The organism is Serratia sp. CoH_134_PS_4, from assembly GCF_058190535.1.
Genome location: NZ_JBXWKI010000014.1, coordinates 1 through 114,752, shown reverse-complemented (window position 1 = coordinate 114,752; position 114,752 = coordinate 1). Strand labels below are relative to the sequence as shown.

At 53.7% G+C, this 114,752-nt stretch carries 108 protein-coding genes (1 of these 108 running past the window's edge); 61 read left to right on the top strand and 47 right to left on the bottom strand.

From position 1 onward, the window contains the following. Positions 1-470: the 3' end of a dihydrolipoyl dehydrogenase gene (locus tag AC2FCQ_RS19985; RefSeq protein ID WP_490308905.1), read on the top strand. It extends 979 nt beyond the left edge of the window; the window shows 470 of its 1,449 coding nt (coding positions 980-1,449); its start codon lies beyond the left edge, outside the window; the stop codon is at positions 468-470. Between the two features lie 412 nt (positions 471-882). Beyond that, complete coding sequence (locus AC2FCQ_RS19980) at positions 883-1,209, top strand: type II toxin-antitoxin system HicB family antitoxin (RefSeq protein ID WP_209639983.1); 327 nt, start codon at positions 883-885, stop codon at positions 1,207-1,209. 34 nt (positions 1,210-1,243) lie between these two features. On the opposite strand, the gene argH is transcribed toward AC2FCQ_RS19980, so the two are convergent. The 4 genes from argH to argC form a co-directional block, all read right to left on the bottom strand. Continuing rightward, complete coding sequence (gene argH, locus AC2FCQ_RS19975; RefSeq protein ID WP_209639986.1) at positions 1,244-2,617, bottom strand: argininosuccinate lyase; 1,374 nt, start codon at positions 2,615-2,617, stop codon at positions 1,244-1,246. A gap of 193 nt (positions 2,618-2,810) precedes the next feature. Next, the gene (locus tag AC2FCQ_RS19970; protein WP_209639989.1) at positions 2,811-4,031 is read right to left on the bottom strand and encodes an argininosuccinate synthase; all 1,221 of its coding nucleotides are present in this window, start codon (positions 4,029-4,031) and stop codon (positions 2,811-2,813) included. A gap of 25 nt (positions 4,032-4,056) precedes the next feature. Next, positions 4,057-4,830, bottom strand: a complete 774-nt coding sequence (gene argB, locus AC2FCQ_RS19965; protein ID WP_209639992.1) for an acetylglutamate kinase — start codon at positions 4,828-4,830, stop codon at positions 4,057-4,059. A 29-nt stretch (positions 4,831-4,859) separates the two neighbouring features. Then, positions 4,860-5,864 carry an N-acetyl-gamma-glutamyl-phosphate reductase gene (gene argC, locus AC2FCQ_RS19960; protein WP_490308910.1) on the bottom strand — a complete coding sequence of 335 codons (1,005 nt, stop codon included), beginning with the start codon at positions 5,862-5,864 and terminating at the stop codon, positions 4,860-4,862. 216 nt (positions 5,865-6,080) lie between these two features. On the opposite strand from argC, the gene argE reads away from it, so the two are divergent. Together argE and ppc are read left to right on the top strand one after the other, a co-directional pair. After that, a complete protein-coding gene (gene argE, locus AC2FCQ_RS19955) occupies positions 6,081-7,226 on the top strand; it encodes an acetylornithine deacetylase (RefSeq protein ID WP_209639995.1) in 1,146 nt (381 codons plus the stop codon). A 385-nt stretch (positions 7,227-7,611) separates the two neighbouring features. Next, positions 7,612-10,248, top strand: coding sequence for a phosphoenolpyruvate carboxylase (ppc, locus tag AC2FCQ_RS19950; protein ID WP_209639998.1), 2,637 nt, complete (start codon positions 7,612-7,614; stop codon positions 10,246-10,248). Positions 10,249-10,349: 101 nt separating this feature from the next. On the opposite strand, the gene metF is transcribed toward ppc, so the two are convergent. The 3 genes from metF to metB form a co-directional block, all read right to left on the bottom strand. Next, positions 10,350-11,246: a methylenetetrahydrofolate reductase gene (gene metF / locus AC2FCQ_RS19945; protein ID WP_265556737.1), complete on the bottom strand. Its 897-nt coding sequence runs from the start codon at positions 11,244-11,246 to the stop codon at positions 10,350-10,352. Between the two features lie 227 nt (positions 11,247-11,473). Next, complete coding sequence (locus tag AC2FCQ_RS19940; protein WP_209640004.1) at positions 11,474-13,909, bottom strand: bifunctional aspartate kinase/homoserine dehydrogenase II; 2,436 nt, start codon at positions 13,907-13,909, stop codon at positions 11,474-11,476. Positions 13,910-13,911: 2 nt separating this feature from the next. After that, the gene (metB, locus tag AC2FCQ_RS19935; protein WP_490308904.1) at positions 13,912-15,072 is read right to left on the bottom strand and encodes a cystathionine gamma-synthase; all 1,161 of its coding nucleotides are present in this window, start codon (positions 15,070-15,072) and stop codon (positions 13,912-13,914) included. 317 nt (positions 15,073-15,389) lie between these two features. Here metB and metJ point away from each other — a divergent pair, with 317 nt between their 5' ends. After that, positions 15,390-15,707, top strand: a complete 318-nt coding sequence (gene metJ / locus AC2FCQ_RS19930) for a met regulon transcriptional regulator MetJ (protein ID WP_012147461.1) — start codon at positions 15,390-15,392, stop codon at positions 15,705-15,707. A 77-nt stretch (positions 15,708-15,784) separates the two neighbouring features. On the opposite strand, the gene rpmE is transcribed toward metJ, so the two are convergent. Next, positions 15,785-16,000 carry a 50S ribosomal protein L31 gene (gene rpmE, locus AC2FCQ_RS19925; RefSeq protein WP_209640010.1) on the bottom strand — a complete coding sequence of 72 codons (216 nt, stop codon included), beginning with the start codon at positions 15,998-16,000 and terminating at the stop codon, positions 15,785-15,787. Positions 16,001-16,198: 198 nt separating this feature from the next. Between rpmE and priA the strand changes: the two genes are divergently transcribed. The 7 genes from priA to rraA all read left to right on the top strand — a co-directional run bounded on the left by priA (position 16,199) and on the right by rraA (position 24,274). Then, the gene (gene priA, locus AC2FCQ_RS19920; protein ID WP_490308903.1) at positions 16,199-18,394 is read left to right on the top strand and encodes a primosomal protein N'; all 2,196 of its coding nucleotides are present in this window, start codon (positions 16,199-16,201) and stop codon (positions 18,392-18,394) included. A 289-nt stretch (positions 18,395-18,683) separates the two neighbouring features. Then, entirely contained in the window at positions 18,684-19,712 is a 1,029-nt protein-coding gene (gene cytR / locus AC2FCQ_RS19915; RefSeq protein ID WP_490308902.1) for a DNA-binding transcriptional regulator CytR, read from the top strand. Positions 19,713-19,777: 65 nt separating this feature from the next. Next, complete coding sequence (ftsN, locus tag AC2FCQ_RS19910) at positions 19,778-20,719, top strand: cell division protein FtsN (protein WP_490308901.1); 942 nt, start codon at positions 19,778-19,780, stop codon at positions 20,717-20,719. A gap of 102 nt (positions 20,720-20,821) precedes the next feature. Beyond that, positions 20,822-21,352: an ATP-dependent protease subunit HslV gene (gene hslV, locus AC2FCQ_RS19905; RefSeq protein WP_004953184.1), complete on the top strand. Its 531-nt coding sequence runs from the start codon at positions 20,822-20,824 to the stop codon at positions 21,350-21,352. A gap of 12 nt (positions 21,353-21,364) precedes the next feature. Further along, positions 21,365-22,699 (top strand): ATP-dependent protease ATPase subunit HslU, encoded by a 1,335-nt coding sequence (gene hslU / locus AC2FCQ_RS19900; RefSeq protein WP_209640023.1) that lies wholly within the window; start codon positions 21,365-21,367, stop codon positions 22,697-22,699. 91 nt (positions 22,700-22,790) lie between these two features. Beyond that, a complete protein-coding gene (locus AC2FCQ_RS19895; protein ID WP_265556743.1) occupies positions 22,791-23,708 on the top strand; it encodes a 1,4-dihydroxy-2-naphthoate polyprenyltransferase in 918 nt (305 codons plus the stop codon). A gap of 80 nt (positions 23,709-23,788) precedes the next feature. Further along, positions 23,789-24,274: a ribonuclease E activity regulator RraA gene (gene rraA / locus AC2FCQ_RS19890; RefSeq protein ID WP_020837546.1), complete on the top strand. Its 486-nt coding sequence runs from the start codon at positions 23,789-23,791 to the stop codon at positions 24,272-24,274. A 56-nt stretch (positions 24,275-24,330) separates the two neighbouring features. Here the strand turns inward: rraA and zapB are convergent, their stop codons facing one another. Then, complete coding sequence (gene zapB / locus AC2FCQ_RS19885) at positions 24,331-24,570, bottom strand: septal ring assembly protein ZapB (RefSeq protein ID WP_012147470.1); 240 nt, start codon at positions 24,568-24,570, stop codon at positions 24,331-24,333. A gap of 539 nt (positions 24,571-25,109) precedes the next feature. On the opposite strand from zapB, the gene AC2FCQ_RS19880 reads away from it, so the two are divergent. The 3 genes from AC2FCQ_RS19880 (at position 25,110) to glpX (ending at position 28,647) form a co-directional block, all read left to right on the top strand. Then, positions 25,110-25,955, top strand: a complete 846-nt coding sequence (locus tag AC2FCQ_RS19880; RefSeq protein ID WP_037425575.1) for an MIP/aquaporin family protein — start codon at positions 25,110-25,112, stop codon at positions 25,953-25,955. A 42-nt stretch (positions 25,956-25,997) separates the two neighbouring features. Further along, a complete protein-coding gene (gene glpK, locus AC2FCQ_RS19875) occupies positions 25,998-27,506 on the top strand; it encodes a glycerol kinase GlpK (RefSeq protein WP_209640029.1) in 1,509 nt (502 codons plus the stop codon). A gap of 130 nt (positions 27,507-27,636) precedes the next feature. Then, positions 27,637-28,647, top strand: coding sequence for a class II fructose-bisphosphatase (glpX, locus tag AC2FCQ_RS19870; protein WP_265556744.1), 1,011 nt, complete (start codon positions 27,637-27,639; stop codon positions 28,645-28,647). A gap of 32 nt (positions 28,648-28,679) precedes the next feature. On the opposite strand, the gene emrD is transcribed toward glpX, so the two are convergent. Continuing rightward, the gene (gene emrD / locus AC2FCQ_RS19865; RefSeq protein ID WP_209640034.1) at positions 28,680-29,864 is read right to left on the bottom strand and encodes a multidrug efflux MFS transporter EmrD; all 1,185 of its coding nucleotides are present in this window, start codon (positions 29,862-29,864) and stop codon (positions 28,680-28,682) included. Between the two features lie 296 nt (positions 29,865-30,160). Between emrD and AC2FCQ_RS19860 the strand changes: the two genes are divergently transcribed. Together AC2FCQ_RS19860 and fpr are read left to right on the top strand one after the other, a co-directional pair. After that, positions 30,161-30,784, top strand: a complete 624-nt coding sequence (locus tag AC2FCQ_RS19860; RefSeq protein ID WP_209640036.1) for a helix-turn-helix transcriptional regulator — start codon at positions 30,161-30,163, stop codon at positions 30,782-30,784. A 3-nt stretch (positions 30,785-30,787) separates the two neighbouring features. Further along, positions 30,788-31,534, top strand: a complete 747-nt coding sequence (gene fpr / locus AC2FCQ_RS19855) for a ferredoxin--NADP(+) reductase (RefSeq protein WP_209640038.1) — start codon at positions 30,788-30,790, stop codon at positions 31,532-31,534. A 9-nt stretch (positions 31,535-31,543) separates the two neighbouring features. On the opposite strand, the gene AC2FCQ_RS19850 is transcribed toward fpr, so the two are convergent. Continuing rightward, positions 31,544-31,969, bottom strand: coding sequence for a DUF805 domain-containing protein (locus AC2FCQ_RS19850; protein ID WP_037425588.1), 426 nt, complete (start codon positions 31,967-31,969; stop codon positions 31,544-31,546). Between the two features lie 200 nt (positions 31,970-32,169). Here AC2FCQ_RS19850 and AC2FCQ_RS19845 point away from each other — a divergent pair, with 200 nt between their 5' ends. Both AC2FCQ_RS19845 and tpiA read left to right on the top strand, forming a co-directional pair. Next, positions 32,170-32,760, top strand: a complete 591-nt coding sequence (locus AC2FCQ_RS19845) for a DUF1454 family protein (RefSeq protein WP_490308900.1) — start codon at positions 32,170-32,172, stop codon at positions 32,758-32,760. Between the two features lie 127 nt (positions 32,761-32,887). Then, entirely contained in the window at positions 32,888-33,655 is a 768-nt protein-coding gene (gene tpiA, locus AC2FCQ_RS19840) for a triose-phosphate isomerase (protein ID WP_012147479.1), read from the top strand. Positions 33,656-33,722: 67 nt separating this feature from the next. Here tpiA and AC2FCQ_RS19835 read toward each other — a convergent pair whose 3' ends face one another. From AC2FCQ_RS19835 to cpxP, 4 genes are all read right to left on the bottom strand, one after another. After that, a complete protein-coding gene (locus AC2FCQ_RS19835; protein WP_265556747.1) occupies positions 33,723-34,712 on the bottom strand; it encodes a sulfate ABC transporter substrate-binding protein in 990 nt (329 codons plus the stop codon). Positions 34,713-34,897: 185 nt separating this feature from the next. Continuing rightward, the gene (gene pfkA / locus AC2FCQ_RS19830; protein ID WP_209640046.1) at positions 34,898-35,860 is read right to left on the bottom strand and encodes a 6-phosphofructokinase; all 963 of its coding nucleotides are present in this window, start codon (positions 35,858-35,860) and stop codon (positions 34,898-34,900) included. A gap of 231 nt (positions 35,861-36,091) precedes the next feature. Further along, a complete protein-coding gene (fieF, locus tag AC2FCQ_RS19825; protein ID WP_209640049.1) occupies positions 36,092-36,994 on the bottom strand; it encodes a CDF family cation-efflux transporter FieF in 903 nt (300 codons plus the stop codon). 117 nt (positions 36,995-37,111) lie between these two features. Beyond that, a complete protein-coding gene (gene cpxP / locus AC2FCQ_RS19820) occupies positions 37,112-37,606 on the bottom strand; it encodes a cell-envelope stress modulator CpxP (RefSeq protein ID WP_037421671.1) in 495 nt (164 codons plus the stop codon). Positions 37,607-37,755: 149 nt separating this feature from the next. Here cpxP and cpxR point away from each other — a divergent pair, with 149 nt between their 5' ends. The 5 genes from cpxR (at position 37,756) to AC2FCQ_RS19795 (ending at position 41,984) form a co-directional block, all read left to right on the top strand. Further along, on the top strand, positions 37,756-38,454 hold the full coding sequence (cpxR, locus tag AC2FCQ_RS19815) for an envelope stress response regulator transcription factor CpxR (RefSeq protein WP_004953234.1): 699 nt from the start codon (positions 37,756-37,758) through the stop codon (positions 38,452-38,454). Next, positions 38,451-39,824, top strand: coding sequence for an envelope stress sensor histidine kinase CpxA (cpxA, locus tag AC2FCQ_RS19810; protein WP_209640053.1), 1,374 nt, complete (start codon positions 38,451-38,453; stop codon positions 39,822-39,824). The genes cpxR and cpxA overlap by 4 nt, the downstream gene beginning before the upstream one ends. A gap of 63 nt (positions 39,825-39,887) precedes the next feature. Then, positions 39,888-40,361 (top strand): tRNA (uridine(34)/cytosine(34)/5-carboxymethylaminomethyluridine(34)-2'-O)-methyltransferase TrmL, encoded by a 474-nt coding sequence (gene trmL / locus AC2FCQ_RS19805; protein ID WP_209640056.1) that lies wholly within the window; start codon positions 39,888-39,890, stop codon positions 40,359-40,361. A 62-nt stretch (positions 40,362-40,423) separates the two neighbouring features. Beyond that, a complete protein-coding gene (locus AC2FCQ_RS19800; protein ID WP_265556749.1) occupies positions 40,424-41,218 on the top strand; it encodes a CHAD domain-containing protein in 795 nt (264 codons plus the stop codon). A 94-nt stretch (positions 41,219-41,312) separates the two neighbouring features. Beyond that, a complete protein-coding gene (locus AC2FCQ_RS19795) occupies positions 41,313-41,984 on the top strand; it encodes a DUF3313 domain-containing protein (protein ID WP_209640062.1) in 672 nt (223 codons plus the stop codon). Between the two features lie 69 nt (positions 41,985-42,053). Here AC2FCQ_RS19795 and cysE read toward each other — a convergent pair whose 3' ends face one another. The 5 genes from cysE to AC2FCQ_RS19770 all read right to left on the bottom strand — a co-directional run bounded on the left by cysE (position 42,054) and on the right by AC2FCQ_RS19770 (position 45,270). Then, positions 42,054-42,875 carry a serine O-acetyltransferase gene (gene cysE / locus AC2FCQ_RS19790; RefSeq protein WP_209640065.1) on the bottom strand — a complete coding sequence of 274 codons (822 nt, stop codon included), beginning with the start codon at positions 42,873-42,875 and terminating at the stop codon, positions 42,054-42,056. A gap of 134 nt (positions 42,876-43,009) precedes the next feature. After that, positions 43,010-44,029, bottom strand: a complete 1,020-nt coding sequence (gene gpsA, locus AC2FCQ_RS19785; RefSeq protein ID WP_265556750.1) for an NAD(P)H-dependent glycerol-3-phosphate dehydrogenase — start codon at positions 44,027-44,029, stop codon at positions 43,010-43,012. After that, positions 44,029-44,499: a protein-export chaperone SecB gene (gene secB, locus AC2FCQ_RS19780; protein WP_004953255.1), complete on the bottom strand. Its 471-nt coding sequence runs from the start codon at positions 44,497-44,499 to the stop codon at positions 44,029-44,031. The genes gpsA and secB overlap by 1 nt, the downstream gene beginning before the upstream one ends. A gap of 59 nt (positions 44,500-44,558) precedes the next feature. Further along, the gene (gene grxC, locus AC2FCQ_RS19775) at positions 44,559-44,807 is read right to left on the bottom strand and encodes a glutaredoxin 3 (protein WP_037421687.1); all 249 of its coding nucleotides are present in this window, start codon (positions 44,805-44,807) and stop codon (positions 44,559-44,561) included. Between the two features lie 28 nt (positions 44,808-44,835). After that, positions 44,836-45,270 carry a rhodanese-like domain-containing protein gene (locus AC2FCQ_RS19770; protein ID WP_209640071.1) on the bottom strand — a complete coding sequence of 145 codons (435 nt, stop codon included), beginning with the start codon at positions 45,268-45,270 and terminating at the stop codon, positions 44,836-44,838. Between the two features lie 300 nt (positions 45,271-45,570). Here AC2FCQ_RS19770 and gpmM point away from each other — a divergent pair, with 300 nt between their 5' ends. The 3 genes from gpmM to AC2FCQ_RS19755 are packed head-to-tail and all read left to right on the top strand — an operon-like array spanning position 45,571 to position 49,430. Further along, positions 45,571-47,115, top strand: a complete 1,545-nt coding sequence (gpmM, locus tag AC2FCQ_RS19765; protein ID WP_490308899.1) for a 2,3-bisphosphoglycerate-independent phosphoglycerate mutase — start codon at positions 45,571-45,573, stop codon at positions 47,113-47,115. 9 nt (positions 47,116-47,124) lie between these two features. After that, the gene (gene envC, locus AC2FCQ_RS19760; protein ID WP_209640077.1) at positions 47,125-48,459 is read left to right on the top strand and encodes a murein hydrolase activator EnvC; all 1,335 of its coding nucleotides are present in this window, start codon (positions 47,125-47,127) and stop codon (positions 48,457-48,459) included. A 2-nt stretch (positions 48,460-48,461) separates the two neighbouring features. Next, positions 48,462-49,430 carry a divergent polysaccharide deacetylase family protein gene (locus AC2FCQ_RS19755; RefSeq protein ID WP_490308898.1) on the top strand — a complete coding sequence of 323 codons (969 nt, stop codon included), beginning with the start codon at positions 48,462-48,464 and terminating at the stop codon, positions 49,428-49,430. A gap of 31 nt (positions 49,431-49,461) precedes the next feature. Here AC2FCQ_RS19755 and tdh read toward each other — a convergent pair whose 3' ends face one another. Then, positions 49,462-50,487 carry an L-threonine 3-dehydrogenase gene (gene tdh, locus AC2FCQ_RS19750; RefSeq protein WP_490308897.1) on the bottom strand — a complete coding sequence of 342 codons (1,026 nt, stop codon included), beginning with the start codon at positions 50,485-50,487 and terminating at the stop codon, positions 49,462-49,464. 9 nt (positions 50,488-50,496) lie between these two features. Beyond that, positions 50,497-51,693: a glycine C-acetyltransferase gene (kbl, locus tag AC2FCQ_RS19745; protein WP_490308896.1), complete on the bottom strand. Its 1,197-nt coding sequence runs from the start codon at positions 51,691-51,693 to the stop codon at positions 50,497-50,499. A 240-nt stretch (positions 51,694-51,933) separates the two neighbouring features. Here kbl and rfaD point away from each other — a divergent pair, with 240 nt between their 5' ends. The 6 genes from rfaD to AC2FCQ_RS19715 are packed head-to-tail and all read left to right on the top strand — an operon-like array spanning position 51,934 to position 58,312. After that, positions 51,934-52,863: an ADP-glyceromanno-heptose 6-epimerase gene (gene rfaD / locus AC2FCQ_RS19740; RefSeq protein WP_209640085.1), complete on the top strand. Its 930-nt coding sequence runs from the start codon at positions 51,934-51,936 to the stop codon at positions 52,861-52,863. A 22-nt stretch (positions 52,864-52,885) separates the two neighbouring features. Continuing rightward, positions 52,886-53,932, top strand: coding sequence for an ADP-heptose--LPS heptosyltransferase RfaF (gene rfaF, locus AC2FCQ_RS19735; protein ID WP_490308895.1), 1,047 nt, complete (start codon positions 52,886-52,888; stop codon positions 53,930-53,932). Between the two features lie 2 nt (positions 53,933-53,934). Then, complete coding sequence (gene rfaC / locus AC2FCQ_RS19730; protein WP_209640090.1) at positions 53,935-54,900, top strand: lipopolysaccharide heptosyltransferase RfaC; 966 nt, start codon at positions 53,935-53,937, stop codon at positions 54,898-54,900. Next, on the top strand, positions 54,897-56,066 hold the full coding sequence (locus AC2FCQ_RS19725) for a glycosyltransferase (protein ID WP_209640093.1): 1,170 nt from the start codon (positions 54,897-54,899) through the stop codon (positions 56,064-56,066). Before rfaC ends, AC2FCQ_RS19725 begins: the two co-directional genes overlap by 4 nt. 22 nt (positions 56,067-56,088) lie before the next feature. Next, complete coding sequence (locus AC2FCQ_RS19720; protein ID WP_209640096.1) at positions 56,089-57,324, top strand: O-antigen ligase family protein; 1,236 nt, start codon at positions 56,089-56,091, stop codon at positions 57,322-57,324. A gap of 4 nt (positions 57,325-57,328) precedes the next feature. Beyond that, a complete protein-coding gene (locus AC2FCQ_RS19715) occupies positions 57,329-58,312 on the top strand; it encodes a glycosyltransferase (protein WP_209640099.1) in 984 nt (327 codons plus the stop codon). A gap of 2 nt (positions 58,313-58,314) precedes the next feature. Here the strand turns inward: AC2FCQ_RS19715 and AC2FCQ_RS19710 are convergent, their stop codons facing one another. Further along, positions 58,315-59,412 carry a glycosyltransferase family 9 protein gene (locus AC2FCQ_RS19710; protein WP_490308894.1) on the bottom strand — a complete coding sequence of 366 codons (1,098 nt, stop codon included), beginning with the start codon at positions 59,410-59,412 and terminating at the stop codon, positions 58,315-58,317. A 1-nt stretch (position 59,413) separates the two neighbouring features. Further along, positions 59,414-60,370, bottom strand: coding sequence for a polysaccharide deacetylase family protein (locus AC2FCQ_RS19705; protein ID WP_209640105.1), 957 nt, complete (start codon positions 60,368-60,370; stop codon positions 59,414-59,416). Positions 60,371-60,581: 211 nt separating this feature from the next. Here AC2FCQ_RS19705 and rfaQ point away from each other — a divergent pair, with 211 nt between their 5' ends. From rfaQ to AC2FCQ_RS19690, 3 genes are read left to right on the top strand one after another with little or no spacing between them, the layout of a single operon-like run. Next, complete coding sequence (gene rfaQ, locus AC2FCQ_RS19700; protein WP_490308893.1) at positions 60,582-61,664, top strand: putative lipopolysaccharide heptosyltransferase III; 1,083 nt, start codon at positions 60,582-60,584, stop codon at positions 61,662-61,664. After that, the gene (locus AC2FCQ_RS19695; protein ID WP_404760927.1) at positions 61,661-62,788 is read left to right on the top strand and encodes a glycosyltransferase family 4 protein; all 1,128 of its coding nucleotides are present in this window, start codon (positions 61,661-61,663) and stop codon (positions 62,786-62,788) included. Before rfaQ ends, AC2FCQ_RS19695 begins: the two co-directional genes overlap by 4 nt. Positions 62,789-62,790: 2 nt before the next feature. Then, entirely contained in the window at positions 62,791-63,888 is a 1,098-nt protein-coding gene (locus AC2FCQ_RS19690) for a glycosyltransferase (protein ID WP_490308892.1), read from the top strand. A 34-nt stretch (positions 63,889-63,922) separates the two neighbouring features. Here AC2FCQ_RS19690 and AC2FCQ_RS19685 read toward each other — a convergent pair whose 3' ends face one another. Beyond that, a complete protein-coding gene (locus AC2FCQ_RS19685; RefSeq protein ID WP_490308909.1) occupies positions 63,923-64,936 on the bottom strand; it encodes a glycosyltransferase family 9 protein in 1,014 nt (337 codons plus the stop codon). 125 nt (positions 64,937-65,061) lie between these two features. Between AC2FCQ_RS19685 and waaA the strand changes: the two genes are divergently transcribed. Genes waaA through coaD form a run of 3 tightly spaced genes read left to right on the top strand, consistent with a single transcriptional unit; the run spans position 65,062 to position 67,602 of the window. Then, positions 65,062-66,339, top strand: a complete 1,278-nt coding sequence (waaA, locus tag AC2FCQ_RS19680; RefSeq protein WP_209640118.1) for a lipid IV(A) 3-deoxy-D-manno-octulosonic acid transferase — start codon at positions 65,062-65,064, stop codon at positions 66,337-66,339. Further along, entirely contained in the window at positions 66,340-67,113 is a 774-nt protein-coding gene (locus tag AC2FCQ_RS19675; RefSeq protein WP_209640121.1) for a glycosyltransferase family 2 protein, read from the top strand. 3 nt (positions 67,114-67,116) lie between these two features. Continuing rightward, entirely contained in the window at positions 67,117-67,602 is a 486-nt protein-coding gene (gene coaD / locus AC2FCQ_RS19670) for a pantetheine-phosphate adenylyltransferase (RefSeq protein WP_037421730.1), read from the top strand. Here the strand turns inward: coaD and mutM are convergent, their stop codons facing one another. The 4 genes from mutM to radC all read right to left on the bottom strand — a co-directional run bounded on the left by mutM (position 67,603) and on the right by radC (position 69,935). Next, on the bottom strand, positions 67,603-68,412 hold the full coding sequence (gene mutM / locus AC2FCQ_RS19665; RefSeq protein WP_209640123.1) for a bifunctional DNA-formamidopyrimidine glycosylase/DNA-(apurinic or apyrimidinic site) lyase: 810 nt from the start codon (positions 68,410-68,412) through the stop codon (positions 67,603-67,605). It abuts the gene before it with no gap. A 160-nt stretch (positions 68,413-68,572) separates the two neighbouring features. Further along, positions 68,573-68,740: a 50S ribosomal protein L33 gene (rpmG, locus tag AC2FCQ_RS19660; protein WP_004392084.1), complete on the bottom strand. Its 168-nt coding sequence runs from the start codon at positions 68,738-68,740 to the stop codon at positions 68,573-68,575. Between the two features lie 11 nt (positions 68,741-68,751). Continuing rightward, a complete protein-coding gene (gene rpmB / locus AC2FCQ_RS19655) occupies positions 68,752-68,988 on the bottom strand; it encodes a 50S ribosomal protein L28 (RefSeq protein ID WP_004931195.1) in 237 nt (78 codons plus the stop codon). A gap of 263 nt (positions 68,989-69,251) precedes the next feature. After that, positions 69,252-69,935: a RadC family protein gene (gene radC, locus AC2FCQ_RS19650; RefSeq protein WP_209640126.1), complete on the bottom strand. Its 684-nt coding sequence runs from the start codon at positions 69,933-69,935 to the stop codon at positions 69,252-69,254. A 179-nt stretch (positions 69,936-70,114) separates the two neighbouring features. On the opposite strand from radC, the gene coaBC reads away from it, so the two are divergent. The 3 genes from coaBC (at position 70,115) to slmA (ending at position 72,625) form a co-directional block, all read left to right on the top strand. After that, complete coding sequence (coaBC, locus tag AC2FCQ_RS19645; RefSeq protein ID WP_490308891.1) at positions 70,115-71,332, top strand: bifunctional phosphopantothenoylcysteine decarboxylase/phosphopantothenate--cysteine ligase CoaBC; 1,218 nt, start codon at positions 70,115-70,117, stop codon at positions 71,330-71,332. Continuing rightward, entirely contained in the window at positions 71,310-71,768 is a 459-nt protein-coding gene (gene dut / locus AC2FCQ_RS19640; RefSeq protein WP_209640132.1) for a dUTP diphosphatase, read from the top strand. The genes coaBC and dut overlap by 23 nt, the downstream gene beginning before the upstream one ends. A 260-nt stretch (positions 71,769-72,028) precedes the next feature. After that, entirely contained in the window at positions 72,029-72,625 is a 597-nt protein-coding gene (gene slmA, locus AC2FCQ_RS19635) for a nucleoid occlusion factor SlmA (RefSeq protein ID WP_037421744.1), read from the top strand. Positions 72,626-72,672: 47 nt separating this feature from the next. On the opposite strand, the gene pyrE is transcribed toward slmA, so the two are convergent. Both pyrE and rph read right to left on the bottom strand, forming a co-directional pair. Continuing rightward, complete coding sequence (pyrE, locus tag AC2FCQ_RS19630; protein ID WP_037421748.1) at positions 72,673-73,314, bottom strand: orotate phosphoribosyltransferase; 642 nt, start codon at positions 73,312-73,314, stop codon at positions 72,673-72,675. Between the two features lie 92 nt (positions 73,315-73,406). Then, positions 73,407-74,123: a ribonuclease PH gene (gene rph, locus AC2FCQ_RS19625; protein ID WP_209640135.1), complete on the bottom strand. Its 717-nt coding sequence runs from the start codon at positions 74,121-74,123 to the stop codon at positions 73,407-73,409. A gap of 126 nt (positions 74,124-74,249) precedes the next feature. Between rph and AC2FCQ_RS19620 the strand changes: the two genes are divergently transcribed. Beyond that, a complete protein-coding gene (locus tag AC2FCQ_RS19620) occupies positions 74,250-75,113 on the top strand; it encodes a YicC/YloC family endoribonuclease (RefSeq protein ID WP_265556771.1) in 864 nt (287 codons plus the stop codon). A gap of 317 nt (positions 75,114-75,430) precedes the next feature. Further along, a complete protein-coding gene (locus AC2FCQ_RS19615; protein WP_209640141.1) occupies positions 75,431-76,615 on the top strand; it encodes a NupC/NupG family nucleoside CNT transporter in 1,185 nt (394 codons plus the stop codon). Positions 76,616-76,647: 32 nt separating this feature from the next. On the opposite strand, the gene AC2FCQ_RS19610 is transcribed toward AC2FCQ_RS19615, so the two are convergent. Further along, a complete protein-coding gene (locus tag AC2FCQ_RS19610) occupies positions 76,648-77,082 on the bottom strand; it encodes a DUF3574 domain-containing protein (RefSeq protein WP_209640144.1) in 435 nt (144 codons plus the stop codon). Between the two features lie 296 nt (positions 77,083-77,378). On the opposite strand from AC2FCQ_RS19610, the gene AC2FCQ_RS19605 reads away from it, so the two are divergent. Further along, the gene (locus AC2FCQ_RS19605; RefSeq protein WP_209640147.1) at positions 77,379-77,996 is read left to right on the top strand and encodes a trimeric intracellular cation channel family protein; all 618 of its coding nucleotides are present in this window, start codon (positions 77,379-77,381) and stop codon (positions 77,994-77,996) included. 6 nt (positions 77,997-78,002) lie between these two features. On the opposite strand, the gene AC2FCQ_RS19600 is transcribed toward AC2FCQ_RS19605, so the two are convergent. Next, positions 78,003-78,893 carry a LysR family transcriptional regulator gene (locus AC2FCQ_RS19600; protein ID WP_490308890.1) on the bottom strand — a complete coding sequence of 297 codons (891 nt, stop codon included), beginning with the start codon at positions 78,891-78,893 and terminating at the stop codon, positions 78,003-78,005. A gap of 116 nt (positions 78,894-79,009) precedes the next feature. Here AC2FCQ_RS19600 and AC2FCQ_RS19595 point away from each other — a divergent pair, with 116 nt between their 5' ends. Next, entirely contained in the window at positions 79,010-80,566 is a 1,557-nt protein-coding gene (locus tag AC2FCQ_RS19595; protein WP_490308889.1) for an MFS transporter, read from the top strand. Positions 80,567-80,573: 7 nt separating this feature from the next. On the opposite strand, the gene ligB is transcribed toward AC2FCQ_RS19595, so the two are convergent. Beyond that, complete coding sequence (gene ligB / locus AC2FCQ_RS19590) at positions 80,574-82,277, bottom strand: NAD-dependent DNA ligase LigB (protein WP_490308888.1); 1,704 nt, start codon at positions 82,275-82,277, stop codon at positions 80,574-80,576. A gap of 284 nt (positions 82,278-82,561) precedes the next feature. On the opposite strand from ligB, the gene gmk reads away from it, so the two are divergent. From gmk to recG, 5 genes are read left to right on the top strand one after another with little or no spacing between them, the layout of a single operon-like run. After that, on the top strand, positions 82,562-83,185 hold the full coding sequence (gmk, locus tag AC2FCQ_RS19585; RefSeq protein ID WP_041415115.1) for a guanylate kinase: 624 nt from the start codon (positions 82,562-82,564) through the stop codon (positions 83,183-83,185). A gap of 54 nt (positions 83,186-83,239) precedes the next feature. After that, positions 83,240-83,515, top strand: coding sequence for a DNA-directed RNA polymerase subunit omega (gene rpoZ / locus AC2FCQ_RS19580; RefSeq protein ID WP_004953385.1), 276 nt, complete (start codon positions 83,240-83,242; stop codon positions 83,513-83,515). A gap of 19 nt (positions 83,516-83,534) precedes the next feature. Next, positions 83,535-85,646 (top strand): bifunctional GTP diphosphokinase/guanosine-3',5'-bis pyrophosphate 3'-pyrophosphohydrolase, encoded by a 2,112-nt coding sequence (gene spoT, locus AC2FCQ_RS19575; RefSeq protein WP_209640156.1) that lies wholly within the window; start codon positions 83,535-83,537, stop codon positions 85,644-85,646. A gap of 5 nt (positions 85,647-85,651) precedes the next feature. Then, positions 85,652-86,347 carry a tRNA (guanosine(18)-2'-O)-methyltransferase TrmH gene (gene trmH / locus AC2FCQ_RS19570; RefSeq protein WP_490308887.1) on the top strand — a complete coding sequence of 232 codons (696 nt, stop codon included), beginning with the start codon at positions 85,652-85,654 and terminating at the stop codon, positions 86,345-86,347. Further along, positions 86,344-88,425: an ATP-dependent DNA helicase RecG gene (gene recG, locus AC2FCQ_RS19565; protein WP_209640163.1), complete on the top strand. Its 2,082-nt coding sequence runs from the start codon at positions 86,344-86,346 to the stop codon at positions 88,423-88,425. Before trmH ends, recG begins: the two co-directional genes overlap by 4 nt. A gap of 57 nt (positions 88,426-88,482) precedes the next feature. Here the strand turns inward: recG and gltS are convergent, their stop codons facing one another. Continuing rightward, positions 88,483-89,694 carry a sodium/glutamate symporter gene (gene gltS, locus AC2FCQ_RS19560; RefSeq protein WP_209640167.1) on the bottom strand — a complete coding sequence of 404 codons (1,212 nt, stop codon included), beginning with the start codon at positions 89,692-89,694 and terminating at the stop codon, positions 88,483-88,485. A gap of 242 nt (positions 89,695-89,936) precedes the next feature. Here gltS and AC2FCQ_RS19555 point away from each other — a divergent pair, with 242 nt between their 5' ends. Together AC2FCQ_RS19555 and AC2FCQ_RS19550 are read left to right on the top strand one after the other, a co-directional pair. Then, a complete protein-coding gene (locus AC2FCQ_RS19555; protein WP_490308886.1) occupies positions 89,937-91,337 on the top strand; it encodes a nucleobase:cation symporter-2 family protein in 1,401 nt (466 codons plus the stop codon). 128 nt (positions 91,338-91,465) lie between these two features. Further along, entirely contained in the window at positions 91,466-93,127 is a 1,662-nt protein-coding gene (locus AC2FCQ_RS19550) for an AsmA family protein (protein ID WP_490308885.1), read from the top strand. Between the two features lie 44 nt (positions 93,128-93,171). Here AC2FCQ_RS19550 and fabY read toward each other — a convergent pair whose 3' ends face one another. The 5 genes from fabY to typA form a co-directional block, all read right to left on the bottom strand. Then, positions 93,172-94,119, bottom strand: a complete 948-nt coding sequence (fabY, locus tag AC2FCQ_RS19545; RefSeq protein WP_209640176.1) for a fatty acid biosynthesis protein FabY — start codon at positions 94,117-94,119, stop codon at positions 93,172-93,174. Positions 94,120-94,142: 23 nt separating this feature from the next. Further along, positions 94,143-94,580 carry a D-aminoacyl-tRNA deacylase gene (gene dtd / locus AC2FCQ_RS19540; protein WP_209640179.1) on the bottom strand — a complete coding sequence of 146 codons (438 nt, stop codon included), beginning with the start codon at positions 94,578-94,580 and terminating at the stop codon, positions 94,143-94,145. Beyond that, positions 94,577-95,467 carry a virulence factor BrkB family protein gene (locus AC2FCQ_RS19535; protein ID WP_209640182.1) on the bottom strand — a complete coding sequence of 297 codons (891 nt, stop codon included), beginning with the start codon at positions 95,465-95,467 and terminating at the stop codon, positions 94,577-94,579. Before AC2FCQ_RS19535 ends, dtd begins: the two co-directional genes overlap by 4 nt. Before the next feature lie 176 nt (positions 95,468-95,643). Further along, a complete protein-coding gene (gene yihX, locus AC2FCQ_RS19530; RefSeq protein ID WP_209640185.1) occupies positions 95,644-96,234 on the bottom strand; it encodes a glucose-1-phosphatase in 591 nt (196 codons plus the stop codon). 164 nt (positions 96,235-96,398) lie between these two features. Further along, complete coding sequence (gene typA / locus AC2FCQ_RS19525; RefSeq protein ID WP_037421790.1) at positions 96,399-98,222, bottom strand: ribosome-dependent GTPase TypA; 1,824 nt, start codon at positions 98,220-98,222, stop codon at positions 96,399-96,401. A gap of 370 nt (positions 98,223-98,592) precedes the next feature. Here typA and glnA point away from each other — a divergent pair, with 370 nt between their 5' ends. The 4 genes from glnA to AC2FCQ_RS19505 all read left to right on the top strand — a co-directional run bounded on the left by glnA (position 98,593) and on the right by AC2FCQ_RS19505 (position 103,017). Continuing rightward, positions 98,593-100,002, top strand: a complete 1,410-nt coding sequence (glnA, locus tag AC2FCQ_RS19520) for a glutamate--ammonia ligase (protein ID WP_020837667.1) — start codon at positions 98,593-98,595, stop codon at positions 100,000-100,002. Between the two features lie 308 nt (positions 100,003-100,310). Then, on the top strand, positions 100,311-101,360 hold the full coding sequence (gene glnL / locus AC2FCQ_RS19515) for a nitrogen regulation protein NR(II) (RefSeq protein ID WP_265556779.1): 1,050 nt from the start codon (positions 100,311-100,313) through the stop codon (positions 101,358-101,360). An 8-nt stretch (positions 101,361-101,368) separates the two neighbouring features. Continuing rightward, positions 101,369-102,781 carry a nitrogen regulation protein NR(I) gene (glnG, locus tag AC2FCQ_RS19510; RefSeq protein ID WP_265556780.1) on the top strand — a complete coding sequence of 471 codons (1,413 nt, stop codon included), beginning with the start codon at positions 101,369-101,371 and terminating at the stop codon, positions 102,779-102,781. A gap of 113 nt (positions 102,782-102,894) precedes the next feature. After that, positions 102,895-103,017, top strand: coding sequence for a YshB family small membrane protein (locus AC2FCQ_RS19505; protein WP_209640194.1), 123 nt, complete (start codon positions 102,895-102,897; stop codon positions 103,015-103,017). 47 nt (positions 103,018-103,064) lie between these two features. Here the strand turns inward: AC2FCQ_RS19505 and hemN are convergent, their stop codons facing one another. Both hemN and yihI read right to left on the bottom strand, forming a co-directional pair. Further along, complete coding sequence (gene hemN, locus AC2FCQ_RS19500) at positions 103,065-104,438, bottom strand: oxygen-independent coproporphyrinogen III oxidase (RefSeq protein WP_265556781.1); 1,374 nt, start codon at positions 104,436-104,438, stop codon at positions 103,065-103,067. 182 nt (positions 104,439-104,620) lie between these two features. Continuing rightward, on the bottom strand, positions 104,621-105,175 hold the full coding sequence (gene yihI / locus AC2FCQ_RS19495; protein WP_265556782.1) for a Der GTPase-activating protein YihI: 555 nt from the start codon (positions 105,173-105,175) through the stop codon (positions 104,621-104,623). 750 nt (positions 105,176-105,925) lie between these two features. Here yihI and yihA point away from each other — a divergent pair. After that, positions 105,926-106,576, top strand: coding sequence for a ribosome biogenesis GTP-binding protein YihA/YsxC (gene yihA / locus AC2FCQ_RS19490; RefSeq protein WP_209640203.1), 651 nt, complete (start codon positions 105,926-105,928; stop codon positions 106,574-106,576). Between the two features lie 279 nt (positions 106,577-106,855). Here yihA and spfP read toward each other — a convergent pair whose 3' ends face one another. Next, the gene (spfP, locus tag AC2FCQ_RS19485; RefSeq protein WP_071892919.1) at positions 106,856-106,903 is read right to left on the bottom strand and encodes a small protein SpfP; all 48 of its coding nucleotides are present in this window, start codon (positions 106,901-106,903) and stop codon (positions 106,856-106,858) included. Between the two features lie 207 nt (positions 106,904-107,110). Beyond that, positions 107,111-109,903, bottom strand: a complete 2,793-nt coding sequence (gene polA / locus AC2FCQ_RS19480) for a DNA polymerase I (RefSeq protein WP_209640206.1) — start codon at positions 109,901-109,903, stop codon at positions 107,111-107,113. A gap of 504 nt (positions 109,904-110,407) precedes the next feature. On the opposite strand from polA, the gene yihG reads away from it, so the two are divergent. Next, positions 110,408-111,298, top strand: coding sequence for a 1-acylglycerol-3-phosphate O-acyltransferase, YihG family (gene yihG / locus AC2FCQ_RS19475; RefSeq protein ID WP_490308884.1), 891 nt, complete (start codon positions 110,408-110,410; stop codon positions 111,296-111,298). A gap of 45 nt (positions 111,299-111,343) precedes the next feature. Here yihG and dsbA read toward each other — a convergent pair whose 3' ends face one another. From dsbA to AC2FCQ_RS19460, 3 genes are all read right to left on the bottom strand, one after another. Continuing rightward, the gene (gene dsbA / locus AC2FCQ_RS19470) at positions 111,344-111,967 is read right to left on the bottom strand and encodes a thiol:disulfide interchange protein DsbA (RefSeq protein WP_037421819.1); all 624 of its coding nucleotides are present in this window, start codon (positions 111,965-111,967) and stop codon (positions 111,344-111,346) included. A 29-nt stretch (positions 111,968-111,996) separates the two neighbouring features. Beyond that, positions 111,997-112,983: a serine/threonine protein kinase gene (locus AC2FCQ_RS19465; RefSeq protein ID WP_490308883.1), complete on the bottom strand. Its 987-nt coding sequence runs from the start codon at positions 112,981-112,983 to the stop codon at positions 111,997-111,999. Between the two features lie 104 nt (positions 112,984-113,087). Further along, positions 113,088-113,357 carry a YihD family protein gene (locus AC2FCQ_RS19460; RefSeq protein ID WP_490308882.1) on the bottom strand — a complete coding sequence of 90 codons (270 nt, stop codon included), beginning with the start codon at positions 113,355-113,357 and terminating at the stop codon, positions 113,088-113,090. 152 nt (positions 113,358-113,509) lie between these two features. Here AC2FCQ_RS19460 and mobA point away from each other — a divergent pair, with 152 nt between their 5' ends. Both mobA and mobB read left to right on the top strand, forming a co-directional pair. Next, positions 113,510-114,103 carry a molybdenum cofactor guanylyltransferase MobA gene (gene mobA / locus AC2FCQ_RS19455; protein WP_490308881.1) on the top strand — a complete coding sequence of 198 codons (594 nt, stop codon included), beginning with the start codon at positions 113,510-113,512 and terminating at the stop codon, positions 114,101-114,103. Then, positions 114,096-114,614, top strand: a complete 519-nt coding sequence (gene mobB, locus AC2FCQ_RS19450; protein ID WP_490308880.1) for a molybdopterin-guanine dinucleotide biosynthesis protein MobB — start codon at positions 114,096-114,098, stop codon at positions 114,612-114,614. The genes mobA and mobB overlap by 8 nt, the downstream gene beginning before the upstream one ends. Positions 114,615-114,752 lie beyond the last annotated feature (138 nt).

Genomic DNA, 114,752 nt, shown 5'->3' with positions numbered 1-114,752 from the left:
GCATTGCCGGAAGCAATGCCGGTAGCTTCCCGGAAGTCACTCCAGGCCTGCGCCGCAGCGCGATCTCGGTGGTATTTTCCGATCCGCAGATCGCCATGGTGGGCTCCACCTTCCGCGAACTTAACGAGAAATTCAGCGCCTGCGGCTGTTTTGAAATCGGTGAAGTCTCGTTCGAAAACCAAGGACGTTCACGGGTGATGCTGCGTAACAAGGGCATTCTGCACGTCTACGGTGAACAAGGCACAGGGCGTTTCCTCGGCGCAGAAATGATGGGGCCAGACGTTGAGCATATCGCTCACCTGCTGGCTTGGGCGCACCAACAGCAAATGACCATTAACCAGATGCTGGACATGCCGTTCTATCACCCAGTGATAGAAGAAGGGCTGCGCACCGCACTGCGCGATCTGCAGGCAAAACTCAAGCTGGGCGAGGCCGAGGTGGAGCGCTGTCAACGCTGCCCAGGCGAGTAATCTTTTCCTTCCCCATCAATACCCGCCGGGCCATCGCGCCCGGTTTTATTGTGCACCCTATTCCATTCTATTCCCCACCTACTTGCGACTCCGCACCCGCCCGGTCATTTTTTATACTTAAACATTGAAGTGATATCAATAACAGTACTAAAATGAGATGCAAACATGAAAGGAATCAGGTGTGTCATTGTCGATCTACAACGACGACAAAGCAGCATCAGGTTTACCGAGTTAGTGAAAATATGTACGCACTGGTTTGGTGAACCGCGCTTGGGGAGTGGTAATCACCGAGTTTACCGCATGCCCTGGCCGGGAGATCCCCGGATCAATATACAACGCGGAAACAGCGGCATGGCAAAGGTGTATCAGGTTAAACAGGTTATTGCCGCATTGACCAGAATGGAGGAAGAGCATGGAAAAGTATGAGCATTACACTTATCGCATCACCTGGTCGGTTGCGGACAACGAGTATGTCGGGCTCTGTACCGAATTTCCGTCCCTGTCATGGCTAGCCACAACCCGCACCGCAGCGCTGGATGGCATTGAGAAGCTGGTTCGCGAGGTGATCAACGACATGCTCACGCAGGGGGAAATACCGCCTCAGCCACTGGCAGAAAAAAACTTCAGCGGCAAGCTGGTACTGCGTATGACATCGGAACAACATCGCCGTCTGGCGATTAGCGCTATAGAAGAAGGCGTCAGCCTGAACCGCTATCTGTGTGCTCGGTTGGCGGAATAATCGATAAGGGCAGCGCTGGGCTGCCCTTCGCCACTTAAGCCAAACGCTGTTTCGCTGCGGCGATCGCACTGGCGACCTGCTGAGGAGAAACGCCCCCCTTGGCCGAACGTTTGTCCAGACAAGACTGCAGTGCCAGAATCGGGTACACGTCGTCACCAATCACCGCGCTGAATTTCTGCAAATCGGTCAACGGCAGGGCTTCCAGCGCCTTACCCTGACGAATGGCTTCCACTACCGCTTCGCCGACGATATGGTGCGCCTCACGGAACGGCACGCCTTTCGCGACCAGATAATCCGCCAGTTCGGTCGAGTTGGCATAGCCCTGTTCTGCCGCTTCTTTACAACGCGGACGCTTCACTTGAATGCCATCCAGCACCAGAGCCGCCATTTGCAGGCAATCCATCCAGGTATCCAACGCGTCGAACAGCCCTTCCTTGTCTTCCTGCATGTCTTTGTTGTACGCCAGTGGCAGGCCTTTCAACGTCATCATCATGCCGGTCAATGCGCCCTGTACACGGCCACATTTACCGCGGATCAGCTCCAGCGCATCCGGGTTTTTCTTTTGCGGCATCAGCGAGGAGCCCGACGTCACACGATCAGACAGATCGACAAAGGCCGCTTCACCACTGTTGAAGAAGATCAGGTCTTCGGCAAAGCGCGACAGGTGCACCATGCTAATGGAGGCATTGGATAACAGTTCCAGCACGTGGTCGCGGTCGGAAACGCTGTCCAGGCTGTTACGGGTTGCCGAGGCAAAACCCAGCCAGCCGGCCAGTTGCTCGCGGTCAATCGGGTAGGCGGTGCCTGCTAATGCGCCACTGCCCAACGGGCTGACGTCCAGACGCTTCAACGTATCCTGCAAGCGGCTTTCGTCACGCGCCAGCATTTCCACATAGGCCAAACACCAATGGGCAAAGGTCACCGGCTGAGCACGCTGCAGGTGGGTATAGCCCGGCATCACGGCATCTTGGTTGGCTTCGGCCGTTTCCACCAGCGCCTGTTGCAACTGCACGATGGCCTGATGCAAATCGCCAATCTGCTCTTTACACCACAGCTTCAGATCGGTCGCGACCTGATCGTTACGGCTACGCCCGGTGTGCAATTTCTTGCCCAGATCGCCGACTTTGTCGATCAGCTTCTGCTCCACCCAGCTGTGAATATCTTCAGCATCGCTGCTGACAATCGCCTGCGGATCGGCCTGCACTTCTGCCAACAGTCCGTTCAATGCCTGCTCAAGCTGTTGCTGCTCGGTTGCCGTCAATACGTTGACGGTAACCAGCGCTTTCGACCAGGCCACGGAGCCCACAATGTCCTGTTCCGCCAAGCGATAATCAAAGCGCAGAGAATCGTTTAATTGTTTGAACCGCTGATCTGCCGCCTGAGTGAACCGTCCGCCCCAAAGTGCCATACCTTTACTCCTCTACCCGTCATACTTCGAGCTACAGATGTGTTGGCTGCGCGCGCTCGCCCGAATCACTTACCGATATAAGCTCATCGGGACTCACGCTCTTGCCGCCTTCCTGCAACTCGAATTATTTGGGGTATAAATTTTATACGAAAGGGCGCAGCATGCTGCGCCCTTGCAGAGTCACGCCAATCGATTATTTATTCTTTTTCTCGTTCAGCGCACGAATACGTGAAGAGAGTGAGAACAGACGGATAAAGCCGCCCGCGTGGCTGTGATCGTAAACTTCATCTTCACCGAAGGTGGCAAACTCTTCCGAGTACAGGCTGTTGGCAGATTTTTTCTGAATCGCCGTCACCTGGCCTTTGTACAGCTGCAGCACAACTTCGCCGTTAACTTCTTCGGCCAGTGCCTCGGCAGAAGCCTGCAGTGAGCGACGCAGTGGGGCAAACCAACGCCCATCGTAAACCACGTAGGACATTTCCAGGCCCAGTTGCTCACGCCATTTGAAGCTATCGCGATCCAGAACCAGTTGCTCGACACCACGAAGTGCAGCAACCATGATGGTGCCGCCCGGGGTTTCGTAGCAGCCACGGGATTTGATACCGACCAGACGGTTCTCTACGATATCGATACGGCCCACGCCATGCTTGGCGCCCAACACGTTCAGGGTTTCCAGACATTTATACGGGCTCAATGCTTCGCCATTCACCGCCACCACACAGCCTTTCTCTACGGTGATGGTCACGTGTTCAGGCTGATCCGGCGCTTCCTGCGGGTCTACGGTCCAGACCCAGCAGTCTTTGTTCGGTGCATTCCATGGGCTTTCCAGCACGCCGCCTTCCGTCGAGATATGCCAGGCGTTTTCATCACGGCTGTAAATTTTCTCCAGCGACGCAGTCGTCGGAATATTACGTTCTTTCAGGTAGTCCAACAGCGCTTCACGGGAACGCAGGTTCCACTCACGCCAAGGTGCGACGACTTTCAGGTGTGGCGCCAGCGCGGTGTAAGTCGTTTCGAAACGGACCTGGTCGTTACCTTTGCCGGTTGCACCGTGACACAACGCGTCAGCACCGACTTTCAGCGCTAGCTCAACCTGCGCTTTAGCAATAATCGGGCGTGCCATTGAAGTACCTAGCAGGTAGCTGCCTTCATACAAGGCACCGGTTTGCAGCACAGGGTAAACATAATCACGAATGAATTCTTCACGCAGGTCAACCACGTGACACTCAGAGGCACCGGATTGCAGGGCTTTTTGCTCCACACCTTCCAGATCGCCGCGCTCCTGACCGATATCTGCTACGAACGCGACGACTTCGCAACCGCCGTAGTTCTCTTTCAGCCATGGAATGATGGCTGAAGTATCCAGACCGCCAGAGTACGCCAGAACGATTTTTTTGATGCCTTTGTTTTGCATGGTCTTTTCCTTTTTAATTCTAAATTTAAGCGAGGATCCGGGTGCCAATTGACACGCCGTTAAACAGTGCAGGAAGCTGATCGGCATGGCGCCAACTGGCGATATCTACCGGGCGACCGAGGGTGCGGGCCGCATCGAGCGCCGCATTCACCTTCACCACCATACCATCAGTGATGATGCCCTGGGCAATCAGTTGTTCCGCTTTTTGCGCCGTCATTTCTGCGATGCGTTGCCCTTTACCGTCGAGGATGCCACTGACATCCGACAGCAGGATCAAATCCGCACCCAGCGTCGCGGCTAAAGCCGTCGCCGCCTGATCGGCGTTTACATTCATCAACTGCCCATCGGCAGTAATACCGATGGAGCTGATCACCGGCAAATAACCGGCGCCCAGCAGGGTATTGAGCAGCGCCGGGGAGCCCGGTTGCGCGTTACCAACGTGTCCCAGCGCCGGATCAAGCGGGGTCACGGTGACGCTGCCGCCATCTGCCAGGCTCAGGCCCACGGCATTAATCTGGTGCTTGACCGCCCATGCCAGCAAGGTTTTGTTGGCAGTGCCCGCCAGCGCGCCAGTGATGATGCCGATCTGATCGGCCGGGGTCACACGCAGGCCATTTTTTTTCACCACCGGCAAAGAAAGCTGTTTCATCAGCTCATCCACCACACAACCGCCGCCGTGGACGATCACCAGCGGGCGCTGATGCTGCTGGCGGTAGCTGTCCAACGCAGTAAACAAACGCTCCAGCGCCTCTTCACTGTCTAATAACACGCCACCTAACTTGATAATTAACGGATTCATCGCTGTTTACATCCCACGCTGGTGATTCATTAAAGTAATGACTGGGTTTCCGGGAACCCAAAACGGATATTCAAGCATTGCACCGCCTGAGCGGCAGCGCCTTTCAACAGGTTGTCTTCCGCCGCCACAGCAATCAGATGCTCGCCTTGTACGGCAAAGCCGATATCACAGAATGGCAGCCCGACCACCGACTTCAGCGCCGGCACGCCCTGGTCGTACAACCGCACCAGCGGTTTATCGTCGTAAGCAGCGTGATATACGGCGGCCACGTCCTGCGCGGTCACACCGGCGTTAAGGCGGCAAGTGATGGTTTCGAGAATACCACGCGGGAAATTACCCAAATGTGGCGTAAAGATGACCGGCACGCCCAAGTGCGCGACGATTTCTGGATGATGACGGTGGTTGAAAATACCGTAGGGCTGCAGGCTCACTTCACAGAAGCTGGTCGTGACGCTGGCCTTTCTGCCGGCACCGCTGACGCCACTGGTCGCGTTGATCACTGGCCACTGCTCAAGGTTCAGCAAACCTTGATCGATCAGCGGCTTCAACGCCAATTGCGCCGCCGTCGGGTAGCAACCCGGTACGGCAATCAGCTGTGCCTGTTTAATTTTTTCGCTCTGCCACTCAGCCAAGCCATAGACAGCCTGGTCCAGCAAATCAGCGTGCTGATGTTCAAAACCGTAATATTGGCTGTAGAACGCGGCATCTTTCACACGGAATGCACCCGACAGATCGAACACCACGCAACCTGCGGCCAGGAAAGCTGGCGCAATATCGTGACTCACCTCGTGTGCCGTGGCCAAAAACACCACGTCGATACCTTCGGCGGCTTTGGCAACGTCAACCAGCGGCTGTAATGGTAGATCGACAATCCCTTTTAACTGGGGGTGCAAATCGGAAAGCAATTTTCCTGCATCTGCACTTTGCGCTGAAACCGCTAAAGCGGTTATGTTCATGTGTGGGTGACGATTGAGGTACGCCGTGAGCTCTGCTCCGGCATAACCGCTGGCACCGACAATCAGCGTATTCAACATGGGGCCTTTCACCTTCTTGACGTGCGTAGGGTCGTATTCGACCCAGGTTTCCAGGCTCACCAGCGTTGTTTCGCCGTTCACCCACGAGGTCGAGCGTTGATGTTTTTATAATCATCCGGGAATCGGGTTCCCTTACGCTCCAGCTTACTGTATTTTTATTCACAATAAATGCATGAATATTGATACCAACCTAACCAAAGGCTGTCAACAGTGAAGATGAAATTACCTCCATTTATTGAGCTGTACCGGGCGTTGATCGCCACTCCGTCGATCAGCGCCACTGATGGCGCCCTCGATCAGAGTAATGAAGCATTAATCAACTTGCTGGCCGGATGGTTTGCCGATTTAGGCTTCCGTGTCGACGTGCAGCCAGTGCCGGATAGCCGCAAAAAATTCAATCTGCTGGCGAGCATTGGTGAAGGCAGCGGCGGCCTGCTGCTCGCGGGTCATACCGATACCGTGCCTTACGACGAAGGCCGCTGGACGCGCGATCCCTTCACGTTGACCGAGCACGACAATAAGCTTTACGGGCTGGGCACCGCCGACATGAAAGGCTTCTTTGCCTTTATTCTGGATGCGGTACGTGACATCGACGCCAGCCAACTGACCAAGCCGTTATACATTCTAGCCACCGCAGATGAAGAAACGACGATGGCCGGAGCACGTTATTTCGCGGCTTCAACCAGCATCCGTCCAGATTTCGCTATTATCGGTGAACCGACCTCACTGCAACCGGTGCGCGCGCATAAAGGCCATATGGCCAATGCTATCCGTATCGTCGGCCAGTCTGGCCACTCAAGCGATCCCGCACGCGGCGTGAATGCCATCGATCTGATGCATGACACTATTGGCCGTCTGATGGAACTGCGTAAAACACTGCAGGAGCGCTACAACAACCCAGCCTTCGCCGTACCTTATCCAACCATGAACTTCGGTCATATCAGCGGCGGTGACGCAGCCAACCGCATTTGCGCCTGCTGTGAACTGCATCTGGACATCCGCCCATTGCCAGGTATGACGCTCGACAACATCAATGAATTGATGCATCAGACACTGGAGCCGGTGAGCCAGCGTTGGCCGGGGCGCCTAAGCATTGAAGAGCTCCATGCGTCGGTACCGGGTTACGAGTGCCCAACCGACCATCATATGGTGGCGGTGATCGAGAAACTGCTGGGTACCCGCACGCAAGTGGTCAACTATTGCACCGAGGCCCCCTTCGTCCAACAGGTCTGCCCGACGCTGGTGCTGGGCCCCGGCTCTATCGACCAAGCGCATCAGCCAGATGAATACATTGATACCGGCTTTATCGAACCCACGCGCAAGCTGCTGGGTCAGTTGGTTGATCACTTCTGCCGCCAATAAACCTTACGTAGGCCAGGGTTGATGATTTATCATCGCCCTACCACTTAAGAAGTAGAAAATAATGAAATAAGCCAGACTGATAACCGGTGCGCCGTAATTAAATTTCAGAAAACGCGCCGATTTTGATGTTTTTTTGCTAAAAATAGTGTCAATTGACGATTGGACAGGAACGTGGCGAGATGAAACAGGCGCTCTTCGCCTGGCACGTGAAATTTACTTACAAGATAAAAATCATCTACCCAATAGATTTCAGGACACAGTCACGCGGCTAACACGTAAATCCCCTGGAGCCTGGATCAACCCAGTGACAGAGATGGGAGCGTGAAGCCAACGCTGCTGCGGCTTGAAAGATGAAGGGTAAATACAGAACTGGGTCAGGGGTTATATGAACGAACAATATTCGGCAATGCGAAGTAATGTCAGTATGCTCGGCAAATTGCTCGGCGATACCATCAAAGAAGCGCTGGGCGAGCATATTCTCGATCGCGTTGAAACTATCCGTAAGCTTTCCAAATCTTCACGTGCAGGTAACGAAGCGCATCGCCAAGAGCTGCTTTCTACCTTACAAAACCTGTCCAACGACGAGTTGCTGCCCGTTGCGCGTGCATTCAGTCAGTTTCTCAATCTGACGAACGTCGCCGAGCAGTACCACAGCATTTCGCCCAATGGCGAGGCGGCCAGCAACCCAGAGGCGCTGGCCCAGTTATTCACTCGTCTGAAAGACAAAAAGCTCAGCACCAAAGAGCTGCAAAATGCGGTATCTCAGCTTTCCATCGAGCTGGTGCTGACCGCGCACCCGACGGAAATTACCCGCCGCACCCTGATCCACAAGCTGGTTGAAGTTAACACTTGCCTCAGCCAACTGGACCATAACGATCTGGCCGATTACGAGCGCAACAAGATCATGCGCCGCCTGCGTCAATTGGTCGCCCAGTCATGGCATACCGACGAGATCCGTAAGCATCGCCCATCACCTATCGATGAAGCGAAATGGGGCTTTGCGGTAGTCGAAAACAGCCTGTGGGAAGGTGTGCCTGCCTTCCTGCGTGAATTCAACGAACAGTTGGAAAACTCCATCGATTACAGCCTGCCGGCAGAAGCCGTACCGGTACGCTTCACCTCCTGGATGGGCGGTGACCGCGATGGCAACCCCAATGTCACTGCCGAAATTACCCGACACGTGCTGCTGCTGAGCCGCTGGAAGGCCTGCGACTTGTTCACCCGCGATATTCAGGTGCTGGTGTCTGAGCTGTCGATGACCGAATGTACGCCAGAACTGCGTGCACGTGCCGGTGGTGACGAAGTGCAGGAGCCGTACCGCGAGATCATGAAGCAGTTGCGCAGCCAGCTGATGAGTTCTCAGGCTTATCTGGAAGGCCGCCTTAAAGGCGAGCGTGTACTGAAACCGCATGACCTGCTGGTCAATAACGAGCAACTGTGGGAACCGCTGTTTGCCTGTTACCAGTCACTGCAGGCTTGTGGTATGAGCATCATCGCCAATGGCCAGTTGCTCGATACCTTACGCCGCGTACGCTGCTTTGGTGTCCCCCTGGTGCGTATCGATGTTCGCCAGGAAAGCACACGCCACACTGAAGCTATCGCCGAACTGACGCGCTATCTCGGCCTGGGTGATTACGAAAGCTGGTCGGAAGCCGATAAACAGGCATTCCTGATCCGCGAACTGAACTCCAAACGCCCGCTGGTACCGCTGAAGTGGGAACCGAGCGCCGACACCCAGGAAGTGCTGGAAACCTGTCGGGTGATCGCCGAAGCCCCCCAGGGATCAATCGCCGCCTACGTGATTTCCATGGCTCGCACCCCCTCTGACGTGCTGGCGGTGCATCTGTTGCTGAAAGAAGCCGGCTGCCCATTCGCGCTGCCAGTCGCACCGCTGTTCGAAACCCTCGACGACCTGAATAACGCCGACGACGTGATGACCCAGTTGCTGAATATTGACTGGTACCGCGGCTTTATCCAGGGCAAACAGATGGTGATGATTGGCTATTCTGATTCGGCGAAAGACGCCGGGGTAATGGCAGCATCGTGGGCGCAGTACCGCGCGCAAGATGCGCTGATCAAAACCTGTGAGAAGGCTGGCGTGGCACTGACGCTGTTCCACGGCCGCGGTGGCTCAATTGGCCGTGGCGGTGCACCGGCGCATGCGGCATTGCTGTCGCAACCGCCGGGCAGCCTGAAAGGCGGCCTGCGCGTCACCGAACAGGGTGAGATGATCCGCTTCAAATTTGGTCTGCCGGAAGTCACCATCAGCAGCCTGGCGCTTTACACTGGCGCAATTTTGGAGGCCAACCTGTTGCCGCCGCCAGAACCGAAGAAAGAGTGGCGCACGTTGATGGATGAGTTGTCAGACACCTCATGCAACATGTACCGCGGCTACGTACGCGAGAATCCGGAGTTTGTGCCATATTTCCGCGCTGCAACGCCGGAATTGGAGTTGGGCAAACTGCCTCTGGGCTCACGTCCGGCCAAGCGCAAGCCAAACGGCGGCGTAGAGAGCCTACGCGCTATCCCGTGGATCTTCGCCTGGACTCAGAACCGGCTGATGCTGCCCGCCTGGCTGGGTGCCGGTGCCGGCTTGCAAGAAGCGGTAAAAGCCGGCAAGCAGGATCAATTGGAAGCGATGTGCCGCGACTGGCCGTTCTTCTCTACCCGCATCGCGATGCTGGAAATGGTCTTCGCCAAAGCAGACCTGTGGTTAGCGGAATACTACGATCAACGTCTGGTCGATAAGTCACTGTGGCCACTTGGCAAACAGTTACGCGACCAATTGGCGAGCGACATCAAAGTGGTGCTGACAATCGCCAATGATGCACACCTGATGGAAGATCTGCCGTGGATCGCCGAATCCATCGCGCTGCGTAACGTGTATACCGATCCGCTGAACGTACTGCAGGCTGAACTGTTACACCGTTCACGCCAGCAAGAACAGCCAGATGCCCGCGTTGAGCAAGCGCTAATGGTCACCATTGCCGGCGTTGCCGCCGGGATGCGCAATACCGGCTAGGTTAAGCGACAAAGTACGGCCCCTGCTTTCAGGGGCCGTTTTTTTCCAATAAAAAGGGCGCTGTCATTACACAGCGCCCTTTTCATCATTCATCAATAAAATTAGGCAATAGCCGCCGGACGCACACCCAGCGTGTGGCAAATGGCATAACTCATCTCGGCGCGGTTCAGCGTATAGAAATGGAAGTCTTTCACCCCTTCGCGGCTGAGGATCTTCACCATGTCCATCGCGATATTGGCACCGACCATTTTGCGGGTTTCGGCATCGTCATCCAGCCCTTCAAACATGCTGGTCATCCAGCTCGGCACCCGCACGTTGGTCATGGTGGCAAAACGCTGTAATTGCTTGAAGTTGGACACCGGCAGAATGCCCGGCACAATTTCCACGTCAATGCCGGTCGCAACGCAACGGTCACGAAACCGCAGGTAGCTTTCCACATCGAAAAAGAACTGGGTAATCGCACGGTTCGCACCAGCATCGATTTTACGCTTCAGGTTAATCAGGTCCGCCTGCGGGCTTTTGGCTTCTGGATGCACTTCAGGATAAGCCGCAACCGAAATGTCGAAATCGCCGACATCTTTAAGCAAAGCCACCAAATCGGTAGCATACATGTCGGGCTTTCCGCCGCCCGGTGGCAAGTCACCACGCAGGGCCACAATATGGCGAATACCGCTGTTCCAATAGTCGGTCGCAATCTCACGCAGCTGATCTGGGCTGGCATCGATACAGGTCAGGTGGGGAGCCGCATCCAGGCCTGTACGATCCTTAATCCCTTTGATAATGCTATGGGTACGATCACGCTCACCGGAGTTTGCGCCATAAGTCACAGAGACAAATTTAGGTTTCAGGCTGCTCAGACGATCGATGGACTGCCACAGGGTGTCTTCCATCTCGCTGGTGCGCGGCGGGAAGAACTCGAATGATACGTTAATCTGACCGTTTAACTCCGCCAGACTCTGATTCAGCGCTTCCCGCTGGTTTGCGTGAAAAAAACTCATACCCTGTCCGCCTCTTATCGATCACTGTTCTGCTTTATTTTAATAAGCGTCTATACGTTTAGACGTCTAGATAGAAAATGCCGTATGTTGGCTAAAGAGTCAACAGGAAAATGAGGGAAATAAGGTGATTAATCCTCACCCGTTAAGAGAAAGAATTTCATATTCAAAACAAGGATAATTATGGCAGGAAAAACGAGGGGTGCGGAGGCTCCGCACCCACAAGGAAATTAAAGCAGTTGCGCCAAACGGTTAAGGTCTGACTGGATCGCACCGGCGGTGACATCACGACCCGCACCCGGACCGCGGATCACCAGTGGATTGTCTCGGTACCAACGGCTTTCGATGGCAAACACGTTATCACACGGCAACAGCGACGCCAGCGGGTGCTCAGGACGCACTGCCTCCACGCCGACACGCGCCTTGCCATTGGCATCGAAGCGCGCCACGTGTCGCAGCACCAGCCCCATTTCATTGGCGGCCTCAAAACGTTGCAGCATTTGCTGATTCAGCGCATCGCCGTTTTCGAAGAACTGATCGACAGAGCCCTGTTCAGCCCCTGCAGGCACCAGCGATTCGACGCGGACCTGGTTCGGTTCAATATCGTAACCCGCCTCACGCGCCAGGATCACCAACTTACGCATCACGTCCTGACCAGAGAGGTCAACCCGTGGATCCGGTTCTGTCAGCCCCTGCTGCCACGCCTGATCCACCAGCTCGGTGAACGGCACCGTGCCGTCGAACTGCAGGAACAACCAGGAAAGCGTACCCGAGAAGATGCCGCTTATCGCCAGAATGCTGTCACCGCTGTCGCGCAGGTCTCGTACCGTATGATTGACAGGCAGGCCCGCACCAACCGTGGCGTTATACAACCAATGGCGGCCCGTTTTGGCGAAGGCATCGCGAATTTGGCGATAGTTGTCGCTACAGGATGCCCCCGCAAGCTTATTGGCACTGATCACATGGAAACCATAGCTGGCGAAATCCAGATACTGCTCAGCCAGACTTTCACTGGCGGTGACATCAAGCACCACCAAATCGTCAAACGGGTGCGCACGCATCCACAGGAACAGTGACTCTTCGTCCAGTTCTTGCGCTTCGTCTTCAAAGAATGCCAATGCGCGGCTGGCGTCCAGGCCATCGTAGTTCAGCAAGCTGCGGCGACTGTCCACCACGCCAGCCAGGCTGAACTCAAACCCGCTGCGGGCGGAAATATTTTTCTGCTCGCGGGCAAACAGCTCCAGCCAACGTGCACCGATATTGCCTTTGCCGAACAGCACCAGACCAATACGTTTCTCGGCACGGAACAGGCTTTGGTGCAGGCCCTGAATCAGTAACCCGGTAGGCCCCTTGCGCAGCACCGCCACCATACTGATGCCATCTTCGGACTGCCAAATAAACTCTACCGGTTGGTCTTTCAGCTGTTGATAAAAACGATGGCTGTGCAGCGGGTTCTTACACACACCGGCCCCCACCAGCGCCACCAGCGCCAACCCTTCACGCAGCTGCAGTTCACCCGGCAGCGCCGTATCCTGCAACGTACGCAGTACGCTGTTCACCACTTCCGAGGTGTAGCATAGCTGTATCAAGTTACGGTCCGGATGAATACCTACCGCCAGCGGTTTGATCTGCGCACGCTTGAGCACCAGATCCAGTTCTTTCTGTGCCAGCTTAAAATCATGTTGGCTGGCAACATTCAGCTCAATCAGGCACACATCATCATGACTGGTGACAATCTTCGCCCCCGTGCCAGAAGCGAGTACACGTTCGATACGCGTTGAGCCTTGTTCCGGCTGATAACTGCAACGCAGTTGAAGATCGATATCGCTACCGGATACCGGCTGCAGGGTGCGGGTGTGCAGCACAGGTGCCGCCAAACGCGCCAGTTCACTGGCTTCGTCCAAACGCAGCAGTGGCAGCAGGCAAGCGTCTTTTACCTTGCGCGGGTCGGCGCTGTAAACCCCTGCCACGTCACTCCAAATGGTCACGCGTTCCGCCCCGGCCAGCGCACCGACCTGGGTTGCAGAATAGTCACTGCCGTTACGCCCCAACAGCACGGTTTCACCGGCGTCGTTGCGTGAAATAAAGCCGGTCACCACCAAACGTTTACCCGGGTGTTGGGCCAACAACTGTTGCAACAACGGATAAGAACGGCCTTCGTCAACTTGCGGCTGAGCGGCGCGTTCCGCACGCAGGAAATCGCGCGCATCCAGCCAGGCCGCCTGCATGTCCAGCTTGTTCAGTACCGCTGCCATCAAGCGTGCCGACCAGATCTCGCCATGGCCAACCACCTCAGCGTAGATGACGTCGTCGAGCTTATCGTCCAGCAAGACTGCCAGACGCTCCAGATCCTGAATAAATTCGGCGATCAATGGCTCAGCGGTTTCCGGCGGTAACAGACCGCTTATTAATTCGCTGTGATAACGGCGTAACGTCTGCTGAACCTGATGTGCAGAAAGGCGATCGCTCTGGCTGAGCTTCAGCCAGCTGATCAGTTGGTTGGTGGTACTGCCGGCCGCCGACACCACCATCATGTCGCCTGGCTGGCTGTATTCGGCCATGATCCCGGCCACCCGCAGATAACACTTCACATCCGCCAGGCTACTGCCGCCAAACTTGTGCAGTTGACGCCCGCTCACCGGCCCTGCTACCGCAATTGCATTCATGCTTACCTCGTTGCCGCCGCCTGGAAGGCTCGTTCCAGATCGGCAATCAAATCTTCACTGTCTTCAATACCCACGGAGATACGCAGCAGGCTTTCGGAAATACCGGCCGCCGCACGGGCTTCCGCCGCCATACCTGCATGGGTCATGGTCGCTGCATGCGAGATCAGGCTTTCTACGCCGCCCAACGATTCTGCCAGAGTAAACAACTCAAGGGCAGACAGAAAACGGCGCAATAGCGCTTCGTCACCGTCCAGTTCAAAGCTGAGCATCGCGCCAAAGCCGCGTTGCTGACGACGTGCAATCTCGTGCCCAGGGTTCTGTGGCAGAGAAGGATGATACAGCTTTTTCACTAAGGGTTGCTGCTGTAAATAACTGACAATCGCTTCGGCGTTTTGTTGCGCTGCCTTAATGCGTGGTGACAGCGTACGCATGCCACGCAGCAGTAAATAGCTGTCGAACGCACCACCCGTCACGCCGATATTATTGGCCCACCAGGCCAGCTCAACCGCCAGATCTTTATCTTTGGCGATGACCGCTCCGGCCACAACGTCAGAATGACCATTGAGATACTTGGTGCAGGAGTGCACCACCAAATCCGCCCCCAGGCTGATAGGCTGCTGCAATGCCGGGCTGAGGAAGGTATTGTCCACCACCGTTAGCGCACCTGCTGCATGGGCAGCGTCACAAATAGCGGCGATATCCACCACCCGCAATAGCGGATTACTTGGGCTTTCAATCAGTACCAACTTGGGCTTTTGCGCCAACGCCTGCTGTAATGCCGTTTCATTCCCCTGATCGACAAACAGCACGCGGTAAACACCACGCTTACTCAGGCTGTCGAACAGACGATAGCTACCGCCATAACAGTCATGCGGAGCCACCAGAAGATCGCCGGGTTGCAGGAACACGGTCGTCACCAGATGGATCGCCGACATCCCGCTACTGGTCATCACGGCCCCAGCCCCCCCTTCCAACTCGGCCAGTGCACGCTGCACCACATCGCGTGTCGGGTTACCGCGGCGTGAATAGTCATGAGCACGAGGCTGATTGAAGTCAGTAAAATTATAGGTACTGGATAGGTGGATCGGCGGAACAACGCAACCGTACTGTTCGTCATCGTTCAGGCCGCTACGTACGGCAATCGTGGCAGGTTTACGCGTCATAGGGTCTCTCGGCTCTCGGGATTCGGATGAATAAGGCCTAAAGATTAATCGCAGCAACGATAGACGTCAATACATCTGGACATCTAAACTTCTTTGCGTATAGATTGAGCAAAGCCATAATACCCGCTAAAATTATGCCAGTTTGATATGACGATACGATGTTAACCCGGAATGCATAGGCGACACCTATTGATCGTCAGCATTCAGTGACCCTGGTCGCGTAAAATTGACATTTATTTAGTGAGAACAGTGAAGATCGGGCATAATTGGCCGGTTTTTAGAATTTTGTAATTTTTCTGACAAATTTAAGGTGTCCCATGGCTGAGTGGAACGGCGAGTATGTCAGCCCTTACGCTGAACACGGTAAAAAAAGCGAGCAAGTAAAAAAAATCACGGTATCCATTCCGCTGAAGGTTCTGAAAATCCTCACCGATGAACGGACACGTCGCCAGGTCAATAACCTGCGTCATGCCACCAACAGCGAATTGCTGTGCGAAGCATTTCTGCACGCCTTTACCGGCCAGCCGCTGCCGAACGACGAAGACCTGCGCAAAGAACGCAGCGATGAAATCCCGGAAGCCGCGAAACTGCTGATGCGTGAATTGGGTGTGGATCCCGATACCTGGGAATATTAAGTGCCGGTCTGCGAATGCAGAGGGTAGAAACGAAAAAAGGCGCCGAAGGCGCCTTTTTCATCTGACGATAAGAAATCTTATTTCTTAGCGCCTGGTACGCTGAAACGCTTGTTGAAGCGGTCAACGCGGCCACCGGTAGCAACGTCACGCTGCTTGCCAGTGTAGAACGGGTGGCATTCGCCACAAACGTCCAGGTTCAGATCGTGACCCACGGTAGAGCGGATTTTGATCACGTTACCGCAAGAGCAGTTAGCAGTAACTAATTCGTATTTTGGGTGGATACCTTGTTTCATGGGAAACCTCAGTTAAGGCCGTGTCGCTATCCAGCCCTGTTTCGCCAGACACCACACGTGGTTGATAATAAATTTGGTATCGAATTATACCAAAGGCGGCAAATTATACAGAATTAAAAGTGCCGCGCAATCGGATCCGTACATTTGCCGATGCGCCGTGTAAACTGATGGACTGTTTTTTTTACTCTGGATGACCTCATGCCTGTTGTTCACGTTGCTTTGCCGGTACCCCTCGCCCGCACTTTCGACTATCTGCTGCCGCAAGGTCTGCAGCCGGTAGTTGGCGCACGCGTGGGCGTTCCCTGGGGCAAACAACGGGCAATAGGTATCGTCACTGGCTGTAGCGAGACCAGCGAATTACCGCTGGATAAACTCAAGCCGATCGACAGCGTGATCGACAATGCGTCCCTGTTCTCAACCAGCCTGTGGCGTATTCTATGCTGGGCCAGTGACTATTATCATTACCCCATCGGCGAAGTGCTGTTTCACGCACTGCCGATCCTGCTGCGCCAGGGAAAGCCCGCCGAAACCGCGCCATTATGGCAGTGGTTTGCCACCGAGCAGGGCCGTGCCACCCTACCGGAAAGCCTGAAACGTGCGCCTAAACAGCAACAGGCCCTCGCCGCGCTGCTGCAGCGTCCTGTCTATCGTCATCAGGTCAGTGAGCTGGAGTTAACCGAAAGCGCGTTGCAAGCGTTACGCGCTAAGGGATTAGTCGACTTACGCGCCCAGACAGTCGCAACTCAGGACTGGCGGCCAGGCTTTGAAGTACTGGGTGAACGGCTGCGGCTCAACACCGAACAGGCCACGGCCGTAGGCGCCATCCGCAGCGAAGACGATCAGTTCGCCACCTGGTTGTTGGCCGGGGTCACGGGTTCCGGCAAGACTGAAGTCTATCTCAGCGTGCTGGAAAACATTCTGGCCAAGGGTAAGCAAGCGCTGGTACTGGTGCCGGAAATCGGCCTGACGCCGCAGACCATTGCCCGCTTTCGCGAGCGCTTTAACGCCCCGGTGGAGGTACTGCACTCCGGCCTCAACGACAGCGAGCGACTGGCGGTATGGCTGCGCGCCCGCAGTGGCGAGGCAGCGATTGTCATCGGCACCCGTTCGGCGCTGTTTACCCCGTTTTCAAACCTGGGCGTGATCATCATCGACGAAGAACACGACAGTTCTTATAAACAGCAAGAAGGGTGGCGTTATCACGCTCGCGACCTGGCGGTATTCCGTGCCCGTGAGGAAAACATCCCCATGGTGATGGGCACCGCCACGCCGGCGCTGGAAACCTTGCACAATGTGCAACTGGGCAAATATCGCCAGCTTAAACTCACCCAGCGCGCCGGCAACGCCAAACCCGCGACGCAGCACCTGATCGATCTGAAAGGCCTGCCTCTAAAAGTGGGTCTGTCGCAGCCGTTGCTGAAAAGCATGCAACACCATTTGAAAGCCGGCAATCAGGTGATGCTGTTCCTTAATCGACGCGGCTACGCACCGGCGCTGTTGTGCCATGAATGCGGCTGGATCGCCGAATGCCAACGTTGCGATCATTACTACACCTTTCACCAGAACCAGCGGCAACTGCGCTGCCACCACTGTGACAGCCAACGCCCCGTGCCCCATCAGTGCCCACAGTGTGGATCAACGCATCTGGTGTCAGTCGGTGTCGGCACCGAGCAGTTGGAAAATGAGCTGGCGCCACTGTTCCCGGAAACGCCAATCACCCGTATCGATCGCGATACCACCAGCCGTAAAGGCTCGCTCGAACAGCACCTGGCAGATATCCACCGTGGCGGTTCACGCATTTTGATCGGCACTCAAATGTTGGCAAAAGGCCACCATTTCCCAGATGTAACGTTAGTGGCACTTCTGGACGTTGACGGTGCACTGTTCTCCGCTGACTTCCGGTCCGCCGAGCGCTTTGCCCAGCTGTATACCCAGGTTTCAGGCCGAGCAGGCCGCGCGGGGAAACCGGGTGAGGTGTTGTTGCAAACACACCACCCGGAACACCCGTTACTGCAAATACTGCTTCAACAGGGCTACGATGCCTTTGCCAAACAGACACTGGCAGAACGCAATAGTGTGTTCCTTCCGCCGTATACCAGCCATATCATCGTGCGCTCGGAAGATCACGATAACCAGCAGGCGCCGCAATTCCTGCAGCAACTGCGTAATCTGTTGGAAGCCAGCCCACTAAAAGATGATTCGCTCTGGGTGATGGGGCCAGTTCCTGCACTGCAATCGAAACGCGGTGGGCGCTTCCGCTGGCAGCTCTTGCTGCAACACCCTTCACGGCGGGTGTTACAACAGTTGATGAAGAGTTCCTTGCCACTGGTCGGCACTCTGCCACAGGCACGTAAGGTGAAATGGACGCTAGACATCGATCCGATAGACAGCTGAACCCAGAAAAGTCTGATTCAGTTCATGCAATGCAAACGTTTACCCTTGAAATTGCGAGCGAACGCTAAAAAACCTTCCTGGGTCACACTTTTTATGCAAATTAGGTAACAAAGGCAGGACATATTCTGTTTAGAATGTCTGTGAAGGCAATTTTGTCACCGATTGCAGCACCGTGACCGAATGTTTAAGCGCGGATGGCGCTAAATCATAACAACACCACCGCACGCCAGAATTTGTGAGCAAACTGAAGCAGTCGCGTTGGCATGGGGCTAACGCAAGGAGAAAGGCGTTGGAACACAAGAAAGAATTATCCATGGCAACCATGAAAGACGTTGCCGAAATGGCGGGCGTTTCAACGGCAACCGTATCGCGTGCGTTGATGAATCCGGAAAAGGTGTCAACGCCGACGCGTCAGAAAGTGGAACAGGCCGTGCTGGCCGTTGGCTATTCTCCCCACGCCCTCTCCCGTAATATCAAACGCAACGAATCCCGCACCATCCTGGTGATCGTCCCCGACATTTGCGATCCGTTTTTTGCCGACGTGATCCAGGGGATCGAGCAAACAGCGGCGCAACAGGGCTATCTGGTGCTCATTGGCGACTGTGCGCAGCAAAATCAGCAGGAACGCACCTTTGTTAATCTGATTATTACCAAACAAATCGACGGCATGCTGCTGCTCGGCTCAAACTTACCCTTCGATGCCAGTAAAGAAGAACAACGTAATCTGCCACCGATGGTGATGGCCAACGAGTTTGCTCCGGAACTGGAACTGCCGACGGTACACATCGATAATCTTACGGCAGCCTTCGAAGCCGTACATTATTTACATCAGCTCGGACACAAACAAATCGCCTGTGTCGCCGGGCCTGAACAGATGCCGCTCAGCCATTATCGGTTGCAAGGTTACATTCAGGCGCTACGTCGTAATGGCATTAGCGTCGAAAGCAGCTATATTACCCGGGGTGATTTCACCTACGAAGCCGGCGCTCAGGCGCTGGCGGCGCTGATGGCACAGCCAAAACCACCGACGGCAATTTTCTGCCACAGTGACGTCATGGCGATCGGCGTGTTGTCGCAGGCGAAAAAAATGGGGCTGCGCGTACCGCAAGACCTTTCCATCGTCGGCTTTGATGACATCAAATTGGCGCAATATTGCGATCCACTGTTAACCACAGTGGCTCAACCGCGCTACCAGATTGGCCAGCAAGCAATGCTGTTGCTGTTGGAGCAGTTGCACGGACAGACCGTGGCAAGCGGCTCCCGGCTTTTGGACAGTGAATTGATTATCAGAGGCAGCACCGCTGCCCCTAAACGCTAGTCAAATATTTTAGGGTTCAGTAACATGACGGACTTATCCCCTCATCAGGACACAGCGGAATAATAGTGGCACAAAAAGACTATGTAAGCCGTGGGCGCGCAGCAGGAGCTAAGCGTAAACCCCCCAGCCGTAAAAAACGCAGTTCTCCGAAGGTCTCCAAAACCGTGTTGGCGTTGGCCGTCGCACTGCTGGTGATTTTTATCGGTGGCCTCTATTTCATTACGCACAACAAGCCGGATGACGCGCCGCTGCTGCCTGTGCACAACACGCGTCCGGGTAACGGCCTACCGCCGAAACCGGAAGAGCGTTGGCGCTACATCAAAGAGCTGGAAAATCGTCAGATTGGCGTACAAACCCCGACCGAACCTACGGCCGGCGGCGAAGCCAGTTCCAAAACACAGCTGACGGCTGAACAGCGCCAACTGCTGGATCAGATGCAGGCGGATATGCAACAGCGCCCAACGCAGCTCAATGAAGTGCCGTATAACGATCCTTCACAAGCCGCAGCGCGTAATAACCGTCAGCAGCAAATGCAACAACAGCAGGTACAGCAACAACCCATACAGCAGCAACCACAGGTAACGCAGCCGCGTAATCCGTTCAACAACGGCGCGACGACGCAACCTGTGCAGCAACAGGCCCAGCCGAAACCTAAGCCGCAACCGGTCACACAACCGCCGGTGCAGGTTAAGCACCCTGAACCAAAACCGCAGCCGAAACCTGAGGCCAAGCCGGAAGTCAGTCAGGAAACGGCCAAGCAGGAAACCAAGCCAGAATCGAAGCAGAAGTGGATGGTGCAGTGCGGTTCATTCCGTGCGACCGATCAGGCAGAGTCTGTGCGTGCACGCCTGGCGTTTGAAGGCATCGAAAGCCGCATTACGGCGGGTGGTGGCTGGAATCGCGTGGTGCTCGGCCCTTACAGCAGCCGGGCTGTTGCGGACAAAACCCTGTCGCGCCTGAAGGGCGTAGGCATGTCAAGTTGCATTCCCCTCTCCGTTGGGGGTTGAAAAGCGTCAATCCCCCCCCATCTATACTCTCAATATGCCTCGTAGTGTCTGCGCAAGCAGATGCTGCGAGGGCTTCTTTCCGTCTTCAACGAGGGTCTGCTCGTGACAACAATTGTAAGCGTACGCCGCAACGGCCAGGTAGTGATCGGTGGCGATGGCCAGGCCACCTTGGGCAATACGGTAATGAAGGGCAACGTCAAGAAAGTACGTCGCCTGTATAACGACAAAGTGATTGCTGGTTTTGCCGGTGGTACAGCGGATGCCTTTACGCTGTTTGAGCTGTTCGAGCGCAAGCTGGAAATGCACCAAGGTCACCTGGTGAAAGCCGCCGTTGAACTGGCGAAAGACTGGCGTACTGACCGCATGCTGCGCAAACTCGAAGCCCTGCTGGCTGTCGCAGATGAACACTCTTCGCTGATCATCACCGGCAACGGTGACGTGATCCAGCCTGAAAACGATTTGATTGCGATTGGCTCCGGCGGCCCGTACGCCCAGGCAGCCGCTCGTGCGATGTTGGAAAATACCGAACTGAGCGCCCGCGAAATTGTTGATAAGTCCCTCAACATCGCCGGTGATATCTGTATTTACACCAACCATTTCCACACCATTGAAGAATTGCCTTCCAAAGCGTAAGGATCGAATACTATGTCTGAAATGACCCCGCGCGAGATCGTCAGCGAACTGGACAGCTACATCATTGGCCAGAACAAAGCCAAGCGTGCCGTTGCCATTGCCCTGCGTAACCGCTGGCGCCGGATGCAGCTTAACGAGATGCTGCGCCATGAAGTCACGCCAAAGAATATTCTTATGATCGGCCCGACCGGTGTCGGTAAAACTGAAATTGCCCGTCGTCTGGCAAAACTGGCTAACGCCCCGTTCATCAAGGTTGAAGCCACCAAGTTCACCGAAGTGGGCTACGTCGGCAAAGAAGTGGATTCGATTATCCGCGATCTGACCGATGCCGCGATCAAAATGGTGCGCTTGCAGTCGATCGATAAGAACCGTACCCGTGCCGAAGAACTGGCGGAAGAACGCATTCTCGACGTGCTGATCCCACCGGCCAAGAACAACTGGGGCCAGGCGGAAGAACATCAAGAGCCGTCTGCTGCTCGCCAGGCATTCCGCAAGAAACTGCGTGAAGGCCAGTTGGACGACAAAGAAATTGAGATCGATCTGGCTGCTGCGCCGATGGGTGTAGAAATCATGGCACCTCCCGGCATGGAAGAGATGACCAACCAGCTGCAATCAATGTTCCAAAACCTCGGTGGTCAAAAACAGAAGCCACGTAAGTTGAAGATCAAAGAAGCCTTCAAGCTGCTGGTAGAAGAAGAAGCCGCCAAACTGGTTAACCCGGAAGAGCTGAAAGAGCAAGCAATTGAAGCGGTTGAGCAACACGGCATCGTGTTCATCGACGAAATCGACAAAATCTGTAAGCGTGGTGGCCAAAGCTCCGGTCCTGACGTGTCTCGTGAAGGCGTGCAGCGTGACCTGCTGCCACTGGTGGAAGGCTGCACTGTCTCTACCAAGCACGGCATGGTGAAAACCGATCACATTCTGTTTATCGCTTCCGGTGCGTTCCAGACCGCCAGCCCATCAGACTTGATTCCGGAACTGCAGGGCCGCCTGCCAATCCGCGTTGAGCTGCAAGCGCTGACCACTGAAGATTTCGAGCGTATCCTGACCGAACCAAGCGCGTCGTTGACTGAGCAATACAAAGCGCTGATGGGTACTGAAGGCGTGAATATCGAATTCACCGCTGAAGGCATCCGCCGTATCGCTGAAGCCGCATGGCAGGTTAACGAAACGACCGAAAACATCGGTGCACGTCGCTTACACACCGTGCTTGAGCGTCTGATGGAAGATATTTCCTATGATGCGAGTGAAATTAACGGTCAATCCATTACAATTGATGCGGATTACGTACGTAATCATCTGGATGAACTGGTAGCAGATGAAGATTTGAGTCGTTTTATCCTATAATCGCTCAATCATGTCCAGTCAGTCATCTGTGGGAGGCATTGCCTCCCACAATTATTTCTAACGGACACAGCCACTTACTCTGAAGCGAAAAATGAGCTCATCAACAACCACCTCACCGGCCAGAGCCTGGCTTGAAAGTTTACGGCCACGCACCTTGCCGCTGGCCTTTGCATCTATCGTCGTCGGTTCCGCCATTGCCGCCTGGCAAGGCAGCCTGAAACCTGGCGTCGCACTGCTGGCCTTGTTGACCGCCGGCCTACTGCAAATTCTCTCCAACCTGGCGAACGACTATGGCGATGCGGTAAAAGGCAGCGACAAAGAAGACCGCATCGGGCCGCTACGCGGTATGCAAAAAGGCATGATCACCCAAGCGCAGATGAAACGCGCTCTGGTGGTGACGGTGGTGTTGATCGCCATCGCAGGCTGTTCACTGATCGCCGTCGCCTGTGAACAACCCAGCGACGTCGTGGGCTTCCTGGTACTGGGTGGGCTTTCTATCGTCGCAGCCATTACCTATACCGTCGGTACCAAACCCTATGGCTATCTGGGGCTAGGCGACATCTCGGTGCTGGTATTCTTCGGTTGGCTGAGCGTAGCGGGTACCTACTACCTGCAAACCCACACGTTTGACAGTATTGTGATGCTACCAGCCACCGCATGCGGCCTGCTGGCAACCGCAGTGCTCAACATCAACAATTTGCGCGATATCGAAAGCGATCGTGCCAACGGTAAAAATACCCTGGCGGTACGCCTTGGGCCACAGAATGCGCGCTATTACCACGTCGCGTTGCTGATCGGGGCCGTAGCCTGCTTCGCGCTGTTCACACTGCTTAATTTGCATAGCCTGTGGGGCTGGCTGTTTGTGCTGGCGATCCCCCTCTTGGTACGCCATGGCCTGCGCGTGCTGCGCGATCCAACACCAGCCGGTATGCGGCCGATGCTGGAACACATGGTCAAGGCAGCTCTTCTGGCCAATGTGCTGTTCGCTATCGGCGTGGTGCTCAGTTAGACATCGAACTGATGATTTTGCCAACAGGGCGAATAAAGGGATATACTGGTTATTCCAGCGGCAAACAGACGTAAAATCCTATGAAATACGATACTTCCGAACTTTGCGACATCTATCATGAAGAGGTGAACGTAGTTGAGCCTCTATTCTCCAATTTTGGCGGGCGTACTTCATTTGGCGGGCAAATCACTACGGTGAAATGCTTTGAGGATAACGGCCTGTTATTCGAGCTACTTGAAGAAAACGGGCGCGGTCGCGTTCTGGTGATTGACGGTGGCGGCTCAGTACGCCGTGCTCTGATCAATGCAGAATTGGCGCGTCTGGCAACCCAGAACGAATGGGAAGGCATCGTGGTCTACGGTGCCGTGCGTCAGGTGGACGATTTGGAAGAACTGGATATCGGCATTCAGGCGATGGCAGCCATTCCTGTCGGCGCCGCCAGTGAAAGCATTGGTGAAAGCGACATCCGCGTTAACTTTGGCGGTGTGACGTTCTTCTCCGGTGACCATTTGTACGCCGACAATACCGGTATTATTCTGTCTGAAGACCCGCTCGACATCGAGTAATCTTCAGATATGAAAAAGGGCGCCTAAGGCGCCCTTTTCGATCGTGCAATACGGAATCAGACTTCTTCCATTTTGCCCAACAGCGCGCGCAAGCGATCTTGCCATACGTGCTGCTCTTCTTTCAGTTGCTGGTTTTCACGTACCAGCGATTCGTGGTTGCCAGAGGCAGCCTGAACTTCCTGAGACAGAGTATTGTTTTTGTCTTTCAGCTCTTCAATTTCCATCTGCAGCAGGGTGATGGTATCGATCGCCTGCTGAACTTTTGATTCCAATTTCTCAAATACTTCAAATGACATGCTTCAGTCCCCTCATGATAGCAAGGCGTACATCTATAGGTAACGGCCGCAACTCAGGTTGCAACTGCTGCGAATATGCATCGCGCCAAGTGACACACGCTTTTATTGAAAATAACGCGCCTGTCCCGATAAAACGCTTCTTTCGATAAAAACGATTGTAAGTAGCCTGTCCCCGACTGTCTAGCAACATCCGGCTCATCGCGCAGTCTGTTGCAATTTTCCTGCCTTCGCCATCAGCAAAAACTGAAAATACCCGCAGCCCGCAAAATCGGTTTGTTAACAATCGGTGGCGAAAGCACTGGTCAGATCACACTTTTATGGCGCAGAAAGAACACAGAACGACGCGAATTCGCTCAATTTTATGACGAAGCACACACATTTTGATTTCGCTATTTCTCGTTTATGTTCGTTAACGATAAATTTACATCACGTCCTCAATTAATAATTGGACGAGATGAAAAAACTGTACCCATAGGCCAAATCGATACGCTCGCTGAGCCTATAAACCTATAACCGCCGTTTTGCAGGACAACAACATTATGAGCCAAACCACCAGTCCGACCCTAAAAGGCCAGTGCATCGCTGAGTTCCTCGGCACCGGCCTGTTGATATTCTTTGGCGTAGGCTGCGTTGCCGCGCTGAAACTGGCTGGCGCCAGCTTCGGCCAATGGGAAATCAGTATCATTTGGGGCCTCGGCGTTGCCATGGCTATCTATCTGACCGCTGCCATCTCCGGTGCGCATCTCAACCCGGCAGTCACCATCGCACTGTGGCTGTTCGCCTGCTTTGACGGACGCAAAGTACTTCCTTACATTGTCGCGCAGATCGCCGGAGCCTTCTGCGCAGCAGCCTTGGTCTACGGGTTGTATTACAACCTGTTCTACGACTTTGAAGCAGCCAATCATATGGTTCGCGGCAGTGATGCAAGCCTTGCCCTGGCTGGCATCTTCTCCACTTATCCTAACGCGCACATTTCTGTCGGCCAGGCCTTCCTGGTAGAGACCGTGATTACCGCAATTCTGATGTGCCTGATCCTGGCGCTGACCGACGACGGCAACGGCATTCCGCGTGGCCCACTGGCCCCTCTGTTAATTGGTATTCTGATTGCCGTGATCGGCGCCTCTATGGGACCATTGACTGGCTTTGCTCTGAACCCGGCGCGTGACTTCGGTCCTAAAATGTTCGCTTATCTGGCGGGCTGGGGCAAAGTGGCCTTCACCGGTGCACGTGATATTCCGTACTTCCTGGTGCCAATTTTTGGTCCAATCATCGGGGCCTGCCTGGGTGCCTTCGGCTACCGCATGCTCATTGGCCGCAATCTGCCGTGTGACGTTTGCGTAGAAGAAGAAAAACCCGCCGCCAAGGCTCAGCAGCGTAAAGCGTGATTGGCACAGTTTAAAACGGTTAACAACAGCAGGACTAAAATCATGACTGTAGAAAAAAAATACATTGTCGCGCTCGACCAGGGAACCACCAGTTCACGTGCCGTAGTGCTAGACCACGATGCCAATATTGTTGCGGTATCCCAGCGTGAGTTCACGCAGATTTACCCGAAAGCGGGCTGGGTTGAGCATGACCCGATGGAGATTTGGTCATCGCAGAGCTCAACGCTGGTAGAAGTGCTGGCGAAAGCCGACATCAATTCCGATCAAATCGCCGGTATCGGCATCACCAACCAGCGCGAAACCACCATCGTCTGGGAGAAAGAGACCGGTAAGCCAATTTATAACGCCATCGTCTGGCAATGCCGTCGTACCGCTGACATTTGCGAGAAGCTCAAACGCGATGGCATGGAAGAGTACATCCGTCACAACACCGGCCTGGTGGTTGACCCGTACTTCTCCGGCACCAAAGTTAAATGGATCCTGGATAACGTAGAAGGCGCCCGTGAACGCGCCAAACGCGGCGAGCTGCTGTTCGGTACCGTCGATACCTGGCTGGTGTGGAAAATGACCCAAGGGCGGGTGCATGTGACCGATTACACCAACGCCTCGCGTACCATGATGTTCAATATCCATGAGCTGGACTGGGATGAGCGCATGCTGGAAGCGCTGGATATCCCGCGTGCCATGCTGCCAAAAGTCCGCCCTTCCTCGGAAGTGTACGGCCAGACCAACATCGGGGGTAAAGGCGGTACACGTATTCCAATCGCCGGCATCGCGGGTGACCAACAGGCGGCGCTGTATGGCCAACTGTGCGTTCAACCGGGCATGGCGAAAAACACCTACGGCACCGGTTGCTTCCTGTTGATGAACACCGGCAAAGAAGCGGTACGTTCTAACCACGGCCTGCTGACCACTATCGCTTGCGGTCCACGCGGCGAAGTGAACTACGCGCTGGAAGGGGCTGTATTCATCGGCGGCGCGTCTATTCAATGGTTGCGTGATGAACTGAAATTGATCAGTGATGCAGCCGACTCCGAATACTTTGCCACCAAGGTGAAAGACAGTAATGGCGTGTACGTGGTGCCAGCCTTCACCGGTTTGGGCGCCCCTTATTGGGACCCGTATGCCCGTGGTGCAATCTTCGGTCTGACTCGCGGCGCGAACAGCAACCACATCATCCGTGCAACGTTGGAGTCTATCGCTTACCAAACGCGCGACGTGCTGGATGCCATGCAGGCTGACTCCAACACCCGCCTGCAATCGCTGCGTGTGGACGGTGGCGCCGTTGCTAACAACTTCCTGATGCAGTTCCAGTCTGACATCCTCGGCACCCGTGTAGAGCGTCCTGAAGTGCGTGAGTCGACTGCACTGGGCGCAGCCTTCCTGGCGGGTCTGGCGATCGGCTATTGGAATGACCTGGATGAGGTGAAGAGCAAGGCGGTTATCGAGCGCGAATTCCGTCCGAGCATTGAAACCACCGAACGTAACTTCCGTTACAGCGGCTGGAAAAAAGCGGTTGCCCGTGCACAAGCATGGGAAGAACACGATTAACGTCGCTCTGCGTTGTTAACCCCTATCACGCGCTGCCTTCGGGCGGCGCGTTTTTTTTGCACCGCCCTCCCCGTAGCCCCTGTGATAAACTTTGCCGATATTTTCTTCCTTCTCACAGACAGGTTTTGCCATGAAACGTGAATTAGCCATCGAATTTTCCCGCGTGACCGAAGCCGCCGCGCTGGCGGGCTACAAATGGCTGGGACGCGGCGACAAGAATGCCGCTGACGGCGCGGCGGTCAACGCCATGCGTATTATGCTCAATAAAGTGGATATCGATGGCCGCATCGTGATCGGCGAAGGCGAGATTGATGAAGCACCGATGCTGTATATCGGTGAGCAGGTCGGCAGTGGCCAAGGTGACGCGGTAGACATCGCAGTCGATCCGATCGAAGGCACCCGCATGACCGCCATGGGCCAGTCCAACGCGCTGGCGGTATTGGCGGTAGGCGATCGCGGTACCTTCCTGCACGCGCCGGACATGTACATGGAGAAGCTGGTGGTCGGCCCGGCAGCACGCGGCGCCATCGATCTCACATTGCCACTGGCAGAGAACCTGCAGAATGTAGCAGCACGGTTGGGTAAACCTCTGTCGCAGCTGACAGTGATCGTGCTGGCCAAGCCGCGACACGACGGCGTTATCGCGCACATGCAACAGCTCGGGGTCCGCGTCTTTGCCATCCCTGACGGTGACGTGGCGGCCTCTATCCTGACCTGTATGCCTGACAGCGAAGTCGACGTGATGTATGGCATCGGCGGCGCACCTGAAGGGGTGATTTCCGCGGCGGTCATCCGCGCACTGGACGGTGATATGCAGGCACGGCTGTTACCACGCCACCAGGTGAAGGGGGAAAGTGCCGAGAATCGCCGCATCGGCGAAGAAGAACTGGCACGCTGCAAAGAGATGGGGATTGAAGCCGGTAAGGTGTTGATGCTCGATGACATGGCGCGCAACGACAACGTCATTTTCTCCGCGACCGGTATCACCAAAGGCGACCTACTGGAAGGGATCAGCCGTCAAGGTAATATGGCCACCACGGAAACGCTGTTAATCCGCGGTAAATCACGCACCATTCGCCGCATTCGTTCAACCCATTATCTGGATCGCAAAGACCCGGCACTGCACGAATTCCTGCTGTAATGAAACAGGGCGCCGATGGCGCCCTGCTCGTTTTATGCGGTATGACCTTGGTGCTGCATTCGGTTCGACAACGGCCACCAGCAAAGCAGAATCAACAGTGCCATGGCAAACATCAGCAAACCGAGGCTGAACTGCCCGGTCTGTGGCAACATGGCAGAAAGCCAGGTCGCCAGGCCAGAACCCATATTTTGCATGCCACCGACCAACGCGCCTGCGGCCCCAGCCAGATAAGGGAAAGGTTCCATCGCGCCCGTCGTGGCCAGCGGGAACATCATGCCAGCACCGAAAAAGAACAATGCAGCCGGCACAATCAGCGTCCAGATATTCATCACGCCAAACCACCCGGGGATCCACATCATCAGACCTGCCAACAGGCAACTGATGACGGAGTGCCACACCAGACTGTGGAAGGTCTTGCCGTCTCGACCGGCGTACCAGGCACCAAAAAATGCCGCCGGTATAGGCAGGATAAACAGAATACTGACGGTCAGACCGCTCAAGCCCAACACGCCCCCCATCAGCACGCCACAGCTGGCTTCAAACACGGCAATCCCCGCCAGTGCACCGATCAGCATCACCAAATAACAACTGAAGGTGCTATCGCCCAACAACTTGCGGAAACTCGCCAGCATTCGCCGCTTTTCGGTCTGCTGCGGTCGGGTTTCCGGCAGCCAGCGAAACATGGCAAAAGCGACACCGGTACACAGCACCAGCAGGAAGGCATAACAGGCACGCCAACCAAAGACCATCGCCAATGCCCCACCGATGATCGGCGCCAGCAGTGGGCTCACCAGGATACCCATGTTAAGCAAGCTGTTGGCGTATCGCAGTGATGTACCAGCATACAGGTCACGTGGCATGGTACGTGCCATCACTCCAGCCACGCCGGTACCCATCCCCTGAATAGCACTGGCAGCAACCAGCATCGTCAGGCTGTTGGACAACAATGCGCCCAGTGCACCGATCATGAAAATCATCATCCCAGCCAGGATCACCGGGCGGCGGCCAATACGGTCAGACAGCGGGCCGTAAATCAGTTGCGAGAAGCCATAGGTCATCAGATATGCCGCCATCACGCGCTGTACTGCACCTGAACGCACCGACAGATCTTTGGCAATATCAGCAACAACGGGAACATAAATGGTTTGTGCCATCTGACCGACAGCCACCAACAGGGTAAGCATCACCAGCAGGTGAAAGTTTTCTATTTTTCTCATTATCTTCGTTAACGTATTAACTCGTCACAGCGTCCCGTTCTGGCTCGAAATTCGGCCAGAACGGCGAGCAGCCCTCTATGGCGGCATAAGCTAACAAATTTAATTTTTTTAGCGAGTTTCAGGCAAATATTGATCTTGGTCACAGTGGCAGCAAAGGCAACCAGCCACGTAAATTAAACTGTACGTCTAACGCTTAAGAGTTAACAATGGCAAACTTTCAGTAGTTTACCTTTAGCATTTAATCGATAATTATTTTCATCATCTTGAAATAAAATAACGCCATAGGGATTGGGTTAATGAAGACACCAGAGCTGATTTTATTGCAGTTAAAAACCTTGGGGCCGCATTCCGCCAAAATGTTGGCTGAGCGTCTGGATATCACCCCCATGGGCATCCGTCAGCATCTGCAATCCCTGGAAAAACGTGAGTTGGTTTGCTACGAAGAGGCACGCACTAAAGTGGGTCGCCCTACGCGCTACTGGTCGCTGACCCATCAGGGTCATGCCCAGTTCGCCGATTGCCACAATACATTGGCGGCGGCGCTACTGGATTCTGCGAATCAGCTGTTTGGCGCTGAAGGGGTAGAACAGTTACTCAGTGTACGTGAAGATAAGCTTTATCAACGTTATGCCGAAGAACTGTCCGAGGAGGCTTGCCATCAGGCTAAACTCAACCGGCTCGTGCGCCTGCGGCAACACGATGGTTATATGGCCGAGCTGTTTGAACATCCGCAGGGTATGCTACTGGTAGAAAACCACTGCCCTATTGGCGTAGCAGCCACCGCTTGCAGCAGCCTATGCGACTCGGAACTGCAGTTGTTTCACCGCCTGTTTGGTCACAGCTATCGCATAGAGCGTACCGCACATGCCATTTCCGGCTCACGACATTGCGCTTATTTGATTCGACCATTGGAGCTTTAGAGTATGGCTGACTGGGTTAATGGCAAGGTTACGCAAGTCACGCAGTGGACCGACGGGTTGTTCAGTATTACCGTCCACGCCCCCATTGCCCCCTTCATCGCAGGGCAATTTGCCAAATTGGCGCTAGAAATTGACGGCGAGCGCGTGCAACGCGCCTATTCCTATGTCAACGCCCCCAGCGATCCGAACCTGGAGTTTTACCTGGTCACCGTGCCGGAAGGCAAACTGAGCCCACGTCTCAATCAGCTACAGCCGGGGTCGGAAGTGATGGTCACCAAAGACGCTGCCGGATTTTTCGTGCTGGACGAAGTGCCGGAATGCGACACCCTGTGGATGCTGGCAACGGGTACGGCTATCGGCCCATACCTATCCATTCTGCAGGAGGGTAAAGACCTGGAACGTTTCAAGAATCTGGTACTGGTGCATGCCACCCGCTTTGCACGCGATCTCAGTTACCTGCCGCTGATGCAACAGCTGCAACAGCGCTACAACGGCAAACTGCGCATTCAGACTGTCGTAAGCCGTGAGGAAGTCGCCGGCTCACTGACGGGCCGTGTGCCGGCGTTGATTGAGGATGGCCGACTGGAAGCCGCGGTAGGGTTAACGATCAATGCTGAAACGGACCACGTCATGTTGTGCGGTAACCCGCAAATGGTGCGGGATACCCAGCAGACGCTGAAAGATCAGCGGCAGATGCGCAAGCATCTGCGCCGCAAGCCAGGCCATATCACCAGCGAACATTACTGGTAACCCGTATCCTCAGTCTGCGCTGAACTTCACTGGCTTGGCCGGTGGGCCAAACCGGTTATCCTCGGGCGTGCCGACAAACGCGCCCAAATCGATCATCATCATCACAATGATCAACGTCGGGATAAAACGCCCTACCCCCCACTGCCAAACCGGTGCCAGCATCTGCCAGTTTCCGGCCGCCAGCAACCAGGCGACGATCAGCAACAGCGCCCACCAACCGGCTTTATTACGGTCATGCAGCCGCTTCACCAACACCGCCGCCGTTGGCCATAGCAGCCCGACGATAAAGAAGGCAATGGTCTGGATATCCACGAGCTCACGGCTGGCAAGAGAAAAAGCCACCGCCATCAGTACCAGCCACAGCACCATCCAAATCCAGAAGTCACGCCGCCCAATTCGGCCTTTAAACGAAAAGCACCACTGTTGTATTGTCATTGAATCCTGCGTTGTTAGCCTGCCCATAATCTGCCGTGCAGTGTAACATAGGCGCGGCATGGCGAAGGTTTCCGCCCTGCATTACGCGGAGTAACGCACAGCTTTCCTGCCAGCAAGCGATAATGGCACGGGATCTTTGACAATCCCCCTCGGTTATCGCTTTAATCGGAGCCATCTTTGTTCTTGATGCCGTGTATACCATGTTGAGAAAAACCATCGCCATCGCCTGCCTGTTATTGAGTATCAACAGCGCCTGGGCCGATCCGCCGGATGCCGCCGTCAGTGCGTCGCCTACCGCGCCGTACCTGCTCGCCGGAGCGCCGACGTTTGATCTGACGGTGGTGGAATTCCGCGAAAAGTATAATCGCGACAACCCGAAATTACCGATCGGTGAGTTTCGCGCTATCGCAACGGCCGAAGACGACACCCCGCTGCTGACGCGCGCCGCCAGCAAGTTGAACGAAAATCTCTACGCCTCTACCGCACTGGAAAAAGGCACCGGCAAAATCAAAACGCTACAAATTACCCACCTGCCGCTGCAACAGACCGGCGAAGAAAAAGCCGCTCGCACCATTGCTATTAGCTACATGGCCGCGCTGATGCGCCAGTTTGAAACGGCACTCACGGTGGATCAAAGCTTGGGCAAAGTGGCCACCCTGCTGGAAAAAGGCAAAGGTTCACGCTTTTACCAACAGCAGGTCGGTGCGATCCGTTATGTTGTGTCAGACAACGGCGATAAAGGGGTAACTTTCGCTGTTGAACCGGTTAAGCTGACGTTATCCGAGCCATAACAGCGGGCTATTTAATGACGAAAAGCAAAGCCTTCGTGCTTAATCATCTCTATACTGTTGGGCAGGTAAACTGCCGGTCCGGCAGTGGTTATTTCGACTCTCGCGTTCCCTTGTTGGAGGAAAAAACATGCGTCATCCATTAGTTATGGGTAACTGGAAGCTCAACGGCAGCACTCACATGGTTAACGAACTGATTGCCGCTCTGCGCAATGAACTGAGCAGCGTTGACGGTTGTGGCGTTGCTATCGCACCGCCAGTCATGTACCTGGACCAAGCCAAACACGCGCTGGCTGGTAGCCGCATTGCTCTGGGCGCACAAAACGTTGACGTCAACCTGTCCGGCGCATTCACCGGTGAAGTTTCCGCTGACATGCTGAAAGATATTGGCGCGCAATACATCATCATCGGCCACTCTGAGCGTCGCACTTACCACAAAGAAACCGATGCTGCGATCGCCGAGAAATTTGCCGTACTGAAAACTGCCGGTCTGATCCCTGTACTGTGCATCGGTGAAACTGACGCAGAAAACGAAGCGGGTAAAACCGAAGAAGTTTGCGCACGCCAGATTGACGCCGTGCTGAAAACCCAGGGCGCTGAAGCGTTCAAAGGCGCAGTTATCGCTTACGAACCTATTTGGGCCATCGGTACCGGCAAGTCTGCTACCCCAGCGCAGGCACAAGCCGTACACAAATTTATCCGTGATCACATCGCTAAACAGGACGCTGCCGTCGCTGCAGAAGTGATCATCCAGTACGGTGGTTCCGTGAACGATAAGAATGCCGCCGAGCTGTTCACCCAGCCAGACATCGATGGCGCGCTGGTTGGCGGCGCATCACTGAAAGCCGATGCTTTCGCTGTGATCGTCAAAGCCGCTGCTGCCGCTAAAAAAGCCTGAGTTCACTCGGCTGATAAATGACAAAACCCCGGCTTGCCGGGGTTTTTTTATTGTGGCTCATTCACGCTCAGCGTTTGCTGATTTCATCAAACACGCCACCCGTCGCGAAATGCACCTTCTGCGCCTGTGTCCAACCGCCAAAAGTGTCATCCACGGTGAAAAGCTTCAGTTTCGGGAATTGCTCGGCAAACTTGGCGGCCACTGACGTATCACGTGGGCGATAGTAGTTTTTCGCCGCAATAGTCTGCCCTTCCGGCGTATACAGATACTTCAGATAAGCAGTAGCCACATCGCGGGTACCACGCTTATCAACCACCTTATCTACCACCGACACGGTTGGCTCGGCCAAAATCGATTCACTCGGGGTGATAATTTCAAATTTGTCTTTACCCAGCTCTTTTTCTGCCAACAACGCTTCATTTTCCCAAGCGATCAGCACATCACCGATTCCGCGTTCCACGAAGGTATTGGTTGAGCCACGCGCACCGGAATCCAGTACTTCAACGTTTTTATACAGATCCTTAACGAACGCCTGTGCCTTGGCCTGATCATTATTGTTTTGATGCAACGCATAACCCCAGGCTGCCAGGTAATTCCAGCGCGCCCCGCCGGAGGTTTTCGGGTTCGGTGTAATCACCGACACGCCTGGTTTGATCAAATCCGGCCAGTCATGAATTTGTTTTGGGTTTCCTTTGCGCACCAGAAACACAATGGTCGAGGTATAAGGTGCCGAGTTGTCTGGCAGGCGTTTGATCCACTCTTTATCGATGCGGCCTCGCTCAGCGATAGCATCCACATCGTAGGCCAACGCCAGTGTCACTACGTCGGCCTCAATGCCGTTAATCACCGACGTCGCTTGCTTACCTGAGCCGCCGTGCGACTGCCGCACCGTCACGTTATCCCCAGTCTGCTGCTGCCAATATTTGCCGAATGCGGTGTTATATTCCTGATAAAACTCACGTGTCGGGTCATATGAAACGTTCAGCAATTGGATATCTTTCGCCATGGCACCGGACGCCAGTAACATGATTGTCAGACCTACACCCCATTTACGCATTGACTCGCTCTCCCAGGAAAATAATCGCAACCTCAATCGGTTGATTTAGCATCAGAGCCTGCCAGAAACTTTCCCACCAATTAAAGAATAAAAAATGTTGGGCTATACGATTCTGGAATATAACCACAAAGACATAAAAAAAGCCTCCGCATGCGGAGGCTTCTATTGCCCGGATTAAGACGGGATCAATACAGTTTTTTCGCTGTTTCCAGCCAGTCGCCCTTGAACGGACGCTTCATATTTTCGATCGCATCGATGATGTCATGGTGCACCATCTTCTCGTTTTGGATACCGACGCAACGCCCGCCGTAGCCCTGCAGCAGCAGTTCGATAGCGTAAGCGCCCATGCGAGAGGCAAGAATACGGTCGTAAGCAACGGGAGAACCGCCACGCTGAATATGGCCCAGCACCGTGGCTCGGGTTTCACGTTTGGTTTCCTGTTCGATATGACGAGCCAGCTCATCGATATCGCAAATGTGCTCCGTGATCGCCACGATCGCGTGTTTCTTGCCTTTGGCGATCCCGGCCTTGATTTCGCAAACCAGGTCTTCACGGTTGAATTCAGTTTCAGGCAACACGATAAATTCACAACCACCGGCAATGGCTGCCGCCAGGGTCAGATCGCCGCAGTAGCGGCCCATCACTTCAACGATGGAGATACGCTGATGAGAAGACGAGGTGTCACGCAGGCGGTCAATGGCTTCCACGACGGTTTCAAGCGCGGTGAAGAAACCGATGGTGTAGTCGGTACCGGCCACGTCGTTATCGATGGTGCCTGGCAAGCCGATACAAGGGAACCCTTCTTCCGTCAGGCGTTTGGCACCCATATAGGAACCGTCACCGCCAATAACCACCAGCGCATCAATGCCGCGGTTTTGCAGGTTTTCAATCGCCTTGGCGCGTACGCTGTCGTCTCTGAATTCTGGGAAGCGGGCTGAGCCGAGGAAAGTGCCGCCGCGATTGATCATATCGGACACGCTGTAACGGTCCAATTGTTCCATGCGGTCTTCGTACAAGCCAAGGTAGCCATCGTAAATACCAAAAACTTCCAGACCTTCCGAAAGTGCAGCACGCACAACGCCACGGATCGCAGCGTTCATACCCGGCGAATCACCGCCACTCGTCAGTACACCGATTTTCTTGATCATGACTACCTCTGAACTGTAGATGCAATTTCTTAAGAATTCTGTATTCGCCGATTGTCTTGGAACCACTCAGGCTACAGAAAACCAGCTTTACGGCTTTATTGCTGGATATTATAGCAAAAACACCCAGCTGAATTGATTCAAGTCACGCAATATTGCGGTAAAAAACTGTCATGGCACGCTGAGCTAACGCCACTCTTTGCGCGCTATGCAATCTCACCGTCCCTGTACTGATTATAGCTCCCAACGCCCCTGCTGGCCCGCTGGCACCACAGAACAAGGATCCTGGTGGATGAGAATATCCGCCCCTGGGAAACGATGCAGCAACGCCTGTTCTACTTGCTCGGCCAGAATATGCGCCTGCATCAGCGGCAGCCCATCGTCCATCTCCAGGTGCAACTGAATAAAACGTGTCGGGCCGGATTGGCGGGTGCGTAAATCGTGTGCGCCTTTCACCCCTGGCCAAGAGGAAACCACCTCAATAATGGCCTGGCGTTCTTCGTCCGGCAATGCCCTGTCCAGCAGCGATTGCACAGCCTCATTACCCATCCGCAGCGCGCTGTAAAGAATGTAAACGCCAATTCCCAATGCAAACAATGCATCCGCCCGTTGGAAACCATACCAGCTTAGCGCAAGCGCGATAAGAATAGCACCATTCATCATGACATCTGACTGATAATGAAGCATATCTGCTCGCACAGCCTGACTGCGCGTTTTTCTGACCACCCAACGCTGATAGGTGACCAGCAACAGAGTGCTAAACAACGCAACAACCGTAACCACAATACCTATGCCAGGGTCGCGCAGCGTTTCAGGTGAATAAAGATGCTGGAAGCCCGTCAGAAACAGGAACAGCGCCGAGCCAGAAATAAACATGCTTTGTGCCAGCGCGGCCAATGATTCTGCCTTGCCGTGCCCGAAGGTATGTTCTTCATCGGCCGGCTGCAGCGAGTAGCGCACCACCAACAAGTTGGTCAATGACGCGGCAATATCCACCAGCGAGTCCACCAAAGCCGCTAACAGACTCACCGAACCGGTGTGGTACCAGGCAATAATTTTGATCAGCAACAGTATTGAGGCCAACGCGGTGGCAGCTAGCGCGGCAGACTTCACCAAACGCGCATATTGCGGTTCCATAACCCATCCCGGTTGAACGTTGAGAGGGTCAATATAGCGAAATGATGGACAAAAAAAACCCCGCCATCATGGCGGGGGAAGACAGGGATGGTGTCTATGGCAAGGAAAAACAGGGGACTACTCAGTCATACTTAACTTCTGGGCAGAAGTTTGCTGCAAACCAGAAATTTGTTGCTCCATCTGCTGCATACGCTGCTGATGTTTCTGGTCTAAAACACTTTTTTGCTGTGGCGTCAGTAGGTTATACATTTGGTTGCGTACTCTGGCCATTTCGACCTGGCGCTTAACCTGTTGCTGAGCCATCTCTTCCGCCTGGGCATACACGGCGGCTTCATCAAATTTGTCTGCGGTTACCAGTTTATGCATGGCTTCCATTTCAGCTACATTGACACCAGGCAGATCGTGGCGCGCTTGGCGCATTAAATCGCGCATTTGCTGCCGCTGCTGTTCAGTCAGGCTAACACCGTCAAACATGTGGTGCTGACCAGGCGCTCTGGTCATCGCGTCGTTTCCGGGAGTCGGTACAGTTTCCGATGTAGTGTCAGCAGCGAACGCAGCGGTAGAACCTATTGCCAGCATTGATGCCATAACTAATGCGGTCACCTTACGCATTTTAACTCCTCGTGCTTTCTCACTTTGCGAATCAACGAGGAGCAGTGTACTGCTGCACCTGCAAACATGCGTCAGTGCATGTAAAACTACGTAAAGTCATGGAATGCCAACAGTTGATGACGTATTTTGCGTCAGGAGGAAAAAATACAATGAACAAAATTCTGTTAGTTGACGACGACCGCGAGTTGACCTCGCTGTTAAAAGAACTTCTTGAAATGGAAGGTTTTACTATCGTCGTAGCCTACGATGGTGAACAGGCGTTGTCGCTTCTGGACAGCTCCATTGATCTACTGTTGCTCGACATCATGATGCCAAAGAAGAACGGTATCGATACGCTAAAAGAGTTGCGTCAGCACCACCAGACACCCGTCATTATGCTGACCGCACGCGGCAGCGAATTGGACCGCGTGTTGGGTCTGGAACTGGGTGCCGATGACTACTTGCCAAAACCGTTTAACGATCGTGAGCTGGTCGCGCGTATTCGTGCGATTCTGCGCCGATCCAACTGGAGCGAACAGCAGCAAAATGTCGATACCGGCGCACCCACGCTGGACGTTGACGGTTTGCAGCTCAACCCAGGCCGCCAGGAAGCCAGCTTTGACGGTCAAACGCTGGATCTTACCGGCACCGAATTTACCCTGTTGTACCTGCTGGCACAGCATCTCGGCCAGGTGGTCTCTCGTGAACTGCTGAGCCAGGAAGTATTGGGCAAACGACTGACGCCTTTCGACCGCGCCATCGACATGCATATCTCCAACTTGCGACGTAAACTCCCGAACCGCAAAGATGGCCATCCGTGGTTCAAAACCTTGCGCGGACGGGGTTATTTAATGGTATCAGCAACATGATCAACAGTTTGACGGCACGCATCTTCGCCATTTTTTGGTTCACATTAGCTCTGGTGCTGATGTTGGTGTTGATGGTGCCCAAGCTCGACTCCCGCCAAATGACCTCGCTGCTGGACAGCGAGCAGCGGCAGGGGCTAATGCTGGAACAACATGTCGAGGCCGAGTTGCAAAACGATCCGGCCAACGATCTGATGTGGTGGCGCCGCTTATTCCGTGCCATTGAAAAATGGGCCCCGCCTGGGCAGCGCCTCATTCTGGTTACCAGCGAAGGCCGGGTGATTGGCAACATGCAGCGCAACGAAATGCAGTTGGTGCGTAATTTTATTGGCCAGTCTGATAATTCCGATCATCCCAAGAAGAAAAAATACGGCCGCGTTGAGCTGGTTGGTCCATTTTCCGTTCGCGACGGTGAAGACAATTACCAGCTGTACCTGATCCGCCCCGCCAACAGCCCGCAATCCGATTTTATCAACCTGATGTTCGACCGGCCGCTGCTGCTGCTGATCGTCACCATGTTAATCAGCGCCCCACTGCTGCTGTGGCTAGCCTGGAGCCTGGCAAAGCCGGCACGTAAACTGAAGAATGCTGCCGATGATGTTGCACGAGGCAACCTGAAACAGCACCCAGAACTGGAGGCCGGGCCGCAAGAATTTCTGGCAACCGGTGCCAGCTTCAACCAAATGGTCAGTGCACTGGAACGGATGATGACCGCGCAGCAACGGCTTATTTCTGACATCTCACATGAGCTGCGTACACCGCTGACCCGCCTACAGTTGGCTACCGCATTGATGCGCCGCCGCCACGGCGAAGGGCATGAGCTGGCACGTATCGAAACCGAAGCACAGCGCCTCGACTCAATGATCAACGATCTGTTGGTGCTGTCGCGCGGGCAACAGAAAAGCGAGCTGGTGCGTGAGCGGTTGCTGGCCAACGAGCTTTGGGCTGACGTACTGGATGATGCTGGTTTTGAAGCTGAACAAATGGGTAAACAGCTGGAGGTCACTTCCCCTCCCGGCCCGTGGACGCTGTTCGGCAATGCGGGTGCGCTCGACAGCGCGCTGGAAAACATCGTGCGTAACGCCCTGCGCTACTCAAACACTCACATTGCGGTAGCCTTCAGCGCGGACAACCAGGGCATCACCATTGTGGTTGACGACGATGGTCCTGGTGTCAGTACGGAAGATCGCGAGCAAATATTCCGGCCATTTTATCGTACCGACGAAGCACGCGATCGCGCATCCGGTGGGACAGGATTGGGTTTGGCGATCGTAGAAGCGGCAGTCAATCAGCACCGCGGCTGGGTGAAAGCGGAAGACAGCCCGCTCGGCGGGTTGCGACTGGTGCTGTGGTTACCCCTGCACCAACGCTGATCGGCTAAGACAGCTCGGTCAGATTTTGCTATTCTGCGCCCCTCGTCATGAGGGGCTTTTTACATGCTGAACATTGTTTTATTCGAACCTGAGATTCCACCTAACACGGGCAATATTATCCGCCTGTGTGCCAATACCGGCTTTCAACTGCATCTGATAGAGCCGATGGGTTTCCCGTGGGATGATAAACGTCTGCGTCGTGCCGGGCTGGATTACCATGAATTTGCCAACATCCGACGACATGCCGACTATGCCGCTTTTATTGCCAGCGAAAATCCTCAACGGCTGTTTGCCCTGACCACCAAAGGCACCCCGGCGCACAGCGCGGTCAGCTATCAAGCCGGCGACTACCTGCTATTCGGCCCGGAAACCCGTGGATTGCCTGCTGATATCCTGAACGCGCTACCCGCACAACAAAAAATTCGCATTCCCATGCAAGCGCAAAGTCGCAGCATGAATTTGTCTAACGCCGTTGCGGTCGTGGTGTACGAAGCCTGGCGGCAGCTGGACTACGCAGGCGCTGTGATCAAATCTTAACCAATGACAGTGTCTACTTCAGGGAGGATAATCTTTAAAGATGACTTCTCTGGGGACACAACATGGTGTTGGTCAAGAGTATTATCACGCAAGCGCGCAAGCTCGAGAGCGCGTTGAATCAAGCGCTGCTGCGTTTACCTGACGCAACAGACCACGAGGCTCTGCACGACGTACGTATCAACCTGCGGCGTCTCAGGAGCCTGCTGAGACCATTGCGCGGCACTCCGGGTGTTGCGCAGCTCGACGATGCCGCTGCCAAGCTGGGGAAAATCACCACGCCAATGCGCGATCTGGAAGTGCTGATTACCGAACTGGATCAGCATCAGTTAACGTGGCAGGCCAATACGCGCAAGACCGAACTGCAAAGCCGCAAGCTCGCTTTAACATCGTTACCGCTACTTATCCGCCTCCCCACACTGCTGCATGCCTGGCTAAACATGTTCCTCATAACCAAGCATCGGCATACAAAACACCGTATAGCCCATCAGATAACCCAACAGGTAAAACAAGTGCGCCTGGCGCTTGCCGACTCGTATTACGATCGGCATAGATTACGTCTCTTGGTTAAGCACCTGCGCTATGTCGTGGATGCCTACCCCCAATTTCGCCTCATCACGCCTGACGCTATCGCCCACCTGAAAACGGCGCAAAGCACCCTCGGCCATTGGCACGATCATGTTGTCTGGTACCAGATGGCAGAACATCAGCAAGATCTCTGGCCGCTACTGCCACAATGGCAATCAGCCATTGTGATCGCACAGGAAAATGCAGAGGCAGCATTGCTTTTACTGTCGCAAACACTGAGTACCACAGATAAAAAACACGCCAAATATCACAATCCCAACAAACTGGCCTGAAACATCGCACACACGGCGCTGAAAACACCCACTGCGCCCGAAGATAATGAACTATGTTTTGTAAGGGTTATCGACACTCACCATAGGAAATCGTATGAAAAAACAACGCTTGTGCGTTGCCGCAGCGGTCCTGGCAGCAGGCCTGTTGCTGGCAGGTTGTGCATCAAAAGTAACAACAACAGAGCAGTACTCAGGATTCCTGTCTGATTACAGTAAATTGCAGGAAACCAGCTCACCAAGCGGCCATAAAACGCTACGCTGGATCGATCCTAACTTTAAAGAATCCAACTATCGGGGTGTCTATTTTACCCCCATAGTCTATTACCCAGAGGCGAAACCTAACGCCCGCATCAGCCAACAGACGCTAGACAAAATTAGGCACTACACCGACAAAAGTTTGAGAAAAGCGGTAGCCGAGCGCACCACCATACTCAATAGCCCGGCGGGGCCTCGCGTATTGATCGCCAAAGTGGCGATTACGGCTGTCTCTGCCGAAAATGAAGATATGAAATTCTATGAAGTGGTGCCGGTTGCCGCAGTGGTTGCCAGCACCATGGCCGCAACGGGCCACCGTACGCAAAACACGACGCTGTTCCTCGAAGCTGAGTTGATCGATCAGGATACCGGCAAGACCGTACTGGAAGTCGTACGCAAGAGTTACGGCAGAACTGTCAGCAATGACAGTGCACCCGTGACGGAAGAAGAAGTCAAAGCCGCAATCGATGAAATGGTCGCCGACACGGTCGCGTTCCCGAAACAGGGCTAAGCTTCCTTCGCAGAAATAAAGCACAGGGGGAGCCAAAGCTCCCCCTGTTTGATGTGTTATGCGAAAGGGTTAAATACCGTCGCCGTACTCAAATCCATGGTTGTTACCGTTGAAGTACTGATCCATATCCATGGATGGCGTATCGCTTTCCGGTCGACCGACAAGACGTGCTGGTACACCAGCCGCCGTCGTATGCGGCGGCACCGATTGCAGCACTACCGAGCCAGCGCCAATTTTTGCGCCTTTACCCACTTCGATATTGCCGAGAATTTTAGCACCGGCGCCAATCATCACACCTTCACGGATCTTCGGATGGCGATCGCCACTGGTTTTCCCGGTACCGCCAAGGGTGACAGACTGCAGAATAGACACGTTATTTTCTACCACGGCCGTTTCACCGATTACAATGCCGGTAGCGTGGTCGAGCATGATGCCGCAGCCAATAGTGGCGGCCGGATGGATATCCACGCCAAAGGCGACCGAAATCTGGTTTTGTAGATAAATAGCCAGCGCCTGTCGCCCTTGCAACCAGAGCCAGTGGCCAATGCGATAGGCTTGCAGTGCATGGAAGCCTTTCAGATACAGCAGAGGGGTAGAATATTTATCGACGGCCGGGTCGCGTAGGCGCACCGCCAGAATATCGCGAGCTGCCGAAGCGATCATTTGCTGATCGGCAAAATAGGCGTCTTCCACCACTTCGCGCACCGCAATGGCCGGCATAATTGGATTCGCCAGCTTATTTGCCAGAATATAGCTGAGTGCGCCCCCCAGATTGTCGTGCTTGAGCAGCGTCGCATGGTAAAAGCTAGCCAGCATCGGTTCACATTCAGCCAGCCCTCTCGCCTCTGATTTGATGCTATTCCAGACCTGCTCTAACTCTTCTGACGACATCGGGTTCCTCTCCGCCTTGCAAAACAGGCCACCGCATCGCATCGCGATCAAGTGGCCCAAAACAATTGCTGGGTCGGCATGCCGCCCAGCATATCGGTTTATACCCGTCAAATGTTAAGCCACAGGGTTATAAATTACCCGCTGTGCTTTTCATCTTTTCTGGTGCGCCCTAACAGGCTCAGAGCGGCTTCCCGGGCATTTTTATGGCAATACAACACCTGGTAAATCTGTTCGGTAATCGGCATTTCCACGCCGTAGCGTTGTGCCAACGCCAATACCTCTTTGGTATTGCGATAGCCTTCGACAACCTGGCCGATGCTGTCCTGCGCTTCTTGCACGCCTTTCCCCTGCCCCAGCATAATACCGAAGCGACGGTTGCGCGATTGATTATCGGTGCAGGTTAACACCAAATCGCCCAGACCAGCCATGCCCATAAAGGTCGAAGGATCAGCCCCCAGAGCCGAGCCGAGGCGGCTCATTTCCGTCAGGCCGCGAGTAATCAATGCAGTACGTGCGTTAGCACCAAAACCGATGCCGTCTGACATGCCGGCGCCGATGGCAATCACGTTCTTCACGGCCCCGCCCAGCTGTACACCGATAAAATCGGGATTGCTGTAAACGCGGAAGCTTTTGCCACAGTGCAGCAACAGTTGCAGATCTTCGGCAAACTGCGCATCTGTGGAGGCCAATGCAATCGCGGTCGGCAAACCCGCAGCCAGTTCTTTGGCGAACGTCGGCCCTGAGACCACCGCCAGCGGGATAGCATCACCTAGCGCTTCACGCGCTACGTCCTGCAACAACCGGCCCGTTTCCGCTTCCAGCCCCTTGGTCGCCCACACGATGCGGGCATCCGGGCGCAGATGGGGTTTTAACTGACGCAGCACATCGCCGAACACATGGCTGGGTACCACCACCAGCACATCGCGGCTGGCAGCCAGCGCGTGCGCCAGATCGGCTTCGAGCAATAACGTGTCGGGGAAAGCGACGTCGGGAAGAAATGCCTGGTTGCAGCGATCGCGCTGCATTTTTTGAATCTGCTCGGGATTATGGCCCCACAGCACCACAGAGTGGCCATTACGCGCCAGCGTAATGGCTAATGCGGTGCCGTACGAGCCGGCACCGATAACGGTCATTGAAGCATTGACGGTGTTCATCAGGCATCCTGATGTGGTGCGGCACCTTCGCCTTCCGCCTGCTGTTGCAGATAGTTCATGAACAGCGCGTCAAAGTTAACCGGTGCCAGGTTCAACTGCGGGAATGTACCGCGAGAAACCAGGCTGGTGATGCACTCACGTGCATACGGGAACAGAATGTTCGGGCAGTATGCACCCAGGCAATGCGCCAGCTGCGTACCATCGATGCCCGCTACGGAGAAGATGCCCGCCTGCTGCACTTCACACAGGAACGCAGTTTCTTCACCCAGAGATGCAGTCACGGTTACGCGCAGTACAACTTCATACACTTCGTCAGCCAACTGGCTGGAAGCTGTATCTAGATCCAGTTTAACTTCCGGCTGCCATTCTTGCTGGAAAACCTGCGGAGCGTTTGGCGCTTCGAAGGAGATATCCTTGGTGTAAATGCGCTGAATCTGGAAAGCCATCTCTGTGCTGTTTTGTTCTGACATGTGTGTAATACCCTTGGTTAAACGTCCTTATTGACACTCAGTAACCGGCAGCCGCCCGCTTAAAGCAGCGGATCCAGACCACCACGAGTATCGAGTTCATATAAATCATCGCAGCCGCCGATATGTTGGCCATCGATGAAAATCTGAGGCACGGTGGTGCGCCCACTGCGCGCAATCATCGCTTCGCGTTTTTCATTATCGCCATCAATGGCGATTTCGTTAAACGCAGCGCCCTTACTGTTCAGCAACGCTTTGGCGCGATGGCAGAACGGGCAGGTCGCTTTGGTGTAGATATCAATGTTAGCCATGAATTACCACCTCAAATACGTTAAACAATTACTTACCGCGCACCAGTGGCAGGTTTTCCCCGCTCCAGCCGGCAATGCCGTCTTTCAGCGTAGTGACGTTTTCGAAACCGGCTTTGCTCAGATTTTCTGCAGGTTCACGGGAGGTCGTGCCATTGGCACAAACCACGATGATTGGCTGAGCCTTGTGTTTTTCCAGCTCGCCCAGGCTGCCGCTTTTGATTTCGCTGGCGGTCAGGTTGATGGCGTTGGCCAGGTGGCCTCTGCGGAAATCATCACGGCTGCGGGTATCTACCACAACGGCATCTTCTTTATTAATCAGGCGAGTGGCTTCACCACGGGTGATCTCTTTCACCTTTGAGAAACGGCTCTTGAACGTCATGACGATCACCGCAACCAGCAGGGCAATCCAGGCCAGGCTCAGTATGGGATGCTTGCTAACGAATTGCATAATTTCTTGCAGCATGGGGTATAACAACTCCCGTCAGTTAAGGGAAAAAATAACTCAAGGTTCCAGAGTATACCTGCCGAGTGCAGCAAATACAGCCAATAAGCAAGCGCTATTGCAGAAACTGCGGGCCACGCTGAGAAATTCTCGGTGTCAGAGCATAAAAGGCCGCCTTGTTCACTGCAACTTTGATCTCTCTGGGCTCTTTTTAAGCGGCCACGTTGTAAAATCAGGCAGTTTTCGAGGGTGAATAGCCATCAACCCGATCGCGGATTGATGGCTATTCACAACTTAGAAGTTCATAACGAGGTTAATGCAATGTCGAGTAACAAAAAGCCGATGGTACTGGTGATTCTGGACGGTTATGGCCACCGCGAGGAGCAACAGGACAACGCCATTCTGAACGCAAAAACACCGGTGATGGATCGTCTGTGGCAACAGCAGCCGCACACACTGATCGCCGCGTCTGGACTGGATGTCGGCCTGCCTGACGGCCAAATGGGCAACTCTGAAGTTGGTCATGTTAACTTGGGCGCCGGGCGCATTGTTTATCAGGACCTGACGCGACTGGACAAGGAAATAAAAGAAGGTGATTTCTTCACCAACGCAACGCTGACGGCCGCGGTCGATAAAGCCGTTCAAGCAGGCAAAGCGGTGCATATCATGGGGCTATTGTCACCGGGCGGTGTACACAGCCACGAAGACCATATTATGGCGATGATTGAACTGGCCTCACAGCGCGGTGCCAAAGCCGTTTATCTGCACGCTTTTCTGGATGGCCGTGATACCCCGCCACGCAGTGCAGAAACCTCCCTGCAACGCTTTAGCGACACCTTTGCCAAGTTGGGTACCGGGCGCATTGCGTCGCTGATTGGCCGCTATTACGCCATGGACCGTGATAACCGCTGGGACCGCGTGCAACTGGCCTATGACCTGCTGACTCAGGCCAAGGGCGAATACGTTGCCGACAACGCGGTTGCTGCCCTGCAGGCGGCCTATCAGCGCGGTGAAAACGACGAATTCGTGAAGCCGACTGTACTCCAGGCTGCGGGGGAAGCGGCCGCCGAGCTCAATGACGGCGACGCACTGATTTTCATGAACTTCCGCGCCGATCGCGCACGTCAGATCGTTCGCGCCTTCGTCAATAAAGATTTCGACGGGTTCCCGCGCGACAACGTCATCAACTTTGGTGATTTCGTCATGCTGACCGAATACGCCGCCGATATCAAAACCCCCTGCGCCTATCCACCGGCATCGCTGAACAACACCTTCGGCGAATGGTTGATGAAGCATGACAAAACGCAACTGCGTATCTCGGAAACCGAAAAATACGCGCACGTGACTTTCTTCTATAACGGTGGCGTTGAAGAACCTTTCGCTGGGGAAGATCGGGTTCTGGTCAATTCACCGAAGGTCGCTACCTATGATTTGCAACCTGAAATGAGTGCCGCAGAGCTGACCGACAAACTGCTGACCGCCATTGGCAGCGGCAAATACGACGCCATCATATGTAATTACCCTAATGGTGACATGGTGGGGCACACCGGCGTCTATGACGCGGCAGTGAAGGCGGTAGAAACGCTGGATAACTGCATCGCTCAGGTTGTCGAGGCGGTTAAGGCCGCCGATGGGCAGCTGTTGATCACCGCCGATCACGGCAACGCCGAACAAATGCGTGATCCGGCAACCGGTCAGGCTCATACCGCCCACACCAGCTTGCCCGTGCCGTTGATTTACATCGGCAAGCCTGCCAGCGCAGTCAATGGGGGTAAGCTTTCCGACATCGCACCAACCATGCTGACACTGATGGGAATGGAAATCCCGCAAGAGATGACTGGTAAGCCGCTGTTCATCGTGGAATAATCCTTCCCTATGAGGGAAAAGGCGTTTTTTGCACTATCAAGGGTAACCCGAAGCGCAAACACAGGCAGCCAATCGCTGCCTGAACGCACTGCGCCAAGGAAGTTAACCACCATGTGCGCCAGCGTATTTTACGCTGGCGTCTTGTTGTTGCCGCTCGCCAGCCAGGCTGCGGAAGACAACAAATCCCAACTCAAAGACATCCAGCAAAGTATCGCCGAGAAAGAAAAGGCGGTTAAGCAGCAGCAACAACAGCGCAGCTCTTTGCAGGATCAACTGAAGCAGCAAGAAAAAACTATCGCACAGGCAAGCCGCCTGTTACGCGACACGCAAGGCACATTGAACCAGTTGGGGAAAGACATCTCCGGTTTGAACGCTTCAATTGCCAAGCTGCAAAAACAGCAATCCACCCAGCAGAATATCCTCGCAAAACAGCTTGATGCTGCCTTCCGACAAGGACAGCACAGCGCAGTGCAATTGGTTCTTAGTGGTGAAGAGAGCCAGCGCAGCGAGCGTATTTTGGCCTACTTCGGCTACCTGAACGAAGCACGGCAAAAAACGATTGAAGAACTCAAGCAAACCCGTGCCGAACTGGCGAAGCAGAAAACAACGCTAGTGGCCAAGCAAGGCCAGCAAAAATCGCTGTTAGGCGAGCAACAAACACAGCAGCAAAAGCTGGAGCAGGCACGCGGCGCACGTAAGAAAACGCTAACCGCACTCGAAGCCTCGCTGGAAAAAGATCAGCAACGTCTGGTGGAACTACGCCAGAACGAAACCCGCATGCGAGACCAGATTGCGCGTGCCGAACGTGAAGCCCGTGCTCGTGCTGAACGCGAAGCACGTGAAGCGGCCAAGGTACGTGAACAGGTTCGTGTTAAAGAGCAGCAAGCGAAAAAAACCGGCACCAGCTATAAACCAAGCGAAGCCGACCGCTCGCTGATGGCCCGAACCGGCGGCCTGGGCCGACCAAACGGGCAAGCAATATGGCCAGTACGCGGCCGCACCCTGCACGGTTTTGGCGAACAACTGCAAGGTGAGTTACGCTGGAAAGGTATGGTCATTGAGGCCAGAGAAGGCAGCGAAGTAAAAGCGATCGCCGATGGCCGCGTATTGCTGGCCGACTGGCTGCAAGGTTATGGGCTGGTTGTCGTCATCGAACACGGTAAGGGTGACATGAGCCTGTATGGCTATAACCAAAGTGCACTGGTCAACGTCGGTGCGCAGGTGCGAGCAGGTCAACCGATAGCCTTAGTCGGCACCAGCGGGGGTCAGGGCACACCATCGCTTTATTTCGAAATTCGTCGCCAAGGTCAGGCCGTTAACCCACTACCGTGGTTGGGAAGATAGATTTGCGCTATATCAAAACCCGTACTGTCGTACTGATTGGCTGTCTGTTGCAAGTCTGCACTGCACAGGCAGGGAAACTGTCCATCGTCATCGATGACGTGGGTTATCGTCCGCATGAAGAAGGCGCTGTACTGCAAATGCCAACGGCGATATCAATCGCCGTATTGCCTAATGCCCCCCATGCCCGTTTGATGGCCACCCGCGCCCACAGTCAGGGCCGCGAAGTGCTGATTCATATGCCAATGGCACCGCTCAGCAAGCAACCGTTGGAACGTGATACATTGCAGCCTTCCATGAGTAGCGAAGAGGTCCAGCGCATTATCCGCAATGCGGTTAATAATGTGCCCTATGCGGTGGGTATGAATAACCATATGGGCAGCGCCATGACGTCTAGCCTGCCAGGCATGCAAAAAGTCATGCAGGCACTCGACAGTTATCAGCTTTATTTCCTCGACAGCATGACCATCGGTAACAGCCAAGCTACCCGAGCGGCGGCCGGAACGCACGTGAAGGTCATCAAGCGTAAGGTGTTCCTGGACGATACTGCCAACGAAGCCGATATCCGACGTCAATTCAACCGTGCGGTAGACTTGGCACGCCGTACGGGATCGGCCATCGCGATTGGTCACCCGCGTCCAGCCACCGTGAAGGTGCTGCAGCAAATGCTACCAACGCTACCAGCGGATATCGTGCTGGTAAAACCCAGCGCATTGCTCAACGAACCACAGGGCAACAGCAGCGGCGGCAATAATTATGTTCCACCGCCGGTAAAACAGCCGAAACCACAGCCGAAGAACCCGTTCACCGGTGGCATCAAGCAGTGTAAGGTCAAGTTGCCGAAAGAAAAAGTCAACGCGAGCACGGTGATTAACGTGATCGGTGAAAGCGTAGCGCAATCGCCAGCGGTGACATTCATCAAACGCCAGTGGCAACGCTGGGCGGACACTGCACCAGCGAAACCAAAAGCATAAAAAAAGGCCGGGATTCCGGCCTTTTTTACAATCAATCCCAGCTCAACACCACTTTCCCGGATTGACCGGAACGCATGGCGTCAAAGCCATCTTGGAACTGGTCGATAGAGAAACGATGGGTAATAATCGGCGTCAGATCCAAACCAGACTGGATCAGTGCAGCCATCTTGTACCAGGTTTCAAACATCTCACGGCCGTAAATCCCTTTGATAAACAGCCCTTTGAAGATCACCTGATTCCAGTCGATCGACATGTCAGACGGCGGAATCCCCAGCATGGCAATGCGGCCACCGTGGTTCATCGCGTTGAGCAGTGAACGGAATGCCGGTGGTGCGCCGGACATTTCCAACCCCACGTCGAACCCTTCAGTCATGCCCAATTCAGCCATCACGTCGTTCAGATTTTCTTTGCTGACGTTTACCGCACGGGTCACACCCATTTTGCGCGCCAAATCCAGACGGTATTCGTTAACATCGGTGATCACCACATGGCGAGCACCAACGTGTTTACACACGGCTGCGGCCATGATGCCGATCGGCCCAGCACCGGAAACCAGCACATCTTCGCCAACCAGATCAAATGACAGTGCGGTGTGCACCGCATTGCCGAAGGGGTCAAAAATAGACGCCAGCTCATCGGAGATATTGTCTGGGATCTTGAACGCGTTAAACGCCGGGATCACCAGATATTCAGCAAACGAACCAGGGCGGTTCACACCGACACCCGTCGTGTTGCGGCACAGATGCGTACGGCCGCCACGGCAGTTACGGCAATGGCCGCAGGTGATATGGCCTTCACCGGAAACACGGTCACCGACGTTGAACCCTTTGACTTCCTGACCGATGGCAACCACCTCACCCACGTATTCGTGGCCGACCACCATAGGTACCGGGATGGTTTTCTGCGACCATTCATCCCAGTTATAAATATGAACATCGGTACCGCAGATCGCAGTTTTACGGATTTTAATCATGATGTCGTTATGGCCCAGCTCCGGCTGAGGCACATCGGTCATCCAAATCCCTTCTTCCGCTTTCAATTTTGACAATGCTTTCATGGTTTTACCTTATGCAATAACGCCAAGATCTTTACCGATACGAATGAACGCCGCAATCGCACGTTCAATTTGCTCCGGGGTATGATCGGCGGACATCTGGGTACGGATGCGCGCCTGGCCTTTCGGCACCACCGGATAGAAGAAACCCGTCACATAAATGCCTTCCTTGAGCAGCGCATTGGCGAAATCCTGCGCCAGTTTTGCTTCACCCAACATCACTGGGATGATGGCGTGATCGGCCCCGGCCAGCTCAAAGCCTGCCGCGGTCATTTTTTCACGGAACAGGCTCGCATTGGCCCACAGACGATCACGCAATGCGTCACCGTGCTCCAGCAGTTCCAGCACTTTAATCGAAGCGGCAACGATCGCCGGCGCCAGCGAGTTGGAGAACAGATAAGGACGCGAACGCTGACGCAGCCATTCCACCACCTCTTTCTTCGCCGCGGTATAGCCGCCAGAAGCCCCGCCCAACGCCTTGCCCAACGTGCCCGTAATGATGTCAACACGCCCCATCACGTCGCAATATTCGTGAGTACCACGCCCATGAGCACCAACAAAACCCACCGCGTGGGAATCATCAACCATCACCAACGCCTGGTATTGATCCGCCAGATCGCAAACCCCTTTCAGGTTGGCAATCACGCCGTCCATTGAGAACACACCGTCGGTGGCGATCATGATGTGGCGTGCACCGTCAGCCTTGGCTTGCTTCAGCTGTGCGGCCAATTCGGTCATATCGTTATTAGCGTAACGATAACGTTTTGCCTTACACAACCGGACACCGTCAATGATCGACGCATGGTTCAGCGCATCAGAGATAATGGCATCCTCCGGGCCCAGCAGGGTTTCGAACAACCCACCGTTAGCATCGAAGCAGGAGGAGTACAGGATAGCGTCTTCCATCCCGAGGAAATCAGCCAGCTTTTGCTCCAACTGTTTATGACTGTCCTGAGTCCCACAAATAAAGCGTACCGACGCCATACCGAAACCGTGGCTGTCCATGCCAGCCTTGGCCGCGGCAATCATCGCCGGGTGGTTAGCCAAACCCAGATAGTTGTTAGCGCAAAAGTTAATCACATGACGGCCATCAGCAACGGCAATATCCGCCTGCTGAGCAGTGGTGATAATGCGCTCTTCTTTGAACAGCCCTTCGCTACGGGTGGTTGCAAGTTGTTGTTCCAACTGCTGATAAAAAGACGCGGACATTCGGTTATCTCCAGGATTGGTCTGTTTTCAACATATTTTACTGATTTGTAACCAAACTGACGAGAAACTGCGGGAGAGAATATGAAAATTGCAGCAGATATCACGGCAAAGTGCTGCCGGACTCGACATCTCGGGATATTCGGAGCCCGTCCGATGTTTGCGGCGACATGAAATGCTATTATAAGCGGCATTGAGCGTGGGGCACCGTGTCCCACCGGGCAGAATAACAGGGGTAACCCAATGATTATCGTTACTGGTGGCGCCGGCATGATCGGCAGCAACATCATTAAAGCGCTGAATGACACAGGGTATCGCGATATCCTGGTGGTCGATAACCTGAAAGACGGCACCAAATTCGCCAATCTGGTGGATCTCGACATCGCCGACTATATCGACAAAGAAGATTTCATCGCCAATATCGTGGCCGGTGACGATCTGGGCGAAATCGATGCAATCTTCCACGAAGGTGCCTGTTCGTCCACCACCGAGTGGGACGGCAAGTACATGATGGACAACAACTATCAGTACTCCAAAGATGTGCTGCATTACTGCCTGGATCGTGAGATTCCGTTCCTGTACGCCTCGTCTGCAGCCACCTACGGCGGTCGTGAAGAATTTATCGAAGAGCGTCAATTCGAAGAGCCGCTGAACGTCTATGGCTATTCCAAATTCCTGTTCGACCAGTATGTACGCGAAATCCTACCGCAAGCCGACTCACAAATTTGCGGCTTCCGGTACTTTAACGTTTACGGCCCACGTGAAGGCCACAAAGGCGGTATGGCCAGCGTCGCATTCCACCTGAACAACCAGATCAACCGCGGTGAGAATCCAAAACTGTTCGACGGCAGCCAAGACTTCAAGCGTGACTTTATCTACGTTGGCGACGTGGCAGCCGTGAACCTGTGGTTCTGGAAAAGCGGCGTCTCCGGCATCTTCAACTGCGGCACCGGCCGGGCGGAAACCTTCCAGGCCGTGGCCGACGCAGTCGTCGACTTCCATCAGAAAGGTACGGTAGAAAATATCCCGTTCCCAGAAAAGCTAAAGGGCCGCTATCAGGCATTTACCCAAGCCGATCTGACCAAGCTGCGCGCTGCCGGCTATGACGCACCGTTCAAAACGGTCGCCGAAGGCGTGAAAGAGTACATGGCTTGGTTAAACCGCACCGCTTAAGCTGAAGGGAATCACCCCGGGTATGAAAATACTGGTTATCGGCCCTTCATGGGTTGGCGATATGATGATGTCGCAAAGTCTCTACCGCACCCTGAAGGCCGAGCACCCGACGGCAGAAATTGATGTGATGGCACCGGCCTGGTGCCGTCCATTACTGGCGCGTATGCCGGAAGTCAATCAAGCGCTGTCGATGCCGTTAGGCCACGGCGCATTGGCACTCGGTGAGCGTCGTCGTTTGGGGCATGCCCTCCGCGCTAACGGATACGATCGCGCTTACGTGTTACCAAACTCATTCAAATCCGCACTCGTGCCATTCTTTGCCAACGTGCCGCAGCGCACCGGCTGGCGCGGGGAAATGCGCTACGGCCTGCTGAATGATGTTCGCGTGCTGGACAAGGCCGCCTTCCCGCTGATGGTGCAACGTTATGTGGCGCTGGCCTACGACAAACAGCGCATTCAACGCGCAGAAGATCTGCCGCAGCCGCTATTGTGGCCGCAACTGCAGGTCAGCGACGAAGAAATTGCGGAAACCACCGCCGCCTTCAATCTGACCGATCACCGACCGATTATCGGTTTTTGCCCAGGTGCCGAATTTGGCCCGGCAAAACGCTGGCCACATTATCACTATGCCTCTCTGGCGCAGAAGTTGATCGACCAAGGCTATCAAATCGCCCTGTTTGGCTCTGCCAAAGATAATGAGGCGGGCGAGCAAATTCGCGCGGCGCTGGATGACGACGCACGCGGTTTTTGCATGAACCTGGCTGGGGAAACCCAGCTTGAACAAGCGGTGATCCTGCTCGCTTCCTGTTCGGCTGTGGTCAGCAATGATTCCGGCCTGATGCACGTTGCAGCCGCATTGAACAAACCGCTGATAGCCCTGTATGGCCCAAGTAGCCCGGACTTCACCCCACCGCTGTCCGACAAGGCCAAAGTGATCCGCTTAATCAGTGGTTACCATAAGATACGCAAAGGCGATGCCGATCAGGGTTACCATCAAAGCCTGATCGATATACAGCCACAGCAGGTGTTGGACGCGCTGACGCCGTTACTTGCCGCCAGCGAGGAATAAGCATGCAGGTGTTGATTGTAAAAACGTCCTCCATGGGGGATGTACTCCATACGCTACCGGCGTTAACGGATGCCATGCAGGCCATTCCCGGCATCCGTTTTGACTGGGTGGTAGAGGAGGGGTTTAGCCAAATTCCCACTTGGCACCCGGCGGTGGACCGTGTGATCCCGGTGGCAATCCGCCGTTGGCGCAAAAATTGGTTTGGCAGTGAAACCCGCCAGCAACGTTGTGACTTCAAACGTGTGGTGCAAGAGCGCGACTACGATGCGGTGATAGACGCCCAGGGGCTAATCAAAAGCGCGGCGCTGATCACCCGTATCGCCAAAGGCAGCAAGCATGGCCAGGACAGCAAAAGCGCCCGCGAACCCTTTGCCAGTTGGTTCTACAACTTTCGCCATGACATCGACAAGCGGCAACATGCCGTCGAACGTACGCGTGAGTTGTTCGCCAAAAGTCTGGGCTACGAAAAACCCGACAGCGTCGGCGATTACGCCATTGCCGCCCGCTTTCTCAATCATCTACCGGCCGACGCCGGGCAATATCTGGTGTTTCTGCACGCCACCACCCGCGATGATAAACACTGGCCGGAATCTCATTGGCGCGATCTGATTAAACTGATGGCGCCAAGCGGGCTGAAGATCAAATTGCCGTGGGGTGCGGAACACGAACGCCTGCGTGCACTGCGTTTGGCGGAAGGCTTCCCGCATGTGGAAGTTTTGCCAAAGCTTAGCCTGCAGCAGGTTGCCGAAGTGCTGGCCGGCGCAAAAGGCGTGGTTTCGGTCGATACCGGCCTCAGCCACCTGACCGCCGCGCTCGACAGGCCGAACATCACGCTGTTTGGGCCCACAGATCCAGGCTTGATAGGTGGTTACGGGCAGAATCAACATTCCCTGATATCTCCGGAAAAAAACATGGCGACTATCACCGCCGATTCCGTCTGGGACGAGCTGCAAAAGGTTATTGGATGAAAAAGCTGCACATTATCAACTTAGGGAAAATGGGCGGTGTTGAACGCCTGTTCCTGCAGTATATCAACGACACAACCGACGGCAGTAACGAGGTGATTTGTATCAGCAGTGAGATCGGCGAAGAGATCCGCCGTCAAATGCCTGACCAGAAAGTCACATTTGCCAACCGGCTGATTAATTCACTGCCGCTGCGTTGCCCACAATTCTTGCGCAAATACCTGCTCAAAAGAAAAATCGAGAAGGCCAACGCCGACGTGGTCATCGTTTGGGATTTGGTGCCCGGTCTGGCCGCTAAGCCTAAACGCGGCAAAATGATTTATTACGACCATGGCTGTTCATGGCGCTATCCGAAAAACCACAAGACATTACGTTTTCTGGCCATGCTGGACGGTTGTATCTCGGCGTCCTACGCCTCTAAACGGGTGATGGCGCTGCGGTTCAATCTGCCCTGCCCGAATCACGTGGTGATCAATCGACTGAAAACGCCCTCAGGGATCAGCGATAGCCTGAAACCGCTCAGCAAACCGATCAGAATAGGTACTGCGTCACGGTTGGTCAGCCTGAAAGGCATCAGCGTATCATTATTGATGATGCAGGAGCTGCTGCGCCGCGGGCACGATGTCACCCTGGAAATTGCAGGCAAGGGGCCAGACAGAGCTGAATTTGAAGCCTTGGCGGAAAAACTCAAACTGGGCGACCGAGTCACCTTCAGCGGTTTCCAGGATAACGTAGCGGATTTCTTCAACCGCACGCATATCTATATGAGTACGCCAATCACCGAGCCCTTCGGCTTATCCTGTATGGAATCGCTGTATTTTGGCGTACCGGTAATTTTCCCGCAGGTCGATGGCCAGCCTGAAGTGATTAAAGACGGGCTCTGCGGCATTGGCTTGACCCCCTCGGTAACGATTGAAGAACACCAACGGCTAACGGGCATCAAGGTGGATTTCCCTCACGATGTTTATGACCCGGTTAGTGATACGTTGGTAATGCCTAAGTTGTTGTCGCACCTTGAGTGCGCAGATGCGGTGGAAAAACTGATGAATCCCGCAGACTATCAAAACATGAGCCGACACGCACAGCGCTATCCCATCGAACATTTCAGCTATGCTTTGTTCAAAACCGAGTTTGATGACGCGCTAAAATCATTTGTTGCCCAACCGTAATGTGAGCCGGAAACCAAGCCCCATGCTACTCAAAGAAACCACACCGCACCCTGCCTTCAGTTATCTGATCTATTTGGGATGTGCTATCGCGTTTTGCACTATCCCCTTCGGCTCCGACACCGGGCGCAATATCTTTTATATTTCCAGTTATATCTCGTTCATCGCCGTATGTTTAAACCTAAAGTATTACGTTAAAAACAAAAGAAACCTTATCGTGCCTGTTCTGTTCTTCTGCGTAGGTATGGGCAGTATTTTCTGGTTGCAGTATTTCAAACAGCCGGGCGAGTACATTAATATTTACCGCTCTTATATGTCGACCGGTAAATTGCAGATTGCCACCGCATTTATTTTGCTGATTGCGGTAAATGAACGTCTTTGCATGCAACGCGCATTCATTGTAATTGCGTTGCTGGCAGGCATTGCGGTCAACGGTTATTCCCTCTATCAGGGCTTGTGGCTGGATATTGGTCGCGTAGAGATTAACTTCGATCGCGCTACCGTTGCCGCCTATTTGATTACCGCCATCAATTTGGTGATGATGCAGTCAATACTGATGCTACGGACAAAATACCGCATCCCGTTGTACATTATCGGCTTCTTATTCACCTTCTCAACGCTGGTGCTCACCGGAACGCGGGCGGCAATGCTGGTGTACCCGGTTGCGGTTGCCCTGTCGATATTGGCGACGAAGAACCTGATCTCCCATAAGCATAAGATACTGTTGGTCGCCTCAGTGCCGCTGTTACTGCTCGTTAGCGGCTTCGTTTTCAAATCACAGATAGAACAACGTATTGCCGATTTTAAAACTAATATGCAACTGGTGAATACTCCCGAAATCGATAACTCAATTATGTCCCGTCTTTCGATGCAAATCATTGGCGTTCGCACAGGTACTATGGCGCCGTTAGGGCAATCTGCAGAACAACGCGGGGAGGAAATCAAAGCTATAGTTGCCAAACAGCCAGAATTGTATGGTGTCATGCCTTACATCAACGTGCATCTGCACAACGAACTGCTAGAGACCTATTCACTCAAAGGGGTCTGGGGCGTGCTGTTTTTACTGGCGCTCTACGTTGGCCTACTTGTTTCTTCACTTAAGCCCTACCGCAACGCATTACTGCTGGGAGTGACATTCAGCCTGTTTGTATATGGGCTCAGCGACGTCATCTTCTTCAGCACCGAAGGCACTGCCATGTTCTGCCTGGCGATTATTGCCAGCGTACTGTCAGTGAAGAAAACGCCACCCGCGCAGGATTAAAACCATGCACTCTTCGCCGCCTCTGCTCAGCGTTATTGTGCCATTTTACAATAACGAAGACTTCGTGGTCGCCAGCCTGAGTTCGCTGTTCAACCAGATTGGCGATGATATTGAAGTGGTCATCATTGATGACGGTTCAACAGATGCATCCGCTGGGCGAGTCAGCGAACTGCTGGCCAAATGGCAGCATCCGCATGTCACCTTTATCTCGCAAAAAAATGGGGGTATCGCCAACGCCCGCAACGTCGGGCTGCATCATGCTCAAGGGCGCTATATTACCTTCCTTGATGGCGATGATTTATTGAGTGACGACTATCTGAGCATCCTGCGTCCACTGCTGATTGCCGATGAAGACGATCTGATCGATTTCAATTACCAGAAGTTTACCGACATTCCGCCAGTGCAACCCGCCGTTACGACCATACAGCGTAGCGTTTATGATTTTGCTAATCACGGCCTTGCCTGCCTCACCCCTTTGTTTGCCAACTCGATGTGGCACCTCTGGAGCCGGGTCTATAGACGAAGTCTGCTTGAGGGTGAGTCATTTGAAAACGGTCGGCGTTATGAAGACGTGATCTTCACGCCTTTCCAGTATTTCAAAACCCAGAAAATTGCTCATCTCGATCACGTGCTTTATTTTTATCGCGACAACAGTCACGGGATTACCCGTAATGTTAAAGCCAAAGACATTGAAGATATGCTGTTTGCTATCGACAAGATGCTGCTCTTTATTGACCAGCATCCGGGGGATGAACCGTTGCGACAGTTGGCGGCGTTAATGCTCGCCAACTGTTTCTCTGAGGTGAAAAGCATGTCGAAGGTATTGTATGGCTACTACTATTACCCAGCTGAGGCGCTGCATATCTTTAAACGCCTGGCCGACGTATGCCGTAATAGCGCGGTGCCACGTAAAAAAATCCGGCAAATGCATTACGCGTGGGTAGATACCTGTTTGTCAAAAATCCGCTGGCGATTAAAAAAGCGCTAAATTCACGCCTTATCCAACGACAGGTGATCCACTATCTCATCGTAAATCCGCTGTGGCTGGATCACGCCCATTGGGCTTTCCGCCTCAAGCGGCATGGTATAGCCAGTGCGAGATACCTGAATAATTCGATGAAGCTCCAAATCCTGAATGGGTCCGGTAGAACGTGAGTCGGCAGTCACAAACAGACTGATGGTTTTTACCTTCAGCGCGACCGCCAGATGCAGTGGCCCGGTATCGCCGGTGATCAGGACGTGGAAACTGTCGATCAACGTCAACAACGCCTGTAACCCCGTTTTCCCAATCCTATTGTCCACGCAAGCTCGGGTTTCAGGATTGACCTGATTCAGGAACTGCTGTGCCTTCCCGTCATCAAAAGGCCCACCAATCAGCACAATACGCACGTTGGCCTGCTTAGCCACCAGTTCGTCGGCAAGCCGGACGAAATGTGATACAGGCCAGCAACGTGACTCGGTTGAAGCCCCCAGCTGAAACCCAATCGTACAGCGATCGCGGCTTTTTACACCCGGCTGGTAAGGCGCTGGAATTTCCATTGTTGGATCATCGCTGCGGCAACCCAGGATAGAAATCAGCTCCAGCTTACGACGAATAAAGTGACCGTAGTAATGGAAGATGTAATTGGTCAACCAGGGTTCAAGCCCACAAATACCGGAACTGTAATTATCCCTGATAATGTATTTGGCCCCGGATAATACGGCGCTGATAATGTCATACGGCAGATGTGAATGCAGGATAAGCGCCAAATCCGGCTGATGCTCACGTAATGACTTCAACAGCGGGCGCATGGTTTTTATTTTACTGTCCCAATACACCACACGATCATAGTAGCGACCGTTCTCAACCAACTCCTGATTCTTTTTATGCACCACCAGCGTGATGTGCGCGTCGGGATAGCGCTCCCGCATTGCACGTAACGCAGGCGTATTAAACATAAAGTCGCCCAGCGCCGTGGTGGAATAGATGACGATGTTGTCAAACTGAAGCCGACTGTCGAAAGTCGTCTTATCCTGGAAACGGCCGGACTTAGCGGTATAACGGCGCAAAAACCAATCCGCGAGCTTAATCTTCCATTTTTTCGACATGTCAGTTCACTTTAAGTTGATAATACTCGGCCAGCGTCATGCCCACCGTACGCTGCTGCAACCAGGCAAACAGCTGCTCCAAATCACGGTACAACACGTCAATATCCTGCTGCGTTTTAAATGTCGGGCTGCCGCCCGGCATAAACTCGGAAGAGTGAAGCATAAATTCAACGTAGTCATTGCCTTGAGCCAGACAACGCTCCACCACCGACTTCATTTTCTCCAGATTACCGCCGCTTGGCCGCAACCAATTCGCCGACGGCGAGCGCTGCTTGCCACGTAAGCGATCGTAACCTTGTTTCAGCGCATTCATCAGCGCCGAATGTTTATACTGGATGCTCATCGGTACTTCCAGCAGTGATGAGGAACCCGCCCTGGCGATATTGTCAGGATCGATAAAATAGGCGTGTGATGGGAAATGGCGGTAGTCGGTACCGCCATTGCCTTGTGGGTTACCCGGGGAGTATTGCCAGTTAACACGCGGGGTAACCGAACAATCTACCTGATAGCCATATTCCAACAGCAAAGCAGCATAATATTCATTAAACGCCCAACGGCCGGCACGATGGCTGAGCATCTTGGTCTGAAAGCTATCTTCCAACAGCTTGGTCATATGATCGACTTTTGCACGGATTTGATCGGCCGGATACTCGATCAGATAAGGCTTATGGCGCCAGTCGTCATTGGTCAAGGGCGTTAACGGCGGGCTGTTCCAGGCATGCAGGTGCATACCCACTTCCCCACAGCCACGTGCAATGACATCGCGAGCAAACTCGACATATTCTGCATCCACCGCCATTTCATAATTAGTGAGGTACACTGGCTTAAAGCCATATTTCTCACACAGCGCCTGAAAGCGCGGCAAAAATCGCGTGTTTTCGGTCGAAATGCGATCGTGGTTTTGCCACAGATTATCGCCTTCGGTATCAATGGTGATGAGAAACGCCGGTTTAGTCATAAATATCGAGCCTGATATCAACAGAATGCATTATGTTACGCAGGGCGTTTCGCCAGGGCAAACGACTTTACTGCCTGGTTTGGACAACGTTGAAGGCCTTTTGTCTCCCTCGCGCGTTATTTTTTCACTTCACGGCAAGAAAACTGTGCAACAGTAGCCACATGCGATCGGGTCATTTAGAATCAAACATTGGTTTCCCAGAAAGCGACTCATGATGAACGACGCGCCAGCCTTAGCTCCTGATACCTCGATACAGCGTATTCTGATCGTTAAACTTCGCCACCACGGCGACATGTTGCTGACAACTCCGGTCATCAATACTCTGCGGCAAAACTACCCGCAAGCGCAGATTGACGTACTGCTGTATAAAGAAACCCAGGATATGCTGGCCAGCAACCCCGCACTGTCGAATGTCTTCGTTATCGATCGCCAGTGGAAAAAACAGGGGGCAAAAGCACATCTGAATCATGAGCTTAATCTGATCCGGCAGCTCAAGGCGCAGCGTTACGATCTGGTGGTCAATCTGGCCGATCAGTGGCGCAGTGCCCTTCTCACCCGGCTGACCGGGGCACGCATCCGGTTGGGGTTCGACTTCCCCAAGCGGCAGGGTTTTTTATGGCGTCATTGCCACACACATTTGGTGCCGGTTACTGATCACGCCCACCTCCATACCGTCGAACAAAACCTGTCGCTGTTACACCCCTTAGGCCTGCCAACCGTCAGCCAACAGGTGATCATGAGTTATCCGCCCGAGGACTGGCAAACCTGCCAGCAACTGTTACAACAACAGGGCATTACCGATGACTTTATCGTGATACAGCCGACCTCACGCTGGTTCTTCAAGTGCTGGAGTGAAGAAAAAATGGCCGCCACGATAAGTGCATTGCAGGCTGACGGCCACCGGTTGGTGATCACTTCCGGACCAGATGCAAAAGAGCAGGCCATGGTGGAGCGTATTCTGGCGCTCTGCCCGGCACAAGGTGTGGTTTCATTGGCTGGCCAACTGACGCTGCGGCAACTGGCAGCTCTGATCGATCACGCCAAATTGTTTATCGGCGTAGATTCAGTGCCTATGCACATGGCCGCCGCACTGCAAACCCCCTGCATTGCGCTGTTTGGCCCTTCCAAGCTGGTGTTTTGGCGCCCATGGCAGGTGATTGGCCGCGTGATCTGGGCCGGAGACTACGGCACCTTGCCCGATCCAGACGCCATCAATACCGGCACCGATGAACGGTATCTGGACCTTATTCCTACAGACGTGGTGATTGCAGCCGCGCGGAGCACGTTGGTATGAAAGCATTTCGTTTGGCGATCGTTCGCCAAAAGTACCGCCCAGACGGTGGGGCTGAGCGTTTCGTTTCGCGCGCCCTCGAGGCACTGGAACAACAAGACCTCGACCTGAACGTTATCACCCGCGAATGGCAGGGTGATGCCAATCCTGATTGGCACATCCACCTGTGCAATCCGCTGAAATTCGGCCGTATTAGCCGTGAGCGCGGCTTTGCCGAAGCGGCCAGAGCACTGTGGCAGAAAGAAGAATTCGATCTGGTACAGAGCCATGAGCGTATCCCCGGCTGTGATATTTACCGCGCCGGCGATGGCGTACACCGCCGCTGGTTGTTACAACGCGCCCGCCTGCTGCCGGAATGGCGCCGTAAATGGCTGTTCTCAAATCGTTATCACCGTTATGTGATGTGTGCAGAGCGCGCAATGTACGCCGCCCCAGAATTGAAAGCCGTCATCTGCAACGCCGAAATGATTAAACAGGAAATCATCGATGATTTTGGCGTACCCGCCGATAAAATTACGGTGATCTACAACGCCATTGATAATCAAAAGTTCCTGCCTGCAACGGCTGAGCAGCGCCAGCAGCTTCGCGCGCAGTACCAGATCCCACAACAGGCGCATTGCCTGATCTTTGTCGGCTCCGGTTTTGAACGTAAAGGCTTAGCCGCCGCCATCCGTGCCGTTGCAGCCACCGACAGCTATCTTCTGGTGGTCGGCAAAGACAAGGCCGAAAAACGCTATCAGGCGTTGGCGCAATCACTGGGTTGCAGCGATCGCGTGCGGTTTATGGGTGTACAGAAACAGACGCTGCCGTTTTATCAAGCTGCCGATGCGCTGTTGCTACCCACGCTGTATGATCCTTTCCCCAACGTGATTCTGGAAGCCATGTCCTGCGGCTTACCGGTCATAACCAGTACCACCTGCGGCGGTGCTGAGTTTATCACCCAAGGGCATAATGGCTTTGTCACCGATGCTCTCGACGTCCCCGCGCTGATTGAGGCGATCGCGGCGTTACCGCGTCAGGCTTTAGGCTCCGCCATGGGTGAGGCCGCAAGATTGCGTATTATGTCGGCCACCCCGGCTCACCTGTCGGAACAGCTGATATCCCTTTATAACCGGCTGCTGGATTAACTATGCGTATTCTGATGATTATCGATGGCCTACCCGGTGGAGGCGCGGAAAAAGTGGTGCTAACACTGTGCCAGGGCATGCAGCAAATGGGCCATGACGTTAGCCTGATTTCATTACGCGATGTCTGTAACTACCCGATCCCCTCCGGTATTCACTATCAGGTCGTCGCCGATCACAATCGCTCACCCTGGCGTAAAGTGACGGAGCTATCACGCCGTGCTGCCGCACTGGATCACGCGATAGCCGACATTGAGCGCCAACATGGCATCTATGATTTGGTGTTCTCCAACCTGCATAAAACCGATCGCATCGTCAGCCGCAGCAAGTTGCTTTCCTCAGACCGCCTGTGGTTCTGCATTCATGGCATCCTGTCGACGTCCTATCTCGGTCACCGCAAAGGGCTGGATCGTTGGTTGAAACAGCGGAAAATCGCTGCGGTTTACCAAGGCAGAAATATGGTTGCCGTCTCAGAGGCCGTAGGGAACGATTTACAGCAAAACCTGCCGATCCATCCAAGCCGGTTAGCCGTGATCAACAACCCGTTCGATATTGATGCTATTGCACAGCAAGCAGCAGCCCCCTGCGAGCTGGCTGGCCAGGATTACCTGGTGCACGTTGGACGCTTTCATCCACACAAACGGCACGATCGTTTGTTGAAAGCCTATGCGCTGTCGGGCATACAGGCGCCATTGGCCCTGGTTGGAACCGGCAGCGAAGCTAACATAGAAGAAGCGAAACAGCTGGCAAACCAATTAGGTATCGCAGAGCGTGTGCTCTTCCTCGGATTCCAGGCTAACCCCTATCCGTTTATTCGCCATGCATCATTGTTGGTGCTCAGCTCTGACAGTGAAGGCTTTGGCAACGTGCTGGTGGAAGCCCTGCTGTGCGATACGCCGGTAGTCAGCACTCGCTGTCCGGGTGGGCCTGCGGAAATTCTGGAAAAAGCGGGAATGGATAACGCACTGGCGGAGCTCAATGAAAAATCATTGGCAGAAAAAATGGCAGAAATTTACGCCAAACCACCCAAAATCAATCATGACCAATTGCTGAACTATGGATTAACCCCTATTTGCCAGCAGTACCTGGACCTCAAAAAATAAATTAAAGGCAGGGGAAACCCTGCCTTATTTATAATTAATTTAATGCCTGTATTTTATCCCAGACATCATCAACGGGCACATCAATACAGTCGCCCGATTCAGTTTGCAGAATATGATAACGCCCAGACCAGGGGTGCCAAGATTCTTTATCCGTATCGCCAAAGAATACAACCATATCTTTATTCAGTGCCGCAGCCAGGTGCATTTGTCCACCGTCACTGCACAGCACTCTGTCGCATAAATCGAAACCGGCCAGTAATTCACGTACTGACGCCGTTGGATACAGTGCTACACGCTCATTTTGACACAGCGCCAACAGTTGCTCTGCGCGTTTTTGATCGCCGATATCGTCCGGCGTCAATGTCCCCTGCGGGGACCAGAAAATCAAGACACCCGTGTTCTTCTCAGCAAGTAAGCGGTTGATAATTTCAGCATAGCGCTCTATAGGCCAACGTCGTTTAGGGCTACGACTGCTGATGTGAACAGCGCACAATCGATCGACCGGTGGCAGGTATTCTTGCAAACGCTTCGCGGCCTGTTGGCGCTCTTCCGGGGTCAAAAACACCCGTACCGGGGGAATCGGAATATGTTGTTCAGTAATGGCCGAGAGGTAACTGTAAGTGTGTTCTACCTGGTGCTTGCCACTGAAATTTTCTTTGCGGAAAGGATGATGAATATCAGACGTCCCCAAATCTGCGCCAATAATATTACTGACACCCGCCATTTTTGCCAATCGCAGGCTGTACTTACAGGGAACGGGGTTAGCCAAGATCGCCGCATCGAATTTTATTTTTCGCAGTTTCAAAAAAATCATCAGTCGCTCAAAATAAACCCCTAATGTGGTTTCATTCTTCGCCTTGTGCTTTGCCTTTTTATAGACAAACACGTTTTCAAGATGGGGGTTATTTTTTACAACATCCTGGCTGACTTTATTGATTAACAGATAAAGTTTGGCATCCGGATAGGCAATTTTCACCCCTTCGATTAGCGGGGTAGTACAAACAAGATCGCCAATGTTGTCACGGCGAATAATTAAAATATTCTTCATTCCAAGCCTATCAGCGAAATCTCTCGCCTGTTGTCTGAAACTGACACCCAAGGTTACCAAATTAGCGCCTTTCCCTTCCAGTTATGGTACTATTCTGAATAACCCATATAAATGAAATTGATAGAATGTTGCTGCGTTTATATCAGGTACTACTCTACCTCATCCAACCCCTGATCTGGCTTCGCTTACTGTTGCGCAGCCGCAAAGCTCCAGCCTACCGTAAACGCTGGGCAGAACGCTATGGTTTCTGCGCCGGGAAAGTCGTTCCGGGCGGCATCATGCTACATTCCGTCTCCGTAGGTGAAACGCTGGCCGCTATTCCATTGGTCCGCGCGCTCCGCCACCGCTACCCTTATTTACCGATTACTGTGACCACGATGACGCCGACAGGTTCAGAGCGTGTGCAATCCGCCTTCGGTAAAGACGTTCACCATGTTTATCTGCCTTATGACCTGCCCGGTTCGATGCGCCGCTTCCTGGATCAAGTGAATCCAAAACTGGTCATCATTATGGAAACCGAGCTGTGGCCGAATCTGATCAACGCACTACACCAGCGTCAGATCCCTTTGGTGATCGCCAATGCCCGCCTTTCCGCCCGTTCTGCCGCCGGTTATAAAAAAATCGGCGGTTTTGTCCGTGATATGCTGCGCCGCATTACGCTGATCGCCGCACAAAACCAGGAAGACGGTGAGCGCTTTGTTGAACTTGGCCTTAAGCGCTCACAACTCACCGTGACCGGTAGCCTGAAGTTCGATATTTCCGTGACTCCAGAGCTGGCAGCCCGAGCCGTCACGTTGCGTCGTCAATGGGCACCGCGCCGCCCAGTGTGGATCGCCACCAGTACCCATGAAGGTGAAGAAAGTATTCTGCTGGCTGCGCACCGAAAACTGCTGGAAAAACACCCTGACTTGCTGCTGATCCTGGTACCACGTCATCCAGAACGCTTCTCTACCGCCAAAGAGCTGGTGCAAAAAGCCGGTTTCAGTTACACCCTGCGCAGCAGCGGCGAAATCCCTTCCGGCGGAACCCAGGTAGTAATCGGCGATACCATGGGTGAACTGATGCTACTGTATGGCATTGCCGATCTGGCCTTTGTGGGTGGCAGCCTGGTGGAGCGCGGTGGGCATAACCCACTGGAAGCCGCCGCACACGCCATCCCCGTGCTGATGGGCCCACATACTTTCAATTTTAAGGATATCTGCGCCAAGCTGTCGCAAGCCGGGGGATTGATCACCGTGGCCGACGAAGAATCGTTGGTCAAGGAAGTGACTACGCTACTTACCGACGAAGACTATCGTCGCTATTACGGCCGTCACGCGGTAGAAGTGCTGTATCAAAATCAGGGAGCGCTGCAGCGCCTGCTGCAACTGTTGGAACCGCACCTGCCGCCACGGAGCCATTAAATGAGCAACCGCAAAAGCCTGTCGGTGGTGATTATCGCCAAGAACGAAGCCGGGCTGCTGCCGGATTGTCTTCGCTCCGTAGCATGGGCAGATGAAATCATTCTGCTCGACTCAGGTAGCGAAGATAACAGTGTCGCCATTGCCGAAGATCTGGGTGCCAAAGTATTCACTCATACCGACTGGCAAGGTTTCGGCAAACAGCGTCAGCTGGCACAGAGTTACGCCTGCAACGACTATATTTTGATGATCGACGCCGATGAGCGTGTTACGCCCGAACTTCGCCAATCCATTGAACAGACACTCGCCGCACCGGACGATAACCACGTCTACAGCTGCGCGCGCCGTAACCTGTTCCTCGGGCGTTTTATGCGCCACAGCGGCTGGTACCCAGATCGTGTCAACCGTCTGTATGCCAACCAACGCTACCGCTATAACGACGATCTGGTACACGAATCACTTCATATCAACGGGGCGAAAGTCGTGCCGCTGAGCGGCGATCTGCTCCATCTGACCTGCCGTGATTTCTTTGCCTTTCAGCGTAAACAACTGCGTTATGCCGAAGAATGGGCCAATCAGCGCCATCTGGCCGGTAAGCGCTGCAGCTATGTTTCGATAATCACCCACACCCTGGGTGCGTTCTGCAAAACCTGGCTGCTGCGGGCTGGCTTCCTGGACGGTAAACAGGGGTTGCTGTTAGCGGTGGTCAACGCGCAATATACTTTCAATAAATATGCCGCACTCTGGGCATTGGGCCGCAACTATTCAGAGAAGTGAATCATGACCCGTAAAGCCATCTACCCCGGTACTTTCGATCCCATGACCAACGGCCACCTGGATTTGGTGACGCGTGCGTCAAAAATATTCGATCACGTCATCCTGGCTATCGCGGCCAGTCCGAGCAAAAAGCCACTGTTCACGCTGGAAGAGCGCGTAGACTTAGCCACTCAAGTGACGTCACACCTGGATAATGTGGAAGTATTGGGGTTCAGTGAACTGATGGCACATTTTGCCGCTCATCAGAATGCCAATATTCTGGTTCGCGGCCTGCGTGCAGTCTCTGACTTTGAATATGAGTTGCAGTTGGCGAATATGAACCGCCATTTGATGCCCACGCTGGAAAGCGTATTCCTGATGCCTTCCGAAGAGTGGTCGTTTATCTCTTCTTCTCTGGTAAAAGAAGTGGCACGTCACGGCGGCGATATCGCCCCTTTCTTGCCGGACGTGGTCACTCAGGCATTATTCGAGAAACTCGCCAAACAATAATCAACGCTGGCAACGCCGACAGAAGAAAGTACTGCGTTGCCCGTGCTTGGCCGATTCAATTGGTGTACCGCATACGCGGCAAGGTTCACCAGCCCGACCATATACCTGCAATTCCTGCGCGAAATAGCCAGGCTTGCCGTCCGACTGCAGGAAATCACGTAACGTCGTGCCTCCCTGCTCAATAGAACGCAGCAAGACAGCCTTAATGGTTTCCACCAACACGTCAGCCTCCACTTTGCTTAACGAGCCTGCCGGGCGGTCTGGGAGGATCCTTGCGGTAAACAACGATTCGCTGGCGTAGATGTTGCCAACCCCCACCACCAGCTTGTTATCCATTAGCCAGGGTTTGATCAGCGTACGCTTGTTGCGAGATTTCTCGAACAGGTAGGCGCCGTTAAACGCATCACTCAAGGGTTCCGGTCCGAGATGGGCCAACACGTTGCTTGCCGCCAGATCGTCACACCATAGCCAGGCACCAAAGCGGCGCGGATCGGTATAACGCAGCGTCATACCATTGCTGATAACCAGGTCAACGTGGTCGTGTTTACCCGCTTCTGTCTCTTCGGCCAACATGCGCAGGCTGCCAGACATCCCCAGATGAACGATAATCCAGCCGCTCGCCAGTTCAATGAGAAGATACTTGGCGCGTCGCTGGACACTGAGTACTGGCTGGTCGCTCAGCGCCAGAATTTGCTCGGAAACGGGCCAGCGCAGACGTGCATTGCGCACCACGGCATATTGAATGCTATGACCGACAAGATAAGGTTCAATACCGCGACGGCTGGTCTCAACTTCTGGTAATTCAGGCATTCCACGCTCCCCTTTGCTTTTCTCTACCCTATGATTCCAAGCAGCACAGCTTATGTAGCTTCACATCCCCTGTAGATCATTTATGTAAGTAACAGGCAATGGGTATCCCTTATAACGCAAAAAACCCGGCCAAGGCCGGGTTTTTATTAATCCACTAAAATTATTTAATTTTAGCTTCTTTGTAGATCACGTGCTGGCGGACAACTGGATCGAATTTCTTCAGTTCCAATTTTTCCGGCTTAGTACGCTTGTTCTTCGTGGTGGTATAGAAGTGACCAGTACCAGCAGAAGAAACCAGCTTGATCTTCTCGCGAACACCTTTAGCCATGATGCAGTTCCTTAATACTTCTCACCACGGGCACGCAGATCGGCCAAGACCGTCTCAATACCCTTCTTATCGATAACACGCATACCTTTAGCAGATACACGCAGCGTTACAAAGCGCTTCTCAGCCTCAACCCAAAAACGGTGTGAGTGCAGGTTCGGCAGAAAACGGCGTTTGGTCGCGTTCATTGCGTGGGAACGGTTGTTACCGCTCACCGGGCGCTTGCCAGTAACTTGGCAGACTCGGGACATGTCTATTCTCCAAAAATCAAATCAGCTCGAGCTTCGTATAGGGTATGGCCGCCTCGTCAGGCTTTTAGAGCCCATCTCAGCAAACTTCATACTGAGGAGACTCTCGTCATCAGGTCAGAAACCACACATCAGGTTAGAAACCTGCTGAGATAGGCTCTTACGCCAAACCCAAGATTCTCAAAGGTGGCGTAGTATACGCTCTGAAGCGTAAGTGCTCAAGTCCCGAACAGCTAAAGATCCCACAAGGATCGCGAAAAAATCGCTTAAAGCCATCCGCGCTCGGCAAAAGAGACGCATTCACCCCGACCTATCACCAAATGATCGAGCACTCGGATCTCCAATAACAGGCAGGCACTTACCACTTGCTCTGTTATTAAACGGTCGGCATGACTGGGTTCAGCCTTACCCGAAGGATGATTATGCGCCAGAATAATGGCGGCCGCATTAGCCTTCAACGCTTCGCGCACAATTTCTCTCGGGTATACGACAACGCTGCTGATGGTACCAGCAAACATCTCCTGATGGCGAATAACACGGTGCTGATTGTCTAAAAACAATACCAAAAACACTTCTCGCTCATGATGGGCCAGCAGGCTTTGCAAATAATGCTGGGTCATTTTGGGGTTAAGCATGGCATTTTCCTTTGCCAGATGGCTGGAAAAGAAGCGGAACGCCAACTCTGAAATGGCCTGAAGTTGGGTATAGCTGGCATTACCCAACCCCTTGTAGCTGCAAAAAACCGAATGATCCGCTGACATCAGATGATAAAGCGAGCCAAACTGCACCAGTAACTCTTCCGCCAACTGCATAACATGCACGCCAGGAAACCCCGTACGTAAAAAAATGGCCAACAGTTCGGCATCGGACAGCGCCGACGCGCCGTAGTGCAACAATTTTTCCCGTGGTGCCAGCGTATCTGGCCACAAGGTGATTACCTGACTGCTCATCATCGCCTCCCGAAAATGCCACAGCATGCCATGTGACAAAGAAGCCGACGACAGGTGCTTGATAACATTGCGAAGTGCTGCGCAACCTATGATGTAACGGGATGCAGATACAGTGGAATCGCTCACCCGCCTGGCGGTTATGCTAAAATGGCACATCTTTCGGATTCAATCGGACAATCATGATGACGGGACTCTCCGGCAAACATATTGTACTGGGTATCAGTGGCGGTATCGCCGCTTACAAATGCCCGGAACTGGTACGTCGCCTGCGTGACAGAGGCGCGGAAGTGCGTGTGATAATGACCCATGCGGCGAAGGCCTTTATTACGCCGTTGACGCTACAGGCCGTGTCCGGTTATCCGGTCTCAGATGATCTGCTGGATCCCGCAGCCGAAGCCGCGATGGGGCATATCGAGCTCGGCAAATGGGCAGACCTGGTCATACTGGCACCGGCCACCGCCGATCTGCTGGCACGCGTCGCCGCTGGCATGGCCAACGACCTGCTGACAACGGTTTGCCTGGCCACCGCTGCACCGATCGCCGCATCACCTGCCATGAACCAACAGATGTACCGCGCCGCCGCTACCCAGGCCAATCTGCAAACCCTGCAGGCTCGCGGTATGCTGCTGTGGGGGCCAGATAGCGGTAGTCAAGCCTGTGGCGACGTCGGCCCAGGCCGCATGATTGATCCGCTGGATATCGTTGAACTGGCAAACAATCATTTCTCCGCACCGCAAGATCTGCAACATTTGAAGATTATGCTCACCGCCGGTCCAACCCGTGAAGCGCTGGACCCGGTGCGTTTTATCAGCAACCACAGTTCAGGTAAAATGGGCTTTGCCATCGCCCGGGCCGCCGCAGCACGCGGTGCGCAGGTCACGTTGATTGCCGGGCCGGTTAACCAACCGACACCACCACATGTCACCCGGGTAGATGTCATCAGCGCGTTGGAAATGGAGCAGGCAGTGCAGCAACGCGCCGCTCAGCAGGATATTTTTATTTCCTGTGCGGCCGTGGCCGATTACCGTGCCGAACAAATTTCCGATGAAAAAATAAAAAAACAGGGTGATGAAATCATCCTCAAAATGGTAAAAAACCCCGATATCGTTGCAGGCGTCGCAGCGATGACGAAAAAACGCCCCTTTGTCGTGGGGTTTGCCGCCGAAACCCAGAATGTGGAAGAATACGCGCGACAAAAACTGGCGCGTAAGAAATTGGATTTAATTTGCGCCAATGATGTATCGCTTGCAGAGCATGGGTTTAACAGCGACACCAATGCCTTGCACCTTTTTTGGCAGGATGGAGAAAAGCGCCTGGCGCTGAGCGACAAAGCACTCCTTGGCCAACGTTTAATAGACGAGATAGTCAGCCGTTATGATGAAAAAAATCGACGTTAAAATCCTCGACCCGCGTATTGGAAAGGATTTCCCTTTACCGACCTACGCAACCCCAGGCTCGGCAGGTCTCGATCTGCGTGCCTGCCTGGACAACGCCGAAGAACTGGCTCCGGGTGAAACCACGTTGTTACCTACCGGTTTGGCTATCCACATCGCCGACACGAGTCTGGCTGCGGTGATCCTGCCGCGTTCAGGTTTAGGTCATAAGCACGGTGTGGTACTGGGCAATCTGGTCGGCCTGATCGACTCTGATTACCAGGGCCAACTGATGGTTTCCGTCTGGAACCGTGGCCAGAAATCCTTCACGATTGAACCCGGTGAACGCATCGCACAGATGGTATTTGTGCCTGTTGTACAAGCCGAATTCAATCTGGTTGAAGAGTTCGACAGCAGTGAACGTGGCGAAGGCGGCTTTGGCCATTCCGGTCGCCAGTAAGCGCTGCTCAATACCTAAGTACCGACAAGGAAACGTCGCCTGAAACCTTGCCACCTCAGAGAGAAGGACATCTCTACGGCAAGGTTTGGCCGACAACGATTACAGCGCACACCAGGGCGCATGGAGAGTACAGGTCGTTAAGGCCGCTGACCCCAGCATCGTAAAAAAGCTATCACATAAGCCCTACAGAGAACGCTCTGTAACGGCCGGTGCCCGGGTTTCCGAAAGTCTAAGCAGTTTTAGCAAGGGTCTAATCAGACATGGCAGAAAAAGAAAATACCAAAAGGAACCGGCGCGAGGAAATACTGCAGGCATTAGCCCAGATGCTGGAGTCCAGCGACGGCAACCAGCGTATTACCACCGCTAAACTTGCCGCTAACGTTGGCGTCTCCGAAGCTGCACTCTACCGGCACTTTCCAAGCAAGACACGGATGTTCGACAGTCTGATCGAATTTATTGAAGACAGCCTGATAACGCGCATCAACCTGATCCTGCAGGACGAAAAAGAGACCTTTAACCGCCTGCGTCTGATTTTGCTGTTGGTACTGGGATTCGCCGAACGCAACCCTGGCCTGACGCGTATTATGACCGGTCACGCACTTATGTTTGAACAGGATCGGCTGCAGGGGAGAATCAATCAGCTGTTTGAACGCATTGAGGCACAGCTGCGCCAGGTGCTGAAAGAACGCAAGCTACGTGAAGGTAAAGGTTTTATCGTAGATGAAACGCTGTTGGCCAGCCAACTGCTGGCCTTCTGCGAAGGTATGCTATCACGCTACGTTCGTTCCGAATTCCGCTACCGCCCAACACAAGAGTTCGAAGGGCGTTGGCCACTGCTGGCGGCACAGCTGCAATAAACCTTACGCCGGGCGCGTTTTGCGCGCCCGGCTGAATAAAGCGTGCGTTAAACGCCGTACTGCTCGCGATAAGCACGCACCGCCGCCAGGTGATCGGCCATTTCCGGTTTTTCTTCCAGATAAACAATCAAATCCTTCAGCGTCACGATGGAAATCACCTTACAGTGATAATCGCGCTCAACTTCCTGAATAGCAGAGATATCCGCACGACCCCGTTCCTGACGGTCAAGCGAGATCAGTACCCCGGCCAGCGTTGCACCGCCCGCGCCAATGATTTCCATCGATTCACGGATCGCCGTTCCGGCAGTGATCACATCGTCTACCAGCATGACTCGGCCCTGCAGCGGACTGCCCACCAGCGTCCCGCCTTCACCGTGAGTTTTGGCTTCTTTGCGGTTAAAGCAGTAAGGGACATCACGGTCATGATGTTCCGCCAGTGCAACAGCCGTGGTCGTGGCGATAGGAATCCCTTTGTAAGCCGGGCCAAACAGCAAATCGAATTCGATGCCAGAATCAATCAATGCTTCGGCGTAGAAGCGCCCTAACAGCGCAAGATCACGCCCAGTATTAAACAAACCGGCATTAAAGAAATACGGGCTGGTACGGCCGGATTTCAGGGTGAACTCGCCGAATTTCAATACCTGCTTGTTAAGCGCGAACTCGATAAACTGGCGCTGATAGGCTTTCATTACTGCTTCTCCTCATCTGGTCGGTTAGATCTGTGAATACTGCCACCCGAACGTCGGGCGTAAAAAAGGCGACTCTTGAGTCGCCTTAAAAATTAATCTGCCAGCGCCGCTTTCTGCGCCTGGAAGATGGTTTCAATGCCCCCTCGGGCCAGCGCCAATAGCGCCAATAGCTCGTCGTGGCTAAACGGCTCACCCTCGGCGGTGCCTTGCACCTCGATCATGCGACCATCTTCCATCATCACTACATTCATATCCGTTTCTGCTGCGGAGTCCTCGACGTACTCCAAATCACACAGCGCTTCGCCGTTAACGATACCGACGGAGACCGCCGCAACCAACCCTTTCATTGGGTTGGCTTTCAGCTTGCCATTGGCCACCAGCGCATTTAGCGCATCAGCCAGCGCAACGCAGGCACCGGAAATAGACGCGGTGCGGGTACCGCCGTCAGCCTGCAATACGTCGCAGTCGAGCGTGATGGTGAATTCACCGAGTTTTTTCAGATCAACCGCCGCACGTAACGAACGGGCGATCAAACGCTGAATTTCCAGCGTGCGGCCGCCCTGCTTGCCTTTGGCCGCTTCGCGGGCGTTACGGCTGTGGGTAGAACGCGGCAGCATGCCGTACTCAGCGGTGATCCACCCTTGCCCCTGACCCTTCAGGAAGCGCGGAACGCCCTCTTCTACTGTGGCGGTGCACAAAACTTTGGTATCGCCAAACTCAACCAGCACTGAGCCTTCAGCGTGTTTGGTATAGTGACGGGTCAGTGTCAGTGGGCGAACTTGTTGTGGTGCTCTGCCTGCAGGACGCATGGGCTCTCTCCGGCTTCTAATCAACGTTTGGCTGCGCATTATACGGGCTTCGTGACGTAATGCCTATCCTGCCCGCAGGTCCAACGCTATAATCGGTTCATCTTTTCCTATTACGGGTACGCATCAATGATCCGCAGCATGACCGCCTACGCCCGGCGTGAAATCAAGGGTGAATGGGGCAGCGCAGCTTGGGAGCTGCGTTCCGTGAACCAACGCTATCTAGAAACCTACATCCGTCTGCCGGAACAATTCCGCAGCCTGGAGCCGGTGATCCGCGAACGTATCCGTGGTCGCCTGACCCGCGGTAAAGTGGAGTGCAACCTGCGTTTCGAACTGGATCCGAGCGCGCAAAGCTCAATGATCCTGAACGAAAAACTGGCAAAGCAGCTGGTTGAGGCTGCTAACTGGGTCAAAATGCAGAGCGACGAAGGTGAAATTGACCCTATCGACGTACTGCGCTGGCCTGGTGTGATGTCCGCCCAAGAGCAGGATCTGGACGCTATCAGCGCACAGCTGATGCAGGCACTGGATGGCGCACTGGATGACTTCATCGTTGCGCGTGAAAGCGAAGGTACTGCACTAAAATTGCTGATCGAACAGCGTTTGGACGGCGTCAGCGCCGAAGTGGTCAAGGTACGCGCCCAAATGCCCAACATCCTGCAATGGCAGCGTGAGCGTCTGGTCAGCAAACTGGAAGAGGCTCAGGTGCAGTTGGAAAACACCCGCCTGGAGCAAGAGCTGGTGCTGATGGCGCAACGTATTGACGTCGCCGAAGAACTGGACCGCCTGGAAGCCCACGTAAAAGAAACGCACAACATCCTGAAGAAAAAAGAAGCCGTGGGCCGCCGCCTCGACTTTATGATGCAGGAATTCAACCGCGAATCTAATACCTTGGCGTCCAAGTCGATCAATGCCGAAGTCACCACTTCCGCTATCGAGCTGAAAGTGCTGATCGAGCAGATGCGCGAGCAGATCCAAAACATCGAGTGATACGTTCCTTCATTCGAATAAGCCCGCATTCGCGGGCTTTTTTACGACTATGTTCTGGGTAGCGCGGCATTCCCAATGTTTATTCCCCGACGTTAAGCCGGCCAACATCGCGAACCATAAAGAAATGCACGCCGGATGCTACGTGGGGATTGGCATTGTTTATGAAAAACTGTGACTAAGAGGCCATGGAGGGTCATTGGCAACGTATCTCGCTGGCTGAAAGTATTTTATTCCAATTATCACCCAAGGTAATGAAAGGCGGGCCAAGCTGTGGCTAAATGTGTTTTTTCCTGCCCGTTTAGCCGTACGGACTCTTTATGCCACAAATTCTGCAATTTATTTTTGCCCTGGTGGTGATCATCGCCCTGGCGCTGCTGGTCAGCAACGACCGTAAAAAAATACGCCTGCGTTATATTATTCAGCTTCTGGTCATTGAAGGCGCACTCGCCTATTTCTTTCTGCATTCCGAAAGCGGTCTCGGCGTCATCAAGCACGTCGCTGGCTTCTTTGAAACACTGCTGACATATGCCGCGCAAGGCTCTGATTTTGTGTTTGGCGGTATGAGCAAAGACGGACTGGCATTTATCTTCCTTGGTGTTTTGTGCCCGATTATCTTTATTTCCGCGCTCATCGGTATTTTGCAGCATTTCCGCATTTTGCCGCTGATCATCCGCCTGGTCGGCACCTTGCTGTCCAAGGTTAACGGCATGGGCAAGCTGGAGTCGTTCAACGCCGTCAGCACGCTGGTGCTTGGGCAGTCGGAAAACTTTATCGCCTACAAAGGCATCATCGGTGATATTTCGCCACGCCGCATGTACACCATGGCAGCAACCGCCATGTCGACGGTATCCATGTCTATCGTGGGTGCCTATATGTCGATGATCGATGCGCAATATGTGGTCGCGGCACTGATCCTCAACATGTTCAGTACCTTTATTATTCTGTCGATCATCAACCCTTATCAGTTGGACGATGAACCTGAGCTAAAACTGAACAAGCTGCATGAGGATCAGAGCTTCTTCGAAATGCTGGGTGAATACATTTTAGCGGGCTTCAAGATCGCGATGATTATCGCTGCCATGCTGATTGGCTTTATTGCGCTTATTTCTGCGGTAAATGCTTTATTCTCCGCCGTGTTCGGCATCAGCTTCCAGCAAATTCTGGGCTACATATTCTACCCATTAGCTTGGCTGATCGGCATTCCAGCACCTGATGCGCTGCGTGCTGGCAGCATTATGGCGACGAAACTGGTAGCCAATGAATTTGTGGCAATGATCGAGCTGAAGAAAATTGCAGCGGAAATGTCACCGCGGGGCCTGGGTATCTTGTCGGTATTCCTGGTGTCCTTCGCCAACTTTGCTTCAATCGGCATTGTCGCCGGGGCGATCAAAGGGCTTAACGAGCGACAGGGCAACGTGGTGTCTCGTTTTGGTCTGAAGCTGGTTTACGGTTCAACGCTGGTTAGCCTGCTTTCAGCGGCCATCGCCGGGCTGGTGCTGTAAACAAACCTCCCGGCCTACGGGCCGGGGGGCAATCAGAACGCTACACACACTGGCGCGTCCACGCGCATCACGGAATCCTGCGCAAACTGTTGCTTATAGCTGCTTCGCAGCGCCTCTATATTGGTTTCACTTTCATTACCCGACGCATGAATCAGCATCAGCGCTTTGCTGTTTTCACGTGCCAACTTGCCGTCATGACCCAACCATTGCCCTTTAGCGTCAAATACCGACAGCCCGTCTTTAAAGCGTGGCGTCACCTGCCGATCAACAAAACTCTGCCACTCTGCAGCACCAATCGCCGGCCCGGTCGGGCGATTCAGGCCGAAATAAAGCGTCGTCTGCGTCATGGGATCGCCCACACGGCAGCTCGCCACTTTTTGCGGCGCACTGTGCTGAACCGGAGCAACACAACCGTTCAAGAAGAAGAGCGTCGCTACGGCCGTCATTAGCAGGGGGGTTCTTTTCATTTTATCTTCATGTTCCTCATTATTGAGTATCATTAACCTGGAGATGCACCATCAGCACACCGCTGCGTGATCACATGCAAGAAGCATAGTTAGCAACAGAAACTAACGCGAAATACCTAATGCTTCTATGAATAAATAAAGCTGATTAAAGGCGATAAACCAGTAAAGTAAAACGCGAAAGGATTAATTAAAGTAATCCGAAATGTCATCAGTTAGAAAAACTCAGTAGCGACAGACCCCGCAGGCGATTACCCTTTCACCATGACACTCATTCCCGCCCATCCTGTGAATACCTTATGTTATTGAGCATTCTTTATATCATCGGCATCACTGCCGAAGCCATGACCGGCGCATTGGCTGCTGGCCGTCGTCAAATGGATATGTTTGGCGTAATCATTATCGCTTCGGCCACGGCAATCGGCGGCGGTTCAGTGCGCGATATGCTGCTCGGGCATTTCCCGCTGGGATGGGTAAAACATCCTGAATATATCGTTATCGTTGCGATTGCTGCGATTGTGACCACCTGGTTTGCACCGTTAATGCGGCACCTGCGTCGGTTGTTTCTGGTGCTGGATGCCGTTGGCCTGATTGTATTTTCAATCATCGGTGCGCAAGTTGCTCTGGATATGGGCCACGGCGCCATCATCGCGGCCATTGCCGCCGTGATCACCGGCGTATTCGGCGGTGTACTGCGTGATATGCTCTGCAACCGTATTCCGTTGGTATTCCAGAAAGAAATCTACGCCGGTATTTCCTTTGCCGCAGCCTGGCTATACATCGGCCTGCAACACTTGAGTCTGCCGCATAATATGGTGGTAATCATCACCCTGGTTGCTGGTCTCAGCGCCCGGTTGATCGCCCTGCGTTTTCGTCTGGGTCTGCCGGTATTTAATTATCAGCACCCGGACCATTAACCGGGTTCAGCGCAGCGGCAACATATGCTGTGCCAGGTAGTCGACGAAGACTCGAACCTTGGGCAGCATATGTCGGTTTGACGGCCATAGCGCGGAGAAAAACCCCTGTTCCTGCGTGTGTTGCTCCAACACGGGAACCAGCCGCCGTGCATCAACTGGCTGACATAGCGTAAAATCCGGCAGATAAGCGATGCCCAACCCTTCTTGGGCGGCATGAATCAGCGCTTCAATGCTGTTAAAACTCAGCGTCACCGGTATTCGAAGGGAAACAGGCTCACCCTCTGACAGGTTCCACGCCTGCAGTTGCTGGCCACCCGGGTAGCGGTAACGTAAGCTGGCATGGTTAAGCAAGTCTTCAGGCCTCTGGGGCATGCCACGGCGCTGGAAGTACTCCGGTGCCCCCGTCAGTATCAGCCGGAACGGCCCCAATCTGCGAGCCATCAGCCGAGAGTCCGCCAGCTCGCCACCGCGCACCGCCACATCAATGCCTTCAGCGATCAGATCTACTATCCGGTCATTAAAGTCCACATCCAACTCCACCTCGGGATAAAACGCGGTAAACTCAGAAAGCAGCGGCACCAGCATCCGATAGCCAACCGCCGGCATACTCACCCGCAGCTTGCCACGTGGCGCATCAGAGATCCTGGCCATTTCAGCCTCGGCATTTTCAATTTCACTAACAATGCGCTGGCAACGTTCAAAAAAAAGGGCGCCTTCGTCGGTCAAATTGATGCGACGGGTGCTGCGGTTAAACAACCTGACGCCCAATGACTCCTCCAGCCTGGCTACGCTTTTCCCTACCGCAGAAGCCGATACGCCTAACCGTTCACCAGCGGCAACAAAGCTGCGTAGCTCGGCAGCGCGAACAAACGCCAATAAACCGCTGAGGCTGTCCATAGAGGCTCCAATTAGAGAGTTATTGTCCTTAAAGAGTGGAATAAAGCCCCATTTTTAGCCAATTAAATCCACCCTATCATCCAACCCAGCCAACAATGCTTTAGCTGGAGCTAACCATGACTAAACCTCTGAGCCTTCCAGAGCCCCACCCAACGCTGCCTGCTCACCCCCAGCGCTGGATCATCCTGTTCTCCGTTTGCCTGGCGGGGTTAATCATGCCGATTAACTTTACCGGGCCGGCAGTTTCTCTACCTGCTATCGCCACCAGCCTGGGCGGCAGTGCAGTGGCCCTCAACTGGGTCACTAACGCCTTTATGCTAACTTTCGGCTGCAGTCTGATGATCGCCGGTGCGCTCGCCGATCGCTTTGGTCGTAAACGCATATTCGTCAGTGGCCTGGCGGTATTGACGCTGAGTTCACTGATCATGCTGGCGATTCGGGACATTATTGCCTTTGATCTGATCCGTGCCTTGCAAGGCTTTGCCGCAGCGGCAGCATTTGCCGGAGGAACTGCAGGCCTGGCGCAGGTGTTTGATGGCGCTGAACGTACCAAAGCCTTCAGCCTGCTGGGCACTACGTTTGGCGTCGGGCTGGCATTTGGCCCGGTGATGGCCGGTTTTTTGGTACAGCACTTTGGCTGGCACTCGATTTTTACCAGCGTGTCGTTACTCAGCGCCATCGCCCTGGCGACCGGCACACGCTATATGCATGAATCGCGCGATCCGGCGGCAGCCAAACTTGATTGGCCCGGCGCGGTGGCCTTCACCCTGGCTTTGACGCTGTTGACTTACGCCATCATTCAGGCTCCCGAAAGCGGCTGGAATAGCCATGGGATCATCGCGCTGTTTTGTAGCGCGCTACTTTCAATGCTGGCCTTTATTCTGATCGAACGCCGTGTGCGCAGACCGATGCTCGATCTGTCTTTATTCCGCTATCCACGCTTTGTCGGCGTGCAGTTTCTGGCCGCCGCCCCTGCCTATTCTTATGTTGTGCTGCTGGTTTTACTCCCGTTACGTTTTATTGGCGTCGAGGGTTACAGCCCCCTGGATACTGGCATCATTATGCTCGCACTCTCTGCGCCGCTATTAGTGTTACCGATGCTGGCTGGCTTACTAGCGCACCGCTTTTCCGCTGGCATCATTGCCAGTGTGGGCTTACTGATCTGCGCCTTCGGCCTGGTAGGGTTGGCTCAATATGCACCAGGGCAGCCATTTTATAGGCTGATCCTGCCGTTACTGATCATTGGTTGTGGCATCAGCCTGCCCTGGGGCCTGATGGATGGCCTGGCGGTCAGCGTGGTGCCGAAGGAACGCGCAGGCATGGCCACCGGTATTTTCAGCACCATTCGGGTCGCGGGCGAAGGCATCGCACTGGCCGTCGTGGGTGCCTTGCTGGCGACCTTGGTTGAACGGCATCTGCCAGTCATGCCACTGGCCGACACTGTCGCCGGGGCTCACCGGTTAGCGATGGGCGATCTGCCCCAGGCCGCGGCACTGCTGAAGATAGATGCTGTAGCGTTAAAGCAGAGCTACGAAGCTGCGTTTCATAGCTTGCTGTATATTCTGGCCCTGTTGGCAGCCATATCCGGGGGCATCGTTTTTGTTTTTCTACGCCATACCTCACCGTCCCCGCAGGCAACGTTGAAGTCCATTGCCGACGAGCCTGCAGAGTAATGTCACATCACTGGATATTGGCAAAGCCCTCAATTTCTTGGGATGCCAACGTACCGATCAGATCCAGAACTGGCGGATGCTGGAAAAACACGACAATTTGTTGTGCCCTTTTAGCGCCGATACCCGCTACTTTACGCCACGCATCAGGGGATATTTGCCGGGTCTGATGCCAATTTTTCAGCGTCATCGCTTGCTGCGGGGACAGCGGTGCACCTAAAGCAACCAGCCAACGCGCGAAAGACTGCTGCCGCGCCAGCTGAAATTGCCCGTGAATACTCTGTCCGCGCTTGTCGCCTATGCCGGGGGTCAACATCAGTTGTTCTTGCGTCAGCACCAACCAATCCAGCAGGTGTCGTACCAATCCCCGGTCAATCAGCGTCCGCCAGGTAGATTCACTGACGCCTCGAAGATTCAGCCCCTGCGGGCCACTTAACCACGCCAACCGGGCAAGAAATTGCTGACGGCAATCAGGCTGCCAGCTGAAACAACTCAACGGATGGTAACGTTCAGCGGATGGGGCACTGGGCACCGACCTATCCGTTCCCCGCCAGACCACGTTATTAAGATGCGGAATGCCGTGCCCCATCAGGCTGATCGTGACCTGATCGCCGGGTACAATCGCCAACTGCCGCCAACGGGGTAGGGAACCGAGGTTCACCCGTGTTACCCATTTATCGTCCATTCTGAGGGGCTCTAGCCTTAACACAACGGCAATTTTTCCGGTGCGGCCAATATTGAAATCAACGCCATTGACCCGCGCGACCTGCTGTGTCGGTGGATACTTCCAGGCGACGGCCCAACCACCGGGTTTCGCTTGCCAGTAACGGCCACTCGGTGAGCTAGCCTGATGAATCACCACACCATCGGTGACGAACGGCAACGCGGCTTGATACCAACGTGTGCGCCATTGTTGCACCTCGGCTAATGAGTTCACCGGCTGCGAGTAAGCCAGTGCCAGAGGAAAGCCCATTGCAGCAAGCTGTCCTAAACGCTGCGCCATGTCCTGCGGACCGTCTGGCCAAGCCCAGACAAACAGACCAATCTGCTGCAGTAGTGGCGAGAGCTTATTTTGCATCAGAGCTCCAGCGACCTTGGCCCGGGCGTTGAGACCACCACTGAGCTTTTGTTGGTGATCGTTCATCATCAGAAACAGCTCTCCCTGCAGCACCAGCGTCTGTGGGGCATTCTTAATGCTGGCAGGCACCGCCGGTATAGCCCGCACCTTTTCCAGCCAGTTTTCGCCTTTCAGTCCGTTTCCCCGGCTAATCGCCGACGTTAATTTTCCGTCACGATAAACCAGCGTGATAGCGACGCCGTCCACTTTTGGCTGAACCCAGAGATCGCGACGGCCATTTACCCACTGGGCCACAGCCGCAGAATCCGGCAGTTTGCGCAACCCGGTATGCGCAACGGGATGCGGGACCTTGCCCGGAACCAAAAGCGGAGTGAACTCATCTGCTGGCGCTGTCCCAGCACAACGTCGCCATATCTGCAGTTTTTTCTGCAGACCGTCATACACCTCATCTTCAATTAAACTGTTGCCCTGCTGGTGATACGCCACATCCCAACGCTCAAGCTGGTTTTTTAGCGTACTAATCTCCAGTTGCAGCCGCTCTGGCCGCCACGTTGGGCAGTTTTCCGCCCACAGGTCTCCACTGAATACCAATCCGCACAGCAGAGTCATTCCGATACGCCCGGCACCTTTGTACATTGTGCACCTCCCTGATAACCGGCAGTAAAACCACAACGTCAGGAGGCGGCAATGCCCAATCAGCCGTTCCGCAAAGCAGCTCGAGAAAGATTTGGCACATTGCAGAAAACCGAAGAAATTTAGCGATACGCTGCGCAAACCTGCTGGTTTGAGGTTTTTTCAGCACAAAGAGACGGGCAAAATGCGAGCTAACGCTGCACCCGACGCGTTAGCCGTGTATACTGTGCGGAGAAAATACACATCCGCTGTTATTGGCATATCAACCGCTATCAACGAACATCATCATGGCTCAAGGCACGCTTTATATTGTCTCTGCCCCTAGCGGCGCAGGGAAATCAAGTCTGATTCAGGCTTTGTTAAAGACGCAACCGCTGTACGACACACAGGTTTCGGTTTCGCACACCACGCGCGACAGCCGCCCGGGTGAACAACATGGCGATCATTATTTCTTCGTCTCAAAAGAAGAATTCTGCCGAATGATTGAGCAGGATGCGTTTCTTGAGCACGCCGAAGTGTTCGGTAACTATTACGGTACGTCACGTGCGGCTATTGAACAGGTGCTGTCGACCGGCGTAGACGTTTTCCTGGACATAGACTGGCAAGGCGCACAGCAAATCCGCGCCAAAATGCCGCAAGCGCGCAGCATCTTTATTTTGCCGCCGTCAAAGGAAGAACTTGGTCGTCGCCTGCGTGGCCGCGGACAAGACTCTGATGAAGTGATCGCCAAGCGCATGGCGCAAGCTGTGGCAGAGATGACACACTACGCGGAGTATGATTATTTAATTGTGAACGATGATTTCGATCTGGCCCTGTCCGATCTGAAAACCATTATTCGCGCCGAACGCCTGCGTTTAGGCCGCCAATTACTGCGGCATGACGCTTTAATCAGCAAACTATTGGCAGACTGAAGACAGTTTCAGTATTATGCCCAGTCTTTTCGTCACCTGTGGAGTAGCACAAATATGGCACGCGTAACTGTTCAAGACGCTGTAGAGAAAATTGGTAACCGTTTTGACCTGGTGTTGGTCGCTGCTCGTCGGGCACGTCAAATCCAGACTGGCGGTAAAGATGCACTTGTTCCTGAAGAAAACGACAAGTACACCGTTATCGCACTGCGCGAAATCGAAGAAGGCCTGATCACCAGCCAGATCCTCGATGTTCGTGATCGTCAGGAACAGCAAGAGCAAGAAGCCGCTGAAATTCAAGCGGTTACCGCGATTGCTGAAGGTCGTCGTTAATTAGACTGCGAGTCTGCCTTTGTACCTGTTTGAAAGCCTGAATCTGCTGATTCAACGTTACTTGCCTGAGGAGCAGATTAAGCGCCTCAAACAGGCATACCTCGTTGCACGTGATGCTCACGAGGGACAGACACGCTCCAGCGGTGAGCCCTACATTACTCACCCGGTCGCCGTGGCCTGTATTCTGGCGGAAATGCGTCTCGATCATGAGACGCTGATGGCAGCCCTGCTGCACGACGTCATCGAAGACACCCCGGCCACCTATCAGGATATGGAACAGCTATTCGGCAAAAGCGTCGCCGAATTGGTTGAAGGCGTATCCAAGCTCGACAAACTGAAATTCCAGGATAAAAAAGAAGCTCAGGCGGAAAACTTCCGCAAGATGATCATGGCGATGGTGCAGGATATCCGCGTCGTGTTGATCAAGCTGGCCGACCGTACGCACAACATGCGCACCCTCGGTTCGCTACGCCCCGACAAACGGCGGCGTATCGCGCGTGAAACCCTGGAAATTTACAGCCCTCTGGCCCATCGTCTGGGTATTCACCACCTTAAAACCGAGCTGGAAGAGCTGGGCTTTGAAGCGTTGTACCCAAACCGCTACCGCGTCATCAAAGAAGTGGTGAAAGCCGCACGCGGTAACCGTAAAGAGATGATCCAGAAGATTCTCGCCGAGATCGAAGGCCGGTTGACCGAAGCCGGTATTCCTTGCCGCGTCAGCGGTCGGGAAAAACACCTGTATTCCATCTACCTCAAGATGCACCTGAAAGAACAGCGTTTCCATTCAATTATGGATATTTACGCGTTCCGTGTAATCGTGAAGGAAGTCGATACCTGCTACCGCGTACTGGGCCAGGCTCACAGCCTGTATAAACCACGCCCGGGTCGGGTAAAAGACTATATTGCCATTCCCAAGGCCAACGGTTATCAATCGCTGCACACTTCATTGATCGGCCCACATGGTGTGCCGGTAGAGGTGCAGATCCGTACTGAAGATATGGATCAGATGGCCGAAATGGGGGTTGCCGCGCACTGGGCTTATAAAGAAAAAGAACAGGGCGAAACCGGCACGACGGCACAAATCCGCGCTCAGCGCTGGATGCAAAGCTTGCTGGAACTACAACAAAGTGCCGGCAGCTCGTTTGAATTTATCGAGAGCGTCAAATCCGATCTGTTCCCAGATGAGATTTACGTTTTCACCCCAGAGGGGCGCATCGTTGAATTGCCTGCAGGGGCCACACCGGTCGATTTCGCCTATGCGGTGCACACGGATATTGGCCATGCCTGTGTCGGTGCACGTGTCGATCGCCAGCCGTATCCGCTGTCGCAGTCACTGACCAGCGGCCAAACGGTCGAAATCATCACGGCCCCGGGTGCGCGACCAAACGCCGCCTGGCTCAACTTTGTTGTCAGCTCAAAAGCACGCGCCAAAATTCGCCAGATGTTGAAAAACCTCAAGCGCGACGACTCAGTCGGCCTCGGCCGTCGTTTGTTGAATCATGCACTGGGCGGCAGTCGCAAACTGGCAGAGATCCCACAAGAGAATATCCAACACGAGTTGGATCGCATGAAGCTGGCGACGCTGGACGATCTGCTGGCAGAAATTGGCCTGGGTAACGCCATGAGCGTTGTGGTAGCGAAAAACTTGCAGGGTGACCAGTCCAATCTGGGGTCATCCTCCGGGGTTCGTAACCTGGCGATCAAGGGTGCCGATGGCGTGCTGATCACCTTCGCAAAATGCTGTCGACCGATTCCGGGTGACCCGATCATTGCCCATGTCAGCCCAGGAAAAGGCTTGGTGATCCACCATGAATCCTGCCGGAATATCCGCGGCTACCAAAAAGAGCCTGAGAAATTCATGGCGGTAGAATGGGATAAAGACATCGAGCAAGAATTTATCGCCGAAATCAAAGTGGACATGTTTAACCATCAGGGCGCGCTGGCCAACCTGACGGCGGCCATCAATGCGGCTGAGTCCAATATTCAAAGCCTGAATACCGAAGAAAAAGACGGTCGGGTTTACAGCGCCTTTATCCGCTTGACCACCCGTAATCGTATTCATCTGGCAAATATTATGCGTAAAATCCGTATCATGCCGGATGTCATTAAAGTTAACCGTAACCGAAATTAGCGCCTATGAGCCCTGAACGCTATGCGCGGATTTGTGAAATGCTGGCTACCCGGCAGCCGGATCTGACGGTCTGCCTGGAACAGGTGCATAAACCGCATAACGTCTCCGCCATTATCCGCACCGCCGACGCCGTCGGCGTGCATCAGGTGCATGCAGTATGGCCAACCACACGCATGCGTACCCTGGTTTCCTCCGCAGCGGGCAGTAACAGCTGGGTTAATGTAAAAACCCATCGCACCATCGCCGACGCGGTGACCCACCTGAAAGCTCAAGGTATGCAAATTCTGGCGACTAACCTGTCAGATCGTGCCGTGGATTTCCGCGAGGTGGATTACACCCGCCCTACCTGTGTGTTATTGGGCCAGGAAAAAACCGGTATTACCGAAGAAGCCCTACAGCTTGCCGATCAGGACATCATTATCCCGATGATCGGTATGGTGCAATCACTCAACGTCTCCGTCGCCTCAGCACTGATCCTGTATGAAGCGCAACGCCAGCGACAAAATGCCGGTCTGTATCGCCGCGAGCACAGCATGCTCGATGAGGAAGAACAGCAGCGCCTGTTGTTTGAAGGTGGTTATCCGGTGCTGGCCAACGTGGCGAAACGTAAAAAACTGTCGCGCCCGCACATTGACGAACAAGGCCAAGTGATCGCCGATGCCGAATGGTGGGCAACCATGCAAGCCACGGTACGCAAATGAAAGGCCGCCTGCTGGATGCTGTCCCACTCACCACACTTTCCGGGGTTGGTGCCAGCCAGGCGGGAAAACTGGCCAAAATTGGCCTGGAAACCATTCAGGATCTGCTGCTCCACCTGCCGCTACGCTACGAAGACCGCACCCGGCTTTATCCAATTAACGACCTGCAGCCGGGCATTTTTGCCACGGTAGAAGGCGAAGTTCTGCGTACTGACATCAGTTTTGGTCGTCGACGCATGCTAACTTGCCAGATCAGTGACGGCACCGGCTTGCTCACCATGCGCTTCTTTAACTTCAATGCGGCGATGAAAAATAGCCTGGCAACAGGCCGTCGCGTAACCGCCTATGGTGAAGTTAAACGCGGTAATCATGGTGCAGAAATTATCCACCCGGAATACCGTATTCAGGGGGAAAGCAGCGAGGTTGAGCTGCAAGAATCACTGACCCCGGTCTATCCAACCACCGAAGGCATACGGCAGGCCACGCTTCGCAAGCTGACCGATCAAGCGCTGGAATTGCTGGATACCTGTGCGATTACCGAGCTGCTACCATCGGAGTTGAGCGGTGGCTTAATGAGCCTGCCGGAGGCGTTGCATACTCTGCACCGCCCACCGCCGGATATCCAATTGGCAGATTTGGAGCTGGGTAAACACCCCGCACAAAAACGCCTGATCATGGAAGAGCTGCTGGCACATAACCTCAGCATGCTGGCGGTACGCGCCGGTGCGCAAAGCTATCAGGCGCTCCCCCTGATGCCGGACGACCGGCTTAAAAAACAATTCCTCGCCCAACTGCCCTTTGCCCCCACCGGCGCGCAAGATCGCGTGGTGGCCGACATCGAGGCCGATTTGCAAAAAAGCTTCCCGATGATGCGGCTGGTGCAGGGCGACGTTGGCTCAGGCAAAACGCTGGTCGCGGCATTAGCGGCACTGCGCGCTATCGCCCACGGCAAGCAGGTGGCATTAATGGCACCTACCGAACTGCTGGCCGAACAACACGCCAACAACTTCCGCCAGTGGTTTGAACCCTTGGGATTAGAAGTCGGCTGGCTGGCGGGTAAGCAAAAAGGCAAGGCGCGCATCGCACAACAAGAAGCGATTGCCAGCGGGCAGGTCTCCATGGTGGTTGGTACCCACGCCATCTTCCAGGAACAGGTACAATTTTCCGGCCTGGCGCTGGTGATCATCGATGAGCAGCATCGGTTTGGCGTACACCAGCGCTTAGCGCTGTGGGAGAAAGGCGAAGAGCAAGGTTTCCATGCCCACCAGTTGATCATGACTGCCACGCCAATCCCTCGCACGCTGGCGATGACGGCCTATGCCGATCTCGACACATCGGTCATAGACGAACTGCCACCGGGCAGAACGCCGGTCACGACCGTCGCCATTCCGGACACCCGGCGTGCCGATATCATTCAACGGGTAAAAAGCGCCTGTATGGAAGAAGGGCGGCAGGCGTACTGGGTTTGTACACTGATAGAAGAGTCTGAGCTGTTGGAAGCTCAGGCGGCGGAAGCCACGTGGGAAGAATTGAAAACCGCGCTGCCAGAGCTGAAAGTGGCGCTGGTGCACGGACGCATGAAAGCACAAGAGAAGCAGGCGGTAATGCAGGCCTTTAAACAAGGCGAACTGCAACTGTTGGTGGCTACGACGGTGATCGAGGTGGGTGTTGACGTGCCAAATGCCAGCCTGATGATCATCGAAAACCCAGAGCGGTTGGGGCTGGCGCAGTTGCATCAGTTACGTGGCCGTGTGGGCCGTGGCGCTGTGGCATCACACTGTGTTCTGTTGTACAAAACGCCGTTAAGCAAAACCGCTCAGCAGCGCCTGCAAGTACTGCGGGACAGCAATGACGGCTTTGTTATTGCCCAGCGCGATCTGGAAATTCGTGGGCCAGGCGAGCTCTTGGGCACACGCCAAACCGGCAGTGCAGAGTTTAAAGTGGCTGACTTACTGCGCGACCAGGCTATGATCCCGGAAGTACAACGCGTAGCCCGCCATATCCACCAACAGTACCCGGAACATGCCCGCGCGCTGGTTGAGCGCTGGTTACCTGAGAAAGCTCGCTACTCCAACGCCTGACATTCAGGCATAGAAAAGGCGCCCGCAGGCGCCTTTTTCGTTATGACGGCCGGTGAATCAGCCAATCGCCGGGAACACCGGCAACAGCAGATACAGTTTAATCACAATCGCGTTGGCGATATCAATAAAGAACGCCCCCACCATTGGCACCACCAGAAACGCCAGGTGCGATGGACCGAAGCGATCGGTAATCGCCTGCATATTGGCTATCGCCGTCGGCGTCGCACCCATACCAAAGCCACAGTGACCCGCAGCCAGTACCGCGGCATCGTAATTTTTACCCATCACCCGGTAGGTAACAAAGATTGCGTACAGTGCCATCACCAACGTCTGTACTGCCAGGATCGCCAGCATTGGCAGTGCCAACGAAGCCAATTCCCACAAGCGCAGGCTCATCAACGCCATCGCCAGGAACAGCGACAGGCTAACGTTGCCCAGCACCGATACTGCACGCTCAAACACAGTATAGAAACCGGTGAAGGCCAGTGTGTTACTGAGGATCACACCAACAAACAGCACACAGACAAAGTTTGGCAGTTCAAACACCGTGCCACTCAATAAGCCGGAAATAAACTGACCCAGGCTCAAACAGATGGCAATCATCGCGATGGTTTCAATCATGACCAGCGAGGTAATCAAACGGCCGCTTTCCGGTTTTTCAAAACCGCTTGGCTGAACGCTGTCATCCGGAGACCCTTCCGGTGTAGAAGAGTGCTTCACCAGATAACGCGCCACAGGACCGCCGATCAGGCCGCCCAAAACCAACCCGAAGGTGGCGCAGGCCATTGCAACTTCCGTGGCATTTTCAAAGCCGTAACGCTCAATGAACAGCTTGCTCCAGGCCGCCCCAGTGCCGTGGCCGCCGGACAGGGTAATGGAACCGGCGATCAGACCCATCAACGGGTCCAGACCCAGCATTTTTGCCATGCCGATGCCGATCGCGTTCTGCACCAACAGCAAGCCCAGCACGACAAACAGAAATACCATCAATGCCTTACCGCCCGCGCGCAGCCGCGCCAGGTTGGCATTGAGACCAATAGTGGCAAAGAAGGCCAGCATCAAAGGGTCTTTCAGCGACATATCGAAGCTGATTTCCCAGTTAGCGAATTTTTTCAGGGCTAATAACAGGATAGCCACCAGCAAGCCACCGGCGACAGGTGCGGGAATGGTGTATTTTCTTAACAGAGGGATGCTTGTGACGCATTTGCCCCCAAGGAGCAAAACCAATGTTGCCGCGACTAACGTGCCATAAGTATCAAGATGAAACATCCAGGTACTCCATGTAAGGGAAAAGATCCAATTAATAAATAATAAGTTATAGAAAACCGCTTAGTTTTTAAAACTTGATGAGTGCAGGATTAGAAGTAAAAAACGCTGATAACACAAGAAAAAATGAACGAAAATGCGACATAACCGCCGATAATGCTAACAGAATAGTAACGCGCAACCGTTTGCTTTTGCGGGGTAAATCATTAAAATGCCTGCTTTGCCGTTTCCGGAAATGCCACATCATGACCATGCCATCCGCCGAGCTCGATGCAGAGCAAAAAGCCTCCTCAACGCTGCGCAATAGCGAACTCATTTATCGCCTGGAAGACCGACCGCCATTGCCGCAAACCCTGTTTGCCGCCGGTCAGCACCTGCTGGCGATGTTTGTTGCGGTAATCACCCCTGCTCTGTTGATCTGCCAGGCATTAGGTCTACCGGCACAAGACACCCAGCACATCATCAGCATGTCATTGTTCGCTTCCGGTTTGGCTTCCATCCTACAAATTAAAACCTGGGGACCGGTCGGTTCCGGCTTGCTCTCGATTCAAGGCACCAGCTTTAACTTCGTTTCACCGCTGATTATGGGTGGGCTGGCATTGAAAAACGGGGGGGCCGATGTCCCTACCATGATGGCGGCACTGTTCGGCACACTGATGGTCGCCTCCTGCACCGAAATCCTGTTATCGCGCGTGCTGCATCTGGCGCGTCGCATCATCACCCCGCTGGTTTCTGGCATTGTGGTGATGATTATCGGTTTGTCGCTGATCCAGGTTGGGCTAACCTCCATCGGTGGCGGCTATGCCGCGATGAATGATCACAGCTTTGGCGCGCCAAAAAACCTGATGTTGGCCGGGGCCGTACTCTTGGTCATTATTCTGCTTAACCGCCAGCGTAACCCCTACCTTCGCGTCGCCTCGTTGGTCATCGCCATGGCAGTCGGTTACCTTTTGGCTTGGGTCATGGGGATGTTGCCAGACACTCAGCCGGCCACCGAGACAGCCGCAATTATCATCCCAACGCCGCTGTATTACGGTTTGGGCTTTGACTGGAATCTGCTGCTACCGCTGATGCTGATCTTTATGGTCACGTCATTGGAAACCATCGGGGATATCACCGCGACCTCTGACGTATCGGAACAACCGGTGAGCGGCCCGCTGTATATGAAGCGCCTGAAGGGTGGCGTGCTCGCCAATGGCCTGAACTCCATGCTGTCCGCAGTATTCAATACGTTCCCCAACTCGTGCTTTGGTCAGAACAATGGCGTGATCCAACTGACGGGTGTTGCCAGTCGCTATGTGGGTTTTGTGGTGGCATTGATGCTGATCGCGCTGGGCTTGTTCCCGGCGGTGGCCGGTTTCGTGCAACACATTCCTGAGCCGGTACTGGGCGGTGCGACCCTCGTGATGTTCGGCACCATTGCCGCATCGGGTGTGCGCATCGTGTCGCGTGAACGACTGAACCGCCGCGCGATCATGATCATGGCACTCTCCCTGGCCGTTGGCATGGGCGTTTCTCAGCAACCGCTGATCTTACAGTTCGCACCGGATTGGCTGAAAACCCTGCTCTCTTCAGGCATTGCCGCTGGCGGTATTACCGCTATCGTGCTGAACCTGTTATTCCCGCACGAACACGAAAAGCAATAATCGCCACATTGCTTATCAAACGGCCGCTTGCGGCCGTTTTTTATTGCCTATCAGACCATTGCACTTGAGATGCCCGGCTAATTACGGCATAAACAGGGTATCTTTTTTGACCGACGCGGATGTAGACGATGAAATTTATCGGGAAACTGTTGCTGACGTTGCTACTGCTGGTAGTGCTTGCCATTGCGTTGCTGTACGTCATCGGGCAAACCCGCTGGGCTGCCGGCTGGTTAAGCCGCTGGGTCAGCGATCACAGCGAATATCGCCTCTCGGTGACGAAGCTCTCCCACTCATGGAACCAACCGGGCCAAATCAGCCTGGAAGACGTTCAGTTGGCGAAAAAGAATGGACCACAAGCGCTGGTCGCCAAACGTCTGGATCTCGGTCTCAGCCTGCGCCAAATTACCGAGCCCCGTTTTTTCCATAGCGTTACGTTGCGCGACGGTACGCTTAACCTCCAACAGCAAGATGCAGCATTGCCACTACGGGCCGATGTATTGCAACTGAGCAATATGGCGCTGCAATCCAACGATGAAACCTGGCAGCTCAACGCGCAACAAGTCAGTGCTGGCATCACACCATGGCAACCCAAAGCGGGCCACCCATTGGGTGAAGATAATCAGTTCCAGTTCAGCGCGGGCTCAATGACACTCAACGGCATCCCCGCCTCAAAAGTCTTGGTGCAGGGCGAACTTAAACAGAATCAGTTGCAGCTCAGCGACTTCGGTGCCGATCTGGCGCAAGGTGATTTGACGGGGGTAGCCACTCGGGGTGCCGACGGCAGTTGGCAGGTGGAACGACTGCGTCTGAGCGGCGTGCGTTTACAGACGCCACTCACGCTGGAGCAGTTCTGGCAGCGCTTCACCGCCATGCCGCCAATCACACTTAAACGTTTTGATTTGATCGATGCGCGACTGGAAGGAAAAGAGTGGGCATTCAACGATCTCGACCTGTCGCTGCAAAACGTCACCTTCCAACAAGGCGACTGGAGCAGCCCGGACGGCTCGCTCAACTTCAACGCCAGTGACCTGATCAACGGTGGCGTCCACCTGATTGATCCGATCATGAATATGCGACTCTCACCCGCTGGCATCGCTATTCAGCAGTTCACCACCCGCTGGGAAGGCGGGCTGTTGCGCACCTCCGGCAATTGGCTGCGTACCAACAACCGTCTGCAACTGGATGAAGTGGCTGTCGCCGCACTGGAGTACACCTTACCGAGTAACTGGCGTGCACTGTGGTTGCAACCGCTGCCACACTGGTTGGCAGAGGTATACGTCAGTAAGTTGACCACCAACCGCAATCTGATCATCGATATCAACCCTGCCTTCCCATTCCAGGTAACCGCACTGGACGGTTACGGCAGCAATCTGCTGTTGGCACGCGACCACCAATGGGGCATCTGGTCCGGTACACTCAACCTGAACGGCAGTGAGGCCACCTTCAATAAGATCGACGTTCGCCGTCCATCACTGGCTCTGAACGCCAATGACGGGCAGATCAACGTTACCGATCTCAGCGCTTTTATGCCGCAGGGGCTACTGGAAGCCAAAGCCACCATAGAACAGCTGCCGGGCAAACCCTTTGCGCTATCGCTGAATGGCCGTTCAGTACCGGTAAATACTCTGCAGCAATGGGGATGGCAACCTGTTCCACTGGAGGGTGACGGTAATCTGCAACTACAGTTGAAAGGCTTGTTGAACAGCGATGGACCGTTTAAGGCTTCATTGCAGGGCCATTTGCAAGCTACCGCCCGCGACGGCCAGACGGTTAACCAGCAACTGCCTTAATGGTTGATTGGCCCTCTCTGGGTTGCGTTGAGAGGGCCACAATATCAATTATCTATTGCCTCGCATCCCCCCTGATCCAGGGGCACTTCGGGTTCGGCAGGCAATACCATGTAAGTACCCTCAAACACCGCACCTCGGTCATCGTCACCAAACAGATGAACTTCTGCCTGTACGCGCGCACGACGACCGCGTGCCAAACGCGCCAGATCACCGCTCAATGAGCTAAGGTCCGCCACCGCTCGCGGTCGGCCGGTGATAGGTTTGCTGTAACGGATATGAGCATCCGCCAGAATAATGGTGCCACCCAGATGGCGTTCACGCAGTAACAACCAGATCAGCCCCCAGGCCGTCAGCGTAGCAAGGGAAAACAGGCTGCCGGCAAACAGCGTATGGTGCGGGTTCTGGTTGCCAATCTCTGGCATGGTGGTGACAAAACGCTGGCCAGTATATTGACTGATGCGCACCCCCATCTTCTCGCTAAGCGGAATATGATCGTACCAGGCTTGCTGCAACTGGCCGCACCAATCCGGGCGATGCAAAATATCGTCCAGCGTCGCCACGGGTTTAATCATCAGAAAGTGGCGAATCGGCGTGGTTTGCGGTGCGGTAATCTCACCCTGATTAACAAAGCCAAGTTTGGCAAAGAAATCCACCGCGTCCTCACGGGCGCTACAGACCACACGCTTCACGCTTTCCTGGCGCGCAACCGACTCCAGGGTCATGGCCACCAGCGTCCCCAAGCCTTTGTCCTGCACCGTGGGATCGACAGCCAGAAAACGAATGGCTGCCTCATTATCGGCGTTGATATACAACCGCCCGATAGCGACAATTTTACCGCCTTCGTCCACCACCATTTGGTGATGCGCCATGGCGTCATAGGCATCCTTTTCCGACCCCACCGGCTGGTGCAGCGGCTTGCGCAGCATTTCCCAGCGGAACTGGTAATAATCCTTCAGTTCTTGTTCTGTTACCGGTACTCGTAGGTGATACATAGACGCCTTCTCTCCCAACACTCTTAGACTTGAAGCCAAAACGTCACCGGCCCGTCATTCACCAGCGCGACTTTCATGTCGGCCGCAAATTCACCGGTTTGGGTTTCTATACCGCGCTCACGGCACTGGCCAACAAAATATTGGTATAACCGATCGGCTTCCTGCGGTACCGCACCGCGTGAGAAGCTCGGACGCATGCCCTTTTGCGTGTCCGCCACCAACGTGAACTGCGACACGACCAACAGGCTACCTCCTGCCTGTTGGACATTGAGATTCATCTTGTCGTTCTCATCGCCAAAGATGCGGTACCCCAACACACGTTCACACAGGCGCACGGCTTTCTGTTCGTTATCATCCTGCTCCACGCCCAATAACACTAACAAACCGGGGCCTATGTTGCCTACCGTCTGTCCATCGACCGTAACGCTGGCATTTAACACCCGTTGAATTAACGCAATCATAACTGCCCTTCTGGTGGCTGATCCTGTTGTTCCGCCTTCTGTTGGCGGTAGTCGCGGTATTCCCCTATTGTCACTGTGATTTCCGCGCCAAGTAACACGATACACCAGCTCCAGTAGACCCACAGGAATAAAATGGGGATCACGGCCAGCACGCCATAGATCAACTGATAAGACGGGAACATGGTGACATACAGGGCAAACCCCTTTTTGCCCAACTCAAACAGCAGCCCCGCGACCAGCGCGCCAATCAGCGCATCTTTAGGTGGCACGCGTACCGTCGGCACGATGCAATACAGCAGCCAGAACGATATCCACGACAGGATCAACGGGAAAATACGCAGCACCTGATCCACCAGGCTGTTGACCCCAGTCTGCGCCAACCAGTTGAGTGACAACAGATAAGAACTGATGGCCATGCTGGCGCCAACCAACAGTGGCCCCAGGGTTAGCACCATCCAATACACAGCAAAGGAGAAGACTATCGGCCGCTGGTTCTTGCTGCGCCAGATGGTGTTCAGCACGCTGTCTACCGAAGAAATCAGCAACAATGCAGTGACAATCAGCCCACAGGTACCGACGGCCGTCATCTTGTTGGAATTGGCGACAAACTGCTCCAAATAACTTTGAATGATATTGCCGGCAGCGGGCATAAAGTTAGAGAAGATAAAGCTTTTCAGTTGGACGCTAATGTCAGAGAACATCGGGAACGCGGCAAACAGCGCGAACACCACCGTCACAAGGGGTACCAGTGACAACAAAGAGACGTAAGCCAAGTGACCCGCCAGCATGGTAAGTCCATCACTGTCGACCCGTTTAATCAACAACCGCCCAAAGGTGACGCTAGGTTTGATCGCAGAAGGCAGCTTCTTACGGCGGAAAAATGACATGGGTACCCCTTGATGTCAGTTTTTTTACCCGATGGGTTTCAAGTTGCAGCCAGGCAGCAAGCGTAGGGATCCCCAGAGCCTTACCTTAATAAGTCACCGGGGTAAGTACGTGCAGCAAACAACGCTGCGGCTTGAAAGACGACAGGCATATACGCCTTAAGCTTAACGCTTCGTGGTCATTGGGCAAAATACGCAGGCACCACGTCACGATCGGTAACGTGTACGACCTTAATCCCTAGCGCTTCAGCCGCTGCCACATTCGCCTCCACGTCATCAAAAAATACGGCCTGATCGGGTGCAGTATTTTCTGCGTTGAGTACATGCAGATAGATGTTGGCATCCGGTTTACGCATGCCGATGTCCTGCGACAAGTACAGATGATCGGCAGCTTCAGCAACCTGAGGGTAGTGCTGTGGCCAATAGTTGCAGTGCAAACGGTTGGTATTTGACAAGACGACGACCCGATGGCCTTCACTGCGCAGGCGCTTCATGATGTCGATCACTTCCGGGCGCAGTGCAACAAACACCGCCTGCCAACCGGTAGCAAATTGTTCAAAACTGAGGGCGATACCCATTTCATCACTCAGCCGTTCAGCAAAGTCTTCGTCGCTGATCTCACCACGCTCATGCTGTTGGAACAGTTCACCCATAGTGAAACGCTCAGACAATACGGCCAGCGGCGTACCACTTAAATTGCTCCATACACCCAGTACACGTTTGAAATCGATATCGACGATCACATTACCTAAATCAAAGATATACAGCATAGTCCTCTCCTGATGGGCCGGTGAGATTTTACTGTAGCGGGAAAAACAGAGGCTGAATAGAGAGCAGGAGGAAAAGCGTATAGCACGCGGCAGAAATGAGAAAAGACAGAGGAAAAAACTCAGGGCGCTGGACGCGCCCTAAGTGTTGCAGACTAAATCAGCGATTAAGCGTCTTTAGGACCGCGGCTTGCACGTTTACGATCGTTTTCCGTCAGGTGACGCTTACGGATACGGATCGAGGTTGGCGTCACTTCTACCAGTTCGTCATCATCGATGAACTCCAGAGCTTGCTCCAGGGTCATCTTGATAGCTGGGACCAGGGTAGTTGCTTCGTCAGTACCAGAAGCACGCATGTTGGTCAGCTTCTTACCGGTCAAGCAGTTCACTGTCAGGTCGTTAGAACGTGAGTGAATACCGATGATCTGGCCTTCATACACTTCCGCACCGTGGCCCAGGAACAACTTGCCGCGATCTTGCAGACCAAACAGGGCGAATGCTACCGCTTTGCCTTGGCCGTTAGAGATCAGCACGCCGTTCTGGCGCTGGCCAACTTCACCCGGACGCACATCGTCGTAGTGGCTGAAGGTGGAGTACAGCAGACCGGTACCAGAGGTCATGGTCATGAACTCGTTACGGAAGCCAATCAAGCCACGGCTTGGGATCACGTAGTCGAGACGCACACGGCCTTTACCGTCTGGATCCATGTTTTTCAGGTCAGCTTTACGCTCACCCATGGCTTGCATGACTGAACCCTGGTGCTGTTCTTCGATGTCCAAGGTCACGTTCTCAAACGGCTCTTGTTTACGACCATCGATTTCACGGAAGATAACTTTCGGACGGGATACCGCCAGTTCGAAACCTTCACGACGCATGTTTTCGATCAGAACCGACAGGTGAAGTTCACCACGGCCAGATACGCGGAATGCGTCAGCATCTTCAGTTTCTTCAACACGCAACGCAACGTTGTGCACCAATTCCTTGTTCAGACGCTCAAGGATTTGACGTGAAGTCACGAACTTACCTTCTTTACCGCAGAAAGGTGAGGTGTTGACGTTGAAGAACATGGTTACGGTTGGCTCATCGACAGACAGCGCTGGCAGTGCTTCCACTGCAGAGGTGTCACAGATGGTGTCGGAAATGTTCAGCTCGCCCAGACCGGTGATAGCGATGATGTCGCCCGCTTCAGCCAGGGTCGACTCGATACGCTCCAGACCCATGTGGCCCAGCACTTTGCCCACTTTACCGCTGCGAGTTTTACCTTCGCTATCGATGATAGTGACCTGCTGGTTTGGCTTCACTTTACCGCGCTTGATACGGCCGATGCCGATCACGCCCAGGTAGTTGTTGTAGTCCAGCTGAGAGATCTGCATCTGGAACGGTGCTTCGAGCTCAACCTGCGGTGCAGACACGTGGTCCACGATCGCTTGATACAGCGGGGTCATGTCTTCCGCCATCTCATTGTGGTCAGTACCCGCGATCCCCATCAGTGCAGAAGCATAGATGATTGGGAAGTCGAGCTGCTCGTCGGTCGCGTCGAGGTTAACGAACAGGTCGAAGACCTGATCAACAACCCAATCAGGACGTGCGCCTGGACGGTCAACCTTGTTGATTACCACGATCGGCTTCAGACCATTAGCAAACGCTTTTTTGGTCACAAAGCGGGTTTGCGGCATTGGGCCATCCATTGCGTCCACAACCAGCAGCACCGAGTCAACCATTGACATCACACGCTCAACCTCACCGCCGAAGTCGGCGTGTCCTGGGGTATCCACGATGTTGATGCGGTAGTCTTTCCAATTAATGGCGGTGTTTTTTGCGAGGATGGTAATCCCACGCTCTTTCTCCAAATCGTTGGAGTCCATTACGCGTTCGGTGGCTTCTACACGCTCTCCGAAAGTACCGGATTGTTGCAGCAGCTTATCAACCAGGGTGGTTTTACCATGGTCAACGTGGGCAATAATGGCGATGTTACGCAAATTTTCGATCACAGCTTTGCCTCAGGCATTAGAAATAGCGCGCTATTGTACACGTATTAAGCGAGGGACTAAACAAGATCACAACAGTCTCTTATAAACAACTGTGTACAGGTCAGTATGTGATCCCTTTCACGGTGCAAAAAGCATCATCTGGTGCACTTTTGCACCATTACAGTGCCCCACCTCGCACTGATTGCACCATTTAAGTGCAATATGTCACTAATGGTGCATACTCATTCTGTGCAAAACCCGCACAGAAAGGCGTTTAACACGCTTTCGCAAAGTTGGCACAGTTTTCGCTTTAGTCTTTTCAAGGCAAAAAAAGCCAGTTTCACAGATTCGTTCCACGACGACGACAATGATAAATCCGGGAGAGTTAAGTATGTCCGCTGAACACGTTTTGACGATGCTGAATGAGCATGAAGTGAAATTCGTAGACCTGCGTTTCACTGACACCAAGGGTAAAGAACAACACGTCACCATCCCTGCTCACCAGGTGAATGCCGACTTCTTCGAAGAAGGTAAAATGTTTGACGGCTCCTCGATCGGCGGTTGGAAAGGTATCAACGAATCTGACATGGTGCTGATGCCAGACGCCAGCACGGCGGTATTGGACCCGTTCTTCGAAGAATCTACCCTGATTATTCGTTGCGACATCCTTGAGCCAGGCACCATGCAAGGCTATGACCGTGACCCACGCTCCATTTCCAAGCGTGCAGAAGACTTCCTGCGTTCATCCGGCATTGCGGACACCGTATTGTTCGGGCCAGAGCCAGAATTCTTCCTGTTCGATGACATTCGTTTCGGCAGCAGCATCCGTGGTTCCCACGTGGCTATCGACGATATCGAAGGCGCATGGAACTCAGGCACCCAATACGATGGCGGCAACAAAGGCCACCGTCCGGCAGTGAAAGGCGGCTACTTCCCAGTTCCTCCGGTCGACTCTTCACAAGACATCCGTTCTACCATGTGTTTGACCATGGAAGAAATGGGTCTGGTTGTTGAAGCGCACCACCATGAAGTGGCAACTGCAGGTCAGAACGAAGTGGCAACCCGCTTCAACACCATGACCAAAAAAGCTGACGAAATCCAAATCTACAAATACGTGGTTCACAACGTGGCTCACGCATTTGGTAAAACAGCGACCTTCATGCCGAAGCCAATGTTCGGTGATAACGGTTCTGGTATGCACTGCCACATGTCTCTGTCCAAGAACGGCACGAACCTGTTCGCTGGCGACAAATACGGCGGCCTGTCTGAAACTGCCCTGTTCTATATCGGCGGTATCATCAAGCATGCTAAAGCAATCAATGCCCTGGCCAACCCGACCACCAACTCTTACAAGCGTCTGGTCCCAGGCTACGAAGCCCCGGTCATGCTGGCTTACTCAGCCCGTAACCGCTCCGCTTCTATCCGTATTCCGGTAGTAGCTAGCCCGAAAGCGCGTCGTATCGAAGCTCGCTTCCCGGATCCAGCAGCTAACCCATACCTGTGCTTCGCAGCTCTGCTGATGGCAGGCCTGGACGGTGTGATTAATAAAATCCACCCTGGCGATGCCATGGACAAAAACCTGTATGACCTGCCACCGGAAGAAGAAGCTGAAATTCCAAAAGTTGCAGGCTCCCTGGATGAAGCGCTGGCTGCATTAAGCGAAGACCGCGAGTTCCTGACCCGTGGCGGCGTCTTCACCGACGACGCGATCGACGCTTATATCGACCTGCGTAAAGAAGAAATGGATCGTGTTCGCATGACGCCACACCCGGTTGAATTCGAACTCTACTACAGCGTTTAAGTTTTACCGCGCCGTCTGCGGACGGCGCCCAGATTTAGTTGTCTTTTTTGTTGCCGTGGAAACTTTCTGCCCATCTTCGGATGGGTTTTTTTCTCCACCATATTTTCTGCAAAACTATTCCATACCGCGTACATGACGGATGGAGTAGGATAAATGCACTAAAAAGGTGCAGTCGTCTGCTATGCCCAATGAATTTCAAGGTGCAGCTAGGCGGCAACCGAGCCAACCGACAGGAGCTTGGTCTGCCAAGTGACTGGTGTGAGTAAGAGCAGCCAACAACGCTGCGTCTTGAAAGATGAAGGGCATATATGGCAACTGGCAAGCTGCCCGACGCAGGGCAGATCCTCAATTCGCTCATTAACAGCATTCTGCTGTTGGATGACTCACTGGCGGTTCATTACGCCAATCCGGCAGCACAACAACTGCTGGCACAGAGCTCCCGTAAACTTTTCGGTACGCCGTTACCCGATCTGCTCGGCTACTTCTCACTGAACGTCGATTTGATGCGTGAGAGCCTGCACGCCGGTCAGGGCTTTACCGATAACGAAGTGACCCTGGTGGTTGACGGGCGTGCGCACATCCTCTCTTTGACCGCCCAGGCGCTGCCTGAAGGCTACATCTTGGTCGAGCTGGCGCCGATGGATAACCAACGCCGCCTGAGTCAGGAACAGTTACAACACGCACAACAAGTTGCCGCGCGTGATTTGGTCCGTGGTCTGGCACACGAGATCAAAAACCCATTGGGTGGTTTACGGGGCGCGGCGCAGTTGCTGGCCAAAGCGCTGCCTGATCCATCACTGACCGAATACACCAAGGTCATCATTGAACAGGCCGACCGCCTGCGCAACCTGGTTGATCGCCTGCTGGGCCCACAACGGCCTGGCCAGCACATTACCCAAAGTATTCATCAGGTCGCAGAACGCGTTTGCCAACTGGTGGCTCTCGAGAAACCCGATAACGTGACGCTGGTCCGTGATTACGACCCCAGCCTGCCAGAAATGGCACACGATCCGGATCAAATCGAACAGGTTCTGCTGAACATTACCCGTAACGCTCTGCAGGCACTGGGGCCGGCTGGCGGCACCATCACGCTGCGTACCCGCACCGCGTTCCAGATCACCCTGCATGGCAGTCGTTACCGGCTGGCAGCACGTATCGATATAGAGGATGACGGCCCCGGCGTGCCGGCGCAGTTACAAGACACGCTGTTTTACCCAATGGTCAGTGGCCGCGAAGGCGGAACCGGCTTGGGTTTATCCATCGCCCGTAATCTTATTGATCAACATTGCGGAAAAATTGAATTTAACAGTTGGCCAGGACATACCGAATTCTCGGTGTACCTGCCTATTCGTCAGTGAGGTTTTCTATGCAACGAGGGATAGTCTGGATCGTCGATGACGATAGCTCCATCCGCTGGGTGCTTGAACGCGCACTCACTGGGGCGGGTGTGAGCTGCGTGACCTTCGAGAGTGGCAATGAGGTGTTGGAAGCCCTGTCCACGCAAACACCTGACGTGTTGCTGTCTGACATCCGCATGCCCGGCATGGATGGTCTTGCATTACTCAAGCAGATAAAGCAGCGCCACCCTATGCTTCCGGTCATCATAATGACGGCACATTCGGATTTGGACGCCGCTGTCAGCGCATATCAACAAGGGGCATTTGATTACCTGCCAAAACCTTTTGATATCGATGAAGCTGTCGCACTGGTCGAACGTGCTATCAGTCATTATCAGGAACAACAACAGCCGGCGCGCAGCCAGCCGGCTAACGATCCGGTAGCGGATATTATCGGCGAAGCCCCGGCAATGCAGGATGTGTTCCGTATTATCGGACGTCTATCACGCTCGTCGATCAGCGTGTTGATCAACGGTGAATCCGGCACAGGTAAAGAACTGGTGGCTCATGCTCTGCACCGCCACAGCCCGCGCGTCAAATCGCCTTTTATCGCATTAAATATGGCCGCTATACCCAAAGACCTGATCGAATCCGAACTGTTCGGTCACGAAAAGGGGGCCTTTACCGGTGCCAATCAGATCCGTCAGGGCCGCTTTGAGCAGGCTGACGGCGGTACCTTGTTCCTAGATGAAATCGGCGATATGCCGCTGGATGTTCAAACCCGTTTGCTGCGGGTTCTGGCAGATGGCCAATTCTATCGGGTCGGCGGTTATGCCCCGGTTAAGGTAGACGTTCGTATCATCGCCGCGACACACCAGAACTTGGAATTACGCGTACAAGAAGGCAAATTCCGTGAGGATCTGTTCCATCGTCTCAATGTGATACGTGTACACCTGCCGCCATTGCGTGAGCGCCGTGAGGACATTCCGCGCCTGGCGCGCTACTTCCTGCAGGTGGCAGCAAAAGAGCTGGGCGTTGAGGCGAAGAATTTGCATCCAGAGACCGAAACGGCTCTGACTCGTCTGCCGTGGCCAGGCAACGTGCGTCAATTGGAGAACACCTGCCGCTGGTTAACCGTGATGGCCGCCGGGCAAGAGGTGCTGATTCAGGATCTGCCGAGTGAGTTGTTTGAGACCTCTGCGCCAGAAACCACCAGCCACAGTCTGCCAGACAGCTGGGCCACATTGCTGGCACAGTGGGCCGACCGCGCACTGCGCTCCGGTCATCAAAACTTGCTGTCAGAAGCACAGCCTGAAATGGAACGCACGCTGCTCACCACGGCACTGCGTCATACCCAAGGGCATAAGCAGGAGGCCGCACGTTTGCTGGGCTGGGGCCGCAATACGTTAACGCGTAAATTAAAAGAGTTGGGAATGGAATAGTTTGCGTGATTGATTATAGAAAACGCAATCTGGCGCACAAAAAAACCGCTATGTCAGACTTTACAGCCAGTAAGGCAGCAGTATGATCGAAGCGCACACTCTGGAGGCTCTCGATGCTGGACTCATTTGTCGCATTCATTTCCCAAGGTGCAGCGCTTGGCTCCGCTGCCAGCCACACGCCACAGGCAGCCGTGGCTGCGGTGCTGTGCGCAGCACTGATTAATTTTTTGAGTTAAATAGTTAATCGAAAATACAGCCGCTAATGCGGCTGTTTTTTTATTCCTCAAATAACCCGAGAGAATTGCTGCGTGCGCGCCTGCTGACGCAGGTAGATATCAAAGCACATGCAGATATTGCGGATCAGTAACCGGCCACGTGGCGTAACACGGATACCCTGCTCGTTGCGTTCCACCAACCCGTCACGTTCAAACGGCGCCAGCAGTTGCAAATCTTCAGCAAAATAGCTGGCGAAGCTGATGCCGAACGGCTGTTCTATTGCCAGGTAGTCCAGCTTAAAGTTACAAATCAACGTTTTGATCACCTCACGCCGCAAACAATCGTCTTCCGTCATAGCCAGGCCGCGCCACAGTGCATTGCCCTGCGCTTCAACGCGGCTGTAATAGGTTTTCAGCTCTTTCTGGTTCTGCGCATAGCTGTCACCCAGCATGCTGATGGCCGAAACCCCCAGCCCCAGGAGATCACTGTCGCCCTGGGTGGTATACCCCTGGAAATTACGGTGCAGCTTTCCTTCACGTTGCGCCACCGCCAGTTCATCATCTGGGCGTGCAAAGTGGTCCATGCCAATAAACTGGTAACCCGATTCGGTCAGGGAGGCGATGGTCTGTTGCAGGATATCCAGCTTCTGCTGTGCCGTCGGCAAATCCACGTCTTTGATTTTGCGCTGGGCCGCGAATAAATTCGGCATATGAGCGTAGTTAAATACGCTCAGACGATCCGGATTTAGCTCTGCCACCCGCTGCAGGGTGTAAGCAAAGCTCTCTGGTGTCTGCTTTGGCAATCCATAGATCAGATCGATATTGGTGGAATTAAAGCCTAGTGCTTTGGCGCGGGCAATCAGCGCAAAGATGAAGGCTTCATCCTGCTCGCGGTTCACCAACCGCTGCACGTCTTTATTGAAGTCCTGCACACCCATGCTCAGACGGTTAAAGCCCTCGCTGCGTAAATGATCGAGCACATCCAGCTCAATCTCACGCGGATCGACTTCGATCGACATTTCAAGATCGGGGAGAAAATCAAAGTGTTGCCGTAACTGCGCTACCAGCGTGCTGATTTGCGTTTTGCTTAGGTAGGTCGGTGTGCCGCCGCCCCAGTGTAACTGGCCAACCTTACGCCCGGCAAACAGGGGGGCGCGCTGGGCGATCTCCTGTGCCAGCACCGCCAGATACTCATCCGCCTTGTGTGTCTGACGCGTCACCAGCTTATTACAGCCACAGAAATAGCAGAGCTTGTGGCAGAAAGGGATATGTACATACAGCGACAGAGAGCGCTCAGGATAACGCACCGCGGCGCGTTGAAACGCCGCTTCGTCGTAGTCCTGGTTAAACTCCAGCGCTGTGGGGTATGAGGTGTAACGCGGCCCTGAATAGTTATATTTCTGGATCAGGGCCAGATCCCAGACAATTGCCTGTTCTGACATGCTCACTCCTTCCGATATTTTTTCCTACCGGGCCGGGAAATGGGCAGTTGTCTACGCTGTCTGGCCGCGGAAGCGCTGCGGTAACGTGATTTACGTTTAGACAGCCGCCATAGTTTACCGAATAACCACAGCAGATAACACATCAAGAGTAGGGCTATTGTCAGGATCAACCACATGACGCGTTAAATTACGTCTTTTGGGTTACCGCCTTTCAGCAGTTTCAGGATATCTTCCCGCTTCTCTTCTTCTTCTTCTTCATCGTCGTCGCCCAACTCAATACCCAGCTGCTCCATCAGGGCATCGATACGGTCCAGTGTCTGATCAACGTAGGACTGATCTTCAGCATTCAGCGTCTCACCGTCATCAATGCGATCCAGCAGTGCATCCAGACGCTCATCATTTTCCAACTTCGCCAATTCTTCTTCCGGCGACAGACGAGGTTTAGGTTTCGCTTCAGCTTTTGGTTTTGCCTGCGGTTTGGCTTTTGGCTGGGCTTCAACCACCAGCGCTACCGGCACTTTACTGCCAATGCGCGGATCTTTGGTTTCTGCCCCTGCTTTATTTTTCGTCTTCGCGGACTCAACCTGGGTGCGAGAACCGGAAGCAAGACCACGGCGTTTTTTTGCACGCTTGCGTTCACGGGCTTCCTGATCGAGCTCCACACGGCTTTTCTTTTTGGTTTTCGACGTCGCCGCGCTGCTGCGTGGGGCGCGAGGTGCTTTTGATGGCTGGTTCATAGCGTATGCTCTTAGGTATGTAGATTCAGTATAGAGATAGATGCTATACGATTGCGGCGGAATCTAGCAGAAAGCGAACAAAGAAAAAAGGCGGCAGGTTAAACCCGCCGCCTATTTGCCCCTTCTTTCGAAGGATATTCCTGCTACGCGATCCCTGCGCACACTCAACATCCTGGTCTTTCCTTTTGCTATAACCGCATTCCCTGCCACACTACATCCTTCATCCTGAAAGGAAAATCGTCCATGGCGCAATCCGTACGCATTCGCTCCTCCTGAGCGTGCTTCCTGCTGGCATCCCAATTGCAGTGACTTCACCATCCTTGTGCTATTTGCATATTCAGATGCAAACAGATCAGTTCCTTCTGTATTCTTCCTGGTACTCATCAGCACGCCCCGTGCTCTCCATGAGATTTATCACCCTTCCTGGATGTTCCTTAATCCGGCACAGCCTTGTGCTAAAAGCTACTTTACGCGATCAACGCTTACGCTCAAGGCATCTGCCGTGTAATTGGCATATCGAAGAATGCAGCGGATAATTAACTTTTTGTTTTTTAATTAAAATAAAAAAAACAGCTTTCGAATAAAGCGACATTACCCACTATTCGAATGGCGAATGTCTCACACGTGTGAGCAGGCCCCACAGCCATGCCCTGCTAGCTTGGCGCTTAAAAACAGAGAAACACACCATTTTTACCGCTGATGCAGTTATAATCGCCAACCAGTTAGCCATCCTCACGGAGACGAAAAATTTTGACCAGCAAGAATTACAATTACCATGTGACCCATTTCGTCACCAGTGCGCCCGATATTCGCCACCTGCCGGGGGATGAAGGTATTGAAGTCGCGTTCGCCGGCCGTTCCAACGCCGGTAAATCCAGCGCGTTAAATACACTGACCAACCAGAAAAGCCTGGCGCGTACCAGTAAAACGCCGGGACGTACGCAGCTGATCAACCTGTTCGAGGTTGAAGAAGGCATTCGCCTCGTCGACCTGCCCGGCTACGGCTACGCGGAAGTGCCTGAAGAAATGAAACGCAAATGGCAGCGTGCTTTGGGTGAATACCTGCAAATGCGCAACTGCCTGAAAGGTCTGGTGGTGCTGATGGATATCCGTCACCCATTAAAAGACCTCGACCAGCAGATGATTCAGTGGGCCGTCGATGTAGGCACTCCGGTACTGGTTCTGCTGACCAAGGCAGACAAGTTGGCATCCGGTGCGCGTAAGGCACAACTCAATATGGTACGTGAAGCCGTCGTGCCATTTATGGGCGATATCCAGGTTGAAGCTTTCTCTTCACCGAAAAAAATCGGCGTCGACAAGCTGAGCCAAAAACTGAATACCTGGTTTAACGAGATCCCACCGGAAGTGCTGCCAGAAGATGACGACACCGCTGGCGAATAAAATACCGCAGGTACCGCAATAGCCGATGTGAAAACACATCGGCTTTTTTTATGCTCAAAAACCTGTGAGCTCAGGCATTTTTCGTTATCTAATTACAGTTATGACCAAAAGCCATCATAAATTCTTATAGCGATTTAATGTGAAGAGTAAGAAAAACGGGCAATTACAGAAGATTTGTTGAAGCAGAATAGGGTGAGGGAGATAAGAGAAAACGATGGTTTTACTTTGTTTTTACAATAAAAAACGCCCCAGTCAATACTGACTGGGGCGGCTAAATATTCAGCCAAATCCGATTACGTGAAGTAAAAGGTCTGAAAGATAGAACATCTTACCTCTGTACCCTACGCGAGTAACTTTACATGATTTTTTCGCAGTGCAAAAGAATTTTTTGTAGTTTACTTACACAGTTTAGCGCGTAATAACGGCGAGGTTGGAGAAACAATCGCCGTATCTTGTAGCTTAATTACAAAAACTGCTTAGGTTATCGCCAGTTAGCAGATCCAAGGTGGATATGGCTGGCGAACCTCAACATGATCAGTGGGCTTCATCCCAGTTAGCACCCACGCCTACGTCCACCTTCAGCGGCACTGCCAGCATCATGCTATTTTCCATCAGCTCGCGAATATGCTGGCTGGATTCTTCAATCACCGACTCATGCACCTCGAACACCAATTCATCGTGTACCTGCATGATCATACGTACCAGCGGTTTCTCTTGGGCTTGCAACCAGGCATCCACTTCAATCATCGCGCGTTTGATAATATCCGCAGCGGTCCCCTGCATTGGGGCGTTAATCGCCGCGCGCTCGGCCGCCTTACGGCGCATGCCGTTGCTGGAGTTTACGTCTGGCAGATACAGCCGGCGACCATCCAGCGTACTGACGTAACCCTGACTGGCCGCCTGTTGGCGAGTACGCTCCATGTAGTCCAGTACACCTGGATAGCGCTCAAAGTAGAGATCCATGTAACGCTGAGCTTCACCACGAGGGATCCCTAACTGACGCGCCAGACCAAATGCGCTCATCCCATAAATCAGGCCAAAGTTAATCGCCTTCGCACTGCGACGCTGTTCGTTAGTCACTTTGTCGAGTGGCAGGCCAAACACCTCTGCGGCGGTGGCACGGTGGATGTCCTCGCCAGCCGCAAAAGCCTTCAGTAACCCTTCATCCTGAGACAAATGGGCCATAATGCGCAGTTCAATCTGAGAATAGTCGGCAGCAACGATACGGTAACCTTCTGGGGCAATAAATGCCTGACGGATGCGGCGCCCTTCGTCGTTACGCACCGGAATATTCTGCAGGTTCGGATCACTGGAAGATAGCCGCCCTGTCGCCGTCACCGCTTGATGATAGGAAGTATGCACGCGCCCACTGACCGGATTGATCATCAGTGGCAATTTATCGGTATAGGTCGTTTTCAGTTTTGCCAACCCACGGTATTCCAGAATCACCTTCGGTAACGGGTAATCCAGTGCCAATTCCGCCAATACTTCTTCGTTGGTCGACGGCGCACCACCCGGGGTTTTCTTCAATACCGGCAGCTTTTGTTTTTCGTACAAAATGGCCTGCAACTGTTTGGTCGACGCCAGATTGAATGGCTCTTCCGCCAGTTCATGGGCTTGAATCTCCAATTCAGCCAAGCGCTTGGTCAGTTCGATAGAATGCGTAGCCAAAATACTCTGATCAATCAGCACCCCGGTCCGTTCTATATGTGATAACACCGGCAACAGCGGCATTTCTATCTCATTGAATACCGTCAACAGTTCGGCGCTTTCCTGCAACTGTGGCCACATTGCCAAATGCAACTGCAGCGTGACGTCGGCATCTTCGGCAGCGTAAGGTGCCGCCTGCTCCAATGCGATTTGATTGAAGGTAAGTTGTTTTTTACCCTTACCGGCAATCTCTTCGAAGGTCACAGTTTTATGACCAAGATAGCGATCGGACAAGCTGTCCATGTCGTGACGGCCTCCCACGCTGTCCAGCACGTAGGATTCCAGCATGGTGTCGAAGGCAATACCACGCAGACGGATGTCATAACGTGCCAACAGGCCCATATCAAACTTCAGGTTTTGCCCGACTTTCAGCGCTTTCTCATCTTCCAGTAACGGCTTCAGAGTGGCCAACACATGGTCGCGGTCCAACTGCACTGGCGCATCAAGATAGTCATGCGCCACGGGCAGATAAGCCGCTTCACCCGGGGCAATAGCAAACGACAGGCCGATCAGATTTGCGGTCAGTGTGTCCAGGCCATCGGTTTCAGTATCAAAGGCAAACACGTCGGCTTTTTTAAGTTTTTCCAACCACTCGGCGAACGTGTCTTCATCCAAAATGGTGACATAGCCCTCTTGCGACAACGTCGCTTCGGCAGGCTCTTTTTCAACTGCCGCAATGGCCTTTGGCGCACTGGCGGCTTTCACGCCAGTCCCCTTTTTACCTTCCAGCCAGATACCGGCCTCAACATCTGCCAGCCAGCGTTTAAATTCGTACTGTTTGAACAACTGTTGCAACGCGTCTACGTCTAACGAAGACACTTCGAGATCGGCGCAGGTGAGATCCAGCTCGACGTCAGTCTTGATGGTCGCTAACTTGTAGGAGAGGTAGGCCATCTCTTTGTGTTGTTCCAGCTTGGCCGCCATCGTCTTGGCGCCACGGAAACTGAGCGTCGCAATACTGTCCAGATTGGCATACAGCACATCCAGCCCACCAAGCCCCTGCAACAGCCCCTGAGCCGTTTTCTCGCCCACACCAGGCACACCAGGTATGTTATCCGAGGCATCCCCCATCAGCGCCAGGAAGTCGATGATCAACTCTGGAGGAATGCCATACTTGTCGCACACTTCCTGTGGGCCGAGGATCGTATTGTTCATTGTGTTGATCAGGGTGACATTCGGTGTGACCAGCTGCGCCATGTCTTTATCACCGGTGCTGATCAGCACCGCATGACCCGCTTTTTCGGCTTGCTGTGCCAGCGTACCTATCACGTCGTCTGCTTCCACGCCAGGCGTGACCAGCAGCGGTAACCCCATGGCCTTGACCATTTTGTGCAGCGGCTCAATTTGCGCGCGCAGATCGTCCGGCATCGGTGGCCGGTGCGATTTATATTCTGCGAAGAGCTCATCGCGGAAAGTTTTTCCTTTCGCATCAAACACCACCGCAACATGGCTTGGCTGATACTGCAACAGCAGGCTGCGCAGCATATTCAGCACGCCGTACATTGCCCCGGTCGGTTCACCCGCAGAGTTAGTCAGCGGAGGGAAGGCATGATAAGCGCGGTAGAGGTACGAGGAACCGTCAACCAGGATTAATGGGTTTTCTGCAATCTGGGCCATAGCGTTACTTTATCTTTATCGTGATCGGACATAGCGGTAAGAATGCCATAGCTGGCCGCCTGAGACGAACCTTAGCGTGCATTAAGGATAAAAATCATGTGATTCTGCGAAGCGATCCGCAAGATCCTACCTGTGGATAACTTTGTGCATAGAAAAGACAATAAATTATAACGATGCGTTTATCGTTATAATGGGAAATAAAATTCCTATTTAAATCACTGCGTTAAATGGCGCTATTTTCGTTAGGAGTGATTATCGACTTTTACACGATTTGTGGATATAACTTGCACTCAATTTTAATCGCACTATTCATCAAATTTGGCGCCTCAATTACCATAGCACAAGATGAAAAGGTTGCACGAAAACGCAGCAACTGCCTATTTCTTCCGCGACAAAACAGTTACTGTTAACAGGCACTTTCCCTCTTTAATTTCTGTTAAAATATTTTTTTGTTCATGCATACCGGCATGTAACGCTGTTCTCATCAACCGTCAGCCCATAACCATGCCAAGATTGTTATCCCCTGTTATTTTTATACTTTCTGCCCTGCTCGCCATTTTGGTGACCGTACTGTGTTCGATCCCAATCACACTGGCCGGCATCATTAAACTCTTGGTGCCCTTTCCTGCCGTGTGGAAACGCATCTCAGCCTTTGCCGATTTTATGATGTGGTGCTGGTGTGTAGGGTTGGCACTGCTATTGCGAATTAACGGGCAACTGCGTTGGGATATTGAAGGGCTGGAAGGGCTGCAACGTAAAAACTGGTATCTGCTGATCAGTAATCACGAAAGCTGGTCGGATATTGTGGTGCTCTGCGTGTTGTTCCGTAACCATATTCCCATGAATAAATACTTTCTTAAGCAACAGCTAGCCTGGGTACCCTTTGTCGGTCTGGCCTGCTGGGCGCTGGATATGCCATTCATGAAACGCTACTCGCGTGGCTATTTACTCAAGCACCCTGAAAAGCGCGGCAATGACATCGAAACCACACGCCGTTCTTGCGAGAAGTTTCGTAAACGTCCGACCACTATCGTCAATTTTGTAGAGGGTTCGCGTTTTACTGAAGCCAAGAAAATTAAAAGCAATTCCCCCTACCGCAATTTACTGGCCCCTAAAGCCGCAGGTATTGCTTTTACACTCAGTGCATTAGGTAAGCAGTTCGATAAAGTGTTAAACGTCACCCTACTTTATCCGGATAATACTGAGCGGCCGTTTATGGATATGTTATGCGGTCGATTGAAACGCATTGTGGTGAGAATTGAGCTGCTGCCAATCGATGAAAACCTGCATGGGGATTACTTCAACGACAAGCAGTTCAAGCGACGTTTCCAACTTTGGCTCAATACCCTGTGGCAGGACAAAGATCGCCTGCTTGATAAATTGAAGCGGCAATAGAGAAAAAAAAGCCGGCTAAGCCGGCTTTTTAACGTTTAATCTCGGTTACTTCTGCTGGCTGAGGTATTTAACCACGTCGGCGAATTGCTTCACGTAAGCATCCATCGAACTGGTGTCCAGACCATCGTTTTTAACCATGTATTTACCGTTAACAAATACAGCCGGGACGCCACGCAATTGCAGATCTTCTGCGGCTTTCTCCTGTTGAACCACCAGGGATTTAACCACGAAGCTGTTCAATGCTCCGTCATAATCCGCCGCACTCACACCTGCTTTCACAAATACATTGCGGATATCGTCCGGGGTTTGCACAGTTTGGGTCTTCTGCACCGCTTCAAACATCAACGGGCTGACTTTATCTTCCACGCCCAGCGCCATTGCAACAGCCCATGCCTGAGTCAACTGTTTGCCCAGCGGCCCCAGGAACTCAACGTGGTATTTGGTCATTTTGGTGCCCGCAGGCAGTGCTTTTTTCACATTTTCAGAAACGTGATAAACCTGCTCAAACTGATAGCAATGCGGGCAATAGAAGGAAAAGAACTCCAGCACCTGAGGTTCACCGGTCACTGGCTTATCCAGGGTTACGTACTGAGTGCCATCGCTAAACTGCGCAGCCGAGGCACTAAATGCCATTACCATGCCAACGAGTGCCAACCATATTTTCTTCATAAGACTAAACTCTCCATTGTGTTAAAGCTTCAATACATTGGCATCAGCTGCAGAGGGGGTTCCTGCAACAGCTTAACCTGCTCGGTGAATGCCGTCGTCTGAGATAACCAGAAATCAGACTCCGCCATCCACGGAAAACTTTTAGGGAATGCAGGATCTTGCCAGCGGCGAGCGACCCATGCCAAGTAGTACAGCATACGCATCGCACGCAGCGGCTCGATCAACGCCAATTCACTTTGATCAAACTCGGCGAACTCTGAGTAAGCCTCCAGCAGAACATCTAACTGCATCAAGCGATCGCGACGTTCGCCGTGCAGCAGCATCCACAAGTCCTGTATAGCCGGGCCATTACGTGCGTCATCAAGATCAACAAACAGCGGGCCATCACGCCACAGAATATTGCCTGGGTGGCAATCACCGTGCAAACGACGCGGCTGCCAGTCCAAATGCCAGCACTGTTTAATCGCTTCAATCAGCGTATCGGCCGCTTTCAGAAAGCTTTCTCGCTGTGCCTTCGGCAACAGTTCACAACCAGCAAGTACCTCACGCGGTGCAGTCAGATACTCTTCAATGCCCATTGTCGGGCGCTCAACAAACAGGCTTTCACTGCCCACCTGATGAATACGCCCAAGGAAACGCCCCACCCACTCCAGCTGATCGAGATTATCAATCTCATACTGCCGCCCCCCAACGCTGGGAAAGACAGTAAAAAAGAAACCACTGTGCGTATGCAATGTTTGCCCTTGCAGGAGCAAAGGAGCAACTGCGGGGATCTCCGCCAGAGCAAGATCTTGGGCAAACTGGTGTTCTTCACCAACTTGCTTCGCGCTCCAGCGCTCGGGCCGGTAAAACTTCACCACATAGCGCTGACGATCTTCATCCATAAACTGATAGACGCGGTTCTCATAGCTATTGAGTGCGGTTAGCCCGGAGTCGACCCGTAGGCCAATCCCTTCCAGCGCGTCCATAATCAGGTCGGGCGACAGGGTCTGAAAATTAAAAGCAGAGTTGTTCATAACAACATTCGGTTTCTTTTGGTGACATCACTGTGCCGGGAATGAGAAATAGTAGCATTAATGATAGGCTTCACGAGCAACGGGTTCACCGTATCGCACGAATGTTAATCCTTTATCACGCCGCGGGCGCGCAGTAATGCTGTTTTAAAGTCTTCTTCGTAGTCTTTCTTCAGGCCAGGGATCTGCTCAGTGCCGGCGCTGCCGCGCATTTTCAGATGGTAGATCAGAATATCATCACTCAGTTCGTCCAGACTGCCCTGAAAACCGGCTTCCTTTGCCAGCTTTTGCAAAAACTGAATCAATTTAAGATCCGGATCCTCCTGCCAAGCTGGCTGTAACAGCTCAATCAGCTCGTTTACGCGGTGCGTTTTCATCGCAATATCGTCCATTAGAATGAATAAACACACAAAGTAGCAGGCTTACCAACGCAGTGAAAGAACCAGCTTGTCAATAAAGGTAAATCCTGATGCCATACCGGCTTTAGCGCTACAATCAGGGCGTTAGCCATAAATTCGGAATAATAATTATGCACGAGGATATTACCGGCATTATTTTAGCCGGTGGGCGCGCAACACGTATGGGCGGGGAAGATAAAGGCCTGGTTCACGTTGCCGGTGTACCGCTATATCAATACGTACTTTCTCGGCTACGGCCGCAAGTGGGCCACATAGCAATTAGCGCCAATCGCAATCAGACACGCTATCGGGAAAGCGGTCTGCCTGTCATCAGCGATCTGACAGCAGATTTTTCCGGGCCGCTAGCTGGCATGCTGGCAGGGCTAAAACACGCGACGACAGAGTGGGTCGCCTTTGTACCCTGCGACGTCCCCGACTTTCCCTCGACATTGGTTGAACAGCTCTGGCAGCAAAAGGGGCAGGCTTTGGCCGCCTATGCCAGCGATGGGGAGCGGGCACATCCAACCCTGGCGCTGCTGCACACCAGCCTGGTACCTCAGTTAGCCGCTTATCTGGCACGCGGAGAACGCAAATTGATGTTGTTCCTGGATGCGGTAGGTGCAGGGAAAATAACCTTCGAAGGCCAGCAAGCGGCATTCCATAATTTGAATACTCAGGAAGATTGCCAGCGTTGGCTGCAGGAAAAAGGACTCACCAATGAATAATTCTTTTCCCCCGTTACTGGCTATTGCCGCTTACAGTGGAACAGGTAAAACCACACTGCTTAAACAATTGATTCCTTTATTAAAGCAGCGGGAAATCCGTGTCGGACTGATAAAGCATACGCATCATGATATGGATGTGGATACGCCAGGAAAAGACAGTTATGAACTGCGCAAAGCCGGTGCCAATCAAACATTGGTCGCCAGCGATCGCCGTTGGGCATTAATGACCGAAACACCAGAACAGCCGCCCCTGGATCTTCAGTATCTGGCCAGTCGTTTTGATCGCACCAAGGTCGACCTCATTCTCGTCGAGGGGTTTAAACATGAGCCTGTCAGCAAGATCATTATCTATCGTGAAGAGATAGGCAGGCCACTTGAAGATATGTTGGATGAGTTTGTTATCGCCGTTGCCAGCGATCGGTTAATCACTGAAAAGGTTAGGTTGTTGGATCTCAATAACCCAGAATGTATTGCTGATTTCATCGTGGATTGGTTGAAAAGCGCAGCGTAGCTGCGTAATCTTTTTCTTTCGCACACAGCAAAAAGGCCATCCTTGCGGATGGCCTCTTGGCTTAATTGATGCCTGGCAGTGTCCTACTCTCGCATGGGGAGACCCCACACTACCATCGGCGCTACGGCGTTTCACTTC

What these genes read in the sequence shown, in the direction of transcription:
- AC2FCQ_RS19980 (WP_209639983.1), top strand. Translation starts at nt 883, where the DNA reads ATGGAAAAGTATGAGCATTACACTTATCGCATCACCTGGTCGGTTGCG.
- argH (WP_209639986.1), bottom strand. Translation starts at nt 2,617, where the DNA reads ATGGCACTTTGGGGCGGACGGTTCACTCAGGCGGCAGATCAGCGGTTC.
- AC2FCQ_RS19970 (WP_209639989.1), bottom strand. Translation starts at nt 4,031, where the DNA reads ATGCAAAACAAAGGCATCAAAAAAATCGTTCTGGCGTACTCTGGCGGT.
- argB (WP_209639992.1), bottom strand. Translation starts at nt 4,830, where the DNA reads ATGAATCCGTTAATTATCAAGTTAGGTGGCGTGTTATTAGACAGTGAA.
- argC (WP_490308910.1), bottom strand. Translation starts at nt 5,864, where the DNA reads ATGTTGAATACGCTGATTGTCGGTGCCAGCGGTTATGCCGGAGCAGAG.
- argE (WP_209639995.1), top strand. Translation starts at nt 6,081, where the DNA reads ATGAAATTACCTCCATTTATTGAGCTGTACCGGGCGTTGATCGCCACT.
- ppc (WP_209639998.1), top strand. Translation starts at nt 7,612, where the DNA reads ATGAACGAACAATATTCGGCAATGCGAAGTAATGTCAGTATGCTCGGC.
- metF (WP_265556737.1), bottom strand. Translation starts at nt 11,246, where the DNA reads ATGAGTTTTTTTCACGCAAACCAGCGGGAAGCGCTGAATCAGAGTCTG.
- AC2FCQ_RS19940 (WP_209640004.1), bottom strand. Translation starts at nt 13,909, where the DNA reads ATGAATGCAATTGCGGTAGCAGGGCCGGTGAGCGGGCGTCAACTGCAC.
- metB (WP_490308904.1), bottom strand. Translation starts at nt 15,072, where the DNA reads ATGACGCGTAAACCTGCCACGATTGCCGTACGTAGCGGCCTGAACGAT.
- metJ (WP_012147461.1), top strand. Translation starts at nt 15,390, where the DNA reads ATGGCTGAGTGGAACGGCGAGTATGTCAGCCCTTACGCTGAACACGGT.
- rpmE (WP_209640010.1), bottom strand. Translation starts at nt 16,000, where the DNA reads ATGAAACAAGGTATCCACCCAAAATACGAATTAGTTACTGCTAACTGC.
- priA (WP_490308903.1), top strand. Translation starts at nt 16,199, where the DNA reads ATGCCTGTTGTTCACGTTGCTTTGCCGGTACCCCTCGCCCGCACTTTC.
- hslU (WP_209640023.1), top strand. Translation starts at nt 21,365, where the DNA reads ATGTCTGAAATGACCCCGCGCGAGATCGTCAGCGAACTGGACAGCTAC.
- AC2FCQ_RS19895 (WP_265556743.1), top strand. Translation starts at nt 22,791, where the DNA reads ATGAGCTCATCAACAACCACCTCACCGGCCAGAGCCTGGCTTGAAAGT.
- rraA (WP_020837546.1), top strand. Translation starts at nt 23,789, where the DNA reads ATGAAATACGATACTTCCGAACTTTGCGACATCTATCATGAAGAGGTG.
- zapB (WP_012147470.1), bottom strand. Translation starts at nt 24,570, where the DNA reads ATGTCATTTGAAGTATTTGAGAAATTGGAATCAAAAGTTCAGCAGGCG.
- AC2FCQ_RS19880 (WP_037425575.1), top strand. Translation starts at nt 25,110, where the DNA reads ATGAGCCAAACCACCAGTCCGACCCTAAAAGGCCAGTGCATCGCTGAG.
- glpK (WP_209640029.1), top strand. Translation starts at nt 25,998, where the DNA reads ATGACTGTAGAAAAAAAATACATTGTCGCGCTCGACCAGGGAACCACC.
- glpX (WP_265556744.1), top strand. Translation starts at nt 27,637, where the DNA reads ATGAAACGTGAATTAGCCATCGAATTTTCCCGCGTGACCGAAGCCGCC.
- emrD (WP_209640034.1), bottom strand. Translation starts at nt 29,864, where the DNA reads ATGAGAAAAATAGAAAACTTTCACCTGCTGGTGATGCTTACCCTGTTG.
- AC2FCQ_RS19860 (WP_209640036.1), top strand. Translation starts at nt 30,161, where the DNA reads ATGAAGACACCAGAGCTGATTTTATTGCAGTTAAAAACCTTGGGGCCG.
- fpr (WP_209640038.1), top strand. Translation starts at nt 30,788, where the DNA reads ATGGCTGACTGGGTTAATGGCAAGGTTACGCAAGTCACGCAGTGGACC.
- AC2FCQ_RS19850 (WP_037425588.1), bottom strand. Translation starts at nt 31,969, where the DNA reads ATGACAATACAACAGTGGTGCTTTTCGTTTAAAGGCCGAATTGGGCGG.
- AC2FCQ_RS19845 (WP_490308900.1), top strand. Translation starts at nt 32,170, where the DNA reads ATGTTGAGAAAAACCATCGCCATCGCCTGCCTGTTATTGAGTATCAAC.
- tpiA (WP_012147479.1), top strand. Translation starts at nt 32,888, where the DNA reads ATGCGTCATCCATTAGTTATGGGTAACTGGAAGCTCAACGGCAGCACT.
- AC2FCQ_RS19835 (WP_265556747.1), bottom strand. Translation starts at nt 34,712, where the DNA reads ATGCGTAAATGGGGTGTAGGTCTGACAATCATGTTACTGGCGTCCGGT.
- pfkA (WP_209640046.1), bottom strand. Translation starts at nt 35,860, where the DNA reads ATGATCAAGAAAATCGGTGTACTGACGAGTGGCGGTGATTCGCCGGGT.
- fieF (WP_209640049.1), bottom strand. Translation starts at nt 36,994, where the DNA reads ATGGAACCGCAATATGCGCGTTTGGTGAAGTCTGCCGCGCTAGCTGCC.
- cpxP (WP_037421671.1), bottom strand. Translation starts at nt 37,606, where the DNA reads ATGCGTAAGGTGACCGCATTAGTTATGGCATCAATGCTGGCAATAGGT.
- cpxR (WP_004953234.1), top strand. Translation starts at nt 37,756, where the DNA reads ATGAACAAAATTCTGTTAGTTGACGACGACCGCGAGTTGACCTCGCTG.
- cpxA (WP_209640053.1), top strand. Translation starts at nt 38,451, where the DNA reads ATGATCAACAGTTTGACGGCACGCATCTTCGCCATTTTTTGGTTCACA.
- trmL (WP_209640056.1), top strand. Translation starts at nt 39,888, where the DNA reads ATGCTGAACATTGTTTTATTCGAACCTGAGATTCCACCTAACACGGGC.
- AC2FCQ_RS19800 (WP_265556749.1), top strand. Translation starts at nt 40,424, where the DNA reads ATGGTGTTGGTCAAGAGTATTATCACGCAAGCGCGCAAGCTCGAGAGC.
- AC2FCQ_RS19795 (WP_209640062.1), top strand. Translation starts at nt 41,313, where the DNA reads ATGAAAAAACAACGCTTGTGCGTTGCCGCAGCGGTCCTGGCAGCAGGC.
- cysE (WP_209640065.1), bottom strand. Translation starts at nt 42,875, where the DNA reads ATGTCGTCAGAAGAGTTAGAGCAGGTCTGGAATAGCATCAAATCAGAG.
- gpsA (WP_265556750.1), bottom strand. Translation starts at nt 44,029, where the DNA reads ATGAACACCGTCAATGCTTCAATGACCGTTATCGGTGCCGGCTCGTAC.
- secB (WP_004953255.1), bottom strand. Translation starts at nt 44,499, where the DNA reads ATGTCAGAACAAAACAGCACAGAGATGGCTTTCCAGATTCAGCGCATT.
- grxC (WP_037421687.1), bottom strand. Translation starts at nt 44,807, where the DNA reads ATGGCTAACATTGATATCTACACCAAAGCGACCTGCCCGTTCTGCCAT.
- AC2FCQ_RS19770 (WP_209640071.1), bottom strand. Translation starts at nt 45,270, where the DNA reads ATGCTGCAAGAAATTATGCAATTCGTTAGCAAGCATCCCATACTGAGC.
- gpmM (WP_490308899.1), top strand. Translation starts at nt 45,571, where the DNA reads ATGTCGAGTAACAAAAAGCCGATGGTACTGGTGATTCTGGACGGTTAT.
- envC (WP_209640077.1), top strand. Translation starts at nt 47,125, where the DNA reads ATGAGGGAAAAGGCGTTTTTTGCACTATCAAGGGTAACCCGAAGCGCA.
- tdh (WP_490308897.1), bottom strand. Translation starts at nt 50,487, where the DNA reads ATGAAAGCATTGTCAAAATTGAAAGCGGAAGAAGGGATTTGGATGACC.
- kbl (WP_490308896.1), bottom strand. Translation starts at nt 51,693, where the DNA reads ATGTCCGCGTCTTTTTATCAGCAGTTGGAACAACAACTTGCAACCACC.
- rfaD (WP_209640085.1), top strand. Translation starts at nt 51,934, where the DNA reads ATGATTATCGTTACTGGTGGCGCCGGCATGATCGGCAGCAACATCATT.
- rfaF (WP_490308895.1), top strand. Translation starts at nt 52,886, where the DNA reads ATGAAAATACTGGTTATCGGCCCTTCATGGGTTGGCGATATGATGATG.
- rfaC (WP_209640090.1), top strand. Translation starts at nt 53,935, where the DNA reads ATGCAGGTGTTGATTGTAAAAACGTCCTCCATGGGGGATGTACTCCAT.
- AC2FCQ_RS19725 (WP_209640093.1), top strand. Translation starts at nt 54,897, where the DNA reads ATGAAAAAGCTGCACATTATCAACTTAGGGAAAATGGGCGGTGTTGAA.
- AC2FCQ_RS19720 (WP_209640096.1), top strand. Translation starts at nt 56,089, where the DNA reads ATGCTACTCAAAGAAACCACACCGCACCCTGCCTTCAGTTATCTGATC.
- AC2FCQ_RS19715 (WP_209640099.1), top strand. Translation starts at nt 57,329, where the DNA reads ATGCACTCTTCGCCGCCTCTGCTCAGCGTTATTGTGCCATTTTACAAT.
- AC2FCQ_RS19710 (WP_490308894.1), bottom strand. Translation starts at nt 59,412, where the DNA reads ATGTCGAAAAAATGGAAGATTAAGCTCGCGGATTGGTTTTTGCGCCGT.
- AC2FCQ_RS19705 (WP_209640105.1), bottom strand. Translation starts at nt 60,370, where the DNA reads ATGACTAAACCGGCGTTTCTCATCACCATTGATACCGAAGGCGATAAT.
- rfaQ (WP_490308893.1), top strand. Translation starts at nt 60,582, where the DNA reads ATGATGAACGACGCGCCAGCCTTAGCTCCTGATACCTCGATACAGCGT.
- AC2FCQ_RS19695 (WP_404760927.1), top strand. Translation starts at nt 61,661, where the DNA reads ATGAAAGCATTTCGTTTGGCGATCGTTCGCCAAAAGTACCGCCCAGAC.
- AC2FCQ_RS19690 (WP_490308892.1), top strand. Translation starts at nt 62,791, where the DNA reads ATGCGTATTCTGATGATTATCGATGGCCTACCCGGTGGAGGCGCGGAA.
- AC2FCQ_RS19685 (WP_490308909.1), bottom strand. Translation starts at nt 64,936, where the DNA reads ATGAAGAATATTTTAATTATTCGCCGTGACAACATTGGCGATCTTGTT.
- waaA (WP_209640118.1), top strand. Translation starts at nt 65,062, where the DNA reads ATGTTGCTGCGTTTATATCAGGTACTACTCTACCTCATCCAACCCCTG.
- AC2FCQ_RS19675 (WP_209640121.1), top strand. Translation starts at nt 66,340, where the DNA reads ATGAGCAACCGCAAAAGCCTGTCGGTGGTGATTATCGCCAAGAACGAA.
- coaD (WP_037421730.1), top strand. Translation starts at nt 67,117, where the DNA reads ATGACCCGTAAAGCCATCTACCCCGGTACTTTCGATCCCATGACCAAC.
- mutM (WP_209640123.1), bottom strand. Translation starts at nt 68,412, where the DNA reads ATGCCTGAATTACCAGAAGTTGAGACCAGCCGTCGCGGTATTGAACCT.
- rpmG (WP_004392084.1), bottom strand. Translation starts at nt 68,740, where the DNA reads ATGGCTAAAGGTGTTCGCGAGAAGATCAAGCTGGTTTCTTCTGCTGGT.
- rpmB (WP_004931195.1), bottom strand. Translation starts at nt 68,988, where the DNA reads ATGTCCCGAGTCTGCCAAGTTACTGGCAAGCGCCCGGTGAGCGGTAAC.
- radC (WP_209640126.1), bottom strand. Translation starts at nt 69,935, where the DNA reads ATGAGCAGTCAGGTAATCACCTTGTGGCCAGATACGCTGGCACCACGG.
- coaBC (WP_490308891.1), top strand. Translation starts at nt 70,115, where the DNA reads ATGATGACGGGACTCTCCGGCAAACATATTGTACTGGGTATCAGTGGC.
- dut (WP_209640132.1), top strand. Translation starts at nt 71,310, where the DNA reads ATGATGAAAAAAATCGACGTTAAAATCCTCGACCCGCGTATTGGAAAG.
- slmA (WP_037421744.1), top strand. Translation starts at nt 72,029, where the DNA reads ATGGCAGAAAAAGAAAATACCAAAAGGAACCGGCGCGAGGAAATACTG.
- pyrE (WP_037421748.1), bottom strand. Translation starts at nt 73,314, where the DNA reads ATGAAAGCCTATCAGCGCCAGTTTATCGAGTTCGCGCTTAACAAGCAG.
- rph (WP_209640135.1), bottom strand. Translation starts at nt 74,123, where the DNA reads ATGCGTCCTGCAGGCAGAGCACCACAACAAGTTCGCCCACTGACACTG.
- AC2FCQ_RS19620 (WP_265556771.1), top strand. Translation starts at nt 74,250, where the DNA reads ATGATCCGCAGCATGACCGCCTACGCCCGGCGTGAAATCAAGGGTGAA.
- AC2FCQ_RS19615 (WP_209640141.1), top strand. Translation starts at nt 75,431, where the DNA reads ATGCCACAAATTCTGCAATTTATTTTTGCCCTGGTGGTGATCATCGCC.
- AC2FCQ_RS19610 (WP_209640144.1), bottom strand. Translation starts at nt 77,082, where the DNA reads ATGAAAAGAACCCCCCTGCTAATGACGGCCGTAGCGACGCTCTTCTTC.
- AC2FCQ_RS19605 (WP_209640147.1), top strand. Translation starts at nt 77,379, where the DNA reads ATGTTATTGAGCATTCTTTATATCATCGGCATCACTGCCGAAGCCATG.
- AC2FCQ_RS19600 (WP_490308890.1), bottom strand. Translation starts at nt 78,893, where the DNA reads ATGGACAGCCTCAGCGGTTTATTGGCGTTTGTTCGCGCTGCCGAGCTA.
- AC2FCQ_RS19595 (WP_490308889.1), top strand. Translation starts at nt 79,010, where the DNA reads ATGACTAAACCTCTGAGCCTTCCAGAGCCCCACCCAACGCTGCCTGCT.
- ligB (WP_490308888.1), bottom strand. Translation starts at nt 82,277, where the DNA reads ATGTACAAAGGTGCCGGGCGTATCGGAATGACTCTGCTGTGCGGATTG.
- gmk (WP_041415115.1), top strand. Translation starts at nt 82,562, where the DNA reads ATGGCTCAAGGCACGCTTTATATTGTCTCTGCCCCTAGCGGCGCAGGG.
- rpoZ (WP_004953385.1), top strand. Translation starts at nt 83,240, where the DNA reads ATGGCACGCGTAACTGTTCAAGACGCTGTAGAGAAAATTGGTAACCGT.
- trmH (WP_490308887.1), top strand. Translation starts at nt 85,652, where the DNA reads ATGAGCCCTGAACGCTATGCGCGGATTTGTGAAATGCTGGCTACCCGG.
- recG (WP_209640163.1), top strand. Translation starts at nt 86,344, where the DNA reads ATGAAAGGCCGCCTGCTGGATGCTGTCCCACTCACCACACTTTCCGGG.
- gltS (WP_209640167.1), bottom strand. Translation starts at nt 89,694, where the DNA reads ATGTTTCATCTTGATACTTATGGCACGTTAGTCGCGGCAACATTGGTT.
- AC2FCQ_RS19555 (WP_490308886.1), top strand. Translation starts at nt 89,937, where the DNA reads ATGACCATGCCATCCGCCGAGCTCGATGCAGAGCAAAAAGCCTCCTCA.
- AC2FCQ_RS19550 (WP_490308885.1), top strand. Translation starts at nt 91,466, where the DNA reads ATGAAATTTATCGGGAAACTGTTGCTGACGTTGCTACTGCTGGTAGTG.
- fabY (WP_209640176.1), bottom strand. Translation starts at nt 94,119, where the DNA reads ATGTATCACCTACGAGTACCGGTAACAGAACAAGAACTGAAGGATTAT.
- dtd (WP_209640179.1), bottom strand. Translation starts at nt 94,580, where the DNA reads ATGATTGCGTTAATTCAACGGGTGTTAAATGCCAGCGTTACGGTCGAT.
- AC2FCQ_RS19535 (WP_209640182.1), bottom strand. Translation starts at nt 95,467, where the DNA reads ATGTCATTTTTCCGCCGTAAGAAGCTGCCTTCTGCGATCAAACCTAGC.
- yihX (WP_209640185.1), bottom strand. Translation starts at nt 96,234, where the DNA reads ATGCTGTATATCTTTGATTTAGGTAATGTGATCGTCGATATCGATTTC.
- glnA (WP_020837667.1), top strand. Translation starts at nt 98,593, where the DNA reads ATGTCCGCTGAACACGTTTTGACGATGCTGAATGAGCATGAAGTGAAA.
- glnL (WP_265556779.1), top strand. Translation starts at nt 100,311, where the DNA reads ATGGCAACTGGCAAGCTGCCCGACGCAGGGCAGATCCTCAATTCGCTC.
- glnG (WP_265556780.1), top strand. Translation starts at nt 101,369, where the DNA reads ATGCAACGAGGGATAGTCTGGATCGTCGATGACGATAGCTCCATCCGC.
- AC2FCQ_RS19505 (WP_209640194.1), top strand. Translation starts at nt 102,895, where the DNA reads ATGCTGGACTCATTTGTCGCATTCATTTCCCAAGGTGCAGCGCTTGGC.
- hemN (WP_265556781.1), bottom strand. Translation starts at nt 104,438, where the DNA reads ATGTCAGAACAGGCAATTGTCTGGGATCTGGCCCTGATCCAGAAATAT.
- yihI (WP_265556782.1), bottom strand. Translation starts at nt 105,175, where the DNA reads ATGAACCAGCCATCAAAAGCACCTCGCGCCCCACGCAGCAGCGCGGCG.
- polA (WP_209640206.1), bottom strand. Translation starts at nt 109,903, where the DNA reads ATGGCCCAGATTGCAGAAAACCCATTAATCCTGGTTGACGGTTCCTCG.
- yihG (WP_490308884.1), top strand. Translation starts at nt 110,408, where the DNA reads ATGCCAAGATTGTTATCCCCTGTTATTTTTATACTTTCTGCCCTGCTC.
- dsbA (WP_037421819.1), bottom strand. Translation starts at nt 111,967, where the DNA reads ATGAAGAAAATATGGTTGGCACTCGTTGGCATGGTAATGGCATTTAGT.
- AC2FCQ_RS19465 (WP_490308883.1), bottom strand. Translation starts at nt 112,983, where the DNA reads ATGAACAACTCTGCTTTTAATTTTCAGACCCTGTCGCCCGACCTGATT.
- AC2FCQ_RS19460 (WP_490308882.1), bottom strand. Translation starts at nt 113,357, where the DNA reads ATGAAAACGCACCGCGTAAACGAGCTGATTGAGCTGTTACAGCCAGCT.
- mobA (WP_490308881.1), top strand. Translation starts at nt 113,510, where the DNA reads ATGCACGAGGATATTACCGGCATTATTTTAGCCGGTGGGCGCGCAACA.
- mobB (WP_490308880.1), top strand. Translation starts at nt 114,096, where the DNA reads ATGAATAATTCTTTTCCCCCGTTACTGGCTATTGCCGCTTACAGTGGA.